We start from the raw sequence: 114,309 nt of genomic DNA on the forward strand, positions 1-114,309 counted from the left end.
ACCCACTTTCAGTGGTTTCTTTCAGTCGGCTTTAGCCGAAACCCGCGAATTCCATTCGCAACCCAAACCTATGGACTTCCAGTCCATAGTCGTTTAGTTGCAGGTCTGAGCTTTCATTTGCTCAAACGACCTGTTTATTATTGATTTAACCCTTATTGCTCAATCTGCGCCGCCGTGGCTCCCCTCTCCTTTGGAGAGGGGCCGGGGGTGAGGTTGCGGCGGGGAGGGCGACCAGCACATGCTCACAGTAGAAAAAATCGGCGGCACTTCCATGACCGCCTTCGCCGATGTCCTCCAGAACATCATCTTCCACAACCGCCAGGGCGCGGCGCTATACAACCGCATTTTCGTGGTCTCCGCCTACGCCAACGTCACCAACTGGCTGCTCGAAAATAAGAAAACCGGCGCCCCCGGCGTGTACCACCGCATCACTCAGCACCAGGAGTTTCGGGCGGCGCTGCAGGAAGTGGCCGCGCAACTCAAAGAGCTGAACAAAGACTATGAACCCTTGGGCCTCGACTTGGTCGTGGCCGACGCCTTCATTGAGCAGCGCATCGACCAGGCCCAGACCTACCTCGAAAGCCTCACCAACGTGCTGGCCTCGGGCTACGTGAACAGCACCAACATCTTGCAGGCCGCCCGCGAAATCCTGGCCTCGATAGGGGAGGCGCACTCGGCCTTCAACTCCGTTAATATTCTACAAAACCGGGGCCTGAACGCCACGCTGGTCGACCTCAGCGGCTTTGAGGATGCGCGGGCCCTGACCATCGATGAGCGAATTCAGCAAGCCTTCGCCGGCATTGCGTTTGCCGAAACCATCTGCGTGGCCACCGGCTATACCAAGGGCACCGAGGGCATCATGCGGGAGTTCGACCGCGGGTATTCGGAGGTCACCTTCAGCAAAATTGCCGTGGCGGTGCGGCCGGGGGAGGCCATTATTCACAAAGAATACCACCTCTGCTCCGCCGACCCGAACCTGGTGGGCCTGGATAATTGCCGCCCCGTGGGCTTCACCAACTACGACGTGGCCGACCAGCTCGCCGACGTGGGCATGGAGGCCATTCACCCCAAAGCTTCGAAGCCGCTGGAGATAAACGCCATCGACCTGCGCATCAAAAACACCTTTGAGCCTGGGCATCCTGGCACGCTCATCACCCGCGACTTCGTGGCCGCCCGCAAGCACATCGAAGTCATCACCGGCACCGACAAAGTGGTGCTCATCGACATCCACGACCCGCTAATGGTGGGCACGGCCGGCTTTGACCTGCACCTCATGCAGGTGTTCTACGACCTCGACGTGAGCTACATTTTCAAGGCCACCAGCGCCAACAGCATCACCCTGCTCATCTGGCAGAAAGACCTGCACCCGCCGCTGCTGGCCGCCCTGCACGCCAAGTACGAAAAGGTCACCATCGAAGACGCCGCCCTGGTCTGCCTCATCGGCTCCAACATCGACGAGCCTGGCCTGCTGGCCCGCGCCGCCGGCGCCCTGGCCGAGGCTGGTATCAACATCCGCAGCGCCGGCTTCGCGTTGCGAAAGGTGAACATCCAGTTCATCGTGGGCCGCGAGGAATACCAGCCTGCCATCGTGTCCCTAAACGCGGCTTTGGGCATGTAGAGACGCATATTTGCGTCTCAGCGTCCGCGCCGTCCGAGTAAACTTTACCCGCGTCAACTCTCAACACTAAGGCCCCAAGCCTTGCGTTTCTACCTAGTTTCTTCTTCCGGCCCACCGCTACCATGACGCTTCGCCAGTTTCTAATCTTCACGGCTGTTTCGTTGCCGGCTTGCGTTCTGCTCATTCTGTTTCTTGACCAGCCGCTCGCGTTATTTTTCCATCGATACCTGGCCGGTGGCATCCCGTTTTTTGCGGCCTACACTAACTTGGTCGATGCTGGCTATGATGCCGCGATGCGAGTTCAGATTTTCGGGTTTCCCGCCTTGTGGATGCTGCTGTTGCTGGGGTTTGGGGCGGGCCGCTGGGGACTGAGGCAGCGCTGGGCCACGGTGTTGCTCATCGTGCTGCTCACCCACATTGCCAGCCAGGGCAGCGCCAATCTGCTGAAAGGAATGGTGCACCGCCTGCGGCCCGATGTGCTTTTTACCAGCGGCTATCCCGGTACCGGCCTCTGGGCAGCCGGCCCGCACAACGACTCGTTTCCTTCCGGTCACGTGGCCAGCTATTTCAGCCTATTCATGCCCCTGGCCGTAGCTTTCCCCAGGTGGCGGGTGCCGCTACTGGTGCTGCCCGCGCTGATTTTGGTGGGACGGCTGGTGCTGGGAGTGCACTACCTGTCGGACGTCTGGTTTTCGGTGTGGCTGGTCGTCGCGTTCACCTTCTTGTTTGGCCTGTTGGGGCCAACTCGCGCAGCCGGTGCCGCAACAGCGCCTGCTGAGGCGGTGAACGCAGCAGAGTAGGCCCGCCGCCCGCCCCGCGCAGGAGTATTCCCCGCGAATTGGCAGTCCGCGGTGCTGCTGCTACCTTCGTCGCGGCCGCCGCGTGGTGGTTCATAGGCTCCCTTCTGCATGAGAAACCCTGTTTACTGCTCTGCCGCCGTTGCGCTGCTGGGCCTGCTGCTGGCCACGGGCGCCACCGCCCAAACCCTGCCCGCCCCCGTGGCCGTCACCGATGCCGCCGCCGCCGCCCGCGCCGTGGCCGATACCCTTTACATCCACGAGCGCTACGTGAAGACGGAATATCAGATTGCCATGCGCGACGGCACCAAGCTCTACACCATCGTGTACGCGCCCAAGGACGCCGACCAGGTGCGCTACCCCATCATGCTCAACCGCACGCCCTACTCCATTGGGCCGTACGGGCCGGGCCGCTACAAAACCAACATCAGCCCCAGTAGCACCATGCTGCACGAGGGCTACATCTTCGCGTTTCAGGACGTGCGCGGCCGCTACATGTCGGAAGGCCAGTTCGTGGACATGCGCCCGCAGAAGGTGAAGTACGCCGGCAAAACCGACTTCGACGAAAGCACCGACACCTTCGACACCATTGAGTACCTGGTGAAGAAGGGCCCCAAAAACAATGGGCGCGTGGGCCAGTGGGGTATTTCCTACCCAGGGTTCTACACCTCCACCGGCCTGCTCAGCGGCCACCCGGCCCTGAAAGCCGCCTCGCCCCAGGCACCCATCGCCGACTGGTTCTGGGACGATTTCCACCACAACGGCGCGTTTTTTCTGCCCCACGCTTTCAACTTCATGGCCAGTTTCGGCCTGCCGCGCCCGCAGCCCACGGCCGCCAAAAACCCGGCCTTCAAGCACGGCACGCCCGACGGCTATGATTTTTTCATGCGCCTGGGTTCGCTGAAAAACGCCGATGCCAATTACTACAAAGGCCAGGTGGGCTTCTGGAACGAGCTAACCCAGCACCCCAACTACGACGCCTTCTGGGAAGCCCGCAATTTGCGGCCGCATCTGAAAGATATCAAAGCTGCCGTGCTCACCGTGGGCGGCTTCAACGACGCCGAAGACCTGTTTGGCGCCCTGAAAACCTACGAGAGCATCGAAAAGCAGAACCCCCGCATCGCCAATCGCCTCGTGATGGGCCCCTGGATACACGGCGGCTGGGCCCGCGGCACCGGCGAAATGCTCGGCAACGTGGCCTACGGCCCCTCGCCGTCCTACTGGTACCAGGAAAACGTGGAAGCCCCCTTTTTCAAATCCTACCTGAAAGACCCCAAGCCCACCGCTGCCACCAAGCTGGCCGAAGCCTACGTGTTCGAGGGCGGTACCAACCAGTGGCGCACTTTCGACGCTTGGCCGCCCAAAGCCGCCCAGGACCGCACCATGTACTTCCAGCCCAACGGCAAAATCAGCTTCGAGCAGCCCGCCAGCGGCTCGGAGTTTGACCAGTTCTTGAGCGACCCGGCGCACCCCGTGCCCTTCACCGAAGCCACCGCCGTGGGCATGACCCGCGAGTACATGACCGACGACCAGCGCTTCGCCAGCCGCCGCCCCGACGTGCTCACCTACCAGACCGACGTGCTCACCGACGACCTCACCCTGGCCGGCCCCATCCAGGCGCTGCTGCAAGTAGCCACCACCGGCTCCGACGCCGATTGGGTGGTGAAAATCATCGACGTGTACCCCAACGACACCCCCGACAACCCCCGCACCCGGCCCGGCGTGCGCCTCGGCGGCTACCAGCAAATGGTGCGCTCCGAAGTCATGCGCGGCCGCTTCCGCAACAGCTTCGCCAAGCCCGAGCCTTTCACGCCCGGCCAGGTTACGCCCGTGCCCTTCACTGTGCAGGACCTCATGCACACCTTCCAAAAAGGCCACCGCCTCATGGTGCAGGTGCAAAGCACCTGGTTCCCCCTGGTCGACCGCAACCCCCAGAAGTACATCGACAACATCTACCAGGCCGAGGAAAGTGACTTTCAAATAGCCACCCACCGCCTGTACCATTCGCCCGCCAGCGCGTCTAAGCTGGTGGTGAAGGTGCTGTAAATACAACCGGAAACAACTCGGTTTGCACAGAGCGATAAAGAGAAAGAGGCGGCCGTAAGGTCGCCCCTTTGCTTTTAAATGCTTTGATAACTAATGCTTAGAGTATTGTTGTTGAACGAAACCGTCTGCCAGTGCTGCTTTAAGTTGTTCAACGCAAGCCGCAACATTCTGCGTCTCTAGCCCCACACTAATCCTGGAAGAGCGCTGAGCATTTCCTTGCAGCCAACGAAAAAGGTAGCGGGGAAAGGATGCTGCTCTAAACCCATTCAATAAATCACTATCAGAAACCTGTATTATAATTGTTAATAAAAAAACAGGTATATTACTATTGAAACCGCTGTGCCATGAACGGCACCTGCCTGTTTCAGGGCAACCAAGGGGCCCTAGTGACTTGTTCCCTTGGCTACTAAGTCGAATAACCACGCGGTTTTCGATGTAAAACCTCACCCCCAAACCCCTAAAGCCATGAACGACCAAACCGCATTAATTACTGGCGCATCGAGTGGCATCGGCTTCGAGCTGGCCCGGTGCTTTGCCCGCGACGACTACCGGGTGGTGCTGGTGGCCCGCCACCTCGACGAGCTGCGGGAAGCTGCCCGCCTGCTGCACCAGGAATTCGAGGAAGTTGATATCGTGCTGCTGCCGTTTGACCTGAGCCGGCCCGACTCTCCCGACCAGCTCTATGCCGAAACCACCGCCCGCGGCCTGCAGATTGACGCCCTGGTCAACGATGCCGGCTTCGGCGAAACCGGCTACTTCTCCGATACCGACGTGGACACGGAACTGGCCATCATTCAGGTGAACGTGGCCGCGCTGGTGCACCTCACCAAGCTGTACCTGCGCGACATGCAGGCCCGCAACGTCGGCCGGATTCTGCAGGTGGGGTCTTTGTCGTCCTTCACGCCCAGCCCCTGCCAGGCCGTGTACGCGGCCACCAAAGCCTTCGTGCTCAGCTTCACCGAAGCCGTGCAGCACGAGCTGAAACAGCAAAAATCGGCCGTTACCATGACCGTGCTGTGCCCGCCCCCCACCGACACCAATTTCTTCCGCACGGCCCACGCCGAGAACACCCGCGCCGCCCAACACACCGCCTCGGCCCGCCAGGTAGCCCAGGAAGGCTACGACGTGCTCATGGACGGCGGCGCCCGCAGCCTACCCACCATGTCGGCCAAGGTCAACTTCTTCACTAGCCTGGTGCTGCCCGATACCATGCTGGCTACCATCATGAACAACCAGCTGCACCCGGCGGCGTAGCAATCCGTTGGCGGTTTCCGGAGGCTTCAACTTCAATGGTCACAAAAAAAGGCCGCAGCACCAGTGCTGCGGCCTTTTTGGGCTATGAGAAAGCAACTTCCTTTGGGACAAGGCCCAACAACGAAACGATTTTTCTAATTTATTTGCCGGCCTTCTTGGCTTCAGCCATCAGCTCTTCGTTCATCTTCACGTAGTCGCCGTTGGGCGGCGTGGAAGCGAGCGCGCCTTTCTTGGAAGCTTCCGCGGCTTTCATGGCGCCGGCGTAGTCCTTCATTTTCAGGCGCATCTTGGCTTCCGAGTGCAGGTTCCAGAACTTGGCGTCGGTGGCGTTGGCTTTTTCCATCCAGGCCACGGCCTGCTTCATGTCCTTGTTGTTGTCGGCGTAGTACACGGCCGCGGCGGCGAGGTCGCCGGCAGCGGGAGTAGCGTTTTTGGTAATTTTTTCGTCAATCTGCGCCATCACCTTGCTGTCTACGTCGGCGGTGATTTTGAATTTGGCGCCGGTGTTGCCCCATTCCATGGCCACGTTGGCGGTGCCGGGCGTGAGGTCGGTGAAGCTGATGGTGAAGGACTCCGTTTTGCTGGCCACTTTGTACGGCTTCACGCTGAGGCGGGCCACGTCCTGGTCTTCTTTGAAGCCTTCCACGTCGGCGCCCTGCTTCAGGCTCTTGTTCAGCACCACCGTCCACTCATTGGCGCGTGGAATGGTGTAGATGCCGTACTCGCCGGCTGGTACTTTTTTGCCGTCGATGGTCACGTCATCGGAAAACTTGATGCTGGTGGTGGCGTTAGCGCCCGTGCGCCAGCGCTGGCCCAGCGGGGCCAGGGGCGTTTTGTCGCCAAACGCCGCGCGTCCTTTCAGGCTCGGCCGGGAATACACAATGGTAATATCAGTGAGGCCCACGCGCTGCATGACGGTGCTTTGGGGGCTGGCCGCGGGCGTACGGATTTGGGCCTGGGCAGCAGGGGCAGCCAGCATCGTAACGGCCGTGGCGAAGGCAACAGGAAGAGTCAGCAAGAACTTGCTCATCGGTAAAGGGGAAATGGTTGATTAGGGAAATAAAAGTACGAAACCCGCGCTTAGGGCGCGGGTTTTGAAGGCAGAATAAGTCTAACTCTGTATTTGTAGATATTTTTCGGTCTGATTCTTAGCTCAGCTCAAACTGCAGCTTCAGCAGGTTCGCATACAGGCCGTTGTCGTTATCGGCCAGCTCCTCGTGCGAGCCTTGCTCCACGATGCGGCCACCATCGATGACCAGGATTTTATCGACTTTGCGAATCGTGCTCAGGCGGTGGGCGATGATGATGGAAGTGCGGTTTTTCATCAGCTCATCCATGGCGCCCTGTACCAGCTTTTCCGACTCGGAATCCAGCGCGGAGGTGGCTTCGTCGAGCAGCAGGATAACCGGGTTTTTCAGGATGGCGCGGGCAATGGCCACGCGCTGGCGCTGCCCGCCCGAGAGCTTGATGCCGCGCTCGCCCACCACCGTATCCAGGGCTTCGGGGAAGGAAGAAATAAACTGCCAGGCATTGGCCTTGCGCGCGGCCGCGATGATTTCCTCGTCGGTAGCGGAGGTATTGCCGTAGGCAATGTTCTCGCGGATGCTGCCGCCGAAAAGCAGCGTTTCCTGCGGCACGATGCCGATGTGGCGGCGCAGCTCCGTCAGGTCGAAGCTGTTGATGGGCCGGTTGTCAATCAGGATTTCACCGCCGCTGAGCTCGTAAAACTGCATGAGCAGCGACACAATGGTGCTTTTGCCCGCCCCGCTGGGGCCGACTAACGCAATTTTTTCGCCGGAAGTAATGTCAAACGAAATGTCCTGCAACACCGGCAAATCGGGCCGGGTAGGGTAGGTGAAGGCTACGTTGCGGTACTCAATGTTGCCGCGCAGTTGCAGTGGCGCTTGGCCGGCCGGAAGTGGCAAATGAGTGGGCTCGCTCGCTTCATCCAGAATTTCCAGAATGCGTTCCGAAGCGCCCAGCGTGCTTTGGACCTTACCGTACAGCTCACCCAGGCCCGCCACCGAGGCGCCGATAAACATGGTATAAAGCGCAAACGACGTGAGGTCGCCAATGGTCATCTGGCCGGTTTGGGTGAGCGTGGCCGCCCGCCACAGCACCAGAATAATGCCCCCGAACAAGCCGATGATAACGAAGGATACAAAAGCGCCGCGGTACAGATTGCTTTTCAGGGCGGCCCGCACCGTATTGGTGAGCGAGGCTGTGTAGCGGCGCGTTTCAAACTGCTCGTTGGTAAACGCCTTCACGGTGTTGATGCCTTGCAGCGTTTCTTCCACCACCACGTTGGCCTTGGCCAATTCGTCCTGCGTAAGTTTCGACAGCACCCGGATTTTGCGGCCGAAAACCATGGCCAGCACCACAATGGGCGGGAAAGTGGCCAGCATAAACAGCGAGAGCTTTACCGACACCAGCATGATAAAGATGATGCCCGCCAGCAGCGTGGTCACCTGCCGGAACAGCTCGGCCAGAGTCAGCGAAAACGTGTCCTGAATCTGGGCCACGTCGGAGGTAATGCGGGAGGTGATGGCACCCACCCGGTTTTTCTCAAAATACGGAATGGGCAAGCTCACAAACTTGGCGTAGAGCGCCTGCCGGATGTCGCGCACCGTGAACTCGCTCACGCGGGTAAAAAACCAGATGCGCCCGAACGAGAAAATCCCCTGCAGCACGATGACGCCGAACAGCCCCAGCGCAATGCGGTTGATGCCCACCGAGAGCCCGCCCGGCAAGGCCACGGCCCGGCCGTTGGCCACGTCCACCAGCTTGCCTATTATCCACGGAAAGAGCATGGTGGTACTGCTGCTGAGCACGAGCAGCACCATGCCCGCGATGAAAGTGCCCCGGTAGGGCAGCACGTAGCGGAACACCCGCAGGCTGCGCCGGAAGGCTTCTTTGGTTAACTTGGGCTTGGGGGCGTCGGGCGCGCCGTCGCCGCTGGTATTCAATCCGCTACGGGCCATTCAATACTTGGAAATCAGGGGCATGCGTGGGCGGTGCCCGCGCATAAATTAAAATTAGTGCTTTTGCTTGTTGAGGGGCAGGCGGCGGGTTTGCTCCACTTTCATCTCACCGGCGCCCCCAAAGGGCACGGGCAGCTGAATGAGCACCGGCAGCGGCCGGCCGCGCCGCATGGCGGGCTGCCAGCCGTTCATCAGGGCCACCACGCGCAGGGCTTCGGCGTCGCACTCGGGCGAGAGCGGCTTGGCCACCACGGGGTTGGTCACGGTGCCGTCCACGTTCACGGTGGCATTCACGAACACCACGCCGGAGAGCTGCTTGGCTTTTGCGGCGACCGGGTAGTTGATGTTTTGCAGGAAAAAGAGGCCCAGCGCCTGCTCACCGCCGGGGTACACCGGGGCGCGGTCGGGGCGATTGGCGGCGGGCCTGGCCTGCACCTGCATTTCGCCCGGCTTGAGCACAATGGTTTTCTGGTCGGTAGCCGCGGGCGCGGGTTGCTGCGCAAATGCCGCCGGGGAGGCCACCAGGGCCACTAAAAGCGAGAAAAAAGGTTTGTTCATAGCGGGGATAGGATGGGGGCTGCCTTTGTGAGGTAGACGAGCCCGCCGGTATAATATTTCGACAGTCCGATAAATAGCTAAACCGCCGCCTGGGGCAACGGGTTCACATCGGCGGGCCGCGAAATGGCCAGCAGGCCCAGGTACACCAGCGCGCCGTTGAGCAGCAGGATTTCAAAACCGAACTTGTAGCCGTTCAGCCATTCCACGGAGTGCGACACAATGAGCCAGGTCAGGAGCACGGCCGTGACGCAGGTGGGCAGCACAAACCGGTCGCGTAGGTTGCGTTTGGTGAGAATGCCGAAGGCAAAAAGCCCCAGCAGCGGCCCGTAGGTAAAGCCCGCCGCCTTGTAAACCGCATCAATCAGACTCTGGTTATTGTACACCCTGAAAATCAAGATGATAACAATCAGCACCACCGACCAACCCAGGTGCGTGAGCTGGCGCAGCGTGGTCTGCCGGCTTTCCGGGTACTGCTGAATGTTCAGGAAATCGACGCAGAACGACGTAGTGAGCGAGGTCAGGGCCGAGTCAGCCGAGGCGTACGTCACGGCGATAATGCCCAGAATGAAGATGACGCCCGCCACCAGCGAAAACTGCGTGGTGGCCAGGAACGGGAATACCTTGTCTGTATTCAGCGAGCCGTTCAGGTTCAGCAGCTGTGGCAGCTGCTCCAGCTGCAGGCCGCGGGCCGCCGCGTATTGGTACATGAGCACGCCCAGCGTAAGGAACATGATGTTGACGCCCACAATCACGGGCGTGAACCAGAACAGGTTTTTCTGGGCCTCGCCCAGGCTGCGGCAGCTCAGGTTTTTCTGCATCAGGTCCTGGTCGAGCCCGGTCATTACGATGGTGATGAACATGCCGGAGGCAAACTGCTTCCAGAAGAACTTATCGTCCCGAAAATCCGAGAAATACACCTGCGACATGGGGCTGTCCAGCACCGAAGATACCAGCTGCTTGAATCCGTAGTTGAGCTCATCGGCCATGAAGTAGATGCTCAGGCCCACGCAGCTCAGCATGGCCAGCGTCTGGAAGGTATCGGTCCAGAGAATGGTTTTCAGGCCGCCCTTAAAGGTGTAGAGGTAGATGAACATGATGCTGACCACCACCGTCACGGAAAACGGCACGCCCATGGCATCAAACACGGCCAGCTGCAACACGCCCGCCACCAGGTACAGCCGCAGGGCCGAGCCCAACGACCGGGAAATCAGAAAGAACAGCGCCCCGGTTTTGTAGCTCCAGTAGCCAAACCGCTGCTCCAGATACGTATAGATGGACACCAGCCGCAGCCGGTAGTACAGCGGCATCAGCACGGTGCCAATGACCACGTAGCCGGCCACAAAGCCCATGGCCACCGCCAGGTAGCTCCAGCTTTTGCCGTACACGTTGCCCGGCACCGATATAAACGTTACCCCCGAGAGGGAGGTGCCAATCATGGCAAACGCCACCATGTACCACGGCGAGTTGCGGTTCGCTACAAAGAAACTTTCGCTCGTGGCCCCCCGCGAGGTGAGAAGGGCAATGACGATGAGAACAGCAAAATAGCCTCCAACGAGGCTTAATACGAGAGTAGGTGACATTTTTTAAGCTGTTAGCCAATGGCTATTAGCTGTTAGCTTTTAGTAGCAACAGCGCAACAGGAAGCCGCAAAGCTAACAGGTAGCAGCGTGGGCGCCAGCAGTGTGCTACTGCTCAATGCTACGTTACCTACTACAAAAAGCTAACTGCCAAAAGAAACCTACTCCCATTCCTGCCAGCGCATGACCTCGCCCACGGCGGGCGCGTGCAGCTCGCCGCGCAGCATGCCGCTGGCCGCGATGTCGGTGAGCTGCCGGAGCGGCTCGGAAGCGGGCTCGTCCGATAAGTCAAACGTGCCGTAGTGCATGGGCACCACGTGGCCGGCCCGCAGCACATTGGCGGCCTTTGCGGCTTCGTGCGGGTTCACGTGGCTCTGGGCCATCATGTAGGCCGGTTTGTAGGCGCCAATGGGCATGAGCACGGTATCGATGGGGCCAAACAGCTTTTCAATGGCCTCAAAATGGTCGCCGTAAGCCGTGTCGCCCGCAAAGTACAGGAGCTTGTCGGCGGGGCGGTCCCGAATCAGGAAGCTGCCCCACAGCACGCGGTTCACATCGGCCAGGCTTCGGCGGTGCCAGTGGGCGGCGGGCAGGTAATAAATATCCAGCGGCGAATCGGGGCCCAGGTCGTACTGCTGCCACCAGCTGGCTTCCTGCACCGCAATGCCCGGTGCCATGTCGCGCAGCAGCCCGGCCATGCGCAGGGACGAGAGCACCTGCATTTGCGGGTTCTGCGCGGCCAGCAGGCGCATGGTTTTTTCATCCAGGTGGTCGCGGTGCCCGTGCGAGAGCAGCAGGTAATCGATGCCGCGCACCGCTTTGGGCCGGCAGGGCAGGGCGTGGCGGTGCCGCAGCCCCAGCGAGTCGAACAGCACCGGGTCGAAGAGCAGCGTGACGCCCGCCACACGCAGCAGGAAACTGGCATGGCCCAGCCACACCAGCAGGTCCTCGGTAGCCGAAAAAGCGGCGTCGCACTCCACCACGGCCGGCACCCAGGTGTCGGCCTTCTTCTCCGCTTTCTGCGGGTTGGTCGAAAGCTGCCACTTCAACAGCGCGGAAAGTGCGGGTTCGAACAGCTCTTCGCCGTTGGCAAATTCGTTGCCGAATACCTTATTGCCGGGGTAGCCGGCGCGCACCGTGGGCAGCTGCTCGTTGCGGAGGTAAGAAATGCGTTTGGCCATCTTCTGACAAGGATAAAAAAACGCCCGGCTACGCGAGGTAATCGGGCGTTGTACCATTTACTGGGGAAACGAAACCAAGACGCTGCGCTTTAGTTCGAGGCCTGGCTGGCCAGCCAGGCTTCCCGCAGCGCCTTTTGAGCGGGCGTGGATGCTGTCTTTCCTGCTTCTTCCACCGGTTTCACCTGCCCGTTGGGGTCTTCATCCAGAATGAGCTGCGTGATTCTTTCCTCGCCGCTGCGGGTTTTCACCTTCACAAAAACCGCGTCGCTGGGCTTGTGCTTGCGCAGCACGCCTTCCAGGTCGGCCGCGCTTTTCAGCTCTTTTCCATCCAGCATCACCAGCTGGTCGCCCCGGTCAATACCGGCTTTGTAGAGGCCCGAGCCGGTCTGGGTGTTCGCCGCCACCAGGCAGTGCCCTTCGCCGTCGAACTCCAGCTGGCGCTGCAGGGCCGTGCCCAGCACCCGCGCCGGAACCACCGCCAGGCCGGCCGCCAGCAGGCTTTCGGCGAAGCGCGGCTGCTCGCGGCCGTACACGTGCTGCCGGAAAAACCGGTTGGCAAACGCCGTGTCCTTGCTCACTTCGCCCAGCACGCGCTGCAGGTCCTTCACCGTGTAGGGGTTGGTGGGCGTGTAGGCCTTTTGCTTCTGGCCGTACTGCTGCCACACGGCCTGCATAAATTTGTCCAGGGTGGTGCGGTGGCTGTGCCGCAACTCCAGGTCGAGCACCAGCGCAATGCCCGCGCCCTGGTCGTAGTACGACAGGTAGGTGTTGGCCGCGTTGAGCGGGGCTATGCTGGTGCCGGCATCCATAAACGCCGCCTGCCGGCTCATCTCAATGGGGGAGGCGTAGCGGGCGCCGGGACTGTTCTGCCGCAGGTTCACCCACCTGGCAATATCTTCCAGAAATTCGCTGTCCTTGAGTAAGTTGGCCCGGCGCATGGCCAACCGGCCATAGTACTGCGTGAAGCCTTCGGCAAACCACAGGGCGTCGCTCATATTGGCGCGCTGGAAATCGAAGGGCTCCAGGTCGCGCGGGCGCAGGCGCTCCACGTTCCAGGCATGGAAAAATTCGTGCGATACCGTGCCCAGGTTGCGCGTGCCGGCTGCTTCGGTTAGCGGGCGGGGGCTGGTCACCGAGGTCGAGTTGCGGTGCTCCATGCCGTCGCTGGTGGCCTGGGGCAGGTAGTTGGCAACAAACGTGTAGCGTCCAAAGTCAAACGTTGGCAGCTCGCCAAAAATGGCTTTCTGCTCCTTCACTACCTGCTGCACCTTCTTGGCATACGCATCCACCTCGGCCACCGGGCCCGCATAGAGCGTGGCCAGCTCAATGGTCTGGTCGCCTTCCAGCCAGCTGCGCACCTGCTGCGCGCCCAACGACACCGGACTGTCCATCAGGTACTGCAGGTTGGGCGCCGTGAAGGTATTTTTATCGGCCCCGGGGCGCAGCTGCGTGGCTACTTTCCAGGTGGGCGGCAATTCAAATTTCACCTCCGCCGGCCGGCCTTCCAGGCCCGTGGCGTAGCACAGTGTCGCGGGAATGTTCAGATGGGCGTGTTGCTGGTCGATGCCCGCGTAGGTACCGTCGGTGCGGTCGCCGTACAGCGTGTAGCTAAATACCACGGTGCCGTCGGCGCCCGGCGTCACGTCCCAGCCGTAAGGGTCGGGGCGGTTCAGCGGCAGCGGGTGGTTGCTGCCATCAGTAGCCGCCACGTAATACACAAACTTCGCAAACTCGTGCAGGGCGTAGCGCCCTGGCGAGCTGCGCGCCATGCGCACGCGCAGCGGCCCCTTGGGCAGGCCCGAAAACGTTGCGGTCACCTTCGCTTCGTGGTGCACCGCGTTGGGAAACGACAACGCGTAGCGCACCGCCGGGCCGGTATCAGGCTTGGCCTGTGCCTGCGCCTCGCTTGCTCCACCCGCCAGGGTTAATAGAAGGGCGGCTGTAATGGTGAATTTCATAGCGAATGAGGATGATAAGCCCAAAATAAAGGGGCCAGTGGAATGAATGAGGCCGTACAAAGTTGCGGAAAAATCACAGTACCGCCGCCCCGCTACGCCTCGGTAAACACGGTGGCCTCCATGCCTCCTCCATAAAATACCGTGGTGCGCTTCGGGCGGAGTCCGAGGCGCGCCAGCGCCGGGTGCAGGTCCGGCAGTTCGCGGGCCCGCAGGCCGGTGGTGAGGCGGAAAAAGGCGTACATCAGCCGAAGCAGCACCCAGCGCCAGCCCCGGTGGGCGGGGCGGAAGTCGGCCAGGAGCCACACTGCCCCGGGCCGCATGGCCGCCCGCAGCCGCGCCAGGGCCTGCGTAATTTCGCTGGCGGAAATGCAGTCCAGCACAAAAAAGGTGACCAGTGCCTCAAACCTTTCGTGGGGCTGCAGCATGGCCTGCGTGCCGTGCCGGAACTCCACCTGGGCGGCTGCCTGCGGCATCTCGCGGTGCAGCCGGGCCTGGGCACGGGCCAGCATCCTGGTCGAGGCCTCCAGGTACAGGACCGTGGCTTCGGGGCGCAGCTGCAGCACCTCGTTGAGCACCCAGCCCGTGCCGCCGCCCAGCACCAGCACCCGGGGTGCCCCCGCGGGCAGGCCCGCCAGCGCGGCCCGCTGGGCCTTTTTCAGCGCGGGGCCAAACACCAGCCCGGCCATGGCGTCGTAGCACCAGGCTACGGCATCAAAACCCGTGGGCAGTTGGGACGACGGTGGCAGGTGGGAGGTGCCGGCAGCAGGGTTGGGCATGCAAAAAACAGAAACAGTCAAGAAACTATGCGCAAGCAAGTAACTGAGAAACAATCCCCGATGCCCTTGGAGCAGCACAAAACACGAAAAAAAAGCGGCGTGTGTTGCGCCGCTGCGAAATAGGGCCGTATCTTTGTGTCATCAAAAGGTCGCATTTTTCTAACGGAAAGAGCGGCTTTTTGTCCACTGCATGCGCTTGTGGCGAAATTGGTAGACGCGCTGTCTTCAGGCGGCAGTTCCGCAAGGTGTGGGAGTTCGAGTCTCCCCGAGCGCACGTTTCTGAAAAAGCCAGCCCATTTGGGCTGGCTTTTTTCGTTTTGCGTATTTGGGCTATAACCCCGCAGCCGCGCCCCTGTTGGCTCACCCCAAGTGCCTATGAACCGCTTCACGTCCCGCTTACTAACGCTCATTGGCCTGCTCACGGCCGAAGTGGTGCTCGGCGCTGTGCTATTTGTGGCAGGATTTGCCCTGTTTTTCTACATGAGCCGGGTGGTGTTTGTGCACCACTCCATGGCCCTCGACGATTGGGCGGGGGGGCTAATGGACGAGCTGCGGTACCGGTTTCCCGACCTCACCGGCCCGATGCGGTTCGTTACCTTTTTTGCGGCCCTGCCCTTTTTGTTGCCGGTAGGCATTGCGGTGCCGGTGTTGCTGCACCGCGCCGGCCACACCCGCGAAGCCTGGCACCTGGTGCTGGCCATGCTCGGCGGCATCATCCTCAACCAGCTCCTGAAGACGTATTTCAACCGGCCGCGGCCCAGCAATGCCCTGCTGCAAACCCTGGGCCTGAGCTTTCCCAGCGGCCACGCCATGCTGGCCGTTACGTTCTACGGCTGCCTGGCTTGGCTGCTGGCCCGGCACTTTGGGCGGCCGGGATGGGTGGTGCCGCTGCTGCTGTGGACCCTGCTTATCGGGCTCACGCGCGTGTATCTGCACGCCCACTACGCCACCGACGTGCTGGCGGGCTTTGCCGGCGGAGCCGCCTGGCTCGTGGCCTGTCGCCTTGGCATCCGGCTTTTCTGGAAAGAAGAAAAAGAGGTGATGGGGGCCGATACCCTGTCGGAATAAGCCACGCAGCACACGGGGCGATGCCGGGCCGTAGCAGCCCCACATCGCCCCGTTTCTGGTTCCGTAGTTGCTTGCCGCTATAGCCGCACGCGCACGCGCAGGGCCAGCAGGCCCTTCACGCCCTGCAACTCTTCCAGCTCCAGCTCTTCGACGTCGGATTCGAGTAGGCCTCGGTCCTGCAGGTAGTCAATGTACTCGTAGTACTCCACGGCTTCGCGGGTTTGGGCGTACACCAGCGCAATGGTACCGGGCTGCGTCAGTCGCTCGCCGGTGCCCATAACCGTCGCCTTGTCAATCCGCTTCTTGATGATTTCGTAGCGGATGTTGTACGCGCCGTCCACGTCAAACTGCCGCTCGTCCTGCCGGAACCGGATGCTGAGCGGCTGCCCGTGAATGAGAATCAGCTGGGTGGTGTCCAGCGGGACGGGCAAGGTGGCCTTCAGCGCGGCGGTGCGCCGCGTGATTTCAACCATGGTCAGCAGTTGCCACAGGCGCAGGTTTTTCAGGAAAACCAGGTCAAACGGCTTGTTATCTACCAGCGTGCCGCCCACGTAAATGTTGAACTCCACCCCGTCGGTTTTGTACCGCTGGAAGTAGTGCGGGAACATGTGCTGCGCCTTTTCCTCTTCGTCGTCGAGGTAGTCGCTCACGGCATCGTTGAGCGTGGTCACACTGGTTTCGAAGTCCTGGCGCCGCTTATAGAGGATGCCCAGCTTGGGGTCGATGTTGCTCCAGTACTTGGTGATAACCGGCCGCAGCTCCGGCGTGTGCGCGGCCAGGTACTCAAACAGCGGCTCCACTTCGCGCTTCAACGAGTCGTAGATGTTGGCTTCGTCGCCGGAGAGCATGCCCTCATTCAGGCGCTTCAGGTTTTTGGTCACGTAGAACTTCAGCTCGTCCAGAATAGGCAGCTGCTGGAACTCGGAGGCCTTGTTTAGTACTTTTCTGGCCAGCGTGAGGTGCTCAACCAGGTCGCCCTGAATGGCTTCGTTGCGCACCGTGCTGCTGCCCCGGATGTCGCAGGAGCCGTGCAGCGGGTACACGTCTTCAAACACAATGGCTTCCATTTCGGCCGTGCGGTTGCCGGATTCAAGCTGGGTGAGCAGGTTGCGGGCCGCGTCCATAAAGCGCCACTCCATGGTGGGGTGGATGGCCGTGAATTTCTCCCGGATAATGGCGTGCACCCGGGCCTGCAGGTCCTCGGCGTTGCGTTTCACGGCCACGGCAAACAAGGGCAGGAACTGCGCCACCTTGTCGAGCTCAAACTCGTCGAGGCCGTTCACTTCGGGCGTGCCCAGCTCCAGTAAGCCCACGGTGTCGTTGCCGTAGGGCAGCAGCGCCAGAATGGCGGAGCGCGTGCCCAAGCTCATTATTTGCGCGCGCAGGTCTTCGGGAATGTCGGCCGTGGCCACGTCCTTGAGCACCAGCGGCTCCCGCTCCCGCAACAGCCGGTCGTATAGCTGCCGGAAGCTGCTGTCGGCCGACTGGTGCTGTACCTGCTTGGTGAGAAAGCTGTGGTTGATTTTGCGTCCGAAATCCACAAACGCCCGCTTTTTCTCGTCGTACGCCGCAATGCCAAGCTGCAGCGAAGGCTGCGCAAACAGCACCCGCAGCTTCTCCTGAATCTGCTCGAACCGGGCCGGGGTTTGCAGCACGTCGCGTTCCAGCAGGTCGTATTTCAGCTCCGAGAGTATCTCCTGGTCCGTGATGTCCACCAGCTGGATGACGTTGAAGCCCTCCAGCTCAAAATGCTCGGCGGGCAGCAGCGACTGCCACAGGTCGGGCCGGTGGCGGTTGTGCACCAGCAAATCCATTTGCTCGGGCGTCAGCACCGGCGGCTCGCCTACCACCTTCACGTTCACAAAGTCCGAGTTGAAATCAACTCCGTAGTGCCGGTACAGCCCAATCTGGTAGTCGGGCACCGTGAACACAATGGTGCCCAGGGGCGGCATTTCGGCTCCGTACACGCGGTGCAGCACCAGGTGGTACGCCATCAGGCCCATCTGCCGGTCCATGGCGGCCATGTCAATGTTGAGCGGCTGCTTGATGATGCCCTCCTTGTTCAGCATCACCTCCTGAAACAGCGGCGTGGAGTAGAAGCTGCGCCGCTGAAACGGCGCCACCACGCCGCTGATGTCGGAGGCAAAGGACGCCGGTGGGAACACCGCCAGCATCAGGGTTTCTACCAGGTCGCAGTTGCATTCCAGCACCGAATAGTCGGTGAGCGGGCCGCGGGCCAAAGGCGCCTGGGCCACCTGCTCGCCAATGGCCCGCGCCAGCAGCACCACCCCGGCATTGCTGGCCTGCTCGCGCTTGGTCCAATAGTCAATCAGCGGCTCCAGGCTGAGCGTGGAGCGGAAGGGAAAAGCGAAGGGCGCATCCAGTTTCGGTACGGTGGATACCGGCGGGGGCGTCAGGGTAGGGGAGTCAGCGGGCATGGGGACGATAATATACCGGTTGCGGGCCAATGGGTGCGGCGCGGCAAGTACAAGTTATACGCAAGCCGCCTCGTCCTGGCTACTTAGTCAGCTCGATAACAGGCTTCTGGTTCAGGTCGATGGTGAAGGTACTGTCGGCGGACGTGGTGGCGCCCTTGGGCTTGGTGGCGTTCACCACTTTTTCGGTGTTGGTGTAGCAGGTGCAGCAGCCATCGCCATCGAGGCGGCCATTAAGCGACACTTCGTTGATTATGAGCAAGGTAGTAACTTCAGGCTTGCTTTTGGGCTGCTGCGCCAGGTATTGGATTACGTAGCGGTAGCCATCGAGCTTGGTGGTGCTCACCTGCGGAAAAGGGGCCGTGTTGTTAATGCGCAGGGTATCGCGGAGCTGGGCTGCCGTCCGGATTATCGTCACCGATTCCACCTTGTTGGTGGCTAAATAGGGGAGCGGCGAGCGCTGCACGACGATGGTATCCAGGTCGGCCGGCGCAAAGGCCGGCGAAAACCGCAGGTTGATGGCGTCCGCCTGGGCGTCCTGGCAGTCGCAGGTGTTGTTTGCGCAGCAGCCGCTAAAGAGCAGCGCACCCAGAAAAAAGACAGTAGTTGGACGGAAGAATATAAGAAGAGCCATAGCCACCCAAAGATAAGGCCCGTGGCGCTCGGTCCCCTCACTGGCGGGGATGGAGAGCGCCACGGGCCCCATTAAGGTCAGTGGAAGAAAGTGGCGACGGCCTACCGGCTACCGGTAACTACCGACGACGAAGGCAGCGTGGGGTTGTCCACGGTACCGCCGGCTAACAGCAGGGGCCGCAGGCGGGCCGTGGCAGTGTCGAGCTGGGGGCGAATCTGAGCCATGGCACCCCGTAGGGCAATGATGTCGGCCAGGCGCGGCGCGGTGGTTTGCGAGTAGCCGTGGTACATGGCCACTTTCACGGCGGAGGTGCCGGTACCCACGTAGGACCCGATGAGGTTGCCGGAAGCGTCGCTCACCTGCAGCTCTGCCTGCAGTGTGGTTTTGTACCATTCCAGGGGTACGCCCACTACTGCCGGCAGCAGGAAAGTAAGCACCTGAATGCCCTGCAGTCCCCGGCCCGTGCGCAGGGTTTTCACCTTTTTCACCACCAGCTTGGCGTAGCCGAAGGTGGCGGTGTCGGTGGGCTCGGTGAGGTTGGAGTGGCACTCCTGGGTGAAGAGCTTCAACGGGTCCTCGGGCAGGGCACCGTCGTTCATCGCCAGCGGGCCCTGGTCAGCCAGAATCTCCAACGCGGGCAGGCGGTTGGAAATGGCCGCTGTGGGAGGACCTTTCATCATGGACTTGACCGACACACAGGCTGGCGCTGCCAGCAGGGCCGGCGCGAAGGCCAACAGGGCGAGACGACGAGTAAGCTTCATAGATGTAAAGTAATGATAGCAAGGAGAAAAGACAAGCAAAACAGCAGAAAATACCAGCAGGCAGAGAAACACACGGCCGTGGCCGGTACCAGTCGCTAAATTACCACAAGCCCGCCATAGAATGGCCTGAATCTCGGTGAGTGGGACGAAAAAACCTGCGACTGCCCGAAAAATGGCCGCCTACTCATCTGCTTAATTCCGGCCCTGACGGGCCTTGTTCAATCACTGTGGGGTCGGGCCCCTGGTAATCGTCAATAAACTCGCCTTCCCAGCGGGCTACAACGGCCGAAGCTAGACAGTTGCCCAGCACGTTCACTGCCGTACGCGCCATATCCATCAGGGCATCAATGCCCAGAATGATGAATACCGGCCACGGCGGCAGATTGAACGAGGCCACGGTAGCCAGCAGGATTACCAAGGACGCGCGGGGCACTCCGGCCACGCCTTTGCTGGTGAGCATGAGCGTGAACACCATGAGCAGCTGCTCGCCGAAGGTAAAGGGTACGCCCGCCGCCTGCGCTACAAATACCGCCGCCAGGGAGAGGTAGAGCGTGGTGCCGTCCAGGTTGAAGGAGTAGCCCGTGGGCATTACAAACGCCACAATGCGGCGCGGCACGCCAATGCCCTCCATGGCTTCCATGGCCCGGGGCAGGGCCGCTTCAGAAGAAGTGGTGGCGAAGGCAATGCTCACGGGCTCGGCCACGGCGGCCACGAAGCGGCGCAGCGGGAGCCGTGCAATGAGGGCTACCGGCAGCAGTATCAGCAGCACGAAGGCAATGAGGGCGCCGTACAAGGTGAGCAGCAGCTGGAGGGCGTTGAAGAGCGGAGCGAAGCCCATTTTGCCCACTGTGTAGGCCAGAGCGCCGCCCACGCCCAGCGGAGCAAAGTACATCACCACGTTGGTGAATTTGAACATCACCTCCGACAGGCTCTCGCAGAACTCCAGCATCACGCGGCGGGGGCGCTCGGGCGTCATGGCCAGGCCAATGGCGAACAGAATGGCGAAGATGACCACCTGCAGCACCTGGCCCTCGGCCACGGACTTGGCAATGTTTTCGGGGAAGATGTGCAGGATGATGTCGGCGGCCGACTGCTTGGGGGCGGCGGCCAGCACTTCTTCTTTCACGCCAACTTGGCTGATGCCCACACCGGCTTTGGTGAGGTTAATGGCCGCCAGGCCGATGAAGAGGGCGAAGGTGGTCACGACTTCAAAGTAAATCAGCGACTTCAGGCCCATGCGGCCCACCTGCTTGAGGTTGGCGTGCCCGGCAATGCCCACGACCAGCGTGGCAAAAACAAGCGGCGCAATAATGGTTTTTACCAAGCGCAGGAAGGCATCGCTGAGCACTTTAAAGTTGACGGCCACTTCGGGCGCGTCGTTGCCGAGCTCAATGCCTACGAGCATGCTCACCACTATCCAGAGGGTGAGCGAGCGGCGCGGGGCCACAGCGGCGGCCACTGCCACCAGGGCCAGCCACCGCAACGCAACCGGGACCGCAACGGGCATAGCCAGTAAGTTATTTGCGGCCAGAACGGTAACTATACCGGCTATCAGCAATAGGATAGCCGCCAGGAGGGGTAAACGTGATTTCGTCATGCAACTAAAAAAGCCGTGAAAACGGAATGAAGGCCTAAAGAACGGCATTATCCCGCCAGTAATCCTTCATATGCCCCGGCGGCTAGTGTCCAGCCAGAGAAAATGGGGGCGCAACGGCGGGCGTTGGGGCCTGATAATGGCCGGATTAGGTTATTGCTGCTGGCGCCCGGCCCCCGCGGCGCACCCGAATTTTCGGTGCCGACGTAGGCTGTGGAGTTTTCGGCCGCATCTTTAACCCCTCACCTGCCTTCCGCCCTAGCTTTATCATGCCCACCTGGTCCCTCACTTCCCAGCAACTGGAGCTGCGCTACGTCTGGAAAATTTCGCGCAACGCCTCGTCCAGCAAAACCAACCTGCTGGTGCGGGTGGCGGGGGAGGGCTGCGCGGGCACCGGGGAGGCCGCCCCCAATGTGCGCTACGAGGAGTCGCCGGTGCTGCTTCAGCAGCAGTTCGAGGACTTGCAGGCCCAAGGCCTGGCCGGGGTGGACTCGCTGGCGGCGCTCGATGCCTTGCTCGCGGCCACGCCGGTGGCGCACGCGCTGGGCTTTGCCTTGGAGGCGGCGCTGGTGCAATGGCTGGCCGCGCGCGCCGGCCAGCCGGTGTGGCAGTGGCTGGGCGTGCCGGCCCCGGCCGCGGCCGTGCCCACGGCATTTTCGCTTCCTATTATGGAAACCGGCGCCATTGCGGATTTTCTGCGGACGCAGGACGCCGGCCGGTTCCAGCTCCTCAAAATCAAAGTCAACCAGCTCGAAAGCTTGGACCTGCTGCGCGAAGTGGCGCGCCTGCTGCCCGGGCACGCCCTGCTGGTGGACGGCAACGAAACCTGGCCCGACGCCGACAGCGTGCTGCGCTTTCTGGAGCAGGCCGCCCGGCTGCCCGGCCTGCACCTGCGGTTTCTGGAGCAGCCACTGCCCGCCGCGCTGGCCGACGAGTACCGCTACCTGCGCCCGCGCAGCCCGCTGCCGCTGCTGGCCGACGAATCGGTGACGGACACGGCCGACTTTGCCGACATCGCCACCCAGTTTCACGGCGTGAACGTGAAGCTGATGAAGGCGGGCGGCTACCGGCGGGGCATTGCGCAGCTGCGCAGTGCCCGGCAGCACGGCCTGGTGCCCATGCTGGGCTGCATGGTGGAAACCAGCGTGGGCATTGCCGCCGCCATGCACATCAGCAGGCTGGCTGATGTGCACGACCTCGACGGATTTTTGATAGTGAAAGACGAGCCGTTTGGGCTGGTGGAGGAGCGCGCCGGGCTACTGACGCTGCGGGAATAGCGCACTCGCCCGCGCTACTGGGGCGTAGTGGTGAGCTGGGTTTCGAGCTGGGCGAGTTGGTCGTCTATTTCTTTGGTGTTGGGCAAGTCCGTACGGCCTTGGCTGAGCAGGTTGACTTTTTGGGTGAGGAGCTCCACTTTTTTGGTGAGCAGGGACGCGCGCACGGCCGGGTCGGCGTAGCCGGGGCCGCGCTGCACGTAGGTGCTGTACTTGCCGCTGGGGCCGTTGGGGGCTTGGCCCCGGGCCGCGGCGGCGCTGCCGGGCGTGGCAAACACCACGCCGCCATCGGCGCGCACATAGTCGCCCTCGCGCAGCGTCAGCTTCTTGCCCTGCGGATTAAACTTGTCGGCGGGCATCTCCACGATGCCGTTTTTGTAGTTGATTTTAACGCCGCTGCTTAGCTTGACGTTCTGAGTGAGGGGCGTGAGCTGGCTGCCTTCGCGGCGCATCACCTCGCCGTCTTTGAATACGAATTGGGTGCGGGCCGTGGTCTGCACGGGGAAGCCGCCCGCTTGGGCAGCCGCGAAGCGAGGTGCTGTGGCCAGGCAAGCCACTGCCAGCGTTATCAGGAGGATACGATACATAAGAAATGGAAATGGAGGTGAATAGGTCTCAATACGTGAAGTGCCAGGTTTGGGTGATTTGCGTTTCATTCAGGAAATAATAATTTCAAATAAATCAGGAGCAATGTTGCAACATTAAATGTATGTACATAAATTTGCAGCTGGTTCTACTTCCCTACTATGCGCATCGAAGACGAAATCAAACAGCCCATTTTCCGCGACGAGCACCAGAAGGGCCACATCAACCTGGTGTATACGGCCGGCTGGCTGCAGCTGCGCCAGGCCACGGCTTTTAAGCCGTACGGCCTCACGCTGCCGCAATTCAACATCCTGCGCATTTTGCGGGGGCAGCACCCGCTGCCCGCCACGGTGGCGCTGCTGATTGACCGCATGCTGGACAAGACCAGCAACGCCTCCCGCATTGTGGACCGCCTCGAAGAAAAGCAGCTGGTGACGCGCACCGTGTGCCCCGCCAACCGCCGGGCCGTCGACATCCGCATCACCGCCGCCGGGCTCGACCTGCTCAGCCGCATTGAGCAGGACGGCATCATCGACGTGAGCGGCCTGCGCCACCTGAGTGCCACCGAAGTGCAGCAGCTCAACGCCCTGCTGGATAAAATTCGAACCGAAGACTAACCCCACCAAGCCCGGGCGCCAGCGAAATTTCATTGTGGCACATTTTTTCGTTGACGCCCCGGCTCAAGCCTTTTCCTGATTTATTTCTCGTTTCTTAATTTTCTTTTTCAGATGAAAAAATTCCTGTTGCCCGCCTTGTTCGCCATCGCCGTGCTCGGCGCCGCTCCCGCTGCTTTGGCCCAAAAGATGAACAGCGCCAAAATGGCCACCAACGCTCCCGCCTACAAGCTGCAGACCCAACTGAGCACCCTGGGCTGGGAAGGCAAAGCCGTAACCCACGGCCACAACGGCACCATGCAGTTCACCACGGGCGAGCTGCTGGTGAAGGGCAACGCCATTGTGGGCGGCACCGTGACCGTGGACATGAAGACGCTGAAAGCCACCGACATCAAGGACGCCGAAACCCAGGGCAAATTTGTGGGTCACATGAGCAGCAACCAGTTCTTCGACGTTGCCGATAACCCGATTTCTACCTTTAAAATCGTGAGCGTAACGCCCCTGAAGGGGGCCGCCAAGGACGCCGACAACGCCACCATCGCCGGCGATATGACCATCAAAGGCGTGACGCAGCGCATCAGCTTCCCCGCCAAAGTGGGCGTGAAGGGTGGCGTGGCCGCCGCCACGGGCAAAGTGACCATCGACCGCACTAAGTTCGGTCTGACCACGATGTCGAAATCCCTGCCCGACACCATTGCCGACAAGGCCATCTACGACGATTTTGACTTGACTTTCAACATCATCGCCAAAAACTAAGCGTTGGATTGAACAGCGTAAGTTGCATTACAAAAGAGACCCTGCCGGTACCGGCAGGGTCTCTTTTGTAATGCAGCAGGCTGGCAATTAGCTAGGAATTGCAAACTCCCGGGGCAGCTCAAATTTGAGGTGGCGGCTTTTGCTGCGGTTGTGGAGCTGGCCCAATACGTCATCAATGTCCGATTTGTATTCCAGCCATAAATCTTCGTGCAAGGCTTTGAGGACCAGTGAGGGTAGGCGGGCCGCCAGGCGGGCCGTGGCGTTGAAAAAACCATCGTACACGCTGTCAAACTGCCCGGAATAGTTGTCGGTGCATTGCCGCATGATGTAGAGGAGCAGGTCGATTTCAACCTGCTTGTTTTTGGTGATGCGCCGGGCCCGGGCGGCTTCCTGCACGCTGGCCCGCAGGGCTTTCACGAGGCTGCGGTTGAGCAGCCGGCCCGATACGGCCAGGTTAAACAGCTCGTGAATGCGGTCGGCGGCTTCCTCTTGAATCTGGGCTAGGGTGACGTCGGCCAGCAGCTCAAAGCGGAAGGTCTCATACAGTTCCGCGTCGCGGCGCACGGCCCGGAGGAGCAGGGCCTCCTTCTCGCTTTCGGGGAGGCGCTTGAGGGCTTTTTTAAAATCGGAGGAGGGAACGGGCACGTAGCGGGTGTAATCGAGCGGGAATAAATCAGCGTGAAAGCGGCGCCGGAATGGTCCCGAGGCCGCGCTGCCTACCAAGACGGACCGGGCCCGGCGCGGGTTGCGGCGGCAGGTGTCGCGCAAGGCCACAGGGCCACCGTTGCAGCCATGAACACGGTACAGCCTGGCCCAGCTAGGGCGGCCGGGTGGCGCGGGGCAGAAAGATGCCGTTCTATTTTAGAAACAGCCGCTTTCAACGAAACGAAACACCGCGGTTTTCAGTTATTATCCGCTACCCCACGCGGCCTTTCCTGCGTAATTTTGCTCTATGAACACCCGCCCGCAAATTGAGAGAGACGAGGACGTCCTGCTGCTTGAAGAAGAAGCCGAGCTGCGCAACCTGGTTGTGTACAACGATGAAGTCAACACCTTCGACCACGTCATCAAAACGCTCATTGACGTGTGCGGGCACCAGCCGGAGCAGGCCGAGCAGTGCACCCTGCTCATTCATTACAAGGGGAAATGCGCCGTTAAAATAGGCACCTACGAGGAGCTGGAGCCCCTTTGCACCGCCATTCATGACCGCGGCATTTCGGCCGAGGTGATTTAAATAAGCTGTTAGCTTTTAGCCAGTAGCTGGCAGCTTTTTGGGCAATTGGGCCGGGAAGCTGCTACGTGAAGCTAGTAGCTAACGGCTAAAAGCTAACAGCTGAATTAATGGAGTTTCCCTCTAAACTGATTGAAAACGCGGTAGGCGAGTTGGCCCGGCTGCCCGGCATAGGCCGCAAAACCGCGTTGCGCCTGGCGTTGCACCTGCTTAAAGCCGAAATGGACACCACCGCTTCGCTGGCCGAAGCCCTGGCCAAGATGCGCTTTGAAATCACGTATTGCCGCACCTGCCACAGCATTTCCGACGCCGAGGAATGCGGCATCTGCGCCAACAAGCTGCGCGACCATAGCCTCGTCTGCGTGGTGTCGGACGTACGCGACGTTATCGCCATTGAAAATACGGGCCAGTACAAAGGCGTTTACCATGTACTGGGCGGCGTTATTTCGCCCATTGAGGGCGTGGGTCCTTCCGATTTGCACATCGATTCGCTGGTGTCCCGCGCGGCCGAAGAGGAGTCGGAGGTGCGCGAGGTCATCCTCGCCATCAGCCCCACCATGGAGGGCGACACCACGGCGTTTTACCTCTCGCGCCGGTTGCGCGACCTGCCCCACGTGCACATCAGCACCATTGCCCGCGGCATTCCCATGGGCGGCGAGCTGGAATACGCCGACGAAATTACCCTGGGCCGTAGCATTGTGGACCGTCTGCGCCAGAAATGAGCCGTTGGCTTACTAGCCGATAGCCGTTAGCTTTGTTGTTCTCACCTCATTGGTGCAGGCACCGGCTGCAAAAAGCTACTAGCTAGCAGCCAATAGCTAACAGCTAAAAAGTGAAGCTCTCCGTCGTTATTGTCAATTACAACGTCTGCTATTTTCTGGAGCAGGCGCTGCTCTCGGTGCGGCGGGCGGTGGAGAAGCTAGGCCAGCCGGTGGAGGTTTTTGTGGTCGATAACAACTCCGTTGATGGCTCGGTGACGATGGTGAGGGCCCGGTTTCCGGAGGTGGTACTCATTACCAACCGCGACAACCCGGGCTTTTCCAAGGCCAACAACCAGGCCCTGCGGCGCGCTACCGGCGAGTACCAGCTGCTGCTGAATCCCGACACCGTAGTGGAGGAAGACACCTTCCGGGCGTGCTGCGACTTTATGGATGCGCACCCCGACTGCGGGGGGCTGGGCGTGAAAATGCTGGACGGCCAGGGCCGGTTTCTACCCGAGAGCAAGCGCGCGCTGCCCACGCCCGCGGTGGCGTTCTACAAGATGTTTGGCCTGGCCAAGCTTATGCCTAAGTCGCGCACGTTTGGACGCTACCACTTGGGCTTCCTCAGCCCTGAAGAAACCCACGAGGTGGAGGTGCTGAGCGGCGCATTTATGCTGCTGCGCAAAGCGGCCCTGGACCACATCGGGCTGCTCGACGAAGCGTATTTCATGTACGGCGAGGACATTGACCTCTCGTACCGCCTTACCCAGGGTGGCTGGAAAAACTACTACTTCCCCGGCACGCGCATCATTCACTACAAAGGCGAGAGCACGAAGCGCACCAGCGTCAACTTCGTGTTCGTGTTTTACCGGGCCATGGTCATCTTTGCCCGCAAGCACTTCGCGCCGGGTCGGGCCGGGTTGTTTTCGCTGCTGATAAATGCGGCCATCTGGCTGCGGGCCGGCGCGGCGCTGCTCGAGCGCCTGCTGCGGCGGGCGACCCCGCTGCTGCTCGACGCCGGCCTGATTTGGGTGGGCATGTACTTTTTGAAGTCTTATTGGGAAGACAACCACAAGTTTGTGCCCGGTAACTACCCGCCGCAGTACCTGACCGTGGCCGTGCCCGCTTACATCCTGGTTTGGCTGACTTCGGCCTACATCAGCGGCGCCTACGACCCGCCAGTGAAAACGTCGCGGGTGGTGCGCGGCATCTTCGTAGGTACGCTGCTGATTTCGGCCGCGTCTAACTTTCTGGACGCCTGGCGTTTTTCCAAGGCCCTGATTATTCTGGGCGGGGCCTGGGCGGTGGCGGCCGTGGTGGGGCGGCAGCTGGTGGCCCATTTTGCGAAGCACCGCAATCTGCGCCTGAGCGAGCGTCGGCCTAAAAACATTGCCATTGTGGGCTCCGGGCCCGAAAGCCGCCGCGTGCGTCACCTGCTGGAAGCGGCCGGCGTGCAGGCCCGCGTGATAGGCTACATCAGTGTGGCGCCCGTGGCCGTGCGCACCGAAACCCCGCTGGCCTCGCCGCTCCCCGAAGAGCCCCTGGGCGAGCTGCACCAGCTGGCCGACATTATCCGGCTATACGCACTGGATGAGCTCATTTTCTGTGGCAAAGACCTAGCGGCCAGCCAGATTATTGCCCTGATGCTCAGCCTGCCCAGCGAGCCGCCGGTGGCCTACAAAATTCTGCCCGAAGACAGCCAGTACATCATCGGCAGCAGCAGCAAAGACACGCCCGGCGACTACTACACCCTCGAAATTGCCCTCAACCTGTACAAGCCCCAGCAGGCGCGCGCCAAACGCCTGCTCGACCTGCTGAGCAGTGCCGGGCTGCTGCTGCTGGCGCCGGGTCTTGTCTGGTTTCAGGCGAGCAAAGGGCAGTATTTGCGCAACTGCCTGGCGGTGCTGCTGGGCACCCGCACCTGGGTGGGACTGCGCCACATGGCCCCCTCGGCCCGGGCGGTGCCGGCGGTGCTCTCGCCGGCCGATGCCGCGGTGTCGAGCACTCCGCTCAACGAAGTGACCAAGCGGCGGCTGGAGCTGCTGTATGCCAAGGACTACGAGCCCGGCATGGACCTGAGCGTGCTATGGCGGTGCTGGCGGCGGCTGGGGTAGGGAAGGAGGCAGGCGGGGCCGCGCCACCGGTGCCCGGCGCGTAGCTTTGCGGTCGAATTCTCCACTTCGCCTAATTATGTCCAGCACTGCCACCTTCGCGCCCGATTCGCCGCTCTCCGACCGCATTCAGGCCATGAACGAGTCGGCCACCATTGCCATGGCCAAGAAAAGCCGGGAATTCCTCGCCAAGGGCTTCGACGTTATCAACCTCAGCTTTGGCGAGCCCGACTTCCAGACCCCGCAGTACATTAAGGACGCGGCCAAGAAGGCGCTGGACGACGGCTACACGTTCTACACGCCCGTGCCCGGCATTCCGGAGCTGCGCCAAGCCATCTGCGACAAATTCAAGCGCGACAACGACTTGGATTTTCTGCCCAACCAGATAGTGGTGAGCACCGGCGCTAAGCAGTCATTAGCCAATGCCGTGCTCAGCTTGGTGAACCCCGGCGACGAGGTAATCGTGTTTTCGCCCTACTGGGTGAGCTACGAGGAGATGGTGAAGCTGGCCGAAGGCACCGCCGTGCCCTTGTCGGGCACGCTGGAAAACGACTACAAGGTGACGGCCGCGCAGCTCGAGGCCGCCATCACGGAGCGCACCAAGCTCATCATGTATTCGTCGCCCTGCAACCCCACGGGGTCGGTGTTCAGCCGCGCCGAGCTGGGGGCCATTGCCGAAGTGCTGGCGCGGCACCCGCAGGTGTACGCCTTGGCCGATGAGATTTACGAGTACATCAACTTCGTGGGCGAGCACGTGAGCCTGGCGCAATTCCCGGCGGTGACGGACCGGGTGATTACCGTGAACGGCTTTTCCAAAGGCTACGCCATGACCGGCTGGCGCCTGGGCTACCTGGCCGCGCGCCTTGATATCGCCGCCGCCTGCGAGAAAATGCAAAGCCAGGTGACGTCCGGCACGTGCTCCATCACTCAGCGCGCCGGGCTGGCGGCCCTGCAAGGGGGCCGGGCCTCGGCCGACGAAATGGTGGCCGCCTACCGCCGCCGCCGCGACCTTGTGTTGGATATTGTGCGCGACATTCCCGGCTTTAAAACGCCCACGCCCAGCGGCGCCTTCTACATTTTCCCGGAGGTATCGGCCTATTTCGGCCGCACGGCGCCCGATGGCAGTACCATCGACAATTCGATGGATCTGGCCATGTACCTCCTCAACGATGCGCTGGTAGCTGCCGTGTCGGGCGACGCCTTCGGGGCGCCGGAGTGCATCCGCTTCAGCACCGCTGCCGCCGATGACAAGCTCGTGGAAGCGTTTCGGCGGGTAAAGGAAAGCCTGGCCAAGCTGTAGGAACGTGCCTTGGCGCGTTCGGCGCCCTGCTCGGCTCTCTTGTGCCCATCCCACCATTGCCGTTCAACGATTGAACGCGCCAAGGCGCGTTCCTACCTTTGCAACATGCCCGTTGATTCCCTGACAACCCTTTTTGATAATTTCAACAACCTGCGCGTCCTCATTATTGGCGACGTAATGGTGGATGCTTATGTGTGGGGCCGCGCCACGCGGCTCTCGCCCGAGGCGCCCGTACCCGTGGTGCACGTGGCCCGCACCGAAAACCGTTTGGGCGGGGCCGCAAACGTGGCTCTCAACGTGCAGGCGCTGGGAGCCACGCCGCTGCTCTGCGCCGTGATTGGGGCCGATGCCGGCGGCGACCAGCTCCTGCAGTTGCTGCATGAACAGCAGCTGGCTTCGGAAGGAATCATCCGCAGCTCCCACCGGCCCACCACGGTGAAGCAGCGCATCCTGGCCCACGGCCAGCAACTGCTGCGCATTGACTCGGAAGTGGAAACCGACCTGAATGACGACGAGCGCACGCAGCTGCTGGCCGCCTACGACGACCTACTGGACCGCGCCGATGTGGTGGTGTTCGAGGATTACGACAAGGGCGTGCTCAACGAAGCCATTATCACGGAGTGCATTGCGCGGGCGCGGCAGCGCAACATTCCCACGGTAGTAGACCCCAAAAAGAAGAATTTTCTGGCCTACCGCCACTGCACGCTCTTCAAGCCCAACCTGAAAGAGCTACGCGAAGGCCTGAAGCTGGAGTTTGGCGAGCCCACCACCGACCGGTTCGGTTTTGAGGCCGCCGTGGCCCGGCTGCGCGAGGAGCTTACGCCCGAAACGGTGTTGGTCACGCTCTCAGAACACGGCGTTTTTGCCCAGCAGGAGGAACAGAAAACCTACCTGCCGGCGCATCTGCGCACCATTTCCGATGTGTCCGGCGCAGGGGACACCGTTATCAGCATTGCCGCGCTGTGCGTGGCCCTGGGGCAGCCGGCGGCGTTCACGGCCGCGCTGGCCAACCTGGGCGGCGGGCTGGTGTGCGAGCAGGTGGGCGTGGTGCCCGTGGAGAAACAGCGGCTGCTGAAAGAAGCGCAGGAAGCCGGGTTGCTGTAGCCTGGGTATCAGGCCTTCTTCAAAAACTCGGTTTTGAGCACCATGGTGCTGCCGCCGGCCCGGCCCTCTATTTCGCCCGCGCTGTTGGTGAGGCGGATGTTTTTAACCACCGTGCCGCGCTTCAGGGTCAGGGAAGAACCTTTCACCTTGAGGTCTTTAATGAGGGTAACGGAGTCGCCTTCGGCAAGCAATGTGCCGTTGCTGTCTTTAACGTCCATGGAAAAGGGGAGAAGTGGCGCTGGGCTGATGCTACCGGCGAAACAGCCAGAGGTAGAGAAGAAAAAAGACGGGCGAAAGGCTGCCCAGCGAAATCAGCGCCACCATGAAGGTCTCCGTGCGCGTGCGCTCGGGCTTGCGCAGGAGCCACCGCCACATAAAAACCATCAGCACGAAGAGCGCGGCCAGCGTGAAATAAAAGGTGGAGCCGAATGCAGGCATTATCAGTTTCGAAATAGTGAGCAGCGGAAAGTCCTTGCGTTCGACTGTTTGTTACCCGCGCCAGGCCTTCACCGTGTCCACGAATACGCGCACGTTGTTCGGGTCGGTGTCGGGGTACACGCCGTGGCCGAGGTTGGCGATGTGCGGGCCGCCGGCAAACTTGCGGAGCATGGTCTCGGTAGCCTCTTTCACCTGTTCGGGCGTGCCGTAGAGGGCGCAGGGGTCGAGGTTGCCTTGCAGGGTCTTGTTGCCGGCTTGCAGGCGCACCTGGGCGGGGTCCTGGTTCCAGTCGAGGCCTATGGTGCGGCAGGACGTGGCGGCAAAATCCTCCACGGCCCACCAGGCGCCTTTGGCAAATACCGTGACGGGCACCAGCGGCGACAACGCCTCGGTGATTTCGGCGATGTAGCGGCTGGAAAATTCGCGGTAGTGGTCGGGCGGCAGGGTGCCAGCCCAGGAGTCGAATATCTGCACCACCTGAGCACCGGCGGCTACCTGCGCCTGTAGGTAGGCAATGGTGGTGGCCGTGATTTTGGCCAGCAGGCGGTGGGCCAGGGCGGGCTCGCGGTAGAGCATGCCGCGGGCTTTGCTGAAGGTTTTGGAGCCCGAGCCTTCTACCATGTAAGCCAGCAGCGTCCAAGGAGCGCCGGCGAAGCCGATGAGCGGCACGCGGCCATTGAGGGCTTTTTTGGTGATGCGCAGGGCTTCCAGCACGTAGCCGAGGCCTTCTTCAGGATCGGGCACGCGGAGCTTGTCCACGTCGGCCGCCGACTTGATGACTTCGGGGAACAGCGGGCCGCGGGCTTCCACCATTTCGTAGCGCAGGCCCATGGCATCTGGCACCACCAGAATGTCGGAAAAGATGATGGCGGCGTCCACGTCCAGCGCGTCGATGGGCTGGATGGTGACTTCGGCGGCTAGCTCGGGCGTTTCCACCAGCTCTTTGAAGCCGGAGAGACGGCCGCGCAGGGCACGGTATTCGGGGAGGATGCGGCCAGCCTGGCGCATCAGCCACACGGGGGTGCGTTCGGTGGCTTCGCCGCGGGCGGCACGGAGGAAAAGGTCGTTTTTTAGCATATCGAAGGGCAAAGGTACGATGACCAGCCGCCGCGTGTTTACTCAGGCTCGAAGCAAAACGCCGCGTTGGCGCAGGCTGGCGTTTAAATAAGAATGTTGTGTCGGGCCAGGTAAAGCAGCCCGGCGGAGCGGAGTGGCTAATTGCCACTGCAGTAGCGTTGCCTCAACCCATTCGGTTTGCCCGCTGGTTTGGTCAGTGAAGCCCTACCGCGTGAGTCCCGGAAAGAGGGCCGCAATGGCCGACGCGAAGAAATTGACCCCAATGGCCAGCGTGATGAAGCCGATGATGCGCGCCATGGCCGCCATGCCCGGCTTGCCCAGTACTTTGGTGAGGCGCAGTGAAAACAGCAGGATGATGAACGCCGCCAGGGCCACCAGCGCAAAGCCGGCCACGGTCATGGCTTTGTCCACGTACGTTGGGCGGATGAGGCCGATGCAAATGGCCATGGAGCCCGGCCCCGACAGCATTGGCATGGCCAGCGGCGTGAAGCTGATGTCGTCCTTGTGCTTGCTTTCTTCGAGCGCGGCGGGGCCCACCCGGTCGCGGTTGGCACCCGGCGTGAGCAGCTCAAACGCCGAGCGCATGAGCAGAATGCCGCCCGCTATGCGCAGGTGCTGGATGTTGATGCCAAAAAAATTGAGGATGTACTGGCCGCCAAAAAAAGCGACACTGAGAATGGCCACCATGTAAATGCAGGCCCGCAGGGCCGTTTTGGCCCGGTCCGACGGCCGGTCATCGGCGGTGAGGGTAAGAAAAACCGGCATCGCCCCAAATGGATTGACGATGGAAAAGAGCGTGGTGAAGGTGGCGAGCAGAATTTCCATAGCCCGCAAAGGTAGGAGAAGCTTCGGGCTGAGTGGAAAAGTCTTATTTTGCCGCTTCATCGGCGAAATTTTGAGCTCGGCCGTATGAAACCCGCTTTCCTTACGCTTCCCCTCCATGCTTCCTGATTCTTCCACCGGTGGCCCTGCCTCCGGCTCCGACACCGACCGTCCCCTCACCGAAACCCCGATTGTGGGCATCATCATGGGGTCGAAATCAGACTTGAAAACCATGTCCGGCGCGGCCGACGTGCTTCGTCAATTCGGTATTCCCTACGAAATCACCCTCGTCTCGCCCCACCGCACGCCCCACCGCATGGTCGAATACGCCGAGTCGGCGCGCAAGCGCGGCCTGCGCGTGCTCATTGCCGGGGGGGGCGGGGCGGCCCACCTGCCCGGCATGGTGGCCGCCTTCACCACCATTCCCGTGATTGGGGTGCCCATTAACAGCACCATTTCCATTCAGGGGCTCGATTCCATTTTGAGCATGATTCAGATGCCGGCGGGCGTGCCCGTGGCCACCGTGGGCATCGACAGCGCCGCCAATGCCGCCGTGCTGGCCACCCAGATGCTGGCCATCCACAATGCCCGTCTGGCCGATGTCCTCGAAAAATACCGCACAACGTTAAAAGACCGGGTGATGCGCACCATTGAAGAGCTGCGCAAAGGCGGCTTTCAGGACGATGTGTAACCCCGTAATACCCATCAATGACTGATTTTTACACTTTGCTACTTACCGTGGCCCACTGGGTGCTGTGGGGAGTGGGAGGAGTGGCCTTGATGGCCACGCTGCTGCCCATTCTTCGCCAAACCGCGTGGTGGATTCGCGCCTGTGACTTTCCGCGCCTGCAAATTGTGGCCGGCCTGACCCTGAGCCTGCTCGCTGCCCTGGTACTGCCCACCGCCTCCAGCCTGGGCCACACTATTTTCGTGGTAGCCCTGGCCGTAGCCCTGATGTACCAGGCCAGCCGCATCTGGCCCTACACGCCCCTGCACAGCCTGCAGACGGCCGACGCTTCCCGCCCGGCCGATGACAACGACCACCACCTGAGCATCATCGTGGCCAATGTGTTGATGCACAACCGCGACGCGTCGCGCCTGCTGGGCCACATCAACAACCTGCGGCCCGACATTGTGCTGGCCGTCGAAACCGACGACTGGTGGCTGAGCCAGCTGGAGCGCATCGAAGAACAGTACCCGTACACCTGCCACGCGCCCCTGCCCAACACCTACGGGATGCTAGTGTTTTCGCGGTTGCCGTTGCTGGAGCCGCAGATACGGTACATTCTCGACTCCGATGTTCCTTCCTTTCATGGGTGCGCCGTGCTGCCCAACGGGGTTTCGGTCAACATGCATTTTCTGCACCCCAAGCCGCCGGCCCCGCAGGAGGCCAAGACCAGCGCCAAGCGCGATGCCGAGCTGCTGGTGGTGGGCAAAGCCATTAGGGGGCACGAAGGCCCCACCATTGTGGCCGGCGACCTGAACGACGTGGCGTGGTCGCACACTTCCGAGTTGTTCCGGCGCATTTCGCGCCTTCTGGACCCCCGCATTGGCCGGGGCCTGCTGCCCACGTTCCACGCCGACCACAAGCTGCTGCGCTGGCCCCTGGACCACGTATTTCACTCCTCCCACTTCCGCCTGCAGCGGTTGGAGCGGCTGGCGCACATCGGCTCCGACCACTTTCCCATCTACCTCCGCCTCAGCTACGAGCCGGGTGGCCGGCACGAACAGGAAAAAGAGCTGGAAGCCACCGACCACAGCGACCACGAGGAAGTGGAAGAAAAAATTGAGGAAGGCGTATCCGAAGCTGCCCAGCCCGATGAGGACTAGCCTCGGGCCGGGCAGCTCAACTCCACGCGCTAGCGCTTTTTGGTCACCAGCTCAATGGGCTGGAAATCGGCCTGCGGAGCTACCCGGCCCGAAATGCTCGCGTAAGTAGGACGAATGCGCATGGTGAGGCGGCGGCCGCTGCCCGTGAAATCGGCCAGGTTGGCGGCAAAAGCCGCGGGCGTGCTGCCGCTGAGCAGGGCAGCGGGCACGTTGAAGTCCACGGCCACAGGCAGGGTGATGATGGCGCTGGGCTCCAGCTCCTCGTTGAGCCCGGTAACGCCTTTGGTCAGCTCGCGGCCGTCCACCAGTATCTGGTAATCCAGCTGCTTGAGCTGCAAATTGACCGCGCTGGGGTTGCGGGCGTAAATGCGCATGCGCAGCTTAAGCGGCAGGTTGTTGGACTGTAGCGCCGTTTGCAGCTTGGTTTGCTGGGCCGAAGTGAGGTCGGTGGCCTGGCGCACAAACAGGATGTCCTGCCCACCCAGGCGGGCTTCATCCATAAAATTGAGGCGGAACTGCATCCGGTCAAAAGCCTGGTTTTCCAGGGCCTGAGCCGAAAGGTTGCTTTTCTTGGCGTTGGGCGACTCTTTTACTTGGTCGCTCACGCTGCACTGCGTGGTAGTCACCAGAAGGACGCCTAATGCTGCTGCACGGACGGAATATAAGTAAGAAGTGAATTTCATAAGGTAGTTGAATCGGTAACGGTATTTAAGTTTTTTAAAGCACATGGGCGCCAATAGAACGCATACGCGAAAGAGCTAGTGTGGGGCTAAAATTACGGCTTAGCGCGGGCATTGCCGGTACGCATCTCGCGGCAGAAGAACGGAATCCTGCCCGGAGTGGCTGCGCAGCTGGCCCGCTGGCCAGTCAATGGTTCAACGGTAATTGGGTTGTTTGTTGCATGTTACTGGTTTTCAGACAAGGGGTTATCGGTATTCCAACAACTGCCAATAACTAGCCAACAGTTATAAAAAGTCCCAACAAAAAAAGGCCGGAAGCTTACGCCTCCGGCCTTTCTACTGCAATGGGCGCCTACTTAGCGTCTTTGCCGTCTACTTCTTCATAGTCCACATCGGTCACATGGTCGCCGGCCGCTTGGCCGTTGCCGTCCTGCGGCTGGCCGTCGGCGCCGGGGAAACCACCGGCACCGGGCTGGCCGCCTTCGGCCCCGCCGGCGGCGTACATCTCCTGCGAAGCTGCCTGCCAAGCCGTGTTGATGGCCTCCATGGCGGTGTCTATGCGGGAAATGTCCTTGCTTTCGTGCGCGGCTTTGAGGTCGGCCAAGCGCCTTCGATGGCGGTTTTGTTGCCACCGCTCAGCTTCTCACCGTACTCTTTCAGCTGCTTCTCGGTCTGGAAAATCATCGAGTCGGCGGCGTTCACCTTGCCGATGCGCTCGGTCTCGGCTTTGTCCGATTCGGCGTTGGCGGCGGCTTCGTCGCGCATGCGCTTGATGTCGTCATCGGTCAGGCCGCTGCTGGCTTCGATGCGGATTTTCTGCTCTTTGCCGGTGCCTTTGTCCTTGGCGGTCACGTTCAGGATGCCGTTGGCGTCGATGTCGAACGTTACCTCAATCTGGGGCACGCCACGGGGAGCGGGCGGGATGCTGTCGAGGTCAAACCGGCCGATTTGGCGGTTCTGGCTGGCCAGCGGCCTCTCGCCCTGGAACACCACAATCTGCACCGAAGGCTGGTTGTCAGAAGCTGTGGAGAAGGTTTCCGATTTCTTGGTCGGAATGGTCGTGTTCGACTCGATGAGCTTGGTCATCACGCCGCCCATTGTCTCAATACCCAGCGAGAGCGGGGTCACGTCAAGTAGGAGCACGTCCTTCACCTCACCGGTGAGCACACCGCCCTGGATGGCGGCACCAATGGCCACCACTTCGTCGGGGTTCACGCCTTTCGAAGGCTTTTTGCCGAAGAACTTCTCCACTTCCTCCTGAATGCGGGGAATGCGGGTGGAACCACCCACGAGGATAACCTCGTCGATGTCGGAAGTGGAGAGGCCAGCGTCCTGCAGGGCCTTTTTCACCGGGTCCATCGAGCGGCGCACGAGGCTATCGGCGAGCTGCTCGAACTTAGCGCGGCTCAGCTTCACCACCAGGTGCTTGGGGCCCGAGGCCGTAGCGGTGATGTAGGGCAGGTTGATTTCGGTTTCGGTCGAGCTGGAGAGCTCCACTTTGGCTTTCTCGGCGGCTTCCTTGAGGCGCTGGAGGGCCATGGGGTCGTTGCGCAAGTCGAGGCCTTCGTTGTCCGACTTAAACTGGTCGGCGAGGAAGTCGATGATAACTTGGTCGAAGTCGTCGCCGCCCAGGTGGGTATCGCCGTTGGTGCTCAGCACTTCGAACACGCCATCGCCCAACTCCAGAATGGAGATGTCGAACGTGCCACCGCCGAGGTCATACACGGCAATTTTCTGGTCCTTGTGCTTTTTGTCGAGGCCATACGCCAGGGCGGCGGCCGTGGGCTCGTTAATGATGCGCTTCACGTCGAGGCCGGCAATGGCACCGGCTTCTTTGGTGGCCTGGCGCTGGGCATCGTTGAAGTAAGCCGGCACCGTGATAACGGCTTCGGTCACGGTCGTGCCGAGGTAATCCTCCGCCGTCTGCTTCATTTTTTGAAGCACCATGGCCGAAATTTCCTGCGGGGTGTAGTTCCGGTCACCGATTTTCACGGCCACCGTGTTATTGGAGCCGGGCGTCAGCTCATAGGCTACGTACTTGCTTTCGGCGGTTACTTCCGAAAACTGGCGGCCCATGAAGCGCTTGATGCTGGCGATGGTGTTCTTTGGGTTGGTTACGGCCTGGCGCTTGGCCGGGTCGCCCACTTTGCGCTCGCCCTTGCCCCCGTCGAGGAAGGCGACGATGCTGGGGGTGGTGCGGCGGCCTTCGCTGTTGGGAATTACAACGGGTTCGTTGCCTTCCATCACGGCCACGCACGAGTTGGTGGTGCCGAGGTCAATGCCGATTATTTTGCCCATGTTGGGTGTGTGTTGGTTATTGGAGTGGAATTGTCAGGTCGAAGCAGGCTTTGCAGCCGCTACCCGACGATTACAAGCAACGTACCAGCGTGCTTTTGGTGACAGATTGTCACCGATTCGGGATGTGGTGGCGGTTTGTGCGACTGGGTGGCCTGATTTGTTGCGGGAGGCTGAAGTTTTCCTGACAGGGGTGCAGAATTGGTGGCCGCTGAGGCTTCAAAAGCAACTCAGCTATCGCCAGGCCGACGCCACTATCCAAGCTTACCGCGACGGGCCGCTGCCGGAGCCGGCTGTGCGCCGGGCGTAGGTTTCACCGCCACTTTCCGGTTCGCTGGGTTCTTTGTAGCCGACAACTTCGCCTTCAGCTTGCCCGACTCGGCGGGCGTTAGCTCGCGCCACTGGCCGGGTGCCAGTTCGTCCAGCGTCAGCTCGTCGATGCTGGCGCGGATGAGGCGCAGGCAGGGCAGGCCCACGGCGGCGCACATCTTGCGCACCTGCCGGTTCATGCCCTGCGAGATGGTGATGGCCAGCCACTCGGTAGGGATGCTGGCGCGGAAGCGAATGGGCGTGCTGCGCTCCCACAGCCCGGCGGGCTCGGGCATTGCCACGGCTCGGGCGGGCGTGGTGTGGCCGTCTTTTATTTGCACGCCGCGCCGCAGTTTCTCCAGGGCTTCTTCCGTCACGGTACCTTCTACCTGGGCCCAGTAGGTTTTGGAGACTTTGAATTTGGGGTCGCTCAGGCGGTGCTGCAGGGCCTTGTCGTCGGTGAGCAGGAGCAGGCCTTCGCTGTCGAAGTCGAGGCGGCCCACCGGGTAGATGCCGGGCACGGGCACGAAGTCTTTGAGCGTGGCGCGGCCGTGCTCGTCCGTGAACTGGGTGAGGACTTCGTAAGGCTTGTTGACAAGGATGTAACGCATATATTTCTTACAGTGACCGTCATGCTGAGCTTGCCGAAGAATCCCTAGCGCGCAAGTGACTCAGTTACTATTGCGGTAGAGATGCTTCGGTTGCGCTCAGCATGACGGTTCTTTTGTATTTTTCTGAGAACGGCTTTTCGTAGTATTCCGGCCCACTACTCCCACCAGCGTGAGCGTGGCAAGGAAGCGCCCAAAGTTACGGGTCCGCCCAGGCGCGGCGTGGTGATGGGCTGGCCCAGCCGGGCGGCCTCAGCTGTGGCGCGCTTGATGGGGTCGTCCCAGGCATGGTTGGCTTCGGTGAAAGCGGCCCAGTGCACGGGCAGCATCACGGCGGCGCGCACGTCGCGGGCGGCTTGCACGCTTTGCTCGGGCATCATGTGGATTTGGGCCCACTGCCGGTCGTACTGGCCGCATTCCATCAGGGCCAAATCGAAGGGGCCCTGGGCGGCGCCTATGGTGCGGAAGTGCGGCCCGTAGCCCCCGTCGCCGCTGTAAAATACCCGTTTCGTGGCCGATTTCAGCACCCAAGAGCTCCACATCGTGGAATTGCGGTTGGTGAGGCCCCGGCCCGAAAAGTGGCGGCTGGGCGTGCACACCACCGTCAGGCCGTCGAACTGCACCTCATCGTTCCAGTTCATTTCCGTGATGCGCTCGGGGGCCACGCCCCAGGCCCGCAAGTGCGGGCCAATGCCCAGCGGCACGTAGAAACGCGCCACCTTGTGCTTGATGCGCCGGATGGTTTGATAGTCGAGGTGGTCGTAGTGGTCGTGCGAAATCAACACCGCATCAATGGGCGGCAGCTTTTCGGCGCTGATGGGCAGGCTGGGGTTGTAGCGGTTGGGCGTGAGCCAGCTCACCGGCCCCATTTCCATACCGAGCATGGGGTCGAGCAGAATGTTTTTGCCGGCCAGTTCCACCAGGCTGGCCGAGTGGCCAAACCAGGTCACGCGCACCATGTCCGGCGTTTTGCGCGTGATGGCCAGCGAGTCGAGCGGCTGCATGGGCAAGGGCCCGGCGGGTGAGGTATTGGGCGCTTTTTTGAACAGGAATTTCCACAGAATGCCCGTCATGCTGCCCTCGGTCAGCTGCAGGGTGGGTAGCAGGTTCACAAATTCACCATTCTGGTAGTGGCCGGACTTTGCATAAGTCTGCTTGTCGGCCTTGGTGGGCTTGCCCCCAAACTGCGGGCTGAGGCCGATAAAAGCGGCACCCGCCACCAGCAAAACGCCCACAAAGCTGCTCGTTGCCATGATAAATGATTTTAAGGGTTTGCTCATTAATTCACAGAGACTTTGTCGGCGGCCAAGGCCACTATGTCGCGCACTTCCAGCACCGGTTTGGAGTAGCCCTGCTGCACGGCTTTGAGCATGGCCACCCCGACTTCCGCCATGGTGGAAACGTATTTGGTCGTCAGTTTTCGGAAGATGGGATAGAGCCAGCTCACGAATTTGTACAGCCCGAGCACGTTACGCTGGCCGGGAGTAGCGCGCATAAAGCCGGGCCTGAACATATAAGCCGCCCGGAAAGGCAGGCGCAGTAGGGCGTTTTCGGTGCGGCCCTTGGTGCGGGCCCAGTGGCTGCGGCCGCGCTCGGTGCCGTCGGTGCCCGCGCCGGTCACGTAGCAAAAAACCATGTCCGGATTCAGCCGCGCCAGGGTTTGGGCCACGGCCAGGGTGGTGTCATAGGTAATCCGCTCGTATTCGGCCTGGCTGATACCCAGTGAAGAAACGCCGGCGCAATAAAAGCAGGCGTTGTACCCGGCAAGGTCCGCCTCAACGGCTGCCAGCTGCTGGAAGTCGGGGTGCAGCAGCTCGCGCAGCTTGGGGTGCGCGTAGCCGCTGGGCTTGCGGCCCAGCAGCAGGATGCGCTCCACATTAGGGTCGCGCAGGCATTCGAGCAGCACGCCCTCGCCGACCATGCCCGTGGCCCCGGTTATGATAACTCGTATTTTCATGGATGTTCCGTATGGTAGGAGTGAGGACGCAGGCCGGGTGCTTCTGCTTTACGGAACGGGGATTTAATTGCGTGACGCAATGGCTGTTTAGAGCGTCATGCAATAGCAATTCAGACCGTCATGCTGAGCGCAGCCGAAGCATCTTTACCGCAATACTAAAATTGATTACTTGCACGGTAGAGATGCTTCGGCTGCGCTCAGCATGACGGTCTTTTATCTAGAGAAACCCACCTTCCCCGCGTTTCTACAAGCTGCCCGAATACTTACGCACGGCCCATTCTACCGTTAAAAAGGCCAGAATCACGAAGAAAATCCACTTGAGATTAATCAGGTCCTTCACGTCTTCTTCGGCGGTAATCACGGGCTTGTAGTTCGCTTGCAGAATGTCCTGCGCCAGCTTGTCAAACTGCGTGGGGTAGTAGAGCCGCGCGCCGCTGCGGCGAGACAGTTGGGCCAGTAAGTTGTGGTCGGCGCGGGATTCCAGCGCCTCAAGGGGCTGCGACTGCACCAGCAGCTCGCCCGCGTCCTGCTGGGCCTGGCCACCCAGGGTGGCGCGGGCTTGGTAGCGGTAGAGGCCGGCCGGCAGCGGGCCCAGGCGCAGGGGTGAGCCGTCCTCGGGATTGGCAAAGTTGAACCGCCGGGTTTGCTTCTTTTCGTCGGTGAGGGTGAGGTCGATTTTCTGGTTGTAGAGGCGCTCGAACACGGCGTTGTAGGTTTCGGCGCCCAGCGTCACGTCGTCCTGCGTGCCAAATCTTTCCTGCGTGGGGTACACGTCGAGGCGCTTTTTGTTGGCGTTTTGGGTGAGCAGCTGGAGCGTGCGGATGATGAGCCGGTCGTAGACTTCGGGGCGGTCGTCGTGCGCCACGGCTTCGCTCAGGCGCCACTGCCAGCTGCCATCGGTGAGCAAGGTGGCCTGACGGCGCTCAGCCGAACCGCCAAAAACGAGCAGCGGCTTCTGCGTGGCCACCCGGCCCACCTGCTGCCACAGGGCCGCCTCGGCGCCCGGCCCCAGGCGCAAATCGCCGAAGGGAACCGGCGCCGGCGGGTACTGGCCGTAGCGGCGCGCAGCTTCCTCGTCGGTGGCAAAGCGGGCAAAGCCGGGGTTGGGCAGCGGCGTCACGTCGTCGGGTTGGGCGCCGCGGGCTTGAATGGTGAGGCCGGCCCCCAGCTGATTGTAGGCCGGCAGGTCCGACTGCGCGCCAATGATGTAAAAGGCCGGGGTGCGCCGGGCTTTCACTTGGGCCAGAATGTCGTTGCCCAGTCCGCCCTGGGCTGGCAGCTGGTGCAGAATGGCCACGTCAAAATCGGCGCCGGCCTTCAGCGGGGCTACGCCGGGCAGGGCCAGCGTCAGGTCGAAGTTGTCGTTGGCAAGGATGGCGGCGCGCAGGGCTTTCAAATCGGGGTGGGGGGCGGCCCCGGCCAGCAGCACGCGCAGCTTGCCTTTCACAATTTCAATAAAAGCCGTGCGGGCGTTGTTGAGCGGCGTAAACTCGCCGGGCTGCGGCACCACGCGCACTTCGTAGCGGCGCTTGCCGGGCGCGGGCGCCGTGACCTGGAACGTGGCTTTGGCGCGGCGGCGGCCGGTGGGCAGGGCCACGCGGGCGCGGTCCAGCACGCGGGTGCCTTCGCGCAGCTCCACGGTGGCGGTGCCCCCGGCGTAGCCCTCAAACCCCAGCTCCGCTTCCAACGGAAACTTGTTGCCGCTGAAAGCCACGCGGTTGTAGGTGAGGCCGGTGAGGCGCAGGTCGCGTTTGGGCACGGTGTCGCCCACGGCCACGCTGTAGATGGGGAAGTTGTAGTCCGAATACACGGGGCTGCGGCCCTGGTTCACAAGGCCGTCGCTGAGGAGCACTACGCTGGCCAAGTTGCGGCCGTCATAGGCGTCGCGGGTGTCGGTCAGTGCCCGGTCCAGGTCGGTGGTGGGGACGCCGAAACGCAGTGAATCGAGCCGCGCCGGCCGGTTGGGGCGGGAGCTCAGGGTGCGGGTTTCCACGGTGAAGCCCTTGGCGCGCAAAGTTTCGGCCAGGCCCGCGAGGCCGCTGATGGCTTGGCTCAGCACGGCTTTGGGCGTGAAAAGCTCGACCGATTGCGAGTTGTCGACGGCCAGCACCACGGTGGGCTGCTCGGTGCGGGTGGTGGTGGTTTTGATGTACGGCGCCAGCAGCAGGTAGCACAGGAAGCTCACCACCACGAAGCGGAGCGTGGCCAGCCCGTAGTTCAACTGCTTGCTCCACGGGGTTTTGGCCGAGTATTGCAGGGCCGCGTAGCCGGCCCCAACCAGGAGGCAAAGCAGAATCAGCCAAGGAGAATATTGAGTGGTCAGCAAACGGAAGGCAGATAGAGTCAGCGCTAAAGGTCGGTACCGGCGGCTAAGGTTGCAGAGGGCCGCTGCTTCAACAGGGGTGTACCGCAACCAGTTTGGAACAGGTGAGGATGCCAGCCCCGAAAATACGGGGGACGCCCGCACTCAACTGGCGACGCACCACATTCAGTCCTGCACTCGTCTTACGAATGGGCCAAAGACCATATTCAGGCATATTTGATGCAGTGGAGCTTTTGATGGCTATTGAAAAAGTCATATAGCACGTCATGCTGAGCGCAGCCGAAGCATCTCTACCGCGCAAGTAATTCATTTACTATTGCGGTAGAGATGCTTCGGCTGCGCTCAGCATGACGGCCTTTTATCAACGGTTAGTTGCTAACCAACTTCTCTTCGTGCCTGCGGTCCTGTTGCCATTCCGCAGCGTTGCTGGTTTACGTCAGCATCCCGCCATCCACCTGCAGCACTTGCCCGCTGATGTAGCTCGAATCATCCGAGGCCAGAAATGCAGTGGCCTTGGCCACGTCCTCCGGGGTGCCGCCGCGCCGGAGCGGAATGGCCTTGCGCCACTCGTCCACCTGCTTGGGGTCCAGGGCATCGGTCATTTCGGTTTCAATGAAGCCGGGGGCAATGGCGTTGCAGCGGATGTTGCGCGAGCCCAGCTCCAGGGCCACCGATTTGGTGAAGCCGATAATGCCGGCTTTGCTGGCGGCGTAGTTGGCCTGCCCGGCGTTGCCCTTGATGCCCACCACGCTGGTCATGTTAATGATGGAGCCGGCTTTGGCGCGCATCATGGGCTTGGTGGCGGCCTTGGTGAGATTGAAAACCGACTTGAGGTTCACGTTCATCACCTGGTCCCACTGCTGCTCGCTCATGCGCATGAGCAGGCCGTCCTGCGTAATGCCGGCGTTGTTCACGAGAATATCAAGTCTGCCGAAATCGGCCAGCACGTCCTCAATTAGCTTTTCGGCTTGGGCGTAGTCGGAGGCGTCGGAGCGGTAGCCCTTCACTTTGGTGCCGGCGGCCGATAGCTCGGTTTCCAGGGCCTGGCCTTTTTCGACGGAGGAGAGGTAGGTGAAAGCCACTTGGGCGCCCAGTTGGGCAAAATGTGCCGCAATGGCGCGGCCAATTCCTTTGGAAGCGCCCGTTACGAGGGCCACTTTTCCGGTCAGCGTTTGAGTCATGGGGGCGAAGGTAGCTAATCCAGCTGTTAGCTTTTAGCCATTAGCTGTCAGCTTTCGGAGGTAGCTTGCGTTGCCGAAAGGCTGTTTGTCCAAAGAGTTGCCAGCTATAAGCTGCCAGCTAATAGCTAATGAACCACGATATCTGCATTCTGGGCGCGGGCCCCGGCGGCGCCACCGCTGCCCTGCACCTGGCCAACGCCGGCCACTCCTGTTTACTGCTGGACCGCGCCGCTTTCCCGCGCGACAAAGTGTGCGGCGATGCCCTGAGCGGTAAAGTCCTGAGCGAGCTGAAGCGGATTGACGAAAAGCTGACCGGCCAGCTGGCCGCCGCGCCCATGCAGGTGCCCAGCTGGGGCATCGATTTCTTTGCTCCCAACGGCCAGCAGCTCGGCATTCCCTTCAAGCCCGATTTCGATAAAAACACCGACCGCGCCGCCGGCCACGTGGCCAAGCGCATTGATTTCGATAATTTCCTGGTGGAAGAAGTGCGGCAGCGGCCCGAAATCGACTTTCGCGAAAACGTGGACGTGGCCCGCACCGAGCGCACCGCCACCGGCTGGCAGCTCCTCAACAAAGCCGGCCAGGAAGTGGCCACCTGCCGCATTCTGCTGGTAGCCAACGGGGCCCAGTCCGAGTTTGCCCGCAAAGTGGCCGGCCACGCCCTGGAGCCCGACCATCATTGCGCCGGCCTGCGCACCTACTACGACAACGTGACCGGGCTTAGCCCCAACAACTTCATCGAGCTGCACTTCATCAAGGATTTTCTGCCCGGCTACCTCTGGGTGTTTCCGCTGCCCAACGGCCAGGCCAACGTGGGCGTGGGCATGCTCTCGAAAACCGTAGCCGCCAAAAAAATCAACCTCCGCCAGCGGCTCGATGAGATTCTGACCACGCACCCCACCCTGGCCCCGCGCTTCGCGCAGGCCCAGCGCCTGGGCCCCGTGCGGGGCTTCGGATTGCCGTTGGGCTCGAAGCGCCGGCCGCTGTCGGGCGCCAACTACCTGCTGCTCGGCGATGCCGGCTCGCTCATCGACCCGTTTAGCGGCGAGGGCATCTCGCACGCCATGGTGAGCGGGCGCCACGCCGCCATCTGGGCCGCGCAAGCCGTGGCGAAAGCCGATTTCAGCCCTGCGTTTCTCAAAAACTACGATAAAGCCGTGTACAATCGGCTCTGGCAGGAGCTGCGCCTGAGCCGCGTGATGCAGCGCCTGCTGAACTTTCCCAGCCTGTTCAACATCGTGGCCAACCGCGCCGTGAACAACCCCACGCTCGCCGAAACCCTGTCCGCCATGTTCATGGACCTGGACCTGCGCGAACGGCTGCGGCAGCCCAGCTTCTACTTCAAACTGCTGTTTGGCAGGAAGTAGAGCGCGTTTTAGGGAAAACGTAAAGAAACGGTCATGCTGAGCGAAGCCGAAGCATCTCTACCGAGAAAGTAATTATTTACTACTGCGGTAGAGATGCTTCGACTGCGCTCAGCATGACCGTTTTTAATATTGTCCTCTATTTTTTAGCTGGGGCCGGGCGCGGGGCTGCTTTGGCAGCTGGCGCTTTGATGGGCGCGCGGCCATCGTTGCCCACGTAGCGACGCAGGCTCTTGGCGGCTTCCGGGTTGAGCATGGTAGCTCGCTCCAAATCACGGCGGGCTTCCGAGAGCTTCTCGAACGAGGAATAGCTGATGCCGCGGTACTCCCAGGCATCGGCGTAAGTGGAATCCAGCTCAATGGCGCGGGTAAAATCGGCCACGGCGGGCTTATACTGGTACATCTGCATGCGGGCCACGCCCCGGCCGAAGAACGACTCTTTGTCGTCGGGGCGGTACTTGAGGGCTCCGGAGAAGTCGGCTGCTGCTAATTTGTATTGCTTCATCATCAGGCGATTTACGCCGCGGTTGTAGAAGGCATCGGGGTTGGTGCGCTGGTAGCGCAGGGCGGCGGTGTAATCGGGCAGGGCATCGGCATACTGCTTGAGGTAGCTTTTGGCCTTAGCGCGCTGCAGCAGGGCCGTGGCGTTTTTGGGGTTGGCTTTCACGGCCGCCTCGGCCGTGGCCAGCATGGTGCGGTACTCGGCCACGCTCATTTTCTTTTCCTTGGCCCGCTCCGCCGACGCGGCGGCGGCACTTGGCGCGGCTGTCACGGCAGTTTCGGGGGCCGGGCTGGCGGCCGGAATGCCTACCGGCACGCCTGGGCTGGTGGCCACGGGCTCGCCGGTAACGGTGGGAGGGGCGGTGGGCAGCCTGCCGGCGCCGGCCACAGAAGCGGCGGTTCCGGCGGAATCGGGCCGCGTGGCGCCCGTGGCAACGGGCGCTTCCATGGGCTGGCTCATGACCGAGGGCTTCTCCTTCTCACTAACGGTAGTAGCGCAATTGGTAAGAAAGGCCAACAGGCCAAGGGCGGCCAGCGGCGTGCGGAAAGGTGATTTCATAAGAGCAAAGGGGGTAAAGGCAAGGCAAACTGCGCCAGAAGCCGCGCCTTATACGGGGCTTGTTTGAGATTGGCTGTGGCGTTGCGCGGTATCTGCAAGTAAAGTGCCGGAAGCCGGAATAGCGGCGCGGTGCGGAGGCGCGGCTATCTTTGCGCCACAATGGGTGGGTCCCCCAGGCGGGCCCGGTGTACTTTTTTCTTCCTGAGAAGTTTATGGCATTGCAATTTGATTTGGTCGTGGTTGGAAGCGGCCCCGGCGGATACGTAGCCGCCATTCGGGCGTCGCAGCTGGGTTTGAAAGTAGGCGTGATTGAGCGCGAGTCGTTGGGCGGCATCTGCCTCAACTGGGGCTGCATCCCCACCAAAGCCCTACTGAAAAGCGCGCAGGTGTTTGAATACCTCAACCACGCCGCCGACTACGGCTTGAAGGCCGAAGGCGTGAGCTATGATTTTGGCGCTGTCATTGGCCGCAGCCGCGGCGTGGCCGATGGCATGAGCAAGGGCATCAATTTCCTGTTCAAAAAGAACAAGATTGAAACCGTAATGGGCACCGGCAAAGTGCTGGCCCCCGGCAAAGTGGAGGTGACCAAGGCCGACGGCAGCAAGGAAACGGTGGAGGCCAAATCCATCATCCTAGCCACCGGCGCCCGCTCGCGCGAACTGCCCACCATGCCGGTTGATAACGTAAAAATCATCGGCTACCGCAAGGCCATGACCATGGAGCAGCTGCCCAAACGCCTCGTGGTGGTGGGTTCGGGCGCCATCGGCGTGGAGTTTGCCTACTTCTACCGCACCATGGGCTCGGAAGTGACAGTGGTGGAGTTCCTGCCCCGCATTGTGCCCGTGGAAGACGAGGAAATCTCGCGCCAGATGGAGAAGTCGTTCCGCAAAATCGGTGTGAACGTGCTTACCAACGCGGAGGTAACCAAGGTGGACACGCCGGCGAAGGCTGCAAAGTGACCGTGAAAACCGCCAAGGGCGAGCAGGTAATTGAGTGCGACGTGGTGCTGAGCGCCGTGGGCGTGACCACCAACCTGGAGAACATTGGTATCGAAGAACTGGGCATTAAAGTAGAGCGCGGCCGTTTGGTGGTGGATGACTTCTACCAGACCAACGTGCCCGGCATCTACGCCATCGGCGACATCGTGCCCGGCCCCGCGCTGGCCCACGTGGCCTCGGCCGAAGGCATTATCTGCGTGGAGAAAATTGCCGGCCACCACCCCGAGCCGCTCAACTACCAGAACATTCCCGGCTGCACCTACGCCTCGCCCGAAATTGCCAGCGTGGGCTACACCGAAGCCGAAGCCAAAGCCAAAGGCTACGACGTGCTGGTGGGCAAGTTCCCGTTCTCGGCCTCGGGCAAAGCCAGCGCCGCCGGCGTCAAAGACGGCTTCGTGAAAGTCATCTTCGACAAGAAGTATGGCGAGTGGCTGGGCGCCCACATGATAGGCGCGAACGTGACCGAGATGATTGCCGAAGTAGTAGTGGCCCGCAAGCTGGAAACCACTGGCCACGAAATCATCAAGTCGGTGCACCCGCACCCCACTATGTCGGAAGCCATTATGGAAGCCGCCGCCGCCGCCTACGGCGAGGTGATTCACCTGTAGAATTTCCTGCGTTTAGACAAAAAGTGGCTCGGCTGATTCAGTCGGGCCTCTTTAAGTTTTCAGCTGCTAATGATAGTTGTCAAGGATTACTTGACGACTCGAACCCTAAAGGGTTTTATGCATATTTTGCATAATATTTTGCGCCAACTGGCTAATAATGCGCTGGTGGCCCTCACGCTGCCCATTGCCGAAAGCAAGCCGGAGGACAAGGCCATCATGGTAATGCTGGTAGTAAACCTGATTAATCAGGATAATTAAAGGCGGCGGCGGCTTGGCAACGCTATTTGGGAACTGCGGTGATGGCTGCCGCGAAATTCAGGTACTTGAAAACGGGGGTGAGCTGAGTGTCCAAGGTAGCCTTATCGTCGGTAAAAGCAGGTGCGTTTTCTTGCTCCAGGTGCCAGCTACCTACGTAGTGGACCTTGCCCGGCTGAACGGTGAACAGGTAGCGGCTGGCTTGCAGAGAGCCGTTTGAGTGCGCTGGCTGGGGCTTGCACACGTTTTCCTCATGCATCTCGGCCCCGTACCACTTGCTTTCGGCGAATTCATACTTGTAGAGGGCGTAACGACCGGGCGGTAACACGTAGCAGAAGGGGTTTTCCCGGCGCGAGCGCAGCAGCGGTTTCACTTCCAAGAGCAGGGCTTTGCCCGTGGTGAGGTTGACCAGCCGGACGTGTTGGCTCAAACCGCCGCTGCTGAAGCCCAAGCGTTGGATGCAATTTCCGTACACCAAGCCTTGCTGTGGGTCGAAAAGGCGGTTGTATGGTGGCCAGGAGGGCTGGGGATGAACAAATTTACGAAAGGACCCCACATCCAGGGAGTCGCTCAACGTCTGGAGTGGCTGTTTGCCGTCGATGTTAAAATTCATGGGCGCGGTGAACGAAACAGTCACCGGTCGGCCATTTTGCGTGCCGGGTTCCCATTGGATAGCATTAAGGCGGTGGGCGTTGCGCAGCACTTCAGCATCAACATCGGCGCGCAGGCCTTTCACAATTTTGATGTCCTGCGTACGGCCCTGGCCATTCACGGAAAACGAAAAAAATACCTGACCCGAAACGCCATCGCGCAGGGCCCGGGGCGGGTAATGCACGTCGGCGTTGATAAAGCGCTTAAACCGCTGGTTGGAAGGCACGGCGCTATCGCCGGGTGCCAGCACCGGGAAAACCGGCATTCGCTCAATATATGTGTATGTTTTTGGGCCGGTAGAGTCAGGGGTCGGCTTGGGGGCAATCGGCAAGGTTTGCGCCTGGGTGCTGCTCAAGTCGCCGATCAGCCAGAGGATTCCTAAAATAAAAAAAGTGTTGCGCATAGAAGCACAAGGTAGGGGGCAGGAGTTATTTTGTTTCAGTTCTGCACCGTTTCCACCGCCACTTCTGACACCACCGCCTTTTTTGGTTTCTGGCTCACCAGCCACACGCCCAGGAAGATGAGCGCCGCTTGTCCGGCCTTGCCCCAGGTGAAATGGTCTTTGCCCAGGACCACGGCGATGAGCACCGCCAGCACCGGCTGCAGATAGATATACACGCCCAATAGGGCAGGGGAGGCGTATTTCAGGGCCCAGTTGTTGAGCAGATAGGCCAGAATGGTGAGGAAAACCACCATGTAGCCGATTTCAAGCCAGATGTAGAGCGGGAAGCTGGCGTAGTTGGCCGTGAGGGCTTCGCGCCAGCCGAAAGGCACGGCGATGACAGCGCCCACCAGAAAAATGCGCGATAGCACCGTGAAAGCGTGGTACTTGCGCATGAGCGGCTGCACCAGTACCAGGTAAAGGCCGAAGACGGTGGCATTGGCCAGGATGAAAATGTTGCCCAGCGTGGCGTGCGGATAGATAGCGGCCTGCGCATTGCGGCTGAGAATGAGCGAGGCCGCGCCCGCCGCGCCCACCGCAATGCCCAGCACCCGCGGCAGCGTAATTTTCTCGCTCAGGAGCACCGCCGATGCAATGACGACGATGATGGGCGCAATGGTTTGCAGCAGCGAGGCGCTAATGGGCGAAGTCAGATTAAGGCCCGAGAAAAACAGAAGCTGATTGACCCCAATGCCGCAAACGCCGCACAGAATGGACCGGACCGTATCGGCCCGGCCAATGATTTTGTCCTGCGGCGCTACGAAGTACTTGATGGTGGTGAAGAAGAGCACCGCGCCCACAATGCGCAGCGTGACGATGCCGAAGGGCCCCATATAGCGCGGCATCACGTCCTTGGAAAGCGAATAATTGGCCGCGTAAATGACCGCCACAAAAAAGAGGGCCGCGTGCACGCGAAGCTGATTGGACATAGTAGCGCGAACTTTGTACTTCGCGTCCCCGCGCCGTTTGCCATCGTTGACACGGCACGGGGACGCGAACTACAAAGTTCGCGCTACTTCGCTTTACCATGGCCTCTCTATTTCCCGACGACGAGCCCGCCGCTTTCGTCCCGCTGCCCGGCCCTGGGCCAGATGCCCCGCTGGCCGAGCGCCAGCGTCCCCGCCGCCTGGCCGACTACGCCGGCCAGCAGCACTTGGTGGGCGAAACCGGCGTGCTGCGCCGCTACCTCAACGCCGGCCGGCTGCCCAGCCTCATTTTGTGGGGCCCGCCCGGCGTGGGCAAAACCACCCTGGCCCACCTGCTGGCCAGCGAGTTGAAGCAGCCGTTTTCCGCGCTCAGCGCCATTAATGCCGGCGTAAAGGATGTGCGCGACGTTATTGATAAGGCCAAGCGGCAGCGTGGCACGGTGCTGTTTATCGATGAGATTCACCGCTTTAGCAAGGCGCAGCAGGATGCGCTGCTGGGCGCCGTGGAAAACGGCACCGTGACGCTGATTGGTGCTACCACGGAGAACCCCTCTTTTGAGGTTATTCCCGCGTTGCTTTCGCGCTGCCAGGTGTATGTGCTGGAGGCGCTGGGCGCCGACACCCTGCGCGGGTTGGTGCAGAAAGCGCTGACGGAAGACGAGGCACTCAGGCAGAAAAAAGTGACCCTGAAAGAGGACCACGCCCTGCTGGCCCTGAGCGGCGGCGACGCCCGTAAACTGCTCAACCTCCTTGAAATAGTGGTGCAAAGCACGCCGCCCGACAAGAAAGGCGTGGTCACCATCACCGATGCCGTGGTGCAGCAGGTGGCCCAGCGCCCCATGGCGCGCTACGACAAGGGCGGCGAAATGCACTACGACGTGATTTCGGCCTTTATCAAAAGCATGCGCGGCTCCGACCCCAACGCCGCGCTCTATTACCTGGCCGTGATGCTGGAAGGCGGCGAAGACGTGAAATTTATTGCCCGCCGCATGCTCATTCTGGCTTCCGAAGACATCGGCAACGCCAACCCCAACGCCCTGATGCTGGCCACCAGCTGCTTCCAGGCTTGCACCGTTATCGGCCTGCCGGAATCGGACCTGATACTAGCCCAGACCGTGGTGTACCTCGCCACTTCGCCCAAAAGCAACGCCTCGTACCTGGCCATCCGGGCGGCGCAGGCCGAGGTGAAGGCCAACGGCATGTACCCCGTGCCGGTGCCGCTGCGCAACGCCCCCACGCGCCTGCTGAAGCAGCTCAGCTACGGCAAAGAATACGCCTACTCGCACAACGGCGAGGGCAGCTTCGAGGCGCAGGAGTTTCTGCCGGATGCGCTCAGCGGCAAGCGCTTCTACGAGCCCGGCCCCAACGCCAGCGAGCAAAAGATTCAGGAGCGGCTGCGCGGCTGGTGGGGCGAGAAATATGGCTATTAACGTGGGTTGGTAAGAGAATTAGGCTTGTGACTTTGTTCTCAAACAAACAAAAACCGATAAGAACGTCATGCTGAGCGCAGCCGAAGCATCTCTACCGCAGGAGTAAAATAAATTACTTGCGCGGTAGAGATGCTTCGGCTACGCTCAGCATGACGTTCATTTATTGCACATTTAAACGACTTTAATTTGCCGGCCGCCTGTAATGCCGAAGCAAGACCACCGATTAAGTACTGCAACCAGCCCGCTGGCCGCGGTCATTTGCGGCCGCGAACTACATTTACTACCTAAACTCACCTTCTGCATTCATGCGTCAATTTTTGAAATTTGTGCTGGCTACCATTGTTGGTCTGCTGGCCTTTAGTTTTCTGGGCTTCGTGCTGCTTGCCGTCGTGATTGGGGCAGCCGCCAGCAGCAGCGGCGACCGCAAGGAAGTGGCCGCCAACTCCGTGCTCGAACTTAAGCTCAACGAGCCGCTCGCGGAGCGCGGCCGCGACAGCAAGTTCAATTTTGGGGGCAACAGCTCCACTACGGGCCTGGTCGACCTCAAAGCAACCATCCGCCGCGCCAAGGGCGACGAGGACATCCGGGGTATTCTCCTGAACCTCGACATCGTGCAGGGCGGCATGGCTTCTCTGGAAGAAGTGCGCGACGCGCTGCTGGACTTCAAGAAGTCGGGCAAATTTGTGGTGGCCTACCACGAGGTGTGCTCCGAAAAGAGCTTTTACCTCTCCTCGGTGGCCAATCAGATTTACCTCCACCCCCAGGGCAACCTCGAATTCAACGGCCTGGGCACGGAGGTACTGTTCTACAAGCGGCTGTTCGAAAAAGCCGGAATTGAGCCCTACATCTTCCGGGTGGGCTCGTTCAAGAGCGCCGTGGAGCCGTTTTTCCGCGAGAGCTTCTCCGATTCGGCCCGCTACCAGACCGTGTCGTTCCTGAACTCCATCAACGGCTACATGGTGAAGCAGATTGCCGCGTCGCGTGGCATCGCGCCAGCCCGCCTCATGGTCATTTCCGATTCCATGCTGGTGCACAACGCCCCCGACGCCCTGCGCTTGAAGCTGGTGACCAAGCTCGGCTACTTTGATGAGGTGCAGGACTACATGCGCAACCGCCTGGGTTTGGCCAAGAACAAAAAAGTGAACTTGGTGAGCTTGAGCGACTATTCCGACAACGACCGGGACGCCGAAGTTAAGTCTAGCAGCAACCGCATTGCCGTGATTTACGCCGAAGGCGACATTGTGACTGGCAAAGGCAGCGACGACAACATCGGCAGCGAAAAATTTGCCGAAGCCATCCGCAAGGCCCGCCTAGATGATAAGGTGAAGGCCGTGGTGCTGCGCATCAACTCGCCCGGCGGCTCCTCGCTGGCCTCGGACATTATTTACCGCGAAGTGGTGCTCACCAAAAAGGTGAAGCCCATCATTGCGTCGATGTCGGACGTGGCGGCTTCCGGCGGCTACTACATTGCCATGGCCTGCGACACCATCGTGGCGCACCCCAATACCATCACGGGCTCCATTGGCGTATTTGGCGTGCTGCCCAACATTCAGCCCCTGCTGGCCGACAAGCTCGGCATCACCGTGGACCGCGTAAACACCGGCAAGTTCTCCGACCTGCCCACCATCACCCGCGCCCTCACCGACTTTGAGAAGCGCACCCTGCAGGGCGAAGTCGACAACATCTACGCCGACTTCACCACCAAGGCCGCCAAGGGCCGCGGCATGTCTGTGGAGCGCCTGCGCCGCCTAGCCTCGGGCCGCGTCTGGAGCGGCCTCGAAGCCAAGCAAAACGGCCTGGTGGACGTGTTGGGTGATTATTCTGACGCCTTGCGCATTGCCGCCGCCCGCGCCGGCCTCAAAAAAGACGACTACCGCGTGCAGCAGCTCCCGCGCCGCAAGACCGAGCTGGAAAACCTGCTGGCCATGTTCGGCGGCGGCGACGAGGCCGAAATAAAGGCCAAGGCCATGAAGGCCGAGCTGGGCCCGCTCTACCCCGCCTACGCCCAGTACCAGCAGCTGATGAGCATGCGCGGCGTACAGGCCCGACTTCCCTACGAGCTGGATATCAAGTAGCTTGTAGCACACGCTTCAGCTTGTGCGTTTCCTCAAATCTCCCTCATTTACTGGCACAAGCGAAAGCATGTGCTACATTATGCTGAAGCAAATCCAATCCGCTGCCGCCTACATCCGAGCGCATTCCCAAAACTTTCAGCCCGAAACGGGCATCATCCTCGGTACCGGGCTGGGCGCATTGGCCAATGAGGTGGAGGTGGAGTACCAAATCAACTACGCCGACATTCCGCATTTCCCTCTTTCCACGGTGGAAAGCCACGCGGGCCGGCTGCTGCTGGGCCGCATGGAGGGCCGGAAAGTAGCCGTGCTGCAAGGCCGTTTCCACTACTACGAGGGCTACACCATGCAGCAGGTGGCCATGCCCGTGCGGGTGCTCAAGCTGCTGGGTATTTCGCAGCTCCTGGTGAGCAACGCCGCTGGCGGCCTCAACCCCGACTTCAACCTCGCGGACCTCATGCTGATTGATGACCACATCAACCTGCAGCCCACCAACCCACTCATCGGCCCCAATCTGGATGAGCTGGGCCCGCGCTTTCCCGACATGTTCGCGCCCTACGATGCCGGCCTGCTGGCCCGCGCCGAAGCCGCCGCCCAGGCCCTGGGCCACGCCGGCACCACCCGGCGCGGCGTGTACGCCAGCGTGCCCGGCCCTATGCTCGAAACCCCCGCCGAGTACCGCTACCTGCGCACCATTGGGGCCGATGCCGTGGGCATGAGCACGGTACCCGAAGTTATTGCCGCGCGCCAACTGGGCTTGCCGGTGCTGGCCGTTTCCGTCATCACCGATTTGTGCGCGCCCGGCCACCTTAAGCCGGTGGTGCTGGCCGACATTTTTGCCGCCGCCGCCCAGGCCGAGCCCCGGCTCACGGCCCTGGTAAAAGCGGTGGTAGCGGGGCTGTAGCCGTTTGCTGGTTGTCAGTTGTTAGCTGTCAGGAATTTACAATTGTCTGACCAATAGCTGACCAGTGAACACAAGCACGAGGTTGCTGCTCTTCACCATCTGGGTGCCGTAGAATGTAAAAATTCTTATTTCACCACTTTCGTTGCCCGCGTGGCGCTCAGCACCGAAAAGATGCCCACGCCGCCCTGCACCGTGCTGAGAATAGCCGCCGGCTGGGCAAAGGGGTTGCCATTGGCACTGCGGGCATCGCGCACCGACTGCCGGAAGCGGTAGAACGCGGCATCGGTGTGGTAGAGGGTGGCCGTAACGGTGTCGCCGGCCACGAAGCGGTAGCTGGTGCCCACCACCACGGGCTTGCCATTCACCAGCTGGTCTTCCAGGGAAATGTCCGTTTCCGGACGCCGGAGCAGGGCGCCTTTGGCGGGGTTGCCCTTGTGCAACAGCACGCGGTAGGCATCGTTGGGCGTGCTGGGGTCGCGGAAGTTGGTGAGGAAGTAGGCCTTGCGCTCGGAGCCGGTTTTGTCGTTGAATTTGTACTCTACCGAGTCGATGGGTACTAGGGCAAGCATGGTGGTGGTGCCCGTCACCACGCGCCCCTGGGTGTCGCGCACGTCGAGTTTGAACACGTCGCCCGGACGGGCCTTCAGCGTGTCGCGCCCGATGTGGGTGTAGAATTTAATAACCGAGCCGGTGTCTAGGAGCACCGCGTAGTTGGGCCGGAATTCCAGGGGTACCGCCTTGCCATCGGGCAGGGTAAGGGTCACCTTAACGTCTGGTGGCACCTGGGGCCGCGTGGAGCTCAGGTAGGGCACGGAGGTGGTGACGGCTAGGCTGGGCACCTTGCCGGGTTCGAGGTAGCATTCCACCACCAGCTCGGCCGAGTAGCTGGGCAGCGGCACGTCAATGTCGTTTTGCAGGCTGCCGCAGCCGGCCAGTCCCGCCAGGAGCATCGCAAAGCCAACCGATTTGATGAAGTGAAGCATAGGAGAAGTAGTGGGCAGGGAGGCCGTTATTGCCAGCATCAAAACCGGAAATTGTACGTCAGGGAAGGAATTACCGGAATCAGCGACACCTGCTTGGCCTGGAAGCCCGTGATGCGGTCGTTCTCGTCTTCGATGTCTTCAAAGAACACAAAGTAGGCATTGCGTCGGTTGTAGGCGTTGTAGATGCTCAGGGTGAGGTCCTGGTTGAGCCGGGCCCCTATTTTGTACACCACGCCCAGGTCGAGGCGGTGGTAGGGGATGAGCTGGTAGGAGTTGCGATTGGGGTAGATGGGCACCGGACGCGGGTCGACGCCGGTGCTCGAACCGGGAATGTCCTGCATTCCAAACCGCCCCAGCGGCAGCGTGGTGAGCGAGCCCGACGTGTAGATGAAGCTGCCCGTGAGGTTGAGGCGCGGGCTGAGCTGGTGCAGCACCACCACGGTAAGGTTGTGGCGGCGGTCGTAGGTGGGGCGGAAATCCTCGCCGTTATTGATGCCGTTGGTGCCGCGCTGGGGCTGGAAATTGCGCCAGCTCCAGGCCAGGGTGTAGCCTATCCAGCCGGTGGTTTTGCCGGTTTTCTTTTCCAGGTACAGCTCGTTGCCGTAGCTCCAGCTTTTGCCGAAGATAAACTCAGCATCCAGCTCGGGGTTGACGAAAAGCTGGGCGCCGTCGCGGAAATCCACCTGGTTGCGCCCCCATTTGTAGTACACCTCGTTGGTGAGCAGGTACTTGCCTTTGCCCAGCAGGAAGCTCGCGCCGCCGCTCACCTGCTGCGACTGCTGCGGCTTCACCGACAGCCGCGAGGGGTACCAGATGTCGGTGGGCAGCGAGGCGCCGGAGTTGGTCACCAGGTGCACGTATTGGTACATCATGGCGTAGCTGGCCTTCAGCGACGTATTGTCGCTGAGCGAGTAGCGGGCCGAGCCACGGGGTTCGAGGCCCCCGTAGCGGTTGCTGCCGCTCTGGAAACCCGTGAGGCGCAGGCCGCCTTCCAGCTGCAGCTTGTCGGAGGCCTTGTAGTTGTCGGAGGCGTAGAGGGCGCCGTCGAGGCCATCGTAATTTACATCGGAGCCAAAATTCACGCGGCCGTCGCCGGAATTGGCCTCCAGCCGGCCCACCCCAAACTGGTGCTGAGTGAGCTGGGCGCCGGCCTTCAGCAGGTGCCGGTCGTTGGGCGTGTACTCAAAATCGGTGCGGGCGCTGTAGTCCGTGATTTTCGAGCCCAGCCCGAAGCTGAACTGGTCAAACCGGTTGGTGAGGTCGTAGTTGTAGTCCGACACTGACACCGAGGTATTGACAAACAGCTTATCCGAGAACGTGTGGTTCCAGCGCAGCGTGCCAATGGTATTGCCCCAGTTGAACTTGAAATTGAAGCCGCCGGGGCTGTTGAACCCAAAGGCGTCGCGCCCCAGGTAGCCGGTCAGGAACAGCTGGTCTTTCTTGCCCAGCGTGTAATTGGCCTTGAAGTTGAAATCGTAAAAGTAATAGTCCGGAATGGGGCTGTAGTCCTTGGTGTCCTCGTTGGCCTTGTTGAGGGCCCGTGTGAAGATGTCGAAATAGGTACGGCGGCCCGATACGATAAACGAGCCTTTGCCCTTGTTGATGGGGCCCTCGAACGTGAGGCGGGACGAAATCAGCCCCACGCCGCCCGTGACCACGTAATTCTGCCGGTCGCCCTCGCGCATCTTCACATCCACCACCGACGACAGCCGCCCGCCAAACTGCGCCGGAAACCCCGACTTGTACAAATCCACGCTTTGCACCGCATCGGAATTAAACACCGAGAATAGCCCGAACAAATGGTTGGGGTTGTACACCAGCGCGTTGTCAATCAGCACCAGGTTCTGGTCGGCCGAGCCGCCGCGCACAAACAAGCCGCTGGTGCCTTCGCCGCCGCTTTGCACGCCGGGTTTGAGCTGCAGCGTTTTCAGAATGTCGACCTCCCCAAACAAAGCCGGCAGTAGCTTGGCTTCGCGAATGGTGAGCCGGTCCACGCCCATCTGGGTCGATTTGAGCTTTTCGGCCAGCGTCACGGTGCCTTGCACCACCACTTCGCCCAGCTCGTTGCCGCTCTCTTCCAGCGTGAGAGTCAGCCGTTGGTTTCGAGTCAGGTTCAGCTCCCGGGTGAGTTGCTGGTAGCCCACAAACGCCACCACCAATTGGTGCCGCCCCGCCGGTAGGGCCAGGGTGAAATGGCCCAGCGAGTCGGCCGCGGTGCCCGTGCTGAGGGCCGGCACCGCCAGGCTGGCGCCGGGCAGCGCTTCCCCCTTGTCCCCGCGCACCGTGCCGCTGATGGTGTAGCGCGCGCCCTCCTGCGCCCAAATAGACCCCCAGGAGCCGGCCACGCACACCACCAACACCATCAACACCAGACAACGCGCAGCAGAACTAAAAACCATGGGAAAGCAATCGGGTAGTACGCGAAGGTATTGCCGTATCCAACGCCCGAACCCCGCAGATAGTTTGGCTGCCGCCGATTAGAAAACGCCGCCGCCGGGGCTGGTTATTTCCCTACGTAGGGCTGCAGGGCTTGCGCAATCTGGGCTGCCGGCACCACGCCCGCCTGCCGCCACACCGGCTCCCCCTGGTGGAACAGAATCAGCGTTGGGATGCTCTGCACGCGGTATTGCTGGGCCACGGCCGCGTTGCGGTCCACGTCAATTTTGATGACCCGCAGCTTGCCCCCGTGCTGGGTGGCTACCTGCTCCAGAATGGGAGCCATGGTTTTGCAGGGACCACACCAGGTGGCGTAAAAGTCAACCAGCACGGGCATGCCGGGGCTGTTGATGAGTTCGGGGAAGGACTTGCGAGGCACGACGAAACAGAAGAAGGTGAAACCACCAGCGGCCAAAAGCGCCGCGCGCCCAACCGGGCCGGTACAGTGCCTAAACGAAAAAAGCCGGGCACGAGGCCAGGCTTTTTTCGTTTTAACGCCAAGAACCGAATTTTTAGCGGCGCCTATCTGGTAATTATCGTCACGTCGTTGCCCACCTCGGGCAAATCAAACCGACCGCCAACGGCTTTCACCCCCTTCACCCGGCACTCCCAGGTGTAGCGGCCCGGCGTGGCCGAAGCAGCTTCGCCGGTATCGGTTTTGAAGTAATTCGGGTCAGAGGGGTCGGTGGGAAACATCACATCAACCCCCGTTTGGCCGGGGGCCAAGTCCTTTATCAACAGGTAGTCTTTGCCGGTGCGTTCGTTGTGCACCACAAAAGTGGCCGTATAAGGGCCAAGCTGTCCGTACTTGTCCAGAATGCCCAGCTTTACCTGCGCAGTAGTGCTCACCATCCACGTTTGAGCTTTCGCCGAGGGTCCTGCGCTAACTAGTAATAGTACTACCAGGGCTCCCGCCAGACGGCCAACCAAAGACGAGTGCTTTGGCGTTAAAAAAGGGGGTAGGGATGTTGTCATAAGTGAAATCGGAGTGAAATTAGTAGCGCGTCAGACCCAGTAATGAAATACCAATAAGCATATTACTCGCCAAGATAGCGCGCTTAAAACTAATGCGCAACTTAGCGCGGCACACTGGTGTTTAAATTCAACAAAATATTTTCTCCAAATCTGCCCTTAGCTGCGCTATGCCCAGGCGTCGTTCATTGCCGGCCACCTGGCCACCATCCAATCTATCGGCCGCATCAGAAATCCGCTGCGGCCTCTGCGAGCGCGAAGTGCAGGCCACTTCGCGCCACCACCTGGTGCCGCGCGAAGAAGGCGGCCACCACGGCCCCATCGTGGACCTGTGCCAGCCCTGCCACAGCAGCGTGCACCGCTTCCTTAGCAACCGAGACCTGGCCCGTCGCTACGCTTCCGTGGAAGCCCTGCGCGCCGCCGAGGAGCTCCAAACTTACCTGCGCTGGATTCGCAAGCAGCGCGTGGAGCGCATCAGCAACCGGCGGGGCCGGCGCTAGGGCAGGAGGGGCCCCACCGCCGGGCGCTGCCCAAACCGGATTTATGCCGCAGCTTTGCCATATGAACCGCTATTTCGTGCCTTTTGCGCAACTTCGGCAGCAGCCTACCATTGTGGTCGATAGCGTGGGCAACGGCGCCGCCCTCACCCTGGCGCATTGGCGCGGAGCCACCACGCCCGCACTGCTGCGCAACGACACCAGCGCCGGTTCGGCGCTGCGGGCCTTGCACCAGCCCGCCACTGCTGGCCTGGAGGCGGCGGCCGTTACGGCCAATCATTTCGACATCGACGGCTTTATTGGGGTGTGGAGCCTGCTAAATTCCGAATTGGCGCTGCACCACGAAGAATTGCTGCGCCTGGTGGCCGTACTGGGTGATTTCAGGGAAATAAACTGGTCGCATCCGCTGGCCGACCACGCGCTGCAGCTGGTGTGCTGGCTGAATGCCGAAGAAAAAGCCCGCTTCTACGAGCCCTTCGGCGCGCCCTTGCGCCGGCGGCGCGAGGACGAGGCCTCGGCCGAAAAGTTCGAGTGGTTTCTGCCGCGCTTCGCCGCCGTGCTGGAAAACCCCGCGGCGGACCGGCCGCTGTGGCTGCCCGAGTTTGAGCGGGTAAAGCAGGCCGCTGCCGTGGTGCAGGGGCCGCGCAGCAAGCATCGGAACCACCCCGCAATCGGTCTTACGGTGGTCAGTACGCCGCAGCCCGTACCTTATTATGCGCTTTTCGGCGCTACGGCGGGGTTTGATATCGTGCTTGCGCTTTATGAAGGAAACCGCTACGAGCTGGAGTACAAATACACGACCTGGGTTGACCTAGCCAGCCGCCCCACGCTGCCGCGCCTACCCCTGGCGCCACTGGTAGCGCGCCTGAACGAGCTGGAAACCAGCCCCCAGACCTGGGCCGCTGATGGCATCACCGACACCGGCCCGCTGCTGCGCCTCAGCGGCCCGCGCAAGCTCAGCAAAGCCCAGCGCTATGCCGACCCCGACGGGCGTCCCATTTACCCATCGTCCATTCCGCCCGAAATATTCGAGCAGGAGGTGCTGGCCTTTTTCAGGCAGGGCTACGCCCACATCAAGCCCAAAAAGTACTGGACCTGGGCTGAAATCAAAGCCGCCGGCCAGTAGCGTGGGCTTTCAGACCGCGAGGATGATATGTTGTAGCGCGGACTAAAAGTCCGCGTTACAGCCCAATCACGCGAATCGAGCTGACGCCTCCCGCGCCTTTGCGAACGTTGATTTGGGTGCTCACCCGCTCCTTCAGCGCCTCCACGTGGGAGATGATGCCGATGGTTTTGCCGGTGCCCTGCAGCATTTCCAGCGCCGTGAGGGCCACATCCAGCGCTTCGGGGTCGAGCGTGCCGAAGCCTTCGTCGATGAAAAGCGTGTCAATCTGCGTCTTGCGACCGGCCAGCTCGCTCAGGCCCAGAGCCAGAGCCAGGCTCACCAGGAAGCTTTCGCCGCCGGAGAGGGAGTTCATGGAGCGGGAACTGCTGGCTTGGTACTCGTCGAGGATGAGCAGGTCGAGGTGCTCGTGGGGGTTGCGCAGGATGCGGTAGCGGTCGGTGAGGCGGGTGAGGTGGCGGTTGGCCAGGTCCACGAGGCGCGCCAGGGTCAGGCCCTGGGCAAACTCGCTGAACTTCTTGCCGTCGGCCGAGCCAATGACTTCGGCCAGCTGGCGCCAGCGGCGCGCTTCCTGCTGCTGCTTGTCGAGCGCGGTGGCCAGGGCCATGTGGCGTTCCAGGCCGCTGCGGTGGCTGTTGAGGCGCTCCTGCCGCTGCCCCAGTTGCTGGTTGAGGTGGGCCAACTGGCTGGCGTGGGCGGCCAGCTGCTCGGCAATGGCGGCCAGGGGCTCGGGCGTGAGGGCGCGGCCTTCCTCCGTCTGGAGCTGCTGGGCGGTTTCGGTGAGGGCGTGCTGGGCGGCGGCCACGGCTTGGTCGTGCCGGGTGAGCTGCTGGGTGAGGCGCTGGGCCACGTCGTCGGGCAGCAGGCGCTCGGCCAGGGCGGTGGGAGCGGGCGGCAGGCCCGCGGTGCGCAGCTCGGCCACCAGGGCAGCGTAGCGCGTGTCACGGGTTTCGGCGTGCTGGGCGGTATCCTGCTCGCGCTGCTTCAGCTGGCTTTCGGTGTTTACCAGGGCCGCTTCGTGCTTTTGCAGCAGCTGGTCGGCTTGCATGAGTTGGTGCTCGGCGCGCTCAACCGCGCCGGCGAGTTCGGTGCGGGTTGCGGCCACGTCGGGGCCGGCAAAAAGTTGCTGGCGCTCCTGCTGCTGGGCTACCATGGCTTCGTGCTGGGCCAGGAGGGTGGTTTTACGGTTTTGCAGCCATTTGTGTAGCTCGTCCCGTTCGTCCTCCTGCTGCTGCAGCACGGCCGCTATGGTGCCGGCCTCTTTTTCGGCTGTAGCCTGAGTTGCTTTCTGGCGTTGGTACTCAGCACCCGATTCCTTGAACTGCCGCATCAGCTCGGGCCCGTTTTCGCCGTTGAAAACCAGGCCAAAGCTGCTGCTGAGGCTGGCCAGCTGGTCGCGAACCAGCGGCTCCCGCTCCCGGGCATCGGCCAAATCGCCGCGCACTTTGGCCAGCTCCAAGGCCAGCTCGCGTTGCTGGTCGGTGGCTTGTTGCGCCCGGCTTTGGGCTTTGGCAAGCGTTATGTCCAGCTGACCCTGCTGCTGCTGTAGCTCGCGCAACTGCTGCGCGAGTGTGCGCACCAGCGTCGGGACGGCGGCTTCCTCAGCCTCGCTGGGGGGCGGCAATGCGGCGGGGTGGGGCTGGGCGCCGTTGCTAGTCAGCAACTCGCCAAAGGTGAGCAGGTGGTTGAGCCGCGCGTTTAGAGCGCGCACCCGCTGGCCCAATTCTTCCTCGCGGGCCTCGTCGGCTCGCACCGATTCGCTGCTCACGCCCAGCTCTCCGGCCGCGAAGGGGTGTTCCAGCGCGCCACACAGCGGGCACGGGTCGCCCGCGGCCAGGTGCTGGCGGGCTTCATCGTGCGTCAGAATAAGGTGCTGCGTCTGCACGAGGCGGCGCAGGTCAGCGTGGGCCCGCTCCAGGTCGGTGTGCTGGTGGCGCAGGGCTGTTTCGTGGGTTTGCAGGCGCGTAAGCCACTGGTCGCGGCTGCTGGCGGCGGTTTGCTGTTGCTCGTTGGCAGCCGCCAGGGCCTGGGTGGCCGTGGCGGCCTCGGCCCGGCCCTGGGTGGCGGCAAGCTTGGCGGCCGTCAGGCGGGCCTGCAGCGAGGCTTCGGCACGGAGCAGCTGGCCCAGCTCGGCCCGCAGGTGCTCCCAGTCCTGCAAGTTGGCGGCCACGGTGGGCAGAGTGTCGCCCAGCTCTTCCAGGTGCAGGTGGAGCGTGAGCCACTCCGCTACCTGTCCGCTTTGCCGCCGTAGTTCGAGCAAACGGGCACTGGCGGTGTCAATAGCCGCTTTCAGCTGCTTGCAGCGGTCGTTTTTATCGGCGTATTCCTTCTTGTCTTTTTCCAGCTGGTAGCTGGCGGCTTGCACCTGCACGTCCAGCTTTTCGGCTTCGCGCAGCCGTGGCTCCTGCTCTTTTTGGGTGGCCACGGCCGTTTCGCGCACCGTGGCGGCGGCGGTGCGGGCGGTGCGGGCGGTGGCCAGCGCTGCTTGTAGCTGGGGCAGCTGCAGGCGCAGCCCTTCGGTTTCGATGCCCAGTTTCTGGTGTTGCTCGTCGGCTTGGCGCAGCAGGGCCCAAGGCGTCTGGAAGGGGAGGGCCTGCTCGTGCCGGGCCACGCGCTGGCGCACCGGCGTGAGGATTTCGGCTTCGGAACTGAGTTCGTGCAGGCGCGACTGGCTGCGCTGCTGCTGCCCGGCCAGCTCGTCCAGACGGCGGCGCCAGGCCTGGGCTTCGGTCAGGCGCTGCTGCGCAGCGGTGGCAGCCTGCAGGTGGTGGCCCAGCTCCGCCACGTCGGCCTCTAGCTCGGTTACTTCCTCTGCCCCCAGCAAAACCACGCCAGCAAGGCCGGAGCGCAGCGTTTCCACGCGCAACGTTTCCTGCTTGGCGCGCTCGTAGGCGGCTTTTGAAATGTCGGAATACTTGCGGGTGTCGGTCAGTTTTTCCAGCAGCTGGGCCCGCTCGCCGGCCGAGGATTTCAGGAACTTCGTGAACTCGCCCTGGGCCAGCAGCACGGAGCGCAGAAACTGCCGGTACTCCAAGCCGCTCAGCTCGGCTACTTTGGCCGGCACGCGCGACTTATAGGTTTCCAGAAACGGCCAGGTGGCTTCGCCATCCACGAAAACCTGTTCGCTGAGCTCCATTTTGGAATCCTGCAAGGGGTTTTCGGGGCGGCGGCGGCCGCGGTGCTGGCCCCACTTGGCGCGGTACACCTTGCCGCTGGCCTGGAACTCTACTTCGGCCCAGCTTTCGCCGGTGCCGTGGCTCATCACCTGCTCGGGGCCGCTGCCGTCGTGGCGCGGCACCTGGCCGTAGAGCGCCAGCGTGATGGCGTCGAGGATGGTGGTTTTGCCGGCGCCCGTGGGCCCGGTAATGGCAAAAAGGCCGGCATCGGAAAGCGGGCTGGTGCCAAAATCAACCTCGTGCTCGCCGCGCAGCGAGTTCAGATTACAGAAACGGACGCGGAGAATCTTCATGCGTGGGGCATTCCTTCCAACAATTCATCAAAGGCGGCCAGTAGTTCCGCGCGCCCGGCTTCGGGCTCACTTTCTAGGCGCTGGGCAAACACCTGCCGCTCCGTGAAGTCGTGCAGGCTGGGGGTGAGGGGTTCGTCGCCTTCGCCCGGCTCGCCCAGCGGGCGCAGCTGCACTAGGCGCAGGTGGCGGCGGGCCAGCACTTCCACCTGCTTGCGGTCCAGGGCCTGAATGACGGCAAGCAGCGCATCGGCTACTTCCAGCTGCGTGCGCTCGGAGCGCACTTCCACGTCGACCCAGGCGGGGAGCAGGTAGCCGGTATTATCGTAGCCCACCAGCAGCGCCACCACTTCTTCCAGACCGCCGTGGAAACGCAGCAGCCGGCGCGTGCCCGGCACCGGCAGGGCCGTGAGCGTGGCCAGCTTGCCCGCTGCAAAATCCAGCAGCAGCACTTCTTTGCCGTGGTCGATTTCCGAAAAAGACAGCGCGATGGGCGAGCCGGAGTAGCGGATGTGCTCGCGTCCGCCCACGCGCTGCGGCCGGTGCAGGTGCCCCAGCGCCACGTAATCGAACACTTCCGGGAAATGCTCGGCCGTGACCTGGCCCAGGTTGCCCACGTGAATGGTGCGCTCCGAGTCGGAGGGCGCGGCCCCGGCGGCATACAGGTGGCCGGTGGCCAGCACGGGCAGGCCCTGCGCCTTGAGCTGCCACACGTGCTCCACCTCCGCAATGCGGGCGTAGTGGTCGGCGATGCCTTGCCTGAGGCGGGCTTCGCGCTCCTCGGCCGTTTCGCCGGGCACGGACAGGCGCACGTCGCGGTCGCGCAGGAATGGCACGGCGCACACCACCAGGCCAGGCTGTCCGGCGGCATCGTTCAGCACCAGCACTTGGTCTTCGAAGCAGTCGGGCACGCAGCCCACCACGTGCACTCGCAGGTGGCGCAGCAGCCGCGCCGGGGCGTTTAGGGTAGCGGGTGAGTCGTGGTTGCCGCCCACCACCACGATGTCGCGGCAGGCGGTGCCCTGCATTTGCAGCAGGAAATCGTAGTACAGCTCCAGCGCTTGGTTGGCGGGCGAGCCGCTGTCAAACACGTCGCCAGCAATGACCAGCACTTCCACGGCCTGCTCGTGCACGGTGGCCACCAGCCAGGTCAGGAAATGGCGGTGCTCGTCGGTGCGCTCGTGCCCGCTAATGAAGCGCTGCCCGAGGTGCCAGTCGGCGGTGTGAAGAATGCGCATAGGGTAGAGATAATCTCAAAGATACCCAAGACGCGAGGAATCAAAAAATAGCCAATTGTCCAAAAAACCCACAACGTTCGCTGTCAGGCGCCAGCATAAGGCGTTTATCCGCTTTGTTCAACAACAACATACAACGGACTTCCTGTTTGATGTTTAAGCTGCTTACCCCTTGAACGGATGCCAGAAGTATGAGCGAGGCTTTTCATATTAATTACAAAACGCGGCCCTTTACATTCATGTCATTTTCGTCCTCTGTCGGGAACAAATTGCCGTTGCTAATTTTTGGAACTGTGGACATTAACCGCTAACCATTTCCAGTAAATAAGACCATAAAATCCACCGCCGATGGTGAAGCTGAACACGTCATGGACCCTAGATGTACTGAACTGCGGAAACCCTGTAATGATGAGGAAGGGCGTACCAATAAGGACTATAGCTAACACGGCTGCTAGGGCGCTTCCAACAAGTACAGATGCGGCCCAGCTGGGCCGATTTAATTTGCGGAGTAATAAGATATGAAGTAAAATAAAGGGCAAATACACGTACCAGCCAAAGACCAATATGATTGCAAAAATGTAAATAAACGTTGGTCCAATCCCCAAAGAACTAGTAAAGCTCAATAATAAGGATGCTACTGCCAAGGCAATAACTATGGCGAGTAATATTCTAATTATTCTCATTTGAGAGTCCTTGCTCAAGAATGATTTCAGAGTGCAAATTGCCGGGGTTGGCTAGCATGTACCAGTAGCTCTGAATAGGTTGTTACAGCGTCGCAATCTGCTTTCGAAAATCAATGCACCTCCTGCTTCTGAAACTCCGCTATCGCCTCGCCCAAATCCAACACCTGCACGCCGGGCAGGGCATTTTGCACGATGCTGGCCCCCACCGCCGAGCGGTAGCCGCCGGCGCAGTGCACCAGCACGGGTTTGGTGGTGGGGATTTCGTGGGCGCGCTCGCGCAACTCGGGAAGCGGGATGAGCAGGGCATTTTCAAAGACCGGGGTTTTGGCCTCGGCGCGGTTGCGGATGTCCACGATGGTGAAGGCGTCGGGGTTCTGGCGCACCTGGGCCACGTCCACGGCGGGGGAGGTGTTGGGCAGCACCAGCGGGGCCAGCAAAGCGCCTTTTATGTTGCCCTCGTAGCCGATTTTGGCGGCTTTGCGCACCACCGCGTCCAGGCCAATCTGGGAGTCGGATAGTAGGTAGAACGGCTCGGCGGGGCCTATGATGGAACCCAGCCAGGTCTCGAACTTGCCGCCGTCCTGCAGGTTGAGGGCGCTGGGCAGGTGGCCGGCCCGGAACTGCGCGGCGGGGCGGGTATCAATAATGAGCACGCCGGGCTCCAGGGCGGCGTTGCTGCCGGGGTGGGGCACCGCCCGGATGCTGTCTTCGAAACTGGGGGCGCCCTGGCGGTTGAGCTGCACGTCGTGGCCGAAGTACTTGGGCACGAAGGGCTGGTCTTCCAGCAGCACCTTAACGAATTCCTCCTGCGACATGGGCTGCAGGGCGTAGTTCGTTTTGAGCTCCCTTGCAATGGTGCTGTCGAGGTCGGGGCTGGTGGTTTTGCCGCAGAGGCTGCCGGGGCCGTGAGCGGGGTATACCCGCGTGGTGCCGGGCAGGGTCATAAGCTTGTTGCGGGTGCTGCGGTAGAGCTGGGCGGCCAGCTCTTCGCGCTTGTGGCCGCCCACGGCCTCGTCCTCGCGCAGGTCGGGCCGGCCCACATCGCCCACAAAAAGGGTGTCGCCGGTAAATACGGCGCGGCTTTGGGCCAGCTCGTCCAGGAGCAGGATGCTGATGCTGTCGGGCGAGTGGCCGGGGGTGTTGATGGCGTGTAGTTCGACGGTGCCTAGGGTGATGCGGTCGCCGTCGTCAAACGTTTTGTGGGGGTACTTGGCGCCCACCAGCTCGCTGCAGTAAATAGTGGCCTCGGTTTCCTGAGCAATTTCCAGGTGCGACGACACGAAATCGGCGTGCGGGTGCGTCTCAATCACGGCCACGATGTCGGCCTCGTGCTCGTCGGCAAAATCGTAGTAGGGCTGCGGGTCGCGGGCCGGGTCGATGATGGCGACCTGGCGGCCGCAGCGCACGGCGTAGCTGGCGTGGGACAGGCCCTTGTCGTAGAATTGCTGGATTTGCACGGCCGAGGCCGTGCTACTGGGGAGGGGAGGCATGGGTGGTGGGGATTGAGGCGGGAAGGTAAAGGCAAGGACCGTCGTCTGGTCCGACCAAACCCGGAGGGGGTGATTTGGTCAAATATAAATACCGGTCGTCGGGTTTTGCTGCCGCTTACCGGCGGCAAACCAGTGGGTAGCCCAGGGGTAAGAAATCGCACGCTCCATAAAGTCATGATAACTAATGATTAACATGTAAAATACCCGGACGCGTGCGGCCGGCCACAACGATACAAGAAAGCCGCTATATTCGGGCAGCTTTATTCGTCCCGTACTACCCTAACTGCGAATAAGAGCCCTCCGTCATGAAGAAAAAACTACTTCCGCTGCTGCTATTTCTGGCAGCGCTTAGCCTCGGGACTTTACCGACGTTCGGACAATCTCCTTGGGAAGAAATCCTGGGCCCAGCGGCATTTGAACCGTCTAACTCAGGTTTTGGGTACCTCGTTGGGGTCAGCTCACCTCAGCCCAACGCGGGGTGGGCAGTGCACCAGCGCTACGGTACGCGGGGCGACAAACCCAATCCGGAGGTGTTGCACACCACCGACAACTGGCTAACCACCGACGGAAAAATCTGCGACCTCGCATCGGCCATGGATGCACCCACCGATGTGGCGGCCCTGGATGGACAAACTGCGTGGCTGATGGGCGGCATTAATGGCGCCCCGTCCCTGCCCGTGCTGCTGAAAACGACCACCGGCGCCCAAGGCTTCGCCCGGATGCCGGCGACGCTGCCTGCGGCCCTCCGGAAAATTCATTTCTTCAGTGCCACCACCGGCATTGCCGTTGGCGATGCGCCGGCGGGTGCCCGCACCTGGCCGATTTACCGCACAAGCGACGGCGGACTCAACTGGGTTCCGGTAGCCAGCACCCCGGCTTCCACCACTGCCGGCGCCGAGGAAATACGCCAAAAAATCAGTCACCCGGCTACTGCCAATGGGTTGTGGCTGATTACCTCTGCCAACACGGCGCTGCACACCGCCGACGCGGGCCTGACCTGGTCGGCCACTCCCAACATTCGGTGGGTCGCGTTCGAGGACGCCCTGCAGGGGCTGGCCATCCGCGGCAGCGGCAGCAGCCAGGAGCTGCTGCGCACGGCCAACGGGGGAAGCACCTGGACCAGTATGGTGACCAGCAGCTTGCCCACCATCAACACCATGGCCGCCGTGCCGGGCGCGCCGGGTACTTATGTCAGCGGGGGCCACGTCATTGAAGGCGTTTTCACGGTGGTATCCCAAACGGCCATTTCACGCAATCGGGGCGTCAGCTGGCAGGTGATAGCAACCGAACACACCGTGTTCGAAGACTTAATTGCCAGCGGCCCCGCCCAGCTGTGGGCCGTGGCAACATACGCCGGTGGGCCTACGAATGCGTCGCAGCGGTTGTTCATGCGGCTGCGCCCAACGGTGCTGGGCACCCGCCAGCCCCTCGACCCGGCCCTGCGCGCCACCGCCTACCCAAACCCGACTACCGGCCTGCTGCGGCTGGACGGGCCCTTGCGGGGCGAAGAAAACGTGCGCGTGCACGACGCGGCGGGCCGGTTGTGCCAGGTGGGAAAAGTGTCGGAAAACCGGCGGGCTGTTGATTTGACGGCCCTGCGTCCGGGCCTTTATCAACTGGTTTTGACTGCGGCTGACGGAGCCGTGAGAAGCCTGAACGTGAGCAAGACTGAATAAACCGCGAGACAAAAAATGGGTTGCGGCAACGCTCCCTACCTCGTCACGGATAACTAAAAAGAGCCCCAGCCAAATTGGCTGGGGCTCTTTTTGGTTATCCGTGACGAGGTAGATTACGCTTTGGCTTTAACCTTGGTTTTACCGCCGTCCTTCATCTTAGCGTTGCTGCGGCGCTCAGCCTTGAGCTGGCCCAGCTTGGCGTACTGGTCGGTGGTCAGGATGGACTTGAGCTGGCTTTCGTAGCGGTCGTGGGCGGCCCGCTTCTCATTGCGGCCGGCCTTCTTATCGGTGCCGTACTTGGCCTTGAACGCGGCCGATTCCTGTTGGCGGGCCACCAGAAGCTGCTCTACGCGGGCTTCCTGGTCGGCGGTCAGGCCTAGTTCCTTGGCCATTTTGGCGGCGTGGCGGTCGGCTTTTTGGGCTGGGGTTTTGGCTGCCTTTGTGGTCCGGGCTTTGGACTGCCTGGCAGCGGCGGGCGTGGTAGTTTGAGCGAAGCTGGTGCCGGCGGTAGTGAAGGCCAGGGCAGCGAGCAACATGAGGGTCTTTTTCATGGGGTGGGGGAGGAATAAAATAGCTTGTTAAGAAGGAGGCTGGAGTGCGAAAGCGCTTCGTTGCTCACTTGCTGGGGTATTTGCAAGTGCTGTGCCAGCATTGCGGCGAGGCCATTGGCTGCCTGAAAGCCTCGATAAAGGGGAGGATATTACCCATAGAATGGGCTGGTTATTCCTTCCGCCCCCGGCGCGTCGCTCTCGCACTGGGTCGCGGCGGTCGTCTGTTAGCTGGTCGAATCTCCTGCATTGCTCCGGCGTGAGCTCGGCGCGGATTTGCTGGTTTTAGGTGGGTTGTGCGGTTTTCAGCTGCTGGGCCCTGCCCTGGCGTCCACCACTGCGGGCTTGGTTGCGGAGGCGTTGCAGTTCCTGCCGCTGGGCCAGCAGCATGGGCTGCAGCCAGGCTTGCTGGTCGGGGCTCAGGCCAAAGTGCCTGGGTAAAACGCGGTGGTGGCAGAAGCCACGAGAGGCGCGAGCAGCACAAGAACTTTTTTCATTAGGAAAAGGGAATGGGAGTGAGTGAATTGCGGGCTTGGATGCGGCCAAAGTGCCTGAGTTTAATAAGGTGGCAGCCGCGCTGGAGGAGAAGCTGGACGGGTACAAACCGGACGGGAGCGAATTTGCTGCCTATATTTCGGGCCCGTCGCTGCCGCAGTCCGCAATTTTTGAGGGCAGAAGCACTCGGCGGTTCCATTGTTAAGTTCTTTTTATTTCACACTTCTTCTTTCATTAACCCTAACAAATGGCAAGTATTTTCGCCAAAAAACCATTGGCCGTGCTGCTGGGCGAGGCCAACTCCACCGGGCACGGCACGCTGAAGCGGACGCTGGGCGCAGGTAACCTCGTGGCTCTGGGCGTAGGCGCCATCATCGGGGCGGGCCTGTTTGTACGCACCGCCGCCGCCGCCGCGCAAGCCTCGGGACCGGGCGTTACGCTCGCCTTTATTCTGGCCGCCTTTGGCTGCGTATTCGCGGGCCTGTGCTACGCCGAATTTGCCGCCATGATTCCCATTGCCGGCTCGGCCTACACCTACGCCTACACCACCATGGGCGAGTTTGTGGCCTGGGTTATCGGCTGGGCGCTCATCATGGAATACGCGCTGGGCGCGGCTACCGTGTCCATTGCCTGGAGCGAGTACCTCAACAAGCTCCTGGAGACGTTTGGAACCAGTATACCGTATAGTCTAAGCCATTCGCCCTTCGAGCGCGCCGTTATCAACGGGGTGGCCGAGCACGGCGTTATCAACCTGCCGGCGCTGCTCATCATCGTGGCCCTAAGCCTGCTGCTGGTGAAAGGCACCCAGGAATCGGCCATGTTCAACGCCGTTATCGTGGTGCTGAAGGTGCTCATCGTGGTGGTGTTCATCGCGGTGGGCTGGCAGTTCGTGAACCCCGCCAACCACACGCCCTACCTCATCCCGGCCGATGCCGTGGTGAAAAACGCCGCCGGCGAGGTGGTGCGCACCTACGAAGGCTGGAACAAGCACGGCTGGGGCGGCATTCTGGGCGGTGCGGGCATCGTATTCTTTGCTTTCATCGGCTTTGATGCCGTGAGCACGGCCGCGCAGGAAGCCAAAAACCCCAAGCGCGACATGCCCATCGGCATTCTGGGCTCGCTGGCCCTGTGCACGGTGCTCTACATTCTGTTCGGCCACGTGCTGACGGGTGTGGCCAACTGGCGCGAGTTTGCCGACCCAGCCGTGGGCGGCGAGGCTTCGGTGACCTACGCCATCGTGACGCACATGAAGGGCTACGAGTGGCTGGGTACGGCCGTTACCATTGGTATTCTGCTGGGTTTCACCTCGGTAATGCTGGTGATGCTCATGGGGCAGAGCCGGGTTTTCTTCTCGATGGCCAAAGACGGTCTGATGCCCAAAGCCTTCTCCGCGCTGCACCCCCGCTTCAACACGCCCTACAAGTCGAACCTGATGCTGATGGTGTTCGTGGGCCTGTTCGCGGCCTTCGTGCCCGGCAACCTGGCCGGCGACCTGACCTCGTTTGGCACGCTGCTGGCCTTCGTGCTGGTAAGCCTGGGTGTGTGGATTATGCGCAAATCTGACCCCGACCAGCCGCGTCCGTTCCGGGCGCCGCTCTCATCGGCCAGCTTCCCGCTGGTGCCCTTCATGGGGGCAATCGTGTGCTCGGCCCTCATCGTCGGCCTCGATTCCGCTACCCTGGAAGTGGCCGCCGGCTGGATGCTGCTGGGTTTCATCGTGTACTTCCTCTACGGCAAGCGCAACTCGCTGCTGCAAAAGGGCATCGTGGTAGTACCCACGGAGATGGACGAGCAGGCCTTCATCGAGCCTGACAAGGACAACCTCTAAGGGCTCCGCAAGGAACTGCTTTGCACAATAAAAAACCCCGCCGGTATTATCCGGCGGGGTTTTTTGTTGAAAATCTGCTGGATAAATCGAACGGATAAATCCAAAATCCGGTCCGTTAGCGACACGCGGACTCGCGGCGGCCACGTTCTAAATCAGTGCTTGGGCATTAGCTCCGACGAGCTGAGCTGGTACACGTCGTGGCGGCGGCTGCGCAGGTTTTGCACGCTCCCCTGGGTGCGCAGGCGGTCAAGAACGGACAGGTCCACGTCCGTCACCAGAATCATCTCGGTGTTGGGCGTTGCTTCGCTTTTCACGCCAGTAGTGGGGAAGGCGAAGTCGCAGGGCGTGAGCACGGCCGACTGCGCATACTGAATATCCATATTCTTGACCCTCGGCAAGTTGCCCACTGAGCCGGCAATGGCCACGTAGCATTCGTTTTCGATGGCCCGCGCCTGGGCGCAGTGCCGCACGCGGGAATAAGCCGTCTGGGTATCGGTGAGGAAAGGCACGAAAAGAATGTCCATGCCCTGGTCGGCCAGGAGGCGGGCCAGCTCGGGAAACTCCGAATCGTAGCAGATGAGGATGCCAATGCGGCCCGAATCGGTGTCGAAGGTTTGGAGCTTCTTACCGCCGGTGAGGCCCCAATACTTGGCCTCGTTGGGCGTGACGTGGATTTTCTCGTAGCGCTCGGTGCTACCGTTGCGGCGGCACAGGTAGCCCACGTTCATCAGCTTACCATTCCCATCCATCACGGGCATCGAGCCGGTAATGATGTTGATGTGGTATTTCACGGCCAGCTCGGTGAAGCGGGCCAGAATGGCATCCGAAAACTGGCTCAGCTTGCGAATGGCATCAATTTCGGACAATTCGTTGGCATCGGCCATCAGTGGGCCGTGAAACAGCTCGGGAAACAGCGCGAAGTCGGCGCGGTAGGCGGCCAGCGCATCCACGAAGTATTCCACCTGTTGCAGCAAGTCTTCCAGGCCGTCGTAGAGGCGCATTTGCCACTGCACGAGCCCCAGGCGCACCTGCGTTTTCTGGGCGATGGGCTGCACCGGGCGGGTGTCATACATCATGTTGTCCCACTCCATGAGCAGGGCGTAGTCGCCACTGGCCGCGTCGTTGGGCAAGTAATCGCGCAGCACCCGCACCGGATGGAAATCGTTGGAAAGCTGAAAATTCAGCGAAGGGTCCACTATTTCGCGGTTCTTCACCTTCTGCACGTACTGCTTGGGCGAAAGCGTTTCCTGGTACTCGTGGTAACCCGGAATGCGCGCCCCGAAGGTAATGGCGCGCAGATTCAGGCGTTCGCACAGCTCTTTACGGGCCTCGTAGAGGCGGCGCGCCAGCCGCCGCCCGCGCATGGCCGGCACCACAAACACCTCGATGCCGTAAAGCGTGTCGGCGGCGGGCTGGTGGGTGCTAAAGGTGTAGTCGCCGGTCACCTGCTGAAACGTGTGGTCTTCCTCAAACTGGTCGTGGTCAACGATGATGGCAAAGGCAGCGGCCACTACTTCGCCATTCACCGTCACCACAAACTGCCCTTCGGGAAACAGGTCCACCAGCCGGTTCAGCTGCGCCTCCGCCCAGTAGGTGGCCAGGCGCGGGTAAGCGAGAAGCATGGCGTTTTTGATGGCTTCGGCGTCGGTTTTTTGCAGGTGGCGAATCTCAGTCAGTTCGTTCATAAAAGGGGGTGTCGTGGAGTAGCCCCGGCCCCGCCCGCGTTAGAATTGGGGCCGCGCCGCGAGAGCGGAAAGCGCCCGGTTGCGGAAGCGTAGCCGAGGGATTTTGGAGCCTGGTCATGTATAAACAAGGTTCCGGGGAACTTTACGGTACGCAGAAACAGCCGCAAACGCCGAAACCAGCCCAATTGGTCATATATGGACCAGTAATCGCAGCGCCGACCACATGAAAAAAACACGCAAGTATGGAATACTTCGCAGTATCTGGCCGCTGCTTGCCCTGAGTGGCAGCCTCGCCGGGTGCTGTGGCAGCATTGATTGCGACTGTGACGTCAGCTCGGCCAGCGACGTAGTGGTGTCTTTCGACCAGGACAGCTTGCAAAGCGGCTTCCGGGCCGCCGAAATCAGGGGGGCGTATGCGGTGCGTTACGTCCGGCCCGGGTTTTTGATGCCGTTGGATACTGCCCGCCAAGTGCTTGCCGCCACCAATTTCAACAGCACCAACTACATCAGCCTGCAGACGCTGCGCTGGCCCGCCAACCCCGCGCCGCCGGCCACCGGGGAAGCGTTTACTAAATATAACTACCGGTTGGTGCTGCCCAATGCCAGCCGCAGCTACAGCATCAGCGAGCTGGAAGTGGCAACTGAGGCAGGTAGTGGCTGTTGCGGCTGCCCGTTTAATACCCGTCGGCGCTTTGTGCTCAACGGCAAGCTGGTAATAGCCGAAGGGGGCGCTTCCTATACTGTACTGCGCCGGTAGAGCAGGCAGCGTACTAAGTACTAATTGGCCTCTTTCACCTCGCTTTTCAGCTTGAGCACCCGGTCGCCGTTTTCCTGCACGATAACCAGGGCCGGGTCGTCGGCCGAGCCGTTGCGGTGAATCTCGGAGCCTTTGATGGTGCGGGCAATGGGCTCTTTGTGCATGGATTCTATTTTGCCGGTGGCCGTGCCGGTGCCGTATTTCCAGGTGACTTTGGTGCCTTTGCGCATGGGAAGTAGGGGGGAGGAAAAGAGAATGAGCCGGATTGTACAAGTTGTTACCACATTATTACTGGTATTTGTACTGAACTGTTGCCGGGCCGTGGCCCGGGGCCCTACATTTGACGGCAGCGCGGCGAACGGTTTCGTTTTATTGCCCTTTATCAAGGCGTACTTTCTCATTTTTGCATGAAGATTTCTAATCAGCAATTGCCGTTGGCGGGTCTGCTGGCGCTGTTGGGACACGTCGCAGTAGCCCAGCCCGGTACCTACCCGCGCAATGGCGTGTACGACCAGCGGCCGGGCGTGTTTGCCTTCACCCACGCCACGCTGTTCACCGACTACAAAACCCAAATCAACGACGCTACCCTGGTTATTCGGGACGGCAAAGTGGTGGCCGCCGGGCCGGCGGGCGCGGTCAAGATTCCGGTGGGCGCGGTGGTGCAGGACGTGCGCGGCAAGTTCATCTACCCCGGTTTTGTGGACGTGTACACCAGCTACGGCGTGCCCGAAATTAAGGCGGCGGAGCGCCAGGGCCGCCGCCAGGGCCCGCAGTTCGACAGCCAGAAAACCGGGGCCTACAACTGGAACCAAGCCGTTCACCCCGAAGTGAACGCGGCCGAGATGTTCAAGGTGAACAACGACCAGGCTACCGCCTACCGCGCCCTCGGGTTTGGGGCGGTGCTCACGCAGCAGGCCGATGGCATCATGCGCGGCACGGCGGCCCTGGTCAGCCTGAACACCAACCGCCGCGAAAACGAGGTGATTCTGCTGGAAAAGGCCGCCACCGGATTCTCCTTTGACAAGGGCACGAGTACGCAGGATTACCCCGGCTCGCTGATGGGCAGCATTGCGCTGCTGCGCCAAACCTACCTCGATGCGCAGTGGAACCAGCGCAGTCCCCGCCGCGAGCAGAACCTGTCGCTGCAGGCTCTGACGCAGCAAAAATCCCTGCCCGCCATCTTCCAGGTGAGCGACAAGCTCTCCGCCCTGCGGGCGGATAAGGTGGGCGACGAGGCCGGCCAGCAGTACATCATCAAGGGGCGCGGCGACGAATACCAGCGCCTCAACGACCTGAAAGCCACCGGTGCCACCTTCGTGCTGGCCCTTAACTTCCCCGATGCCTACAACGTGGAGGACGTGTACGACGCCCTGCGCATTCCGCTCGAAGACCTGAAGCACTGGGAGATGGCGCCCGCCAACCCCGCCCGCCTAAGCCAAGCCGGCGTGCCCTTCGCCCTCACCGCCGCCGACCTCAAGGACAAGAAGAAGTTTTTGCCCAACCTGCGCAAAGCCGCCACTTATGGCCTGACCGAAGCCGCCGCCCTGCGCGCCCTCACCGAAACGCCCGCGCGGCTGCTGCGGGCCCAGGACCGCATCGGCGCCCTGCGGCCGGGCATGGAGGCCAACTTCATTGTGTGCTCGGCCCGCTTCCTGGCCGACGACAACGTGCTGCTCGACAACTGGGTGCAGGGCGAACGCTACCAGCTGAGCACCGTGCCGGCCGACTACCGCGGCGTGTACAAGTTGGATTTTATATCAAGGGATAAGATTAAGAATAACGAGCTACAGGTGAGCGCGGAAGGCATGTACATGCTCATACAGGGCAAGCCCGAAGCCCCGGAGTTGAAAATCGTGCCCACGGCAGGCGATACCATCAAGGGCAGCCTGACCGTGACCAGCGACCTCGCCACGGTGGTTTTCAACCCCAATGACAAGCAAAAGGGTAAAGCCTCCAAAGCTGCGCCTGAAAAACCAGCAACTGACAACCAGCAACCAACAACCTTTCCCGAAGGCTCCGTACGCCTGAGCGGCTACTACACCCAGGAGGGCCGCGTATTTCAGGGCGATGGCCTGCTGGCCGACGGCACGCCCGTGAAATGGCGCGCCGCCCGCCTGGAAGAAGCCAGCCGCGTGGCCAATCGCGACTCGGCCAAGGCCACGCCCGCACCAGTGGTGGGCAGCCTCATTTTCCCCTTCGCGGCGTATGGCCGCACCGCAATGCCCGGCCAGCAGCCCACGCTCATCAAAAATGCCACGGTGTGGACCAGCGAAGCCGCCGGCAACCTGGAAAACACCGACGTGCTGCTGGTGAATGGTAAAATCTCGAAAATCGGTAAGAACCTGGCGCTGCACAAGGGCGGCCGTACCATCGACGGCACGGGCAAGCACCTCTCACCGGGCATTATTGATGAACACTCCCACATTGCCGTGGCCGGCGGCGTGAACGAAGGCACCCAGGCCGTGACCAGCGAGGTGCGCATCAGCGATGTGGTCGACAACGAGGACGTGGGCATCTACCGCGACTTGGCCGGCGGGGTGGTGGCCGCGCAGCTGCTGCACGGTTCGGCTAACCCCATCGGCGGGCAGTCGGCGCTGATTAAAATGCGCTGGGGCGCCACGCCCGAGGACATGAAAATTGCCGGGGCACCGGGCTTCATCAAGTTTGCCCTGGGCGAAAACGTGAAGCAGAGCAACTGGGGCGAGATGAACGTGCTGCGCTTCCCGCAGACGCGCATGGGCACCGAGCAGGTGTTTGTGGATGCCTTCAGCCGCGCCAAGGAGTATGAAAAGGAGCTGGCCGCCTACAACAAGCTGGGCAAGGGCAAGCAGAAAACAACCGAAGGCCCGCGCCGCGACCTGGAGCTGGACGCGCTGGTGGAAATATTGAACCGCCAGCGCTTCATCACCTGCCACAGCTACGTGCAAAGCGAAATCAATATGCTGTTGGCCGTGGCCGACCGCATGGGCTTCAAAGTGAACACATTTACCCACATTCTGGAGGGCTACAAGGTGGCCGACAAGATGAAAGCCCACGGCGCCAACGCCAGCACGTTTTCCGACTGGTGGGCGTATAAGAACGAGGTGCGCGACGCCATTCCTTACAATGCCGCCATCATGACGCGCGCCGGGGTGAACGTGGCCATCAACTCCGACGATGCCGAAATGAGCCGCCGCCTGAACCAGGAAGCCGCCAAAACCGTGAAATACGGCGGCCTCACCGAAGCAGAAGCCTTGCGCCTGGTAACCATCAACCCGGCCAAAATGCTGCACCTGGATGCCAAAATGGGCTCCATTAAGGAAGGCAAAGACGCCGACGTGGTGCTCTGGACCGATAACCCCCTGAGCATTTACGCCAAGCCCGAGTACACGTTTGTGGACGGCCGCGAGATGTTCAGCCTCACCGCCGACATGGCCCTGCGCGCCGACATTCAGAAGGAGCGGCAGCGCATTGTGCAGGCCATACTACTGGCCAAGAAGGGCGGGGCTGCCACCCAGGCGGCTTCCAACAAGCCCCAGGGCCTGTGGCATTGCGATACCATCGGCGAAGAAAAAGAACTAGCTAAATAGAGTCCTCATGCGCGTTATTCTCACTCTTGCTTTTGCTGGTGCTGCTTTTGCTGCTGCTGCCCAGGTGCCCATGCCCACGCCGGCCCAGTCCCGGCCGGTGCTCATCACCGGGGCCACGCTGCACGTGGGCAACGGCACGGTGGTGCCCAATGCCACCGTGGCCTTCGACAAAGGCCGGCTGACCTACGCCGGCCCGGCCGCTGGTTTCACCCAGGACAAGGCCGGTTTCGAAGCCATCGATGCGGCCGGGCAACACCTGTACCCGGGGCTGATAGTGCCCAACACCACCCTGGGCCTCACCGAGGTAGAATCCATCCGCGCCACCGTGGACGACGAGGAGGTGGGCATGCTGAACCCCAACGTGCGGGCCATTGTGGCCTACAACACCGACTCGGACATTCTGCCCACGGTGCGCACCAACGGCGTGCTGCTGGCCCAGACCACCCCGCGCGGTGCCCTGCTGGCCGGCCAAAGCAGCGTGGTGCAGCTCGACGCCTGGAACTGGCAGGACGCCGTGGTGCGCGCCGACGACGGCCAGCACCTTACCTGGCCCCAGATGGTGTTCCGCCTGAACCCCAACGAGGACGCCACGGCCCTTGAGCGCCGCCAGAAGGCCCGCGAAACGCAGCTCCGCGACCTGGAGCAGTTGTTTGGCGAAGCCAGCGCCTACCGCCAGCAGCCCGCGGGCCGCCCCGAAAACCTGCGCCTGGCATCTCTGGCCGGCATCTTCGACGGCAGCAAAACCCTGTACCTGCACGCCGATTACGGCAAGGAAATCATCGAATCGGTGCGGTTTGCCAAGCGCATGGGCGTGCAGAAGGTGTCTGTGGTAGGCGCCCGAGATGCCTGGATGGCGCTGGACTTTCTGAAGCAGAACGACGTGAGCGTGGTGGTGTCGCGGGTGCACGCCCTGCCCCGGCGCGACGCCGATGACTACGACCAGCCCTACAAGCTGCCCGCTCAGCTGCAGGCCGCCGGCATCCGCTTCTGCCTGGATTACCAGGGCGACCAGGAAACGAGTGGCTCGCGCAACCTGGCCTTTGTGGCCGGCACCGCCGTGGCCTTCGGCCTAACCAAAGAGCAGGCCCTGACCGCCGTAACGCTTTCCACGGCCCAGATTATGGGCATCGACAAAGACTACGGCACCCTGGAAACCGGTAAAAGTGCCACCCTGGTACTCAGCAAAGGTGACCTGCTGGATATGCGTACCAACGCTGTTTCCCGCGCCTTTATCGACGGCCGGGGCATCTCCCTGGAAAGCAAGCAAACGTACCTGGAGAAGAAATTCCGCGGCAAGTACGGGTTGTAGGAACCGCCATTGCCAGAGGCCGGCTGCGGAGAATTTCGCCTTTCCCGCCGTTCTTTTGCAGTGTACACCCACGCGTGCTCTTAGCTGGCGCGCCCCCGCTGATGCTCCGTTTTCTTTCGCTGTTTCTACTATTTCCGTTTTTTGTTCAAGCCCAGGACGCTTTTGTTCCCGATGAGCGGGCCTACTATGGCATCATTAACCGGGGCAGCGGGCGCAGCCTCGACGTGGCCAGTGCCAGCCCCACTAGTGGGGCGGCGGCCGTGCAGTGGGAGTTCACGCACGCGCCCAGCCAGCAGTGGCGCTTCGTGCCCCTGCGCGCGGGCAGCGAGTACTACCGCATCGAGGCCCGCCACAGCAAGCAGTGCCTCACCGTGAGCAAGGCCGGCGAAAGCATGGCCTTGGTGCAACGGCCGTTCCAGGGCAGCGCGGAGCAACAGTGGCGCCTGGTGCCGGCGGGGCCGGCGGGTAGCTTTCAGCTCGAAAACAAGAGCGAGAGCCGCAGCGCGGCGTTGTCGTCGGCCGATAAATTCAACGGCACACCAGTGCTGGCGCAAAAAAGCAACGGTCGCGCCAGCCAGCAGTGGCGCCTGTTTCTGTTGCGCCTCAACGTGGCGGAAGGGCCTTCCCCGTTCGGCGTCCCCCAGCCCTTGGCCGGCCCCGTCAACTCGCCTGGCAACGAGGTGAACCCCGTGCTGAGCCCCGATGGCAACTCGCTGTACTTCGCGCGCACCAAGTTTGCGGGCAACACCGAAGGCAACACCGATTCCGGCGATGCCTGGCTGAGCCGCAGCGCCGACCAGGGCCAAACCTGGGGCCCCGTCACGCGCCTCGACGCCATCAACACCCCCCAGAACAACGAAGTGGTGGCCGTGGCCGGCGCCGAGGGCCAGACCATTTACCTGCGTGGCACCTACGAAGGAGGCACCTCCCGCGACGAGAGCCTGAGCAAGACCAGCCGCGCCGCGGCCACCGCCGGCCCCACTAAAAACTTCAAACCCGACGCCGTTCGGGTTGCGAACTATTACACGGCCGTGCCGGGCTCTGGCTTTTTCATTTCGAAAGACGAGAAAATCATGCTGCTCTCGCTGGAGCGGGGCGACTCGGAGGGCGGCAACGATATTTACCTGAGCCGCGCCGATGGCAGCGGGGGCTACACCGAGCCCAAAAGCCTGGGCGCGGTGCTGAATTCGCCCGGTTTTGACTTTGCGCCCTGGCTGACGCCCGATGGCAAAACTCTGTATTTTGCCTCTTATGGCCACATGGGCTACGGCTCGGCCGATATGTTTGTGAGCCAGCGCCTCGACGATAGTTGGACCCGCTGGACCGAGCCCCGCAACCTGGGCCCCGCCCTCAACGGCCCCGGCTTTAACGCCTACCTCAGCCTGACGCCGGACGGCAAAACGGCTTATTATTCTTCCTCGGCCACGCCCAACGCCACCAAGGACATCTGGCGTACGGGCCGCGCCGTGTCGGCCGATTCCCTGCTCGTGGCGCCGGTGGTGGTGGTCACGGAAGCGTCGCCGCGGGTCTACGTGAGCGGCCGCGTGCTGGACGCCCGCACCAAGCAGCCGGTACCGGGTGCCGTTGTGAAAGCCAACCTGCAGGCCAACGCGGCCGGCATTCAGTTCAACGCCACCAGCCGGGCCGACAACACCGGCGGCTACCAGATGTCGCTGCTGCCCGGCAAATACTACCTCACCGCCACCGGCGGGGGCTTTCTGACGGTGGGCGACACGCTCATTGCCAGTGGCTCGCCGCGCCGCGACTTGCTGCTGCTGCCCGCCGCCGTGGGCGCCAAAGTGGACTTGCCCAGCATCATTTTCGCCCAGGGCAAAGCCGGCCTGCTGGGGTCGTCCTACACCGAGCTGAACCGGTTGGCCATTGCGCTGCAAGCCAGCCCCAGCACCGAAGTACGCCTGGAAGGCCACACCGACAACGTGGGCCCGGCCGACAAAAACCAGCAGCTCTCCGAAGACCGGGTGGCCGAAGTGAAGCGCTACCTCGTGGGCCGCGGCGTCAACGAAAACCGCATTACTACCGTGGGGTTCGGCGGCACCAAGCCCAAGTTTAAGAACGACCGTGAGGAAACCCGTCGCCTCAACCGGCGCGTGGAGCTGGTGATTGTGAAGTAAGGGCGTAGCCAGAACTGAGCAGCAAGATTAAGACAGTAAAACATTTGCTGATAATGTCTTACTGAAGCTGTTTAGAAAGTCTATTTCCTAAACAGCTTCAGTACTTAAGCATATAAGGATGACCGCCACCATTCTTTCCGAAGACACCATTCCCGGCCTGCCGTCCGCCTCCGGAATTGAGGTGATTGGCCCCGTGGCCTACGTCGTCAGCGACGATGCGCCCTTTGTGTATTTGCTCGATGCGACCACCCTGGTCGTACTCGCGCAGGTGCAGCTGTTCAAAAGCATGGAGTTTGGCTTGGGCCGCATTCCCAAAAGCACCAAGCCCGACCTTGAAGCCCTCACGGCCCTGACGTGGCCCACGGGCCAGGCCGGCGTGCTGGCAATGGGCTCGGGCAGCACGCCGGCGCGCGAAAATGGCTGGTTTCTGCCAGTGTCGGGCGGCGACCCGGTGCTGGTGGGCCTGGCCTCGCTCTATGCGCTGCTCCGGGCACAGCTCGCGCCAGGTGCGGTGCTCAACGTGGAGGCGGCCGCCACCTCGGCCACGGAGCTGCTGCTGTTTCAGCGCACGGTGGGGGCCACGGGCGGAGCGTTGCTGTTTCGGCTGCCGCTGGCAGCCACGCTGCGGTTTCTGGCGGGCCAGGCGCCGGCGCCGGCAGTGGCCGGCCGCAGCTGTTTCCCGTTCCCACCATCGACGGGCGACCAGCCGGCTTTTCGGGCGCCACGTTTGTCGGCGACCGATTATTCGTTACCGCCTCGGTAGAAGACACGGCCGATGCCGTGCTGGATGGCCCCGTGCTCGGCTCCTTCGTGGGCGTTCTGGACCTTAAAAAGAACACCGGGACCTTTGCCCGCCTGGTCTGGGCCGATGGCCGCGCCTACCACGGCAAAGTAGAGGGCTTGGCCGTGCGCCGGGCTTTGGCGGAGGGCCGGTGGGAGCTACTGCTGGTAACCGATGACGACGCGGGCGGCAGCACGGCCGTGCTTGCCGAAGTGGTTCTGTAAGCGCACCTCACCCCGCCGGCACCTCACCCCCTGACCCCCTCTCCAGAAAAGAGGGGGAACCGGAAATGCTCCTCACGGAATCGTCCCCACCAACCGGTGCCCCCTCTTTTTTGGAGAGGGGGTCAGGGGGTGAGGTGAACGCCAGGGGGTGAGGTTACACCGAGCAAAACAACTACTTCCTGAAATCCTCCACAACCTGCAAAAACATGGGCGAAGGCACTTCCGCCGTTTGGCCGGTAGGAGTGAGCCGGCCCGTTTGCTGGTCCACGCGGTAGCTCACCAGGTTATTGGAATTTTGATTGGCTACCAGGAGCAGGCGGCCACTGGGGTCGAGGACAAAATTCCGGGGTGTTTTGCCTTGCGTGGGCACGTGCTGCACGGGCTTGAGCGTGCCGGTAGCCGCATCGATGCTGAACACGGCAATGCTGTTGTGGCCCCGGTTGGAGGCGTAGAGGAACCGGCCGTTGGGCGAAACGTGAATGTCGGCGCAGGAATTGGGGCCGGCAAAGTCGGCGGGTAGGGCCGGCAAGGTCTGGAGCTTGCGGAACTGGCCCGCGGCCTTGTCGTAGGCCAGGGCCGTTATGGTCGAGTTGAGCTCGTTTATCGGGTAGGCCAGCTTGCCGTTGGGATGAAACGTGAGGTGCCGGGGGCCGGCGCCGGCCGGCGCCACAAAGGCGGGCTCGGCCGTTTCCGTCAGCAGGCCCTGGGCAGTGTTTAGGCGGTAGCGGTGCACGCGGTCGGTGCCCAGGTCCACGGTGAAGGCATACACGTTGGCGGGGTCCGTGATGATGCAGTGGGCGTGAGGGGCTTCCTGGTTTTTGTGCGGGCCCTGGCCTGCGTGCCGGGCCACGGAACTGGGAGGGGCCAGCTGGCCATCGGCACCTATAGCCAGCAGGCTGCTGGTGCCGCCCACGTAGTTGGCCACCAGGGCCACTTTGCCTTTGCCGTCGAGGCTGATGTAGCAGGGCGCGGCCCCCGCCGAGGGCTGCTCGTTGAGCAGGGTGAGGCTGCCGGTGCGCTGGTCTACTGCAAAAGACCGCACGCTGCCGCTTTTGGCCCCCCGAAAGGTCTGGGTTTCATTTACAGCATACAGAAACCGCTTCTTGCCGTCAAGGGTCAGGTAGGTGGGGCTGGCGCCGCCGGGCTGGGCGCTTACCAGGGCAAGGGCCCCGGTAGTGGAGGAGAGACGGTAGAGGAAAATGGTGTTTTCCTGATTTGAAGCCACGTTGGTGCCCACGTACACCAGGTAGTCCTGCGGGCTGGCGTTCACTGCCGGTCGGGTGCAGCCCGCCATCCCCATCACAAGCAAGCCAATGCTGCTGATAATTGAACGGCAGCGGGGCGAAATAAGGGCGAAAAGCATCAGGAGCATGACTTTGCAGGTGAGCTACAAATGTGCGACAAACACTGCACACCAAGGCCACTGGCTAAAGCAGTTGTGCAACAAAGCGGGAGGGGGGCTTCGTCTTCGCGGCTGCCCCATCAACCGGAACCGTCGTGCTGACGCAGGAAGCATCCTGTCGCTGCCGAACGACCGGTTATGCCTTGGTAAGATGCGTCGCGAGTGGCCGCCAGATAGTGCTGACAGACACGGTGATGAATGGCGGGCTGTCTCAGTCCAAACCGGCGGCGCCAGCTCCGGCCAGCGGTTAGTTATTGGCGAGCTGCTGGGGCTGGGGCAGCGTTCGATTCGCTTCCGGCGTGTCTGCCTGCTGTTGCCGCGTTGCCGCTGGCAGCTTGTTGCTCGGCGCGCAGCCACTCCTTGGCTTCGTCGATGCTACCAAACATGCGCATTACCAGCCGTCCGCCCAGGCCCAGGTGCATGGCCTGTGCCGAAAGGGCGGCCATGGATTCGGGGCTGACCACGTTGGCAAAGTGGGTAAGGCCCAAGGCCAGGGCACGCGGGGCCCAGTCCGTCACAATCCACTCCACGGCGTGGTCCCAGGGCCCCACCACTTCGCGGTTGTCGTTGAGCAGGTAGGCGCAGGCATTGGTTTGCAGGGGAGCCAGGCAGGCATCCGCCCCTACTTTAATGCCGGGTTGAGTCTGGTACCCTATCCAGTTGTTGTACACCCACTTATTGGCGCTATCGTGCTCGATGGTTAGGTATACCTTGCCGAAAGCATTTGTTATTTTTTGGAGCATGAGCAGAAGGGGGAGAGCACTACGGGGCGTGCCGGCAAATGAAGATGGAATGAGCAGTGCCCTGGGCTGTGAAGGTAGTTGGTGTTGCCTGCCTGAGGGCACCTGACCGCCCTTTCCAACCCTGTCGCTAAGGAAAGGCCGCAAGCTGCATGCCTGACGAAGTAGCTCTTGCTGAATTCTACGGTTCAGCATTAACGATGCCAAACTGGCTGGTGCTATCGTTTGGTTTAAATTTTTGCTAACTACATCGGGTTCCAAAACATCAAAAAAGTCGGCTTTACCTACTTCAAGACCCATACTTACCCCGCCAGCAGCCCGGGGCTGGGTTGAAGACGTTTGCCACAGGCGCGCCATGCTCAAAACCCTGCCCAGTCCTCGTTTGCAACCTATTCGGGCAGCATGATGGAGGCACATTGTACGCCTAATACACAGCTGATTAGGAATTAGGCGCCATCTGCTACAAGCTTAAAACCGGCTGCCAGTGGCGCCGGCCGTCCCCGGTAGCATCCGGCCCACTGCCCAACTGCCCCAGCCTACTTCGCGTCGCTCGGGTGCAGCCGCTCATACAACAGCTGCGCGGCGGCATTCAGTAGAGGCTGGTCGGTGGTGCGCTCCTGGCAGCGCTGCAGGTCGTAGTGGCACAGCGTGCCGAAAGCCTTGCCCTCCCCGTCGCGGATAAGCGCGCCGCAGTAGGAAATAACCGGCGTTTCGATGCCCAGCGCCTGCGGGTCCACGGTGGCGTCCAGAATCTGCACCGGGGCCTCGGTGCGGCCCACCAGCGAGCAGTACGTAGCGGCCATGGGGGCGTCGGCTCCCTGCCGCACATCGTCCAGTTTCCGGTCAAACAGCACCTCGCTGCGCAGCATGTCCCCATCGAAACGCCACATGCCGGTGTAGCGGTGGGGCGTGCGGTGGTTCAGGTAGCCCAGGGCGGCGTGCACCCCTTGCTGGTGCAGCACCGCGGAAAACTCGGCTATTTCCGGCTGCATGGTGTCTTCTTCGTTTCGGGTAGTTGCGTCCATCATAATAAGGGGGAAAGCCCGGCGCACCAGGCGCCGGGCTTAAGTACCGTTTTAGGCGTTGTTGAGTAAAAGTAATTGATGTTACGCGGCCCCTGCGTCCATTGGCCGGAAACAGCGTTTCTCAACGCAACAAAAGCCGCTTTTTGAAGCGTAGCCGCATTTCGTGCGTAACATCAGAAAGTAATAAGAGCCATGACCACTGTTTGTAATTTGCGGTAGCTCGGCCACTTGCCGGGCCATTTCCTGCGCCACCAACCGCGCGGCCCGGCGCCACGCAATGGTTTCCTTTAGAAACGGTGGGCATCCAGCACCGCTTGCAGGTCTTGCAGACGGCCTTCCACCTGGGTCAGAAAGGCCTTCGGCACGGGTACCTCGTGGTCGTTGCGGGCGTTGAGGTAGCGCACCAGCGCGTTGAGGGCCCCGATTTCTTCGTGCAGCTCGGCGCTCAGGTGCGTCCATTGGCCTTCGCCGTCGTTCGGGCGGGCGCGGCATAGCTGGCGCACGGCCAGCGTGTGGCTGACCAGGCTCGCGAGCAGTTCCAGAATGCGCTGCTCGTCGGGGGTAAAGGGGCGGGGCTCACGGTCGACGAGGCACAGCGTGCCGAGCGGGCGGTGGTCCGGCAGCAGCAGCAGGGCCCCGGCGTAAAAGCGCACGTGGTTTTGTTCCGCCGCCCGCAGGGCCTCGGCCGGAATAGGGGGGTGGTGTTCCAGCGTCACGTCGTGGTAGACCACGGCCCGGCCCAGCGCGATGGCCGTGGAGCACAGGGCCTCCGCGCGCGGCTGCCGGCGGTGGCCGGGCATGCCCACGTTGGTCGGGTAGTGCACGTCGGCTTCTTCTACCACGGACAGAAGCGAGATAGGCACCTGGAACAGGCGCGCGGCCAACGCGACGAACTCTTCGAATACGGGCTCGGCCAAAGCGGCGAGCACCTCGAAAGAACGTAAGGCCAGGAGCCGGGCATATTCGTCGTTGGGCAGGGCGGAAGGGGGAAGGTTTACCATGCGGGCAGTAGGTAAAAGGGAGCAACGGACGCAAGATAAGCATACAAAAATGCTGCCCTACAGCCTGCGCCGGGCCGTGGTGGCGAAATTCGCCTAAGCCAGAGCGAGCGGGCCGTCTGGCCCGCTCGCTTCGTATACGCCCTGTCCTTCAACGTGTAGCCGGTGCTTATTCCAGGTCGATGAAAAAGGTGGTGCCCTCGTTCTCCTTGCTTTCGAGCCAGATTTTGCCCTGGTGCATCTCCACTATCTGCTTGGTGATGAACAGGCCCAGGCCCGTGGTGGTGTCGCCGTACAGGCCCGGCCGCGCGGCGAGGTGAACTTGTCGAACACGTGGGGCTGCAGCGCTTTCGGAATGCCCAGCCCGGTGTCGTGCACCACGAGGCGAACGCGGCCTTTGAGCTGGCGCAGCCCCACGCGAATCTTCCCGCCGGCGGGCGTAAAGTTGAGGGCGTTGGAGAGCAGGTTGTCGAGGATGCGGCCGAACTTGTCGGCGTGGATGTTGGCGTGAATGGGGGTTTTGGGCCGTTCCAGGCGCAGGTGAATGCTTTTTTCCTGCGCCGAGAGGCGGAACACGGCCATGCGCTTGTCCAGGAAGGCCCCCAGGTTGGTGCGGTGTTTGGTGGCGCGAGTGGCCTCTAGCTGGCCCAGAAACAGCACGTCGCGCAGCAGGGCGTTGGCTTGCCCGCAGGCCTGCTCCGCCAGGGCCAGCAGCTCCTCTACGTCCTGCCGGGCCTTGGCCGAGTCGATGCTGAGCACCCCGGCGTTGCCCCGTAGCATGGTCACTATCATGAGGATGTTGGCGAGGGGCGCTTTGAGGTCGTGGGCGGCCAGCTGCAGAATGGTTTCCTGCGTGGCGTAGAGGTGCTGGTTGGCCAGCTCCAACTCCTTGCGTTTCGTTATATCTTCCAGCGTGGTGTAGCCCAGCTCGCCTTCCTCGTCGGGAAAGAGCACCGACGTGACCCGGCACCAGAACGAGGACTTGTCCGGGCGCACCAGGCAGGTTTCCAGCACGAAGCTCGGCTTCCTGTGGGCCCAGAGCTGCTCCTGCAGCTGCTCCCAGTCCTGGACAAAGTCGGGGTGGGCAAAGTCGATGATTCTGCGCCCCACCAACTGCTTCGGGCCTTTCAGGCCTAGCATCGTGGCCAGCGCCTGGTTGGCCTGGCGGATGCACAGGTCCGGGTCGATGATTTTCTGGCCCATCGGCGAGTTCTCGAACACGGTCCGGAACCGGTCTTGGCTGCGCTGGTACCGCTCGTCCACTGCTTTTTGCTCGTCGCGGCCGCCTTCTGCTCCCGCAGGCGGGTATTTTTTTCCTGCAGGGACTTGACCTGCTTCTTCTTGGGGGCGGACGAAGCCGGGGTGGATGAGGGGGAGGACATAAATCAAAGGGAATAACGAAGGGAAAGGGCCAGTCTGCGCCGCCAGCGGTCGAGGCGGTGGTGGCGTCCAGCTCAAGGTATACGCCAAACGCCCCGCCCTGGTCCATGCGGCGGGTGAAGTTGCAGCACCTGCCCATCGGGCTCGAAAGCCGACAACCGGAAGGTGCCGCCTTTTTTATTATGCTGGCTTTACAAGGCACCCCGGCACTACTTTTGTGCGGCGCCGGTTTACCGGAAACAGGACCTGTTCACGCCCGGCTTTCCCACGGGCCTGCTCTTTTTATGATAAAACTTTCCAGTGTGCTACTGGTCGACGACGACCAACTCACTAATGACCTTAATAAACGCCTGCTGCAGGAACTGGGCGTCGCCGACCAGTACCTCTCGGCCAACGACGGCGTGCAAGCCCTCGCGGCCCTGGAGCAGCTCGCTTTGGATGCCAACCCCACCAGCCCGGTTCTGGTGCTGCTCGACGTGAAGATGCCCCGCATGGATGGCATGGCCTTTGTCGACGCCTACCAGCAGCTGCCCGAAAACCAGCAACAAGCCGTGGTCATTGTCATGCACACCGCCTTCATGAGTTCGGACGACCTCGGCCGCGTCGAGTCCCTGCCCATCGCCGGGCTGGTCAGCAAGCCCCTCACGAAAGAAAAGCTCGACACCATCCTCAAGCTCCACTTCCAACGCCGCTTTCCGGCGTCGTAGGGGCTCACCGAGCCAGTTGCAATACTTACGAGCAGAACAAGCGGACCCGTTGGCCCGCTCGTTTCGTTTCCACCCTATCCCTCAAAACGCGGCCGGTCCTTGAATCCCGCTTAGTGGCGCAAAACCGCGCAGCAGCTGCTCCAGACGCTGCCGTTCCTCCACCGGGCTCAGCCAGCCCATCGTCTTGCCCTCGCCTCGCGTTTCTAGGCAGCCGGCAACCCTGCTCGCAGCTGTCTGTGTTGACTTGCATCTTCGTCGTCCGAACGTAGCGCGTTGCCCAACTGCGGCTCGGCTCGCTTGCTTCCCTGCGCTACGTTTGCCTATGTTTCCGCCCGCCGCTGCCGCCCTTGCCCCCGATGCTGTCCTGCTGCGTGAGTTGCTGGCGGTGTCGCTCACCGGCGTCATTCTCTACTCGCCCCGGTACGCCCCCGCTGGTTCGGGTGAGATAACCGACTTCACTTCGAGTACCTGAATCCTGCCGCCCAGCGCATGATGGGCATGCCCGAAGTGCCCACCCTCACCCACCTGGGGCATTGGCCGCACAGTAAAGACCACGGCACCTTCCATTTCCACGTCCAGGCCTTCGAGTAGGGGGAGCCCCGCGAATACAACATCAACTACCAAGCCGACGGCCACGACAACTACTAACGCCTGGCGGCCCGCCGCGCCGGAGCCGGCCTGCTGGTGAGCTTCACCGATACCGCCGACCAGCCCCGCCCGCCCGTCGAAACCGCCCTGCGCGAAAGCCAGGCCCGGGAAGAGGCAGCCCGCGCCGATGCCCAGGCTGGCCTACTGACCTTGGGCTACTACAAATTCACCTACCAGCCCCTGCACGACGCGTTGGGGCAGGTGACGGGCCTGATAACCGTTGGCATTGAAGTGACCGGGCAGGTCCTGGCGCGCCAGGACCTGCAGCAGCTCAACCACGAGCTGGAAGCCCGCGTGCAGCTGCGCACCCACGAGGCCGAGGCCGCCCGCGCCGAAGCCGAGGAGCAGCGCAACCGCCTGCTGCGCCTTTTCGGCCAGGCCCCGGCCCAGATTAACCTCTTCGCTGGCCCCGGCCACGTCTGGACTTTGGTGCACCCCCACACCCAGGAGCTGCTGCCTACCCGCCCGCTGCTCGGCCGGCCCCGCCGCCAGGCCCTGCCCGAGCTGCCTAGCAGCAGCTACCTCACCAAGCCCCTCACGCGCGACAAAATCAGCCAGCTGCTCCTCGAGTACTTCCCGCCAACCCAGGCCCGCCCGTAACGCCACCATCGGCCGGGGCCTCGGCACCGATGATAGCAGCACTGCTGGCTTCAAGCGTGGCGAGAAGGGACTGCAGGGGCACGTAGGGACGGGAACGGGGGCAGGATGAGTTCGGAGAGCCGTCGCAGTGGTCATTGCCGCGATAAATACCTGCTTACAGCGGTTCTCAGGGTGATGTACCGTTTCGTCAGGCTCTCCTCTTTTTTGGAGAGGGGCTGGGGGTGAGGTCCTCCGACTGCGCTACGTACACGAATCTGAAAACCGCTATAAATCACCTTGTCAGCAGCCCTTAAACACGGTTTGTTTCCTAATCTCTTTATTTGCCAACCGCCTGGTTAGTGAAAAGTGACGGCCTCTACCAACTGGTCGGGCAACCGGCTGCCAAAGCCCTCGGCCAAGGGAACTTCCACGGTAAACACGCTGCCTTCGCCCTCGGTGCTGGTCACGGATACCGCCCCCTCGTGCCACTCCACGATGGTTTTGCAGAGCGACAGGCCCAGGCCAATGGTTTCCTCGCCCCGCAGGCCGGGCCGACGGGCGCGGGTGAACCGCTCGAACACGTGCGGCAGCATAGCCGCCGGAATCCCGATGCCGTCGTCGGACACTTCCACCCGCGCCCGGTCGGCCAGCCTCACCACGGCCACCCGCACGTGGCCCTCGTGCGGGGTAAACTTCATGGCGTTGCTCACCAGGTTGATGACCACCTGCGTGAACTTGTTCACGTCCAGGTTCACGTACACGGCCGCCGCCGGCAGCGTGTAGGCGAAGTGGTGGCCCAGCAGCTCGTGGCCGAGGCGCAGCTGCTCCAGGGGGTCGCGCAGCACTGCGCCCAGGTCCACCCGGTCAATCTTCAGGTTCGTGGTCACGGCCGCCGCGAATTCGGTGTTGATGAGGTCGCGAATCATCTTCACGCTCTCACGGCTGGTGTTCTCCAGCATCTGGAGCAGCTGCACCTGCGACTGCCCGGCCTCGGGCAACTCCTCGCGCAGGTATTGGGCCAGCTGCTCCACCATGACAAAGGCCCCGCTGGCATCGTGCGAAAGGACTTCCAGCGCCACGTTTTTGCGGCTGTTGAACAAGTCGGAATTGGCCTGGTGGTGCTTGGCGGCGCTGATGTCGTGCAGCGTGCAAACCAGTAGCGGCCCCGTCGCCGCCGCCGCCGGATGGTAGTAGGGGATGGCCGCGAACCACTGCGCCGACTCGTCCCCGCGCTGCAAGCGGACGTTAATTTCGCCCAACTGCTCGCCCCGCACCCACCGGGCCCAGTGCTCGGCCAGGTAGCCCCGGTCGTCGGGGTGAACGCGGGCCAGCAGGGCGGGCAATTCGGCGTTGACGCTGGCATCGGTGCCAAGCAACACCTGCTCGTAGGCGTGGTTGACGAAAATCACCCGGCCGGCGGCAATGTCGTAGACAAACTGCACTTGGGCGCTGGCGTTCGCCTGAGCCAGGAAAAGGGCCGCAAAATCAAGCATGGTATGGGGGAGTAGGAAAAGCAGCCCCTGGAACAGCGGGTACGGTAATGGGCGCTACCTTTTGGCAGATTAGCAATGGTGAAAATTTGTTCGGGAGGCAACCCTTATCGGGTGGCGCAAGAGGAATTAAGTGGCAACGTGCGGCCGGGCCGGTCCTGCCGTTTCACCAGCCGTTCTGTTTTATGTAGTAGCGCTCAGCAGGTGGCTGCAGACTTGCAGGGTGCCCGCGTCGGCATCGGCCTGCACGTGCACGTAGTACTCGACAAAGGTGCCGGGTGCCAGCACGTCCTCGTCCAGGTAGGGGGAGCGGGCGTAGACGGCCACTCGGTGCCATGGCCCGGCCCGGCCACCCACCCGGCGAAAGATGTGCGCCCGTTCTGCCGGGTGGCGGGCAAAAGCCAGCTGCCGGCCGGCCGGAATTACGTCAAGCCCAAGGAATAGGAAGGGCATGGGCTCTTGCACTGGAGTGGAACAAAGCGTCAGTAAAATGAAGGACTGCCCCGAACTGCTACCGGGCCAGAGTGGCCAGCACCAGTAGCGCGGCGCGCGCCCGCGTTTTTACCGTGGCCAGGGGAATGCCGAGCTCTTCGGCGGCTTCCACGTGCGTGCAGCCGCCGAAATACAGCAGGTCAATGACTTCGCGCTGCCGGGGCTTTAGCTGCCCGGCGAGCTCCCGCACCCCAATGTGTTCGGGTTTGAAGGAAGCCGGTGCGGGGACCCGTTCCGCGCCGGCTACTTCCAGCGACCGGTTTTGGTGGTGGAACCGGTAGCGGGGGCTGCGCAGCACGTCCACGGCGTGGTTGGAGCACACGCGCGCCAGCCACGTGAAGAGCCGGCCTCGTTCGGCGTCGTAGCTGTCAATGTGGAGCCAGACTTTGAGCCAGGCTTCCTGCAGCACATCCTGCGCCAAGGCCTCGTCGCGCACCAGACGCAACACCACCCCCAACAAGTTTTTGGCGTACCGCGCGTGCAACAAGCGTAGGGCTTGCTCGTCGCGCGCCAGCAGGCGCTGGAGAAGCAGGGCTTCGTCGGGGGCCGTTTCACGCAGCATGGACGCGGGATTCATGGGAAGCAAGGTGAGGGGTGGGGGAAGCCTCCCGGCGTCGCGCAACGCCTTCGGCAGGACCGGAAAAACCACGAGCCAGGCGCGGCGCGACGAGCTGCCGTTGCGGCAGCGCTTGGCGAGGAACCGCTGTTTCGTCCGCCGCGTGGGCGTGCCACCGGGCCACGTCAGCAGGCGTGTAGGTGGTCCACACCCCTTCCCGCAGGCAGCCCAGGCACGAGCAGAATAATAACAGAACTAACAACACCATACGTAGCGGAAATCGGATAATAATAAGGTTGTTAAACAGTTGGATTAGGCCAGCTTCTTGCGTTCAAACTGCAGGTCGCCGCTCAGGGCCTCGTGCTTCAGGATGGATTCGTGCACGATGCGGGCCTGGTGGCCGGTTTCGTCGGCTTTGCGGAAAAACAGCGCGGCCACGGCTTCCTGCAGGTCGTCGGCGAAGTGGCGGCCCAGGTTCTGGAGCAGCATCTTGGTTTCTTCCAGCCCGCGCATGGACTGGTAGAGCATGCTCTCGACCGACTCCGTGACTTCGCTGAGCAAGGCGCTGACGGTGTAGGCGTGGCCCGTGTGGCAGCGGTAGCGAATCAGCTTGCCTTCAATGAGCTGGGTGAGGGCCCCGTGGCAGTCGGGGCAGGTAAAAGGCGTGAGCTTGCCTTTGTCGATGATGCCCAGCTCGAAGCCCCCGCCCTGCTTGGCGATGGTCAGCTCGATTTTGAGCAGGTCCAGCTCGGCGGCGGGCAAACGGGGCTTGGCGGGCGCGCGCTCCTGAATGAGGCCCACCAGCAGCGTTCCCATTTGGGCCAGGGGCACCACGTGGTCGGCCGCCACGAATTCCAGGGCGTTGGTGGGCATCGACGGCTGCTCGGCGTCCTGGGGTTCCTGCACCACGGCCACCCCGCCCATGCGCTGCACGCTCCACAGCCCGGAGGTGCCGTCGTCGAGGTAGCCCGTGAGCACCACGCCGATTGCCCGGGGGCCGTAGGTATAAGCCGCCGAGCGAAACAGCGCGTCGATGGACGGCCGGAACCGGTTTTCCTTCGGGCCCCGCGCCACCAGCACCCGGTCGCCTTCGAGCAGCAGGTGGTGGTCGGGCCGGGCCACGTAGATGACGCCCGGTTCCACCACTTCCCCGTCCTGCGGGTGCCGGGCTTTCAGGGCCGACACCGTGTTGAGCAGCTGCGGCAGGGTGCCCGGCGAATCGGCCGGCACGTGCATCACCACAAAGATGGGGGCCGGAAAGTCGGCTGGCAGCGCTTTCACCAGTTCCATCAGGGCCGTCACCCCACCGGTGGAAGCCCCGATGACGATAATGTCCCGGTGGTGCTTGGGGGTCTTTTTGGGCGTTTTCATAGGTGTTTTTTAGGGGGAATTTGCGCGGCCTGGCTCCGGGCCGGCAGGGGCGGCAGCGGTTGGCAGCGCTTACCCGTTCAGGTGGAACACCTTTTCCAGCCCCAGCCGGTGCAAGCAGCAGCGCAGCGCCGGATGCACGTCGCACAGCCACAGCCGGGTCCCGCGTTGGTGCATTTGCAGCAGCTGCGCCACGAAGCGGCACACCCCCAGCGGGTGCGGCAGCAGCAGCCCGCCGCAGTCAACCAGCAGGCGCGGCGGCGGCGCCACCAGCAGACAAGCCAGCTGTTTCGCCGTTAAGTCGGCCAGGCTCACGGACGTTAGCGCCGGGGCGGCCGTTTCAGTCATCGAATCAGCAATGAGAAAGGGCATGGAAAAACGGGGAAGTGTGGTGAATCACGGTCGCGCCGCGTCGCGGCAAACCCGCCTAGGGAGGCCGCGGCCGGACGCTGTTCAGAAAACCAAAAGGCATTCTACCGGCCGTGCTGGCCGTTAAAATCAAGGTTCCCAAACAACTACACAAAGGAACAACTCCCACAATCCAGCGAGCTACAGCATATTTACCCGATTTGCGCAAGGTGAATACCCCTTTGCATCCCCGTATAAATACGGGGATGCCATGCCCCGGCTCCAACGCCGTTACGGTCGGGAAACGGCCCCGGCCCGAACGCCAAGGGGCCGTAAGGGCTTAAGTGACCGTCCCATCCCCGGCTACCCCGCCCGAGAACTGCGCTCCTTACTGCTGAAGCAGGCCCCGCTCCATGGCGTACTTCACCAGCGCCGGGGTGTTTTTGACGCCGGTTTTTTCCAGCAGGTTTTGGCGGTGCGACTCCACCGTGCGCCGGCTGGTGAAGAGCTGGTCAGCGATTTCCTGGTTTGTGAGCCCAGTAGCCACCAGCTGAAGAATTTCCCGCTCCCGGTGCGTGAGGGCCACCCCAGGGGTAGTGCCGGGGGCCGGAGTACGGGCCTCCTGAAGCAGTATTTTTTCCAACAAGCCCAGGCCGATTTCCGAGCACAGAAACCGCTTGCCCGAAGCCACGCCCTGCAGGGCCGCCACAATTTCGTACTTATCGGCGTTTTTGAGCACGTAGCCGTGGGCCCCGGCCGCCAGCGCTTCGCCAATGGTGCGCTCGTGGGTCATCATTGAGAGCAGGAGGATGCGCAGGTCCGGGTACTCGGCCCGCAGGCGGAGGGTGGTGGCCAGCCCGTCGAGCACGGGCATGTTCAGGTCCAGCAGCACCACGTCGGCGGCCACGGTGGGCAGCTGGTCAAGCAGCTCCTGCCCGTTGCCGGCTTCGCCCACCACGCTAAATAAGGGGTCGGCGGCGAGCAGCGTGCGCAGCCCGTCGCGGATAAGGGAATGGTCGTCGACGATAAAAACACGAATCATGGCGAGGAGAATAAGGGCAACGGAATGCGCAGGCGAATGTGGGTGCCGAACTCGGGCGAGGAATCCACGGCCACGGTGCCGCCGAGCAGGGCCACGGCGTTGCGCGCGGTGCGCAGGCCCAGGCCCTCGGCCACGGTGAGGGGGTCGAAGCCGTGGCCGTTGTCTTCGGCCCGCAGGCTGACGCCGCCGGGCATGGTTTCCAGCTCCAGAGTGGCCTCGGTGGCGCTGGCGTGCCGCACGATGTTGAGGGCCAGCTCCTGGGCCAGCCGGAAGAGCGTGACCTGCACGGGCTGCGGCAGGGCGGGCTCCTCGCCCCAGATGTGGCACTCGATGCGCAGCTGCGGCGTCGACAGGTCCCGGCACACGTCGCGCACCGCCGCCGCGAGGCCAAAGTTGACGAGCGAAGTGGGCACCAGCTCGTGGGCCAGAGTGCGGTTCTGGCGCATGGCTTCGGCCAGCAGGCCCACGCTTTGCTGGTACAGGCCGGCCAGGACGGGCAGCGCGTGCAGGGCGGGCGTGTCGAGCTGGTCGAGGCGCAGCTTGGCGGCGTAGAGCACCTGGCCCAGGCCGTTGTGCAGCACCTCGCCCAGGCGCTGGCGCTCGGTTTCCTGGGCCTGCAGAATGGCCAGCAGCAGCTCCTTGTGATGGTCGAGCTTGAGGGCCAGGTTCTCGGCTTCGAGGCGCTGCACGTCGCTCACGTCCAGGCACACACCCAGCACCCGCACCGCCTCGCCCGGCACGTCGGGCACGGGCACGGCCTTGAAGCGCACGGTCTTCACCACGTCGCCCACCCGCAGGCGCAGCGACGCGTCGAAGCGGCTGCTGCCGGCGCTGAGGGTGCGCAGCAGGCGGGCGGCGGCGGGCCGGTCGTCGTCCACCACGGCGTCGAGAAAGACCTGGAGCTGCACGGGGCTGCCCACGGGCCGGCCGAAGAGGTGGTAGAGGCCCTCGGACCAGGTCAGCTCCTGGGTGCCCAAATCATAGTCCCAGCTGCCCATCGCGGCCACCGCTTCCGACTGTTGCAGCAGGGCCAGGCTCTTGGTCTGGTCCTGCTCCAGCAGCTTGCGGGGCGTGATGTCTTCGGCGGTGTAGAGCAGCCCGTCGCCGAGCTTCACCCCCACCAGCCGGAACCAGCTGTTGAGGCCCTCGTGGTTGTAATGCACCTCAAAATCAGCCCGCCGGCCGGTTTCGACCACTGCCACCAGCTGCTCGAAAATGGGGGTGAGCCGGATGCCGGGGTTCAGCTCGCTGAAGCGCTGCCCGATGACGGCTCGGCCGGGGTAATAGGCCTGGGTGGCCGGGTTGATTAGTTCGAACTCAAAATCCAGGATGCCGCCGCCGCCGTTGCGCACGGCCCGCATCAGCACCACGTTCGTGGTCACGGCATCGACCACGGACTGCAGCCGGGTCTGGCTCTCGGCCAGGTCCTGGGTGCGGGCGGCCACCTGCTGCTCCAGGCCGGCGTTGAAGGCCAGCAGCTGCGCCTCGACCTGCTTGCGGGCGCTCACGTCGCTGGCCACGGCGGCAATGGCCGTGATGCTGCCCTGGGCATCGCGCAGCGGCTGGTACACGAAATCGAGGTACACCGAAGTCAGCTCGCCGTGGTGCAGCAGCTGCACGAGCATTTCGCGCGCCACGTAGGGCGTGCCGGTGGCCCGTACGCCGTCCAGCAGCTCCCGGAAGCCCTGGTCGCGGACTTCGGGCAGCGCCTCGAACACGGGCCGCCCCAGCACCTCGGCCGCCGGTCGCCCCCAGATGGCTTCCAGCTTCGGGTTGCACACCTCCACCACGTAATCGGGGCCGCTGAAGACGCCCATCGCCACGGGGGCCTGCTCGAAGAGTTCCTGCTGCCGCTGCCGCTGGGTTTCGCGCTCCTGGCGGGCCATCACCTGCTCAGTCACCTCGGAGGCAAAAATCAGAATGCCATCGACCTGGCCGGCCTCGTCGCGGGTAGCCTGATAGATGTAGCTGGCGTAAAACTGTTCCGACCGGCCGGAGTTGGTGCGGTCCAGGGCCATCAGCTCGTCGGTGCCGAAATACGTCTCGCCGGTGCGGTACACCGCATCGAGCCGCTCAAAAAACGGCTGGCCGGTCAAATCGGGCGCGGCCTCGCGGTAGGGCCGGCCCACCAGCTCGCGGCCCCCGAACATGCGGCAGAAGCTCTCATTGGCCAGCTCGACGATGTGGTGGGGGCGCGCAGGGTGGCAATCAGGGCCGGAGCCTCGGCAACAAGCCGGTGCAGGCGCTGGCGCTGGGCTTCGGCGGCGGCCTGGGCCTGCACCGCCTCGGCGCGGGCGGCCTGCGCACGGGCCTCGCTTTCCCGCAGGGTTTGCTCGGCCCGGTGGCGCGCCGACACGTCGCTGAACAGCACCGCCAGGTGGCCGGGCTGCGCCTCCGCCACGGCTTCCACTTCCACCCACCGGTCCAGGTCGGCTACGTAGCCGCCAAACCGGCGCGATTCGCCGCTGGTCGCCACCTCGTCGAAGATGGCCATGATGTAGGGCTCGACGCCGGGCACCAGCTCCCGAATGGTGCGGCCGGTGGCGTCGGCCAGGCCGGAGTGGCGCTCAAACGCCGGGTTCACGGCCCGGTAGCGGTAGTCGGTGGGCGCGCCGGGGGCCGTGGCTACTTGTTCGAGCAGGCAAAAGCCCTGCTCCATGTTGTCGAACAGGGAGCGGTAGCGGGCCTCGGACTGGCGCAGGGCTTCGGCGGCTTCGTGGCTGTCGGTCACGTCGAGCAGTACGCTGTGGATGCGGGCCGGCTTATCGTGCTGCCACTCCACCACGCGCCCCACCTCCGAGAGCCAGCGCACGGCCCCGTCGCCGGGCCGCACGATGCGGTAATCGGCCCGGAATTCGCCCCGCGCTTCCAGCTGCTCGCGGATGCCGGCCCAGGCCGGGCGGTCGTCGGGGTGGGTCAGGGCGATGGCCTCGGCCACGGTAATTTCTGCCCGGGCGGGGTCGAGGCCCAGCATCAGGAACCGCTCGTCGTTGCCCCGCATCAGGTCCGTCTGGTAGTCCCACTGGCAAATGCCCAGGTGGGCCAGCCCCACGGCCTGCCGCAGGTGGGCGTCCGATTCACGCCGGGCTTCCTCCGTCCGCTTGCGTTCGGTGACGTCGGCGAACAGCACGCCGACGTGCCGGTTCTGCCGTGGTCCGACGGAAAAGGCGTACAAATTGAACCAGCGGCCCATCGACTCGGAATGTTCCTCAAGCCGCGTCGACTCGCCGGTGAGGGCCACCCGCCCGTAAATAGCCGCCCAATGCGGCTCGATGTCGGGCACCAGCTCGCAGATGGTTTTGCCCTGGGCCCCGCGCAGGCCGGTGTGCTTTTCAAACGCCGGATTCACGTCCAGGAAACGGTAATCGACGGGGTGCTGCGCCGCGTCGAAGAGGACTTCCAGGATGCAGAAGCCCTCGTCCATCGAGTTGTACAGCGTCGCGTAGTTGTCGGTAGCGCGCCGAGCCAGCTCGTCCTTCACGTGCAGCAGTTCCTGTGCCGCCTGCTCGCGCTCGGTCACGTCCTGCCAGTACACCACCCAGCCGTCGCCTTGGTGGGCACTGGTCATGGTAATCCACTCCTGGTGATGCGGCAGAAAATACGCAGCATCAGGCCGCGCCGGGCTGCTCGTCACCGCTTGCAATGCTTGTAACAGGTCGGCGGGCAGCGTGCCGGCAGTGGCGGGCCCCCACGGTTTGCATTGCACCTCCTGCGGGCGCACCCCCCACCAGCGGGCCGCCTGCTCATTCAGGCGCAGCACGCTGCCGTGCGCGTCGAGCACCACCACGCCCCAGGGCAAGCCTTGCAGCAAGGATTCCGCGTCAGCGCTCATTCCGGCGGCATTGCCATTGGAGGAAGCAGCGGGGGGGCTCGCTGGCTCAGGACCAAAGGAGTTGGGTTTGCGCATGGCGGACAATGGGCAACGGGAGTCGCTACTTGCCTGCTCCAAAGGCTTGCGCAAAAATTACCGTTTCAGGTTTGGACATTGAAAATGCTGTGGAGCAAAGCATTGCCTGATTATACAATATACACTTTTTTAGCCTTTAACCAGCGTTAGGAACCCAGCGTCTGTCCAACTCAACTATTCGGCTACATAGTGGGCGTACGGCTGCCGGGCGGAAGGCGTGGTGTTGGGGTGCGGCGGCGCGCCCCCCCCCCTGCTTCACCCCACGCACGTAGTGCCGGGGTAGTGGGACCAAAACAGGGAACATAGGTTATAAAAGGACCAAAAAGGAATGCAGGGACACGCCCGCACAAAGGTCCGTCCAGGAGAATCGCATCGGGTTGCGGTTATTACCAGTTTGCAGCTGCGGATTATACTTAGATTTTGCGCAAGAAGAGCACGCACCCGTCGCAAAGTAATTCGCTCCGGTACTAATTCCTGCGTCAGCATCTGCCCGTCCGCGCAAAACGTCGATAAATGCCGACATCGCCTCCACGAGCCCCAACTCCGGCTTGGCAGCGGTCGGACTAATCACGTCGCGTATCAGCGTTAGCGTGGAGGGAGTGCCCGCCGTGCGCAATTCCCGGTAGCGCTTCTGCACCCGCTCCGAAATAGCTTCCAGCACATTGTTGGCTTTATCGTAGCCTTCGTTCGCCTTCCGAAACCGTTGCTTATCAGCGTTCCATTCTTTGGGCGGGCACTTTTCACGCGTGAATCACTGCAGCCGCAACCCCTCAAAGTTGGCGTGGACGAACACCGGCACCAGCCCATTCTTGTCGGTCTTGTCTTCCCGGAGAATGAATTCCACTGTCATTTTCGGTAGCAGATTTGGTAGTACAAATGCGGCCGTAAACGAGCATAAATACAAAAAGGTCCGGACGCAAAAAAGCCCTAAAAACCGATTTAGCGTATAGCTAAGCAGTATTTAGGGCCTTCCGTTTGTAATTCCTAGTACCCGGAGCCGGAGTCGAACCGGCACATCTTGCGATATTGGTGTTTGAGACCAACGCGTCTACCGGTTCCGCCATCCGGGCAGGATGAACTTGCTTAGAACTATTCCGCTCTGCCGGTATCAGGAGCGGGCTGCAAAGGTAGCAACTTGCTGCTGGATGCGCAACAGATACCGCTTTTTTAGGTAGTAGGTGCGGATTTGCTGGAGGGCGGCCGCCCGATGGTCGTTCGGTAGCCCTTCATAGCCAGCCAGTACGGGCTCGATGCCGGCGTCCAGCGTGTCGGCAATGGCCTGCACTTCGCTGCTAACCTGGGCTACTGCGGCGGTGTCCGGTGCGGTTTCCAAGTCCATGAGCTGCTCGTTGAGGTCCATCATGTCCATCAGGAAATCGGGCGGGAGCTGCTCCTGCTTGCCTTCTTCCAGCAGGCCGTGCTGGCGCAGGATGTAGGCCATGCGCTTGTCGGGGTCAGCCAGGGTGCGGTAGGCATCGGTGTTGAGGGTGGCCAGCCGGAGCATCTCGGCCTGGTTATCCGCCGAGGTAGTGGCGTGGAAATCGGGGTGCGTTTCGCGGCTCTTGGCGTAGTACTGGCGCTTCAGGGCGGCTTCGTCGGGGTGGAAGGACTCGGGCAGGCCGTAGAAGGCAAAATATTCAGAAGGCATGGGCAGGGGAGAACGGCGGATTCTTTTACAATGAACAGTACGGCTACAACACCGGTGCAACCGAAAAGGCGAGAGGCGGGGCCGCAAAAAGCCGCTTAGTAGCCGGCCACACCTCCCCGAACAGGGATGATTTGCGGTAGGCATCCAACGCTGCGGCACTGTCCCAGTGGCTGTAGGTGCAGTACACGTTGGGCTGGTCGGCGTCCTGCCACAATTGGAGGTGGCGGCAACCTGGCTGCTGCCGGATGCGGTTTTCGGAACTGTGGAACAGGGCCAGGAACGCCGGCACCTGGCCGGGGGCGAAGGTCATGCGCACTACGCGGATTAGCATAAGCAGAGCGGAAGGGTAGGGCTCAAATGAATAGACGGCAGCGCTAAACGCAATCGGTTTAACTCAAAAGCCGAACCGGCCGTAAAGGTCAGGCACTAACCTTCTACATTCTTACCAATCGTTTTATGAAAATGCATTCATTTCGTCCCCTGGCCCTGGCCTGCGTTGTTGTCCCAGCCCTGGCCGGCAGCCTTCTCCTGAGCGGCTGCAACAGCGAGCCCGTCGCCACCGAAGTCGATAAAACTGCCACCGTGGTATCCAGCGAAACCAACGAAGCATCGGATAGCACCGCCACCGTTGTCGATGCCGATTCCATTGCCAATCAATAGCCTGGGGATATTTAAAGTTGGGGTAAAGACGCAACATGCTCCGTTTCTACCTGTTCGAAAAGCCATATCCTAATCCGATAAATGCCCTGATAAAGCGCGATACCCCGACCTCAAAACCAAGCTTCGCAATGCGGGGCTTGCCAACTGGGTGCAGAAGCGGGTAGAAGGTAGAAAATAGTGGTCAAGGATTTTGATTTATAAACCTGTAGAGTTTGAGCCGGCAAAAAAAAGGCCTGCTTAAGCGCAGGATGCCACTCGGGAAAGAGTTAAACATCATTCAGCTTTTGAAATGATAAACGGGAAGTACTACGAAAAACCACAATAATACCAACTTGGTCAACCCCTACTCGTACAGGGGCTACCGTTACTTCCTCCACTGATTTTCAACCCGACACTTTTATGAACATTTCATCCTTTCGCCCGGCAGCGTTGTCCTGGCTCATGGCGCCGGCCCTGGCCGGTGGCTTGCTGCTCAGCAGCTGCAACAGCCAGCCCACCACCACCGAAACCGGCCAGCCTGCTACCGACCCCACCACCAACGCTCCCGCCAGCGGCAGTACGGGTAGCGTAACGCCCACCGGCGCCAAGCCCGCCTGGGGCCCCAACCTGGGACCCGAAATGCAGGCCGTGATTGAGCAGCTGATAAGCTTCAACAACAAGCCGCTGCCCGAGCTCACCGCCGTGCAGGCCCGCAAGCAGCCTTCCCCCGCCGATGCCGCCATGAAGCAGATGCGCGCGAGCAACATCACGCCGCCGCCCATGCAGGCAGACACCGTGAACCGCACCCTTGTGCCCGGCGTTACGGGCCGCATCTACACGCCCAAAACCGGCACGGCGCCGTATCCGGTTATCGTCTACTATCACGGCGGCGGCTGGGTTATTGCCACCATCGACACTTACCACAGCTCGGCCCAGGCTCTGGCCGAAAAAACCGGCGCAGTAGTGGTATCGGTGGAATACCGGAAAGGCCCGGAAAATAAGTTTCCGACCGCGCACGACGACGCGTTTGCGGCCTACCAGTGGGCGCTGAAGAACGCCGCCAGCATCAAAGGCGACCCAAACCGGGTGGCTGTGGCGGGCGAAAGCGCCGGCGGTGGCCTGGCCGCGGCCGTGAGCATGATGGCCCGCGACCGGAAAGTGGCCCTTCCCAAGTACCAGCTGCTGGTGTATCCCATCGCCGGGTCGGCTACCAATACGCCTTCCTATCAGGCCAATACAGAGACCGCGCCCCTGAACAAGGCCGGCATGGAGTGGTTCTTCAAGAACTACCTCCGCACCCCGGCCGATGGCCAAGACCCCCGCGTCAACCTTGTAGCGGCCAACCTGAAGGGCTTGCCGCCCACCACCATCATTGCGGCAGAATACGACCCGTTGACGAGCGAAGGCAAAACCCTGGCCGATAACCTGCAGGCCGCCGGGGTAAAAGTCAACTACAAGCTGTACGAAGGCACCACCCACGAATTCTTCGGCATGGCGGGCGTAGTGCCCCAAGCCGATGCAGCTCAGGCCGTAGCCACCGATGACTTGAAAAACGCGTTGAAATAAAAGGCTCCGACGGAGCTATTAGTGTAAACGTCCCGCTGCGACAGACGCAACGGGACGTTTTTTATGTTCGCCCTTGTCCACTTGCGGTTTGCTCCGCCGGGTCCTTATTCCACCGGAAACCGCACGTCTACCTGCGAATCGAAGTGCAGGCCCAGCAGTTCCGAGGCGTTGCCCTGGCACACGCCCAAGCACAGGCAATCCTGGCTGTTGAACACAGCCACAGCCTCGCCGGGCGGCACGGCCGAGAAGTGCGGGTGCAGCTCTTTCAGGATGTCGCGCCCGAAGTGCACGGCAAAGCTGCGGCCGTGGCCCACGGCTTCCACGGCGGTGCGGGAAATATTGGTAACCAGGTTGCCGTAGTGGTCCACGTGAGCCACGTGGCCGGTAATGCGGTGGTCCTGTAGGCGCACCTGCCGGTTGTTGAGCTGGTGGAATTCGGTCACGATAGGGCCCAATGTGTCCAGCGCGGCGCCCTGGGCCAGGGCCACGGCGGCGGGCAGCAGCACGTCGCGGGTGGGCGAGGCGGTGACGGCCGCGGGCAGGGCCACCAGCACCTCGGGCGCGCCGTTGGTGAGCAGGGCCAGAATGCCGTTGTCGCCGGCCACGAAGTAGTGGCCCTGGTAGCTGGCGGCCTGCCAGGCGGGCTCCTGGCCCGCGCCGTGGTCGCCTACGCCGATGACGTGCACCGTGCCCGCCGGAAAATCCCGGAACACCGATTGCAGAACGTGAACGGCGTGCGCGATGTTGAAGGGTTCGACGCCGTGGCTGATGTCCACCGCCGGGGTGGCCGGCGCCAGCTGCAGGAGCCGGGCTTTTAGCGCCGCCACGTAGTGGTCGCGGTAGCCAAAATCAGTCAGCAGTGTTATCAACCCCATGCCTGCGTTCCGTAGTTTTTCGTAGTATTGTTCATTCGCCTGAACCGGGACAAAAGTAGCCGGTTTAGGTGTAAAACAGGCTGCTTTTTGTTATCTTCCTTCTTTCCCCCTCTCTTCCCACTTGGTCGAAAAAATCATCATCCTCGAAAACATGTCCCTGGTCGATTTCCTGGGCCCGGACAATCAGAACATTCGCCAGCTGGCCGCCGCCTTTCCCGGCTCCAAAATCATCAGCCGGGGCAATGAAATAAAAATCCAGGGCCAGACGGAAGTCATTGGTCGCATCAACGATTTGCTGTCCTCGCTCATCGAGCATTACCACCAGTACGGGCAGATTACCGACAAGACCGTGAACCAGTACCTCTCCGCCACCAGCGAGGAGGCCGAGGGCCGCGTGCTGGCCGCCTCGCCCGACGTTATCCTGTTTGGGGCCAAGGGCGGCGTTATCAAAGCCAAAACCCCCAACCAGCAGAAGCTGGTGGATACCGTGATGTCGCACGACCTCACCTTTACGCTGGGCCCCGCCGGTACCGGCAAAACCTACATTTCGGTGGCCCTGGCCGTGCGGGCGCTCAAGAACAAGGAGGTGAAGAAAATCATTATTTCGCGCCCCGTGGTGGAGGCTGGCGAAAGCCTCGGTTTCTTGCCTGGCGACATGAAGGACAAGGTGGACCCCTACCTGCGCCCGATTTACGACGCCCTGGAAGACATGATTCCGGCTGAAAAACTCAAGTTTTACCAGGAAAATAAAATCATCGAAATAGCCCCGCTGGCCTACATGCGCGGCCGGACGCTCAACAATGCCTTCGTGCTGCTCGATGAAGCCCAGAACACCACGCCGAGCCAGATTAAGATGTTTCTGACCCGGATGGGCCCCACCGCCAAGGTGATGGTGAACGGCGACCGCAGCCAAATTGACTTGCCCACCCGCCAAAAGTCGGGCCTGATGCAGGCCATGGACATCCTGAAAAACGTGCAGGGCATCGGCTACGTCGAGATGACGTCGGAAGACGTGGTGCGCCACCGCCTCGTAAAGGAAATCGTGGAAGCCTACGACAAGTTCGACACCGAAGAAATGGCCCACCAGGCCCAGCAAAGCGGCCAGCGTCGCGACGAGCGCCACGAGCGCCGTCTGCTCGAACTCCAGCAGCAGGGCGAATCAGGCAGCTTGCCAGTGAATCAGGAGCAGCCTTTGTAATCATCCGTTAATAAATTACCGTCATCCTGAGCCGGCGAAGGACCTTACCGCGCTTGAACTCGTCGTTCAGCCGGAATAAGGTTATCCGCAAGCTCAGGATGACAGCTTTATACTGCTGAGCCCATGCCCGCCACCGCTTACCGCATCACCGACCTGCGCGACCTCGACGCGGCCTTCACCATTCGCGAAAAGGTGTTTCAGGAAGAACAAGGCGTGCCCGCTACCAAGGAGCACGACGCGCACGACCGCACCGACGCCCGCCACTACCTGGCCCGCGCCGCCGATGGCACGCCCGCCGGGGCCGCCCGCTGGCGCCAAACCGAGAACGGCGCGAAACTGGAGCGCTTCGCTGTGCTGGCTGATTTCCGGAACCAGCAAATAGGGGCCGCGCTGCTCCACGCCGTCCTCGTGGACGTGCAGGCCGAGCTACCTGATGCCGAAGTCTACCTCAATGCGCAGCTGCGCGCCATTCCGTTCTACGAGCGGCACGGGTTTCGGAAAGAAGGCGACATGTTTGAGGAGGCCGATATCCAGCACTATAAAATGGTGCTGGGGTAGTTGAGCCAACTCGTAATAATGCCGCCATGCTGAGCGTAGCCAAAGCATCTCGCCCGGGGCAGTAAACCAATCATCAGGTTTAGTAAAAGCACGCGAGATACTTTGGCTGCGCTCAGCATGACGGCCTTTTTGTTCTCTTCTGTTTAAAGTGTCACAGCTAATCACCCCAGCAGTGCCGGCCGCTGCGTGATTTCGTGGTAGCAGATGTGCGCCCGGCTGAAGTAGTGAAACACCATGCTTTTGCGGGTTTGGTCGCGGTCGCGGTGGGGTTCGCCGCCGTGCATTAGGTTGGCGTGCCAGATGAATACGTCGCCTTTGCGGGCCAGAAAAATTTGCTTTCCGATGCCGGCTTCGGCAATCTTCCGGGCAATGGTAGCTTCGTATTCGGTGTATTCTTTGTCGCCGATGAGCCAGGGGGTGCCTTCGTTGGCGTAGTCGGCGTTGAGGTAATAGGGCAGCTGGTGGCTGCCGGGGTAGTAATGCAGCGGGCCGTTGGCGGGCGTGACGTCCTCCAGAGCCACCCAGGCGGCGGCCATGCCCCCCAGCGGGAAGGTGCTCATGTGAATGCTGTCGGAGTGGGTGCGCTGCTGGCTGCCGGTGAGGAAGTTGATGCTTTGAAACAGCGTGGTTTCGTGGCCCAGCAGGGCGGCTATCAGCGCGCGCAGCGCGCCCTCGCCGGCCTGTCGGATGCGTTCGGAATGCCGGAAAGCGAACATGAATTTGTTGCGGTAGCGCAAATCCACCTTCTTGGCGGCGATGAGTTGGGCCAGCTCGGTATTGATGGCATCCACCGCATCAGCGGCCAGAAAACCGGGCAGAATGGCAAAGCCCTGGTCCTCAAACGCCAGCAAACTGGCCTGGCTGGCGGCGGGCAACGCCCGAAACGCCGGACTGGCCGCGAGCCGCTCGGCCACAGGCGGCATGGGTGGCAAGCCGGCACCGGGAGCCAAGTGCGCAAAATCGCGGCTGCTGATGGGGGAGAAGTACTGTTTATTCAGGCCCAGCCGCTGGTAGAGCGGCAGGTTGTGCGCCAGCCGGCGGCGCTGAAACGCATTGTAAACCGAATAGCTGAGCTTGAGGCGGCGCAGAAAAGAAAGCATAAGTAGATAGCGGGAATCCGGGTGGCAAGGTAAGGCTGCTTCTTATTGGCAGCGGGCGGGCGCACTGGTATTGGGGCTTCACCCCGTACATTGCCAACCTACTAGCTACCCTGCTGCTGCCGCGCCGTGATATCCTGGGCCACTTTTCCCTTCGTACGGTACACGCCCGTTCTCATTGTCGGCATTGTTGCCTACCTCAACCTGGGCGCTGGCTGGCCGGAGCTCTGGCCTTATGCGGCCGGGCTGGCCGCCGTGGCCGTGGCGCTGGTGGCCTGGGGTGTGCGCCGCCGCACCCCCGGCGCGGCCGATGTGGCCGGCGCGGTGGCGCTGCTGGCCATCGGACTACTGGGCGCCACGCTCACCCAGCGGGCCACCGAAAGCCGCCGCGCCGACCACCTCTACCGCTTCGCCGACGCCGTGGAAAGCTACCAAGCCGTGGTGGACGACTACACCGTGGTGCGAGCGGCCACCTTCGCCACCACGCTGCGGGTGCAGGCGGTGCGAGTGGCCGGGCAGTGGCGGGTGGCCAGGGGCGGGGTGCGGGTGTCGTTGCCCAGGGTGGCCGGGGTGCCCCAGCCGCGCTACGGTGAGGTGTGGCTCATTCGGGGCCATCCGGACCTGAGCAAGGCCCCGCTCAACCCTGGCGAATTCGACTACCGCCGCTACCTGGAGTACCGGCAAGTGTATCATCAGCAATACATTCACCCCGACCAATACCGGCTGCTGCGCCTGGAGCCGCCCTCGGTGCTGGTGGCCATCAGCATGCGGGCCGCCGAGCAGCTCGACGGCGTATTTCGGCACTACATCAAGTCCAAACGCGAGTATGCCATTGCCTCGGCGCTGGTTTTGGGCATTAAAGACGACGTGGATTTGGCCACCAAGCAAGCGTATACCAATACTGGCACCACGCACATCATGGCCGTGAGCGGGTTGCAGGTGGGCCTGCTGTTTGCGGCCATGTCGTTGGTGCTGAGGGCTCTATTCGGGCGGGTGCGCGGGTTCCGGCTGTGGTCGGCGCTGGTGGGGCTGGCGGTTATCTGGAGCTACGCCTTTCTCACGGGGCTGTCGGCCTCGGTACTGCGGGCCACGGTCATGTTCACGCTCATCATCATTGGGCGGGCCGCCGGGCGGCAAGACATGATATTCAACACGCTGGCGGTGGCCGCTTTCGGGTTGCTAGTCTACAATCCCTTCATGGTGGCAGATGTCGGGTTTCAGCTTTCCTTTCTGGCGGTGCTCAGTATCGTATACCTGCAGCCCCGCGTGGCCCGCGTCTTCGATGTTGAAGCCTATTTCTACGCCCGGCGGCGGCCCTGGCAGCCCAAAATGGTGCAGTGGTCCTGGCGCGGTAGCGGCTGGTTCCTCGACAAAGTCTGGCAGGCCACAGCGCTGTCGCTGGCGGCGCAGGTGGCCACGTTTGGCCTGGGGCTGTTCTATTTCCACCAGTTTCCGCTCAGCTTTCTGTTTTCCAACCTGGTGGCGGTGCCCATCTCCAGCGGCGCCGTGTACGTAGGCCTCGGCCTGCTGGTGCTCAAGGGCCTTGCGGCCGCATTGGGCGCGCTATTGCCGGCCGGGGCCGACTGGTGGCTCGACTTGCTGCCGCGTTTCGTGGCCTGGGTTTTCGAGGACATGGTGTGGCTGTTCAACGAGTATATTTTCTGGGTGAGCCGGGTGATGTCGGACTGGGTTATCCGCGAAATCCACGTTTCGGCCCTGCAAACCGTGCTGCTCTTTGGGCTGATTGGGGCCTTGCTGGCCTGGTTCAATACCCGGCGGCTGGGCTGGCTGCGCGGCGCAACCGGCCTGCTGCTGCTCTACGCCGGCACCCGCGTCACGGAGGCGCTGGCGGTGGCGCCCACCGAGGAGTTTATCGTGTACAGCATCCCCCGGCGCTCGGCCGTGGGCTTCTGGCAGGGGGCGGCGGCCGAATTTGTGACGCCCGATTCGGTGGCACTCAACGAAACCGAGCGCACCTACCGCCTGCTGCCCGGCCTCATTCAGCGGCAGGCCCGGCACCCCACGTATTCGGTGGGCTGGCGCAACAGCCGCATCCCGGTCCGGCGCCTGCCCGACCCCGACAGCGCCAACGAGCAGCTTTTTCTGAAGCCCGGCCCCGTGGTCGTGGCCCAGTGGCGGGGCCTGCGCATCGGCTTCGTCTCCAACCGCATTTCCACGGCCACCCAGGCCTCGCCGGTCGATGTGCTGGTGCTGCGCCGCAACGCCCGGGTGAAGCCTGAAACTGTAGCGGCGGTGTTTGGCCCGCGGGTGCAGGTCGTGTTTGACTCGTCGTGCAAGATTTGGTACGTGGCCCGGCAGGACTCCAGCCTGCGCGCCCACGGCTTCCGCACCTGGGACGTAACCGCGCGCGGCGCCTACCGCCGCCAGCCGCCCCGGGCCGGGCAGTAGCGCCAGCCGCGCCCCAGGCCTGCGCCGGGCGCCAACGCCGTGAGACGCCGAACTTGCCGACGGTCAGCCACTTTCGGCCGTGCGAAGCGGGCGCTGGCCGTGTCGGGTAATATCCCCGCACGATTTTTGCGTTAATTGCCAGCCCGGCATGCCACCATTTCTCACCGGTGGGCCTCTTTACCTCAACCATTCGCGCGCGCCGCCCTTGCCATTATGGAAAACCTTCTCACTCCCGAACTCGAAGCCCTTCGCTACATCCGCTACGAAGCGCAGGACCGCATCGGCTACATCACCCTCAACCGCCCCGACAAGCGCAACGCCCTGAACGCCGACGTGGTAACCGAGCTGAAGCAGGCCTTCGACTACGCTGAAAACGACGAGTCCGTTAAGGTTATCGTGCTGCGGGCCGCCGGCGACGTATTCTGCGCCGGCGCCGATTTGGCCTACATCCAGGACCTGCAGGGCTTTGGCTACACCGATAATCTGGAAGACAGCACGCACCTGATGCAGCTCTTTCATCAGATTTATACGCTCAAGAAGGTCGTCATTGGCCAGGTGCAGGGGCACGCGCTGGCTGGCGGCTGCGGCCTGGCGGCCATCTGCGACCTCACCTTTGCCGTGCCCGAAGCCAAGTTTGGTTACACCGAGGTAAAAATCGGTTTTCTGCCCGCCATCGTGAGCGTGTTTTTGCTGCGCAAGATTGGCGAAGCCCGCACCAAGCAGCTGCTCCTCAGCGGCGATGTGGTTTCGGCGCAGACTGCCCTGGACATGGGCCTGATTACGTTTCTCGCCCCCAAAGAGGAGCTGGCGAGCACCGTGCACGCCTACGCCCAGCGCCTGTGCCGCGAAAATTCGGCCCAAAGCATGGAGGTGACCAAGGAAATGCTGGCCCGCGTGCCCGAGCTGCCGCTGGAAGAAGGGCTGCGCTACGCCGCCCAACGCAACGCCGAAGCCCGCGGCTCGGAAGACTGCCGCAAGGGCATCGCCGCGTTCCTCAACAAAGAAAAGATTGGCTGGTAGGAGCAAAATCTGTTTCTTAGCGGTTCGGTTATCGGAACGCCGTTCCGCTCCCGGAATTTTTAGGGGGCTGAGCGGCGTTTCCGTGCTGTTTCTGAACAACCCTTTCCCCGCCCCGGTTATTTCTCCATGACAGCATTAGCCGCTCTTGGCATCACCCTTGCCACCTTCGGATTCATGGAATTCTGGGCCTGGTTTATGCACAAATTCGTGCAGCACGGCCCCCTGTGGTTTCTGCACCGCTCGCACCACGTCCGGCATCCGCATCCGGTGGAGCGCAACGACCTGTTTTTCCTGATTTATGGTGGTATTTCCGCTGCCCTGTTCATTACGGGGGACAATGGCGCACGCTGGTGGTTCTGGGTAGGCGTGGGCATTGCGGCCTACGGCACGGTGTACTTTTTCGTGCACGACGTGCTGATTCATGGCCGGTTGCGTTTCTGGAAAAAGTCTCAGAATACCTACCTCCGGGCCCTGAATATGGCCCATAAAACCCATCACAAAACCACTGGTCGCGACGGTTCGGCCGAGTTTGGCCTGCTGTGGGTGTCGCCCAAGTACCTGCAGCTGGCCCGGCAGCAGGCGCACAAGAAGAAGGCAGCCGCGCCCGGCTTATCCTAATAAGCTGGCCCCGCACCCCCGTTCACCTGTTTCCATCTGCTCAAGCGCAACGCCTGATTCGACCAACTCTACCTATACAATGGGCCATTTTTCCATCAGCGACTTAGAGCAGCTTTCGGGCATTAAGGCGCACACCATTCGGATGTGGGAGCAGCGCTACAACCTGCTGCAGCCGGTGCGCACGGCCACCAACATTCGCACCTACTCCGAAGATGACCTGCGCCGCCTGCTCAACGTGAGCACCTTGTGCGCGCGGGGCCAGCGCATTTCGCAGGTAGCGCGCCTTTCCGACGCCGAAATCAGCGAAGCCGTGCTGGCGTGTTGCGACGACGCCCATGACTATCACCGCCAGGTAAATGGCTTGCTGGCCGCCATGCTGAGCCTCGACGAGGAGCGCATCAACCAGCTCCTGACCGAGGCCGCCGCCAAGCTCGGCTTTGAGAGCATGATGCTCTTTGTGGCCTATCCGCTGCTGCAGCGCATTGGCCTGATGTGGCTGGCGGGCACCGTAAACCCGGCCCAGGAGCACATGCTGGCCAACCTGCTGCGTCAAAAGATGCTGGCGGCCACCGATGCGCTGCCCCCCGTGCCGGCCACCGCCCGCCGGTGGGTGCTGTTTTTGCCAGCCGAGGAGCTCCACGAGTTGGCGCTGTTGTTTATGAACTACGCCGTGCGCCTGCGTGGGCAGCACACCCTGTACCTCGGCCAGAACCTGCCCACAGAACAGCTGGGTGCCGTGTGCCAGACCTACCGCCCCGACGTGGTGGTGAGCGTGCTGACCCTGCAGCCGGACCGCAGCCGGGTGGGCGAATTTGCCGCCGAAGTATCGGCTCATTGCCAGGGCCTGCCGGTGGTGCTGTATGGCCCGCTGGCGCGGCAGGAAGGGCTGGTATTGCCCCCCAACTGCGTTTCGCCACCTTTGATGACCGATTTTCTGGCGATGATAACGCAGAATGAGTTGGTTGAGACCGCGGCGGTTTAACAACAATCCATCCACCGGCCGGGGCCGTAGTTATCGGGCGCGCCTGCTGGCATCCGATAATTTGAAGCGAGGAAAGAAGGGCCATGGTACCACCAGCCAGCCTGTTTTTTGCTGCGATTGGCTTGGAAAATGGGCGTGTTCAGCAAGTATTTTCGGTTATAGCCGTCTCAATTCCCGGCGGCCTCGTATATTTGTTTAACAATCGGCCACGAAAAGCTAAACAGCATGACTTCGCTAGAATTCACTTCGCAAGTGCAGAAAATTTCGCTCACCCTCCGGCCCGCCGCCATGAATTTGACGCGAGACGCTGATGATGCCAAGGATTTGGTGCAGGAAACCCTGCTCAAAGCCCTGCTCAACAAAGACAAGTTTAAAGCCGGTACCAACCTGAAGGCGTGGTTGTATACCATCATGCGCAACACCTTCATCAACAACTACAACAAGATTACCAAGCGCAGCTCCAACATCGATTCGACGGAGTATTTCCAGTATTTTAACACCGACCAGAACTACATCACCCACAACGGCGCCACTTCCGACTTTGTGGTGCGCGACATCAACGAGGCCATTGCCGGCCTGGGCACCGATTACCGCACGCCGTTCATGATGTACTACATCGGCTACAAGTACATGGAGATTGCCGAAAAGCTGCAAATCCCCATTGGTACCGTCAAAAACCGCATTCACATTGCCCGTAAGGAGTTGAAATCGGCGCTGCAGGTGTATGCGCCGGTGGGGGCTTCGGCCGGCGACGTGAGTGAGGCTGTGGAAGACTAACCCATCTGCTTGAATACCTTTGGCCGCCGGCCTTGCAGCTGCAACTTGCGGCGCGGGGCCGGCGGTTCTTTTTCGGGCGCTCCGCGCCTTTCCACTCATTTTGATAGTTTAGTTCCTGCCTTTGTCCGCATCCGCCGCCACCTCCGCCGTTACTGCCGTTACCACTGCTGTCAACGCCACCATTCATGCCGCTACCACCCCGTCAGCGGGCTCTTCAAAGCGCGCCGTTGTTATCGGGGCCGGCTTTGCGGGGCTGGCCGCCGCTACCACGCTGGCCCAGGCGGGCTGGCGCGTCACGCTACTGGAGAAAAACGAAGGCCCCGGCGGCCGGGCCCGCGTGTTCCGCGCCCAGGGCTTCACCTTCGACATGGGCCCCAGCTGGTACTGGATGCCCGATGTGTTCGAGAAGTACTTCGCCCGCTTTGGCAAAAAGGTAGCCGACTACTACGACCTGCAGCGGCTCGACCCGTCTTATCAGGTAATATTCAAAGGGCCGGAGGCGGTGGATATTCCGGCCAAAATGAGTGAGCTGCGGGCCCTATTTGAAAGCTACGAGCCCGGCAGCGCCGCACGCCTCGATGAATTTTTGAAGCAGGCCGCCTACAAATACGAAGTGGGCATCAACCGCTTGGTGTACGCGCCCAGCCGCTCCATCTTTGAGTTTGCTGACCCCAGGCTGCTGGTGGACATGGTGCGCATGGACGTGCTGCAAAGCATGCACAAGCACGTGCGGCGCTTTTTTAAGGACCCGCGCCTGCTGGAGCTGGTCGAGTTTCCCATCCTGTTTCTGGGTGCTACTTCGCAGAATACCCCGGCCTTGTACTCCCTTATGAACTACGCCGACCTAGCGCTGGGCACGTGGTACCCCAAAGGCGGCATGCACAAGATTGTGGAAGGCATGGTGCGCCTCGCCGAAGAGCAGGGCGTGGAAATCCGCTGCAACGAGGAAGTGCTGGAAATAGTGGTGGAAAACGGGCGCAGCACCGGCGTGCGCACGGCTTCCGGATTTTTTGCCGCCGATGCGGTAGTGGCCGGCGCCGACTACCACCACATTGAACAGCAGGTACTGAAGCCCGAACACCGGCACTACGACGAGAAGTACTGGGACTCGCGAACCATGGCGCCGTCGTCGCTGCTGTTCTACCTGGGCGTAAACCGCAAGCTCGACAAGCTGCGCCACCACAACCTGTTTTTTGACGAGGACCTG

The 114,309-nt window shown here is 61.9% G+C and carries 96 protein-coding genes, 2 tRNA genes and 3 pseudogenes (1 of these 101 only partly in view); 44 read left to right on the forward strand and 57 right to left on the reverse strand.

Going from position 1 to position 114,309, the window contains the following annotated elements; translation table 11 throughout:
• Positions 1-238: 238 nt before the first annotated feature.
• From BEN47_RS18550 to BEN47_RS18565, 4 genes are all read left to right on the forward strand, one after another.
• Positions 239-1,618, forward strand: coding sequence for an aspartate kinase (locus tag BEN47_RS18550; RefSeq protein ID WP_070730621.1), 1,380 nt, complete (start codon positions 239-241; stop codon positions 1,616-1,618).
• 122 nt (positions 1,619-1,740) lie between these two features.
• Entirely contained in the window at positions 1,741-2,418 is a 678-nt protein-coding gene (locus tag BEN47_RS18555) for a phosphatase PAP2 family protein (protein WP_070730623.1), read from the forward strand.
• Between the two features lie 108 nt (positions 2,419-2,526).
• The gene (locus tag BEN47_RS18560) at positions 2,527-4,461 is read left to right on the forward strand and encodes a CocE/NonD family hydrolase (protein ID WP_083322585.1); all 1,935 of its coding nucleotides are present in this window, start codon (positions 2,527-2,529) and stop codon (positions 4,459-4,461) included.
• Between the two features lie 465 nt (positions 4,462-4,926).
• A complete protein-coding gene (locus tag BEN47_RS18565; protein ID WP_070730625.1) occupies positions 4,927-5,715 on the forward strand; it encodes an SDR family NAD(P)-dependent oxidoreductase in 789 nt (262 codons plus the stop codon).
• A 139-nt stretch (positions 5,716-5,854) separates the two neighbouring features.
• Here BEN47_RS18565 and BEN47_RS18570 read toward each other — a convergent pair whose 3' ends face one another.
• The 7 genes from BEN47_RS18570 to BEN47_RS18600 all read right to left on the reverse strand — a co-directional run bounded on the left by BEN47_RS18570 (position 5,855) and on the right by BEN47_RS18600 (position 14,746).
• On the reverse strand, positions 5,855-6,745 hold the full coding sequence (locus BEN47_RS18570) for a DUF2911 domain-containing protein (protein WP_070730627.1): 891 nt from the start codon (positions 6,743-6,745) through the stop codon (positions 5,855-5,857).
• 118 nt (positions 6,746-6,863) lie between these two features.
• The gene (locus BEN47_RS18575) at positions 6,864-8,696 is read right to left on the reverse strand and encodes an ABC transporter ATP-binding protein (protein WP_070730629.1); all 1,833 of its coding nucleotides are present in this window, start codon (positions 8,694-8,696) and stop codon (positions 6,864-6,866) included.
• A 54-nt stretch (positions 8,697-8,750) separates the two neighbouring features.
• Positions 8,751-9,254, reverse strand: a complete 504-nt coding sequence (locus BEN47_RS18580) for an energy transducer TonB (protein WP_070730631.1) — start codon at positions 9,252-9,254, stop codon at positions 8,751-8,753.
• 77 nt (positions 9,255-9,331) lie between these two features.
• The gene (locus tag BEN47_RS18585) at positions 9,332-10,834 is read right to left on the reverse strand and encodes a sodium:solute symporter (RefSeq protein ID WP_070730633.1); all 1,503 of its coding nucleotides are present in this window, start codon (positions 10,832-10,834) and stop codon (positions 9,332-9,334) included.
• 158 nt (positions 10,835-10,992) lie between these two features.
• Entirely contained in the window at positions 10,993-12,012 is a 1,020-nt protein-coding gene (locus tag BEN47_RS18590) for an MBL fold metallo-hydrolase (protein ID WP_070730635.1), read from the reverse strand.
• 89 nt (positions 12,013-12,101) lie between these two features.
• Complete coding sequence (locus BEN47_RS18595; RefSeq protein WP_070730637.1) at positions 12,102-13,970, reverse strand: M61 family metallopeptidase; 1,869 nt, start codon at positions 13,968-13,970, stop codon at positions 12,102-12,104.
• Positions 13,971-14,062: 92 nt separating this feature from the next.
• A complete protein-coding gene (locus tag BEN47_RS18600; protein ID WP_070730639.1) occupies positions 14,063-14,746 on the reverse strand; it encodes a class I SAM-dependent methyltransferase in 684 nt (227 codons plus the stop codon).
• 192 nt (positions 14,747-14,938) lie between these two features.
• Between BEN47_RS18600 and BEN47_RS18605 the strand changes: the two genes are divergently transcribed.
• Together BEN47_RS18605 and BEN47_RS18610 are read left to right on the forward strand one after the other, a co-directional pair.
• Positions 14,939-15,020, forward strand: a tRNA-Leu gene (locus BEN47_RS18605).
• Between the two features lie 101 nt (positions 15,021-15,121).
• Entirely contained in the window at positions 15,122-15,814 is a 693-nt protein-coding gene (locus tag BEN47_RS18610) for a phosphatase PAP2 family protein (RefSeq protein ID WP_070730641.1), read from the forward strand.
• Between the two features lie 77 nt (positions 15,815-15,891).
• Here the strand turns inward: BEN47_RS18610 and BEN47_RS18615 are convergent, their stop codons facing one another.
• The 4 genes from BEN47_RS18615 to BEN47_RS18630 all read right to left on the reverse strand — a co-directional run bounded on the left by BEN47_RS18615 (position 15,892) and on the right by BEN47_RS18630 (position 21,151).
• A complete protein-coding gene (locus tag BEN47_RS18615; protein WP_125921807.1) occupies positions 15,892-18,252 on the reverse strand; it encodes a GAF domain-containing protein in 2,361 nt (786 codons plus the stop codon).
• A 79-nt stretch (positions 18,253-18,331) separates the two neighbouring features.
• Positions 18,332-18,883, reverse strand: a complete 552-nt coding sequence (locus BEN47_RS18620; protein ID WP_070730645.1) for a hypothetical protein — start codon at positions 18,881-18,883, stop codon at positions 18,332-18,334.
• Between the two features lie 101 nt (positions 18,884-18,984).
• Positions 18,985-19,644: a hypothetical protein gene (locus tag BEN47_RS18625; protein WP_125921808.1), complete on the reverse strand. Its 660-nt coding sequence runs from the start codon at positions 19,642-19,644 to the stop codon at positions 18,985-18,987.
• Positions 19,645-19,828: 184 nt separating this feature from the next.
• Positions 19,829-21,151: a dicarboxylate/amino acid:cation symporter gene (locus BEN47_RS18630; protein WP_239691661.1), complete on the reverse strand. Its 1,323-nt coding sequence runs from the start codon at positions 21,149-21,151 to the stop codon at positions 19,829-19,831.
• 356 nt (positions 21,152-21,507) lie between these two features.
• On the opposite strand from BEN47_RS18630, the gene BEN47_RS22570 reads away from it, so the two are divergent.
• Positions 21,508-22,515 carry an enolase C-terminal domain-like protein gene (locus BEN47_RS22570; protein ID WP_070730653.1) on the forward strand — a complete coding sequence of 336 codons (1,008 nt, stop codon included), beginning with the start codon at positions 21,508-21,510 and terminating at the stop codon, positions 22,513-22,515.
• A 14-nt stretch (positions 22,516-22,529) separates the two neighbouring features.
• On the opposite strand, the gene BEN47_RS18640 is transcribed toward BEN47_RS22570, so the two are convergent.
• Entirely contained in the window at positions 22,530-23,099 is a 570-nt protein-coding gene (locus tag BEN47_RS18640; RefSeq protein ID WP_070730655.1) for a DUF6799 domain-containing protein, read from the reverse strand.
• A 159-nt stretch (positions 23,100-23,258) separates the two neighbouring features.
• Here BEN47_RS18640 and BEN47_RS18645 point away from each other — a divergent pair, with 159 nt between their 5' ends.
• Both BEN47_RS18645 and BEN47_RS18650 read left to right on the forward strand, forming a co-directional pair.
• Positions 23,259-23,714 carry a MarR family winged helix-turn-helix transcriptional regulator gene (locus BEN47_RS18645; RefSeq protein ID WP_070730657.1) on the forward strand — a complete coding sequence of 152 codons (456 nt, stop codon included), beginning with the start codon at positions 23,259-23,261 and terminating at the stop codon, positions 23,712-23,714.
• A gap of 111 nt (positions 23,715-23,825) precedes the next feature.
• Positions 23,826-24,467, forward strand: coding sequence for a YceI family protein (locus BEN47_RS18650; RefSeq protein WP_070730658.1), 642 nt, complete (start codon positions 23,826-23,828; stop codon positions 24,465-24,467).
• An 87-nt stretch (positions 24,468-24,554) separates the two neighbouring features.
• Here BEN47_RS18650 and BEN47_RS18655 read toward each other — a convergent pair whose 3' ends face one another.
• Positions 24,555-25,241, reverse strand: coding sequence for a hypothetical protein (locus tag BEN47_RS18655; protein WP_239691662.1), 687 nt, complete (start codon positions 25,239-25,241; stop codon positions 24,555-24,557).
• A 178-nt stretch (positions 25,242-25,419) separates the two neighbouring features.
• Here BEN47_RS18655 and BEN47_RS18660 point away from each other — a divergent pair, with 178 nt between their 5' ends.
• The 5 genes from BEN47_RS18660 (at position 25,420) to BEN47_RS18680 (ending at position 30,914) form a co-directional block, all read left to right on the forward strand.
• Positions 25,420-25,701, forward strand: coding sequence for an ATP-dependent Clp protease adaptor ClpS (locus BEN47_RS18660; RefSeq protein ID WP_070730661.1), 282 nt, complete (start codon positions 25,420-25,422; stop codon positions 25,699-25,701).
• Between the two features lie 107 nt (positions 25,702-25,808).
• Positions 25,809-26,420, forward strand: a complete 612-nt coding sequence (gene recR / locus BEN47_RS18665; RefSeq protein WP_070730663.1) for a recombination mediator RecR — start codon at positions 25,809-25,811, stop codon at positions 26,418-26,420.
• A gap of 110 nt (positions 26,421-26,530) precedes the next feature.
• Positions 26,531-28,513, forward strand: coding sequence for a glycosyltransferase family 2 protein (locus BEN47_RS18670; RefSeq protein WP_070730665.1), 1,983 nt, complete (start codon positions 26,531-26,533; stop codon positions 28,511-28,513).
• 76 nt (positions 28,514-28,589) lie between these two features.
• Positions 28,590-29,810 (forward strand): pyridoxal phosphate-dependent aminotransferase, encoded by a 1,221-nt coding sequence (locus tag BEN47_RS18675; RefSeq protein ID WP_070730667.1) that lies wholly within the window; start codon positions 28,590-28,592, stop codon positions 29,808-29,810.
• Positions 29,811-29,915: 105 nt separating this feature from the next.
• Entirely contained in the window at positions 29,916-30,914 is a 999-nt protein-coding gene (locus BEN47_RS18680; protein WP_070730670.1) for a bifunctional heptose 7-phosphate kinase/heptose 1-phosphate adenyltransferase, read from the forward strand.
• An 8-nt stretch (positions 30,915-30,922) separates the two neighbouring features.
• Here BEN47_RS18680 and BEN47_RS18685 read toward each other — a convergent pair whose 3' ends face one another.
• From BEN47_RS18685 to BEN47_RS18700, 4 genes are all read right to left on the reverse strand, one after another.
• Positions 30,923-31,132, reverse strand: coding sequence for a zinc ribbon domain-containing protein YjdM (locus BEN47_RS18685; RefSeq protein ID WP_070730672.1), 210 nt, complete (start codon positions 31,130-31,132; stop codon positions 30,923-30,925).
• A gap of 31 nt (positions 31,133-31,163) precedes the next feature.
• Positions 31,164-31,352: a hypothetical protein gene (locus BEN47_RS18690; RefSeq protein WP_070730674.1), complete on the reverse strand. Its 189-nt coding sequence runs from the start codon at positions 31,350-31,352 to the stop codon at positions 31,164-31,166.
• Between the two features lie 51 nt (positions 31,353-31,403).
• A complete protein-coding gene (hemE, locus tag BEN47_RS18695) occupies positions 31,404-32,429 on the reverse strand; it encodes a uroporphyrinogen decarboxylase (protein ID WP_070730676.1) in 1,026 nt (341 codons plus the stop codon).
• Positions 32,430-32,633: 204 nt separating this feature from the next.
• Entirely contained in the window at positions 32,634-33,254 is a 621-nt protein-coding gene (locus BEN47_RS18700) for a MarC family protein (RefSeq protein ID WP_070730678.1), read from the reverse strand.
• 202 nt (positions 33,255-33,456) lie between these two features.
• Here BEN47_RS18700 and purE point away from each other — a divergent pair, with 202 nt between their 5' ends.
• Together purE and BEN47_RS18710 are read left to right on the forward strand one after the other, a co-directional pair.
• Positions 33,457-33,942 carry a 5-(carboxyamino)imidazole ribonucleotide mutase gene (gene purE / locus BEN47_RS18705; protein ID WP_070730818.1) on the forward strand — a complete coding sequence of 162 codons (486 nt, stop codon included), beginning with the start codon at positions 33,457-33,459 and terminating at the stop codon, positions 33,940-33,942.
• A 17-nt stretch (positions 33,943-33,959) separates the two neighbouring features.
• Entirely contained in the window at positions 33,960-35,081 is a 1,122-nt protein-coding gene (locus tag BEN47_RS18710; protein ID WP_083322587.1) for an endonuclease/exonuclease/phosphatase family protein, read from the forward strand.
• Positions 35,082-35,110: 29 nt separating this feature from the next.
• Here BEN47_RS18710 and BEN47_RS18715 read toward each other — a convergent pair whose 3' ends face one another.
• From BEN47_RS18715 to fabG, 7 genes and pseudogenes are all read right to left on the reverse strand, one after another.
• Positions 35,111-35,764, reverse strand: coding sequence for an LEA/WHy family protein (locus BEN47_RS18715; protein ID WP_125921809.1), 654 nt, complete (start codon positions 35,762-35,764; stop codon positions 35,111-35,113).
• A 349-nt stretch (positions 35,765-36,113) separates the two neighbouring features.
• A pseudogene (gene dnaK / locus BEN47_RS18720) lies at positions 36,114-38,059 on the reverse strand (molecular chaperone DnaK).
• Between the two features lie 251 nt (positions 38,060-38,310).
• Complete coding sequence (locus BEN47_RS18725; RefSeq protein ID WP_083322588.1) at positions 38,311-38,976, reverse strand: pseudouridine synthase; 666 nt, start codon at positions 38,974-38,976, stop codon at positions 38,311-38,313.
• A 155-nt stretch (positions 38,977-39,131) separates the two neighbouring features.
• On the reverse strand, positions 39,132-40,226 hold the full coding sequence (locus BEN47_RS18730) for an MBL fold metallo-hydrolase (RefSeq protein WP_070730821.1): 1,095 nt from the start codon (positions 40,224-40,226) through the stop codon (positions 39,132-39,134).
• Between the two features lie 26 nt (positions 40,227-40,252).
• Complete coding sequence (locus BEN47_RS18735) at positions 40,253-40,930, reverse strand: NAD-dependent epimerase/dehydratase family protein (protein ID WP_070730681.1); 678 nt, start codon at positions 40,928-40,930, stop codon at positions 40,253-40,255.
• Between the two features lie 244 nt (positions 40,931-41,174).
• Positions 41,175-43,256 (reverse strand): vWA domain-containing protein, encoded by a 2,082-nt coding sequence (locus BEN47_RS18740; protein WP_239691664.1) that lies wholly within the window; start codon positions 43,254-43,256, stop codon positions 41,175-41,177.
• A gap of 428 nt (positions 43,257-43,684) precedes the next feature.
• Positions 43,685-44,434: a 3-oxoacyl-[acyl-carrier-protein] reductase gene (fabG, locus tag BEN47_RS18745; RefSeq protein ID WP_070730683.1), complete on the reverse strand. Its 750-nt coding sequence runs from the start codon at positions 44,432-44,434 to the stop codon at positions 43,685-43,687.
• A 128-nt stretch (positions 44,435-44,562) separates the two neighbouring features.
• On the opposite strand from fabG, the gene BEN47_RS18750 reads away from it, so the two are divergent.
• Positions 44,563-45,801: a geranylgeranyl reductase family protein gene (locus BEN47_RS18750; protein WP_070730685.1), complete on the forward strand. Its 1,239-nt coding sequence runs from the start codon at positions 44,563-44,565 to the stop codon at positions 45,799-45,801.
• 136 nt (positions 45,802-45,937) lie between these two features.
• On the opposite strand, the gene BEN47_RS18755 is transcribed toward BEN47_RS18750, so the two are convergent.
• Positions 45,938-46,858, reverse strand: a complete 921-nt coding sequence (locus BEN47_RS18755; protein ID WP_070730686.1) for a tetratricopeptide repeat protein — start codon at positions 46,856-46,858, stop codon at positions 45,938-45,940.
• Between the two features lie 212 nt (positions 46,859-47,070).
• Between BEN47_RS18755 and lpdA the strand changes: the two are divergent.
• Positions 47,071-48,464 (forward strand): annotated as a pseudogene (lpdA, locus tag BEN47_RS18760) (dihydrolipoyl dehydrogenase).
• A gap of 280 nt (positions 48,465-48,744) precedes the next feature.
• On the opposite strand, the gene BEN47_RS18765 reads toward lpdA, so the two are convergent.
• Together BEN47_RS18765 and BEN47_RS18770 are read right to left on the reverse strand one after the other, a co-directional pair.
• Positions 48,745-49,878, reverse strand: coding sequence for an energy transducer TonB (locus tag BEN47_RS18765; RefSeq protein WP_125921810.1), 1,134 nt, complete (start codon positions 49,876-49,878; stop codon positions 48,745-48,747).
• Entirely contained in the window at positions 49,809-50,741 is a 933-nt protein-coding gene (locus tag BEN47_RS18770) for a DMT family transporter (protein ID WP_070730691.1), read from the reverse strand. Before BEN47_RS18770 ends, BEN47_RS18765 begins: the two co-directional genes overlap by 70 nt.
• 98 nt (positions 50,742-50,839) lie before the next feature.
• Between BEN47_RS18770 and BEN47_RS18775 the strand changes: the two genes are divergently transcribed.
• The 3 genes from BEN47_RS18775 to BEN47_RS18785 all read left to right on the forward strand — a co-directional run bounded on the left by BEN47_RS18775 (position 50,840) and on the right by BEN47_RS18785 (position 55,144).
• A complete protein-coding gene (locus BEN47_RS18775; protein ID WP_070730692.1) occupies positions 50,840-52,168 on the forward strand; it encodes a replication-associated recombination protein A in 1,329 nt (442 codons plus the stop codon).
• Between the two features lie 305 nt (positions 52,169-52,473).
• Complete coding sequence (gene sppA, locus BEN47_RS18780; RefSeq protein ID WP_070730694.1) at positions 52,474-54,243, forward strand: signal peptide peptidase SppA; 1,770 nt, start codon at positions 52,474-52,476, stop codon at positions 54,241-54,243.
• Between the two features lie 79 nt (positions 54,244-54,322).
• On the forward strand, positions 54,323-55,144 hold the full coding sequence (locus BEN47_RS18785; RefSeq protein ID WP_070730825.1) for a purine-nucleoside phosphorylase: 822 nt from the start codon (positions 54,323-54,325) through the stop codon (positions 55,142-55,144).
• A 125-nt stretch (positions 55,145-55,269) separates the two neighbouring features.
• Here BEN47_RS18785 and BEN47_RS18790 read toward each other — a convergent pair whose 3' ends face one another.
• The 4 genes from BEN47_RS18790 to BEN47_RS18805 all read right to left on the reverse strand — a co-directional run bounded on the left by BEN47_RS18790 (position 55,270) and on the right by BEN47_RS18805 (position 59,415).
• On the reverse strand, positions 55,270-56,127 hold the full coding sequence (locus BEN47_RS18790) for a DUF4249 domain-containing protein (protein WP_070730696.1): 858 nt from the start codon (positions 56,125-56,127) through the stop codon (positions 55,270-55,272).
• Between the two features lie 38 nt (positions 56,128-56,165).
• Entirely contained in the window at positions 56,166-58,526 is a 2,361-nt protein-coding gene (locus tag BEN47_RS18795) for a TonB-dependent receptor (protein WP_239691665.1), read from the reverse strand.
• A 104-nt stretch (positions 58,527-58,630) separates the two neighbouring features.
• Positions 58,631-58,942 (reverse strand): thioredoxin, encoded by a 312-nt coding sequence (trxA, locus tag BEN47_RS18800; RefSeq protein ID WP_083322590.1) that lies wholly within the window; start codon positions 58,940-58,942, stop codon positions 58,631-58,633.
• Positions 58,943-59,085: 143 nt separating this feature from the next.
• The gene (locus BEN47_RS18805; RefSeq protein ID WP_070730701.1) at positions 59,086-59,415 is read right to left on the reverse strand and encodes a hypothetical protein; all 330 of its coding nucleotides are present in this window, start codon (positions 59,413-59,415) and stop codon (positions 59,086-59,088) included.
• Between the two features lie 290 nt (positions 59,416-59,705).
• On the opposite strand from BEN47_RS18805, the gene BEN47_RS18810 reads away from it, so the two are divergent.
• Together BEN47_RS18810 and BEN47_RS18815 are read left to right on the forward strand one after the other, a co-directional pair.
• A complete protein-coding gene (locus tag BEN47_RS18810) occupies positions 59,706-60,035 on the forward strand; it encodes an HNH endonuclease family protein (protein ID WP_239691666.1) in 330 nt (109 codons plus the stop codon).
• A 61-nt stretch (positions 60,036-60,096) separates the two neighbouring features.
• Positions 60,097-61,158, forward strand: a complete 1,062-nt coding sequence (locus BEN47_RS18815) for a DUF6687 family protein (RefSeq protein ID WP_070730704.1) — start codon at positions 60,097-60,099, stop codon at positions 61,156-61,158.
• 55 nt (positions 61,159-61,213) lie between these two features.
• On the opposite strand, the gene BEN47_RS18820 is transcribed toward BEN47_RS18815, so the two are convergent.
• The 3 genes from BEN47_RS18820 to BEN47_RS18830 form a co-directional block, all read right to left on the reverse strand.
• A complete protein-coding gene (locus tag BEN47_RS18820) occupies positions 61,214-64,624 on the reverse strand; it encodes an AAA family ATPase (RefSeq protein WP_070730705.1) in 3,411 nt (1,136 codons plus the stop codon).
• Entirely contained in the window at positions 64,621-65,859 is a 1,239-nt protein-coding gene (gene sbcD / locus BEN47_RS18825) for an exonuclease subunit SbcD (RefSeq protein ID WP_070730707.1), read from the reverse strand. The genes BEN47_RS18820 and sbcD overlap by 4 nt, the downstream gene beginning before the upstream one ends.
• 790 nt (positions 65,860-66,649) lie before the next feature.
• Complete coding sequence (locus tag BEN47_RS18830; protein ID WP_083322591.1) at positions 66,650-68,029, reverse strand: MBL fold metallo-hydrolase; 1,380 nt, start codon at positions 68,027-68,029, stop codon at positions 66,650-66,652.
• Positions 68,030-68,514: 485 nt separating this feature from the next.
• On the opposite strand from BEN47_RS18830, the gene BEN47_RS18835 reads away from it, so the two are divergent.
• Positions 68,515-69,705, forward strand: coding sequence for a T9SS type A sorting domain-containing protein (locus tag BEN47_RS18835; protein ID WP_070730710.1), 1,191 nt, complete (start codon positions 68,515-68,517; stop codon positions 69,703-69,705).
• Between the two features lie 113 nt (positions 69,706-69,818).
• On the opposite strand, the gene BEN47_RS18840 is transcribed toward BEN47_RS18835, so the two are convergent.
• Positions 69,819-70,256, reverse strand: coding sequence for a DUF4890 domain-containing protein (locus BEN47_RS18840; RefSeq protein ID WP_070730712.1), 438 nt, complete (start codon positions 70,254-70,256; stop codon positions 69,819-69,821).
• Between the two features lie 739 nt (positions 70,257-70,995).
• Here BEN47_RS18840 and BEN47_RS18845 point away from each other — a divergent pair.
• Positions 70,996-72,576, forward strand: coding sequence for an amino acid permease (locus tag BEN47_RS18845; protein ID WP_070730714.1), 1,581 nt, complete (start codon positions 70,996-70,998; stop codon positions 72,574-72,576).
• A 152-nt stretch (positions 72,577-72,728) separates the two neighbouring features.
• Here BEN47_RS18845 and BEN47_RS18850 read toward each other — a convergent pair whose 3' ends face one another.
• Positions 72,729-74,261 (reverse strand): carbon-nitrogen hydrolase family protein, encoded by a 1,533-nt coding sequence (locus BEN47_RS18850; protein WP_070730717.1) that lies wholly within the window; start codon positions 74,259-74,261, stop codon positions 72,729-72,731.
• Positions 74,262-74,484: 223 nt separating this feature from the next.
• Here BEN47_RS18850 and BEN47_RS18855 point away from each other — a divergent pair, with 223 nt between their 5' ends.
• On the forward strand, positions 74,485-75,018 hold the full coding sequence (locus BEN47_RS18855) for a hypothetical protein (protein WP_125921811.1): 534 nt from the start codon (positions 74,485-74,487) through the stop codon (positions 75,016-75,018).
• A gap of 20 nt (positions 75,019-75,038) precedes the next feature.
• Here BEN47_RS18855 and BEN47_RS18860 read toward each other — a convergent pair whose 3' ends face one another.
• The gene (locus tag BEN47_RS18860) at positions 75,039-75,248 is read right to left on the reverse strand and encodes a hypervirulence associated TUDOR domain-containing protein (protein WP_070730721.1); all 210 of its coding nucleotides are present in this window, start codon (positions 75,246-75,248) and stop codon (positions 75,039-75,041) included.
• Positions 75,249-75,425: 177 nt separating this feature from the next.
• On the opposite strand from BEN47_RS18860, the gene BEN47_RS18870 reads away from it, so the two are divergent.
• From BEN47_RS18870 to BEN47_RS18890, 5 genes are all read left to right on the forward strand, one after another.
• Entirely contained in the window at positions 75,426-78,587 is a 3,162-nt protein-coding gene (locus BEN47_RS18870; protein ID WP_070730724.1) for an amidohydrolase family protein, read from the forward strand.
• A 7-nt stretch (positions 78,588-78,594) separates the two neighbouring features.
• Positions 78,595-79,896 carry an amidohydrolase family protein gene (locus BEN47_RS18875; RefSeq protein ID WP_070730726.1) on the forward strand — a complete coding sequence of 434 codons (1,302 nt, stop codon included), beginning with the start codon at positions 78,595-78,597 and terminating at the stop codon, positions 79,894-79,896.
• A gap of 101 nt (positions 79,897-79,997) precedes the next feature.
• The gene (locus BEN47_RS18880; RefSeq protein ID WP_125921812.1) at positions 79,998-82,028 is read left to right on the forward strand and encodes an RICIN domain-containing protein; all 2,031 of its coding nucleotides are present in this window, start codon (positions 79,998-80,000) and stop codon (positions 82,026-82,028) included.
• A gap of 118 nt (positions 82,029-82,146) precedes the next feature.
• On the forward strand, positions 82,147-82,791 hold the full coding sequence (locus BEN47_RS18885; protein WP_070730729.1) for a DUF6929 family protein: 645 nt from the start codon (positions 82,147-82,149) through the stop codon (positions 82,789-82,791).
• Complete coding sequence (locus tag BEN47_RS18890) at positions 82,719-83,033, forward strand: DUF6929 family protein (protein ID WP_438830508.1); 315 nt, start codon at positions 82,719-82,721, stop codon at positions 83,031-83,033. The genes BEN47_RS18885 and BEN47_RS18890 overlap by 73 nt, the downstream gene beginning before the upstream one ends.
• A gap of 172 nt (positions 83,034-83,205) precedes the next feature.
• Here the strand turns inward: BEN47_RS18890 and BEN47_RS18895 are convergent, their stop codons facing one another.
• From BEN47_RS18895 to BEN47_RS18915, 6 genes are all read right to left on the reverse strand, one after another.
• A complete protein-coding gene (locus tag BEN47_RS18895; RefSeq protein WP_158011105.1) occupies positions 83,206-84,396 on the reverse strand; it encodes a lactonase family protein in 1,191 nt (396 codons plus the stop codon).
• A 290-nt stretch (positions 84,397-84,686) separates the two neighbouring features.
• Entirely contained in the window at positions 84,687-85,178 is a 492-nt protein-coding gene (locus BEN47_RS18900; RefSeq protein ID WP_070730733.1) for a hypothetical protein, read from the reverse strand.
• A 533-nt stretch (positions 85,179-85,711) separates the two neighbouring features.
• Positions 85,712-86,203: a hypothetical protein gene (locus BEN47_RS18905; RefSeq protein ID WP_125921813.1), complete on the reverse strand. Its 492-nt coding sequence runs from the start codon at positions 86,201-86,203 to the stop codon at positions 85,712-85,714.
• Positions 86,204-86,487: 284 nt separating this feature from the next.
• Entirely contained in the window at positions 86,488-87,201 is a 714-nt protein-coding gene (locus BEN47_RS18910; RefSeq protein WP_070730737.1) for a GAF domain-containing protein, read from the reverse strand.
• A gap of 166 nt (positions 87,202-87,367) precedes the next feature.
• The gene (locus BEN47_RS22925; RefSeq protein WP_083322604.1) at positions 87,368-87,439 is read right to left on the reverse strand and encodes a HAMP domain-containing histidine kinase; all 72 of its coding nucleotides are present in this window, start codon (positions 87,437-87,439) and stop codon (positions 87,368-87,370) included.
• A 5-nt stretch (positions 87,440-87,444) separates the two neighbouring features.
• The gene (locus BEN47_RS18915) at positions 87,445-88,587 is read right to left on the reverse strand and encodes a PAS domain S-box protein (protein ID WP_125921814.1); all 1,143 of its coding nucleotides are present in this window, start codon (positions 88,585-88,587) and stop codon (positions 87,445-87,447) included.
• A gap of 275 nt (positions 88,588-88,862) precedes the next feature.
• On the opposite strand from BEN47_RS18915, the gene BEN47_RS18920 reads away from it, so the two are divergent.
• The 3 genes from BEN47_RS18920 (at position 88,863) to BEN47_RS18925 (ending at position 90,533) form a co-directional block, all read left to right on the forward strand.
• A complete protein-coding gene (locus BEN47_RS18920) occupies positions 88,863-89,285 on the forward strand; it encodes a response regulator (RefSeq protein ID WP_070730741.1) in 423 nt (140 codons plus the stop codon).
• A 322-nt stretch (positions 89,286-89,607) separates the two neighbouring features.
• Complete coding sequence (locus BEN47_RS21620) at positions 89,608-89,757, forward strand: hypothetical protein (protein WP_158011106.1); 150 nt, start codon at positions 89,608-89,610, stop codon at positions 89,755-89,757.
• Positions 89,758-89,969: 212 nt separating this feature from the next.
• Positions 89,970-90,533 (forward strand): PAS domain-containing protein, encoded by a 564-nt coding sequence (locus tag BEN47_RS18925; protein ID WP_070730743.1) that lies wholly within the window; start codon positions 89,970-89,972, stop codon positions 90,531-90,533.
• A gap of 335 nt (positions 90,534-90,868) precedes the next feature.
• Here BEN47_RS18925 and BEN47_RS18930 read toward each other — a convergent pair whose 3' ends face one another.
• The 12 genes and pseudogenes from BEN47_RS18930 to BEN47_RS18985 all read right to left on the reverse strand — a co-directional run bounded on the left by BEN47_RS18930 (position 90,869) and on the right by BEN47_RS18985 (position 101,694).
• A complete protein-coding gene (locus tag BEN47_RS18930; RefSeq protein WP_070730746.1) occupies positions 90,869-92,005 on the reverse strand; it encodes a PAS domain-containing sensor histidine kinase in 1,137 nt (378 codons plus the stop codon).
• Positions 92,006-92,185: 180 nt separating this feature from the next.
• Positions 92,186-92,455: a hypothetical protein gene (locus BEN47_RS18935; RefSeq protein ID WP_070730748.1), complete on the reverse strand. Its 270-nt coding sequence runs from the start codon at positions 92,453-92,455 to the stop codon at positions 92,186-92,188.
• 58 nt (positions 92,456-92,513) lie between these two features.
• Complete coding sequence (locus BEN47_RS18940; RefSeq protein WP_083322595.1) at positions 92,514-93,071, reverse strand: RNA polymerase sigma factor; 558 nt, start codon at positions 93,069-93,071, stop codon at positions 92,514-92,516.
• A gap of 291 nt (positions 93,072-93,362) precedes the next feature.
• A complete protein-coding gene (locus BEN47_RS18945; RefSeq protein WP_070730752.1) occupies positions 93,363-94,421 on the reverse strand; it encodes a chemotaxis protein CheB in 1,059 nt (352 codons plus the stop codon).
• A 69-nt stretch (positions 94,422-94,490) separates the two neighbouring features.
• On the reverse strand, positions 94,491-94,790 hold the full coding sequence (locus BEN47_RS18950) for a hypothetical protein (RefSeq protein ID WP_070730754.1): 300 nt from the start codon (positions 94,788-94,790) through the stop codon (positions 94,491-94,493).
• 364 nt (positions 94,791-95,154) lie between these two features.
• Complete coding sequence (locus BEN47_RS18955; RefSeq protein ID WP_070730756.1) at positions 95,155-95,808, reverse strand: response regulator; 654 nt, start codon at positions 95,806-95,808, stop codon at positions 95,155-95,157.
• On the reverse strand, positions 95,805-97,958 hold the full coding sequence (locus BEN47_RS18960) for a sensor histidine kinase (protein ID WP_070730758.1): 2,154 nt from the start codon (positions 97,956-97,958) through the stop codon (positions 95,805-95,807). The genes BEN47_RS18955 and BEN47_RS18960 overlap by 4 nt, the downstream gene beginning before the upstream one ends.
• Positions 97,901-99,715, reverse strand: a complete 1,815-nt coding sequence (locus tag BEN47_RS18965) for a PAS domain-containing protein (protein WP_083322596.1) — start codon at positions 99,713-99,715, stop codon at positions 97,901-97,903. Before BEN47_RS18965 ends, BEN47_RS18960 begins: the two co-directional genes overlap by 58 nt.
• A gap of 307 nt (positions 99,716-100,022) precedes the next feature.
• A pseudogene (locus BEN47_RS22930) lies at positions 100,023-100,442 on the reverse strand (hypothetical protein); the annotation flags it as partial.
• Positions 100,443-100,703: 261 nt separating this feature from the next.
• Positions 100,704-100,785, reverse strand: a tRNA-Leu gene (locus tag BEN47_RS18975).
• 38 nt (positions 100,786-100,823) lie between these two features.
• Positions 100,824-101,363 carry an iron-sulfur cluster co-chaperone HscB C-terminal domain-containing protein gene (locus tag BEN47_RS18980; RefSeq protein ID WP_070730764.1) on the reverse strand — a complete coding sequence of 180 codons (540 nt, stop codon included), beginning with the start codon at positions 101,361-101,363 and terminating at the stop codon, positions 100,824-100,826.
• A gap of 43 nt (positions 101,364-101,406) precedes the next feature.
• Complete coding sequence (locus tag BEN47_RS18985; protein ID WP_070730766.1) at positions 101,407-101,694, reverse strand: putative quinol monooxygenase; 288 nt, start codon at positions 101,692-101,694, stop codon at positions 101,407-101,409.
• 125 nt (positions 101,695-101,819) lie between these two features.
• Here BEN47_RS18985 and BEN47_RS18990 point away from each other — a divergent pair, with 125 nt between their 5' ends.
• Both BEN47_RS18990 and BEN47_RS18995 read left to right on the forward strand, forming a co-directional pair.
• Positions 101,820-102,023, forward strand: coding sequence for a hypothetical protein (locus tag BEN47_RS18990; protein WP_070730768.1), 204 nt, complete (start codon positions 101,820-101,822; stop codon positions 102,021-102,023).
• A gap of 399 nt (positions 102,024-102,422) precedes the next feature.
• On the forward strand, positions 102,423-103,568 hold the full coding sequence (locus BEN47_RS18995) for an alpha/beta hydrolase (RefSeq protein WP_083322597.1): 1,146 nt from the start codon (positions 102,423-102,425) through the stop codon (positions 103,566-103,568).
• 104 nt (positions 103,569-103,672) lie between these two features.
• On the opposite strand, the gene BEN47_RS19000 is transcribed toward BEN47_RS18995, so the two are convergent.
• On the reverse strand, positions 103,673-104,443 hold the full coding sequence (locus BEN47_RS19000; protein WP_070730770.1) for an SAM hydrolase/SAM-dependent halogenase family protein: 771 nt from the start codon (positions 104,441-104,443) through the stop codon (positions 103,673-103,675).
• A gap of 121 nt (positions 104,444-104,564) precedes the next feature.
• Between BEN47_RS19000 and BEN47_RS19005 the strand changes: the two genes are divergently transcribed.
• Positions 104,565-105,641: a PhoH family protein gene (locus tag BEN47_RS19005; RefSeq protein WP_083322598.1), complete on the forward strand. Its 1,077-nt coding sequence runs from the start codon at positions 104,565-104,567 to the stop codon at positions 105,639-105,641.
• Between the two features lie 123 nt (positions 105,642-105,764).
• Positions 105,765-106,199, forward strand: coding sequence for a GNAT family N-acetyltransferase (locus BEN47_RS19010; RefSeq protein WP_070730772.1), 435 nt, complete (start codon positions 105,765-105,767; stop codon positions 106,197-106,199).
• A 161-nt stretch (positions 106,200-106,360) separates the two neighbouring features.
• Here the strand turns inward: BEN47_RS19010 and BEN47_RS19015 are convergent, their stop codons facing one another.
• Positions 106,361-107,299, reverse strand: a complete 939-nt coding sequence (locus BEN47_RS19015; protein ID WP_070730775.1) for a phytanoyl-CoA dioxygenase family protein — start codon at positions 107,297-107,299, stop codon at positions 106,361-106,363.
• A 126-nt stretch (positions 107,300-107,425) separates the two neighbouring features.
• Between BEN47_RS19015 and BEN47_RS19020 the strand changes: the two genes are divergently transcribed.
• The 6 genes from BEN47_RS19020 to crtID all read left to right on the forward strand — a co-directional run.
• Entirely contained in the window at positions 107,426-109,705 is a 2,280-nt protein-coding gene (locus BEN47_RS19020) for a ComEC/Rec2 family competence protein (RefSeq protein ID WP_070730777.1), read from the forward strand.
• 213 nt (positions 109,706-109,918) lie between these two features.
• The gene (locus BEN47_RS19025; protein WP_070730779.1) at positions 109,919-110,725 is read left to right on the forward strand and encodes an enoyl-CoA hydratase/isomerase family protein; all 807 of its coding nucleotides are present in this window, start codon (positions 109,919-109,921) and stop codon (positions 110,723-110,725) included.
• A 126-nt stretch (positions 110,726-110,851) separates the two neighbouring features.
• Entirely contained in the window at positions 110,852-111,343 is a 492-nt protein-coding gene (locus BEN47_RS19030) for a sterol desaturase family protein (RefSeq protein ID WP_070730782.1), read from the forward strand.
• 79 nt (positions 111,344-111,422) lie between these two features.
• On the forward strand, positions 111,423-112,325 hold the full coding sequence (locus tag BEN47_RS19035; protein ID WP_070730784.1) for a MerR family transcriptional regulator: 903 nt from the start codon (positions 111,423-111,425) through the stop codon (positions 112,323-112,325).
• Positions 112,326-112,550: 225 nt separating this feature from the next.
• Positions 112,551-113,102: a sigma-70 family RNA polymerase sigma factor gene (locus BEN47_RS19040; RefSeq protein WP_070730786.1), complete on the forward strand. Its 552-nt coding sequence runs from the start codon at positions 112,551-112,553 to the stop codon at positions 113,100-113,102.
• A 181-nt stretch (positions 113,103-113,283) separates the two neighbouring features.
• Positions 113,284-114,309: the 5' portion of a bifunctional phytoene desaturase/3,4-desaturase gene (crtID, locus tag BEN47_RS19045; protein WP_070730837.1), read on the forward strand. It continues 483 nt past the right edge of the window; the window shows 1,026 of its 1,509 coding nt (coding positions 1-1,026); its start codon is at positions 113,284-113,286; the stop codon falls past the right edge of the window.

This window comes from Hymenobacter lapidarius (genome assembly GCF_001816145.1).
In the GTDB taxonomy this organism is placed as follows: domain Bacteria; phylum Bacteroidota; class Bacteroidia; order Cytophagales; family Hymenobacteraceae; genus Hymenobacter; species Hymenobacter lapidarius.

Bases quoted from the DNA above. Each gene is read 5' to 3' on its own strand.
- BEN47_RS18550 (WP_070730621.1), top strand. From the start codon at position 239: ATGCTCACAGTAGAAAAAATCGGCGGCACTTCCATGACCGCCTTCGCC.
- BEN47_RS18555 (WP_070730623.1), top strand. From the start codon at position 1,741: ATGACGCTTCGCCAGTTTCTAATCTTCACGGCTGTTTCGTTGCCGGCT.
- BEN47_RS18560 (WP_083322585.1), top strand. From the start codon at position 2,527: ATGAGAAACCCTGTTTACTGCTCTGCCGCCGTTGCGCTGCTGGGCCTG.
- BEN47_RS18565 (WP_070730625.1), top strand. From the start codon at position 4,927: ATGAACGACCAAACCGCATTAATTACTGGCGCATCGAGTGGCATCGGC.
- BEN47_RS18570 (WP_070730627.1), bottom strand. From the start codon at position 6,745: ATGAGCAAGTTCTTGCTGACTCTTCCTGTTGCCTTCGCCACGGCCGTT.
- BEN47_RS18575 (WP_070730629.1), bottom strand. From the start codon at position 8,696: ATGGCCCGTAGCGGATTGAATACCAGCGGCGACGGCGCGCCCGACGCC.
- BEN47_RS18580 (WP_070730631.1), bottom strand. From the start codon at position 9,254: ATGAACAAACCTTTTTTCTCGCTTTTAGTGGCCCTGGTGGCCTCCCCG.
- BEN47_RS18585 (WP_070730633.1), bottom strand. From the start codon at position 10,834: ATGTCACCTACTCTCGTATTAAGCCTCGTTGGAGGCTATTTTGCTGTT.
- BEN47_RS18590 (WP_070730635.1), bottom strand. From the start codon at position 12,012: ATGGCCAAACGCATTTCTTACCTCCGCAACGAGCAGCTGCCCACGGTG.
- BEN47_RS18595 (WP_070730637.1), bottom strand. From the start codon at position 13,970: ATGAAATTCACCATTACAGCCGCCCTTCTATTAACCCTGGCGGGTGGA.
- BEN47_RS18600 (WP_070730639.1), bottom strand. From the start codon at position 14,746: ATGCCCAACCCTGCTGCCGGCACCTCCCACCTGCCACCGTCGTCCCAA.
- BEN47_RS18610 (WP_070730641.1), top strand. From the start codon at position 15,122: ATGAACCGCTTCACGTCCCGCTTACTAACGCTCATTGGCCTGCTCACG.
- BEN47_RS18615 (WP_125921807.1), bottom strand. From the start codon at position 18,252: ATGCCCGCTGACTCCCCTACCCTGACGCCCCCGCCGGTATCCACCGTA.
- BEN47_RS18620 (WP_070730645.1), bottom strand. From the start codon at position 18,883: ATGGCTCTTCTTATATTCTTCCGTCCAACTACTGTCTTTTTTCTGGGT.
- BEN47_RS18625 (WP_125921808.1), bottom strand. From the start codon at position 19,644: ATGAAGCTTACTCGTCGTCTCGCCCTGTTGGCCTTCGCGCCGGCCCTG.
- BEN47_RS18630 (WP_239691661.1), bottom strand. From the start codon at position 21,151: ATGCCCGTTGCGGTCCCGGTTGCGTTGCGGTGGCTGGCCCTGGTGGCA.
- BEN47_RS22570 (WP_070730653.1), top strand. From the start codon at position 21,508: ATGCCCACCTGGTCCCTCACTTCCCAGCAACTGGAGCTGCGCTACGTC.
- BEN47_RS18640 (WP_070730655.1), bottom strand. From the start codon at position 23,099: ATGTATCGTATCCTCCTGATAACGCTGGCAGTGGCTTGCCTGGCCACA.
- BEN47_RS18645 (WP_070730657.1), top strand. From the start codon at position 23,259: ATGCGCATCGAAGACGAAATCAAACAGCCCATTTTCCGCGACGAGCAC.
- BEN47_RS18650 (WP_070730658.1), top strand. From the start codon at position 23,826: ATGAAAAAATTCCTGTTGCCCGCCTTGTTCGCCATCGCCGTGCTCGGC.
- BEN47_RS18660 (WP_070730661.1), top strand. From the start codon at position 25,420: ATGAACACCCGCCCGCAAATTGAGAGAGACGAGGACGTCCTGCTGCTT.
- recR (WP_070730663.1), top strand. From the start codon at position 25,809: ATGGAGTTTCCCTCTAAACTGATTGAAAACGCGGTAGGCGAGTTGGCC.
- BEN47_RS18675 (WP_070730667.1), top strand. From the start codon at position 28,590: ATGTCCAGCACTGCCACCTTCGCGCCCGATTCGCCGCTCTCCGACCGC.
- BEN47_RS18680 (WP_070730670.1), top strand. From the start codon at position 29,916: ATGCCCGTTGATTCCCTGACAACCCTTTTTGATAATTTCAACAACCTG.
- BEN47_RS18685 (WP_070730672.1), bottom strand. From the start codon at position 31,132: ATGGACGTTAAAGACAGCAACGGCACATTGCTTGCCGAAGGCGACTCC.
- BEN47_RS18690 (WP_070730674.1), bottom strand. From the start codon at position 31,352: ATGCCTGCATTCGGCTCCACCTTTTATTTCACGCTGGCCGCGCTCTTC.
- hemE (WP_070730676.1), bottom strand. From the start codon at position 32,429: ATGCTAAAAAACGACCTTTTCCTCCGTGCCGCCCGCGGCGAAGCCACC.
- BEN47_RS18700 (WP_070730678.1), bottom strand. From the start codon at position 33,254: ATGGAAATTCTGCTCGCCACCTTCACCACGCTCTTTTCCATCGTCAAT.
- purE (WP_070730818.1), top strand. From the start codon at position 33,457: ATGGGGTCGAAATCAGACTTGAAAACCATGTCCGGCGCGGCCGACGTG.
- BEN47_RS18710 (WP_083322587.1), top strand. From the start codon at position 33,960: ATGACTGATTTTTACACTTTGCTACTTACCGTGGCCCACTGGGTGCTG.
- BEN47_RS18715 (WP_125921809.1), bottom strand. From the start codon at position 35,764: ATGAAATTCACTTCTTACTTATATTCCGTCCGTGCAGCAGCATTAGGC.
- BEN47_RS18725 (WP_083322588.1), bottom strand. From the start codon at position 38,976: ATGCGTTACATCCTTGTCAACAAGCCTTACGAAGTCCTCACCCAGTTC.
- BEN47_RS18730 (WP_070730821.1), bottom strand. From the start codon at position 40,226: ATGGCAACGAGCAGCTTTGTGGGCGTTTTGCTGGTGGCGGGTGCCGCT.
- BEN47_RS18735 (WP_070730681.1), bottom strand. From the start codon at position 40,930: ATGAAAATACGAGTTATCATAACCGGGGCCACGGGCATGGTCGGCGAG.
- fabG (WP_070730683.1), bottom strand. From the start codon at position 44,434: ATGACTCAAACGCTGACCGGAAAAGTGGCCCTCGTAACGGGCGCTTCC.
- BEN47_RS18750 (WP_070730685.1), top strand. From the start codon at position 44,563: ATGAACCACGATATCTGCATTCTGGGCGCGGGCCCCGGCGGCGCCACC.
- BEN47_RS18755 (WP_070730686.1), bottom strand. From the start codon at position 46,858: ATGAAATCACCTTTCCGCACGCCGCTGGCCGCCCTTGGCCTGTTGGCC.
- BEN47_RS18770 (WP_070730691.1), bottom strand. From the start codon at position 50,741: ATGTCCAATCAGCTTCGCGTGCACGCGGCCCTCTTTTTTGTGGCGGTC.
- BEN47_RS18775 (WP_070730692.1), top strand. From the start codon at position 50,840: ATGGCCTCTCTATTTCCCGACGACGAGCCCGCCGCTTTCGTCCCGCTG.
- sppA (WP_070730694.1), top strand. From the start codon at position 52,474: ATGCGTCAATTTTTGAAATTTGTGCTGGCTACCATTGTTGGTCTGCTG.
- BEN47_RS18785 (WP_070730825.1), top strand. From the start codon at position 54,323: ATGCTGAAGCAAATCCAATCCGCTGCCGCCTACATCCGAGCGCATTCC.
- BEN47_RS18790 (WP_070730696.1), bottom strand. From the start codon at position 56,127: ATGCTTCACTTCATCAAATCGGTTGGCTTTGCGATGCTCCTGGCGGGA.
- BEN47_RS18795 (WP_239691665.1), bottom strand. From the start codon at position 58,526: ATGGTTTTTAGTTCTGCTGCGCGTTGTCTGGTGTTGATGGTGTTGGTG.
- BEN47_RS18805 (WP_070730701.1), bottom strand. From the start codon at position 59,415: ATGGTGAGCACTACTGCGCAGGTAAAGCTGGGCATTCTGGACAAGTAC.
- BEN47_RS18810 (WP_239691666.1), top strand. From the start codon at position 59,706: ATGCCCAGGCGTCGTTCATTGCCGGCCACCTGGCCACCATCCAATCTA.
- BEN47_RS18815 (WP_070730704.1), top strand. From the start codon at position 60,097: ATGAACCGCTATTTCGTGCCTTTTGCGCAACTTCGGCAGCAGCCTACC.
- BEN47_RS18820 (WP_070730705.1), bottom strand. From the start codon at position 64,624: ATGAAGATTCTCCGCGTCCGTTTCTGTAATCTGAACTCGCTGCGCGGC.
- sbcD (WP_070730707.1), bottom strand. From the start codon at position 65,859: ATGCGCATTCTTCACACCGCCGACTGGCACCTCGGGCAGCGCTTCATT.
- BEN47_RS18830 (WP_083322591.1), bottom strand. From the start codon at position 68,029: ATGCCTCCCCTCCCCAGTAGCACGGCCTCGGCCGTGCAAATCCAGCAA.
- BEN47_RS18840 (WP_070730712.1), bottom strand. From the start codon at position 70,256: ATGAAAAAGACCCTCATGTTGCTCGCTGCCCTGGCCTTCACTACCGCC.
- BEN47_RS18845 (WP_070730714.1), top strand. From the start codon at position 70,996: ATGGCAAGTATTTTCGCCAAAAAACCATTGGCCGTGCTGCTGGGCGAG.
- BEN47_RS18850 (WP_070730717.1), bottom strand. From the start codon at position 74,261: ATGAACGAACTGACTGAGATTCGCCACCTGCAAAAAACCGACGCCGAA.
- BEN47_RS18855 (WP_125921811.1), top strand. From the start codon at position 74,485: ATGAAAAAAACACGCAAGTATGGAATACTTCGCAGTATCTGGCCGCTG.
- BEN47_RS18860 (WP_070730721.1), bottom strand. From the start codon at position 75,248: ATGCGCAAAGGCACCAAAGTCACCTGGAAATACGGCACCGGCACGGCC.
- BEN47_RS18870 (WP_070730724.1), top strand. From the start codon at position 75,426: ATGAAGATTTCTAATCAGCAATTGCCGTTGGCGGGTCTGCTGGCGCTG.
- BEN47_RS18875 (WP_070730726.1), top strand. From the start codon at position 78,595: ATGCGCGTTATTCTCACTCTTGCTTTTGCTGGTGCTGCTTTTGCTGCT.
- BEN47_RS18880 (WP_125921812.1), top strand. From the start codon at position 79,998: ATGCTCCGTTTTCTTTCGCTGTTTCTACTATTTCCGTTTTTTGTTCAA.
- BEN47_RS18885 (WP_070730729.1), top strand. From the start codon at position 82,147: ATGACCGCCACCATTCTTTCCGAAGACACCATTCCCGGCCTGCCGTCC.
- BEN47_RS18895 (WP_158011105.1), bottom strand. From the start codon at position 84,396: ATGCTTTTCGCCCTTATTTCGCCCCGCTGCCGTTCAATTATCAGCAGC.
- BEN47_RS18900 (WP_070730733.1), bottom strand. From the start codon at position 85,178: ATGCTCCAAAAAATAACAAATGCTTTCGGCAAGGTATACCTAACCATC.
- BEN47_RS18905 (WP_125921813.1), bottom strand. From the start codon at position 86,203: ATGATGGACGCAACTACCCGAAACGAAGAAGACACCATGCAGCCGGAA.
- BEN47_RS18910 (WP_070730737.1), bottom strand. From the start codon at position 87,201: ATGGTAAACCTTCCCCCTTCCGCCCTGCCCAACGACGAATATGCCCGG.
- BEN47_RS18920 (WP_070730741.1), top strand. From the start codon at position 88,863: ATGATAAAACTTTCCAGTGTGCTACTGGTCGACGACGACCAACTCACT.
- BEN47_RS21620 (WP_158011106.1), top strand. From the start codon at position 89,608: ATGTTTCCGCCCGCCGCTGCCGCCCTTGCCCCCGATGCTGTCCTGCTG.
- BEN47_RS18930 (WP_070730746.1), bottom strand. From the start codon at position 92,005: ATGCTTGATTTTGCGGCCCTTTTCCTGGCTCAGGCGAACGCCAGCGCC.
- BEN47_RS18935 (WP_070730748.1), bottom strand. From the start codon at position 92,455: ATGCCCTTCCTATTCCTTGGGCTTGACGTAATTCCGGCCGGCCGGCAG.
- BEN47_RS18940 (WP_083322595.1), bottom strand. From the start codon at position 93,071: ATGAATCCCGCGTCCATGCTGCGTGAAACGGCCCCCGACGAAGCCCTG.
- BEN47_RS18945 (WP_070730752.1), bottom strand. From the start codon at position 94,421: ATGAAAACGCCCAAAAAGACCCCCAAGCACCACCGGGACATTATCGTC.
- BEN47_RS18950 (WP_070730754.1), bottom strand. From the start codon at position 94,790: ATGCCCTTTCTCATTGCTGATTCGATGACTGAAACGGCCGCCCCGGCG.
- BEN47_RS18955 (WP_070730756.1), bottom strand. From the start codon at position 95,808: ATGATTCGTGTTTTTATCGTCGACGACCATTCCCTTATCCGCGACGGG.
- BEN47_RS18960 (WP_070730758.1), bottom strand. From the start codon at position 97,958: ATGTTCGGGGGCCGCGAGCTGGTGGGCCGGCCCTACCGCGAGGCCGCG.
- BEN47_RS18965 (WP_083322596.1), bottom strand. From the start codon at position 99,715: ATGCGCAAACCCAACTCCTTTGGTCCTGAGCCAGCGAGCCCCCCCGCT.
- BEN47_RS18980 (WP_070730764.1), bottom strand. From the start codon at position 101,363: ATGCCTTCTGAATATTTTGCCTTCTACGGCCTGCCCGAGTCCTTCCAC.
- BEN47_RS18985 (WP_070730766.1), bottom strand. From the start codon at position 101,694: ATGCTAATCCGCGTAGTGCGCATGACCTTCGCCCCCGGCCAGGTGCCG.
- BEN47_RS18990 (WP_070730768.1), top strand. From the start codon at position 101,820: ATGAAAATGCATTCATTTCGTCCCCTGGCCCTGGCCTGCGTTGTTGTC.
- BEN47_RS18995 (WP_083322597.1), top strand. From the start codon at position 102,423: ATGAACATTTCATCCTTTCGCCCGGCAGCGTTGTCCTGGCTCATGGCG.
- BEN47_RS19000 (WP_070730770.1), bottom strand. From the start codon at position 104,443: ATGGGGTTGATAACACTGCTGACTGATTTTGGCTACCGCGACCACTAC.
- BEN47_RS19010 (WP_070730772.1), top strand. From the start codon at position 105,765: ATGCCCGCCACCGCTTACCGCATCACCGACCTGCGCGACCTCGACGCG.
- BEN47_RS19015 (WP_070730775.1), bottom strand. From the start codon at position 107,299: ATGCTTTCTTTTCTGCGCCGCCTCAAGCTCAGCTATTCGGTTTACAAT.
- BEN47_RS19025 (WP_070730779.1), top strand. From the start codon at position 109,919: ATGGAAAACCTTCTCACTCCCGAACTCGAAGCCCTTCGCTACATCCGC.
- BEN47_RS19030 (WP_070730782.1), top strand. From the start codon at position 110,852: ATGACAGCATTAGCCGCTCTTGGCATCACCCTTGCCACCTTCGGATTC.
- BEN47_RS19035 (WP_070730784.1), top strand. From the start codon at position 111,423: ATGGGCCATTTTTCCATCAGCGACTTAGAGCAGCTTTCGGGCATTAAG.
- BEN47_RS19040 (WP_070730786.1), top strand. From the start codon at position 112,551: ATGACTTCGCTAGAATTCACTTCGCAAGTGCAGAAAATTTCGCTCACC.